77 protein-coding genes and 3 tRNA genes (2 of these 80 running past the window's edge) are annotated in these 115,343 nt (G+C 64.1%); 62 read left to right on the top strand and 18 right to left on the bottom strand.

Features of this window, described 5'->3' with window-relative positions:
• Nucleotides 1-313, top strand: partial view of a glycosyltransferase family 2 protein gene (locus tag IPM80_22960; GenBank protein MBK8961205.1) — the end only. 455 nt of this gene lie to the left of the window's left edge; only the last 313 of its 768 coding nucleotides appear in the window; the start codon falls outside the window, past its left edge; the stop codon is at nt 311-313.
• Nucleotides 314-332: 19 nt separating this feature from the next.
• Nucleotides 333-1,316 carry a flippase-like domain-containing protein gene (locus tag IPM80_22955; protein ID MBK8961204.1) on the top strand — a complete coding sequence of 328 codons (984 nt, stop codon included), beginning with the start codon at nt 333-335 and terminating at the stop codon, nt 1,314-1,316.
• A gap of 162 nt (nt 1,317-1,478) precedes the next feature.
• Here IPM80_22955 and IPM80_22950 read toward each other — a convergent pair whose 3' ends face one another.
• The 4 genes from IPM80_22950 to ftsH form a co-directional block, all read right to left on the bottom strand.
• The gene (locus IPM80_22950) at nt 1,479-2,201 is read right to left on the bottom strand and encodes a queuosine precursor transporter (GenBank protein ID MBK8961203.1); all 723 of its coding nucleotides are present in this window, start codon (nt 2,199-2,201) and stop codon (nt 1,479-1,481) included.
• Nucleotides 2,198-2,722 carry a hypothetical protein gene (locus IPM80_22945; GenBank protein MBK8961202.1) on the bottom strand — a complete coding sequence of 175 codons (525 nt, stop codon included), beginning with the start codon at nt 2,720-2,722 and terminating at the stop codon, nt 2,198-2,200. Before IPM80_22945 ends, IPM80_22950 begins: the two co-directional genes overlap by 4 nt.
• Entirely contained in the window at nt 2,715-3,650 is a 936-nt protein-coding gene (locus IPM80_22940) for a hypothetical protein (GenBank protein ID MBK8961201.1), read from the bottom strand. Before IPM80_22940 ends, IPM80_22945 begins: the two co-directional genes overlap by 8 nt.
• Before the next feature lie 166 nt (nt 3,651-3,816).
• A complete protein-coding gene (ftsH, locus tag IPM80_22935) occupies nt 3,817-5,628 on the bottom strand; it encodes an ATP-dependent zinc metalloprotease FtsH (protein MBK8961200.1) in 1,812 nt (603 codons plus the stop codon).
• Nucleotides 5,629-5,782: 154 nt separating this feature from the next.
• Between ftsH and IPM80_22930 the strand changes: the two genes are divergently transcribed.
• The 4 genes from IPM80_22930 (at nt 5,783) to trxA (ending at nt 10,546) form a co-directional block, all read left to right on the top strand.
• On the top strand, nt 5,783-6,868 hold the full coding sequence (locus tag IPM80_22930; protein MBK8961199.1) for a zinc-binding dehydrogenase: 1,086 nt from the start codon (nt 5,783-5,785) through the stop codon (nt 6,866-6,868).
• A complete protein-coding gene (gene dctA / locus IPM80_22925) occupies nt 6,861-8,141 on the top strand; it encodes a C4-dicarboxylate transporter DctA (protein ID MBK8961198.1) in 1,281 nt (426 codons plus the stop codon). Before IPM80_22930 ends, dctA begins: the two co-directional genes overlap by 8 nt.
• Nucleotides 8,142-8,235: 94 nt before the next feature.
• Nucleotides 8,236-9,696, top strand: a complete 1,461-nt coding sequence (locus IPM80_22920; protein ID MBK8961197.1) for an AMP-binding protein — start codon at nt 8,236-8,238, stop codon at nt 9,694-9,696.
• Between the two features lie 25 nt (nt 9,697-9,721).
• Nucleotides 9,722-10,546 carry a thioredoxin gene (trxA, locus tag IPM80_22915; GenBank protein ID MBK8961196.1) on the top strand — a complete coding sequence of 275 codons (825 nt, stop codon included), beginning with the start codon at nt 9,722-9,724 and terminating at the stop codon, nt 10,544-10,546.
• A 107-nt stretch (nt 10,547-10,653) separates the two neighbouring features.
• Here trxA and IPM80_22910 read toward each other — a convergent pair whose 3' ends face one another.
• Nucleotides 10,654-11,310, bottom strand: coding sequence for a tyrosine-protein phosphatase (locus IPM80_22910; protein ID MBK8961195.1), 657 nt, complete (start codon nt 11,308-11,310; stop codon nt 10,654-10,656).
• 197 nt (nt 11,311-11,507) lie between these two features.
• Here IPM80_22910 and IPM80_22905 point away from each other — a divergent pair, with 197 nt between their 5' ends.
• Nucleotides 11,508-12,785 (top strand): Glu/Leu/Phe/Val dehydrogenase, encoded by a 1,278-nt coding sequence (locus IPM80_22905; protein MBK8961194.1) that lies wholly within the window; start codon nt 11,508-11,510, stop codon nt 12,783-12,785.
• A 16-nt stretch (nt 12,786-12,801) separates the two neighbouring features.
• Here IPM80_22905 and IPM80_22900 read toward each other — a convergent pair whose 3' ends face one another.
• Nucleotides 12,802-13,227: a hypothetical protein gene (locus IPM80_22900; GenBank protein ID MBK8961193.1), complete on the bottom strand. Its 426-nt coding sequence runs from the start codon at nt 13,225-13,227 to the stop codon at nt 12,802-12,804.
• 267 nt (nt 13,228-13,494) lie between these two features.
• On the opposite strand from IPM80_22900, the gene coxB reads away from it, so the two are divergent.
• From coxB to IPM80_22850, 10 genes are all read left to right on the top strand, one after another.
• A complete protein-coding gene (gene coxB / locus IPM80_22895; GenBank protein ID MBK8961192.1) occupies nt 13,495-14,718 on the top strand; it encodes a cytochrome c oxidase subunit II in 1,224 nt (407 codons plus the stop codon).
• Between the two features lie 32 nt (nt 14,719-14,750).
• Nucleotides 14,751-16,346, top strand: a complete 1,596-nt coding sequence (locus tag IPM80_22890; protein MBK8961191.1) for a cytochrome c oxidase subunit 1 — start codon at nt 14,751-14,753, stop codon at nt 16,344-16,346.
• Between the two features lie 13 nt (nt 16,347-16,359).
• Nucleotides 16,360-16,953, top strand: a complete 594-nt coding sequence (locus IPM80_22885; protein MBK8961190.1) for a cytochrome c oxidase assembly protein — start codon at nt 16,360-16,362, stop codon at nt 16,951-16,953.
• A 7-nt stretch (nt 16,954-16,960) separates the two neighbouring features.
• Entirely contained in the window at nt 16,961-17,824 is an 864-nt protein-coding gene (locus IPM80_22880; protein ID MBK8961189.1) for a cytochrome c oxidase subunit 3, read from the top strand.
• Nucleotides 17,825-17,864: 40 nt separating this feature from the next.
• Entirely contained in the window at nt 17,865-18,080 is a 216-nt protein-coding gene (locus tag IPM80_22875) for a DUF2909 domain-containing protein (protein ID MBK8961188.1), read from the top strand.
• Nucleotides 18,081-18,083: 3 nt separating this feature from the next.
• Complete coding sequence (locus IPM80_22870; protein MBK8961187.1) at nt 18,084-18,836, top strand: SURF1 family protein; 753 nt, start codon at nt 18,084-18,086, stop codon at nt 18,834-18,836.
• On the top strand, nt 18,833-19,471 hold the full coding sequence (locus IPM80_22865) for an SCO family protein (GenBank protein MBK8961186.1): 639 nt from the start codon (nt 18,833-18,835) through the stop codon (nt 19,469-19,471). The genes IPM80_22870 and IPM80_22865 overlap by 4 nt, the downstream gene beginning before the upstream one ends.
• Nucleotides 19,472-19,815: 344 nt before the next feature.
• Complete coding sequence (locus IPM80_22860; protein MBK8961185.1) at nt 19,816-20,757, top strand: polysaccharide pyruvyl transferase family protein; 942 nt, start codon at nt 19,816-19,818, stop codon at nt 20,755-20,757.
• Nucleotides 20,754-21,656, top strand: coding sequence for a glycosyltransferase (locus tag IPM80_22855; GenBank protein MBK8961184.1), 903 nt, complete (start codon nt 20,754-20,756; stop codon nt 21,654-21,656). The genes IPM80_22860 and IPM80_22855 overlap by 4 nt, the downstream gene beginning before the upstream one ends.
• A complete protein-coding gene (locus tag IPM80_22850; protein MBK8961183.1) occupies nt 21,653-23,122 on the top strand; it encodes a lipopolysaccharide biosynthesis protein in 1,470 nt (489 codons plus the stop codon). The genes IPM80_22855 and IPM80_22850 overlap by 4 nt, the downstream gene beginning before the upstream one ends.
• Before the next feature lie 7 nt (nt 23,123-23,129).
• Here IPM80_22850 and IPM80_22845 read toward each other — a convergent pair whose 3' ends face one another.
• From IPM80_22845 to IPM80_22835, 3 genes are all read right to left on the bottom strand, one after another.
• Entirely contained in the window at nt 23,130-24,068 is a 939-nt protein-coding gene (locus tag IPM80_22845; GenBank protein MBK8961182.1) for a glycosyltransferase family 2 protein, read from the bottom strand.
• A gap of 895 nt (nt 24,069-24,963) precedes the next feature.
• Nucleotides 24,964-25,039: transfer RNA gene (locus tag IPM80_22840), tRNA-Asn, on the bottom strand.
• A 57-nt stretch (nt 25,040-25,096) separates the two neighbouring features.
• Nucleotides 25,097-26,281 (bottom strand): pyridoxal phosphate-dependent aminotransferase, encoded by a 1,185-nt coding sequence (locus IPM80_22835; GenBank protein MBK8961181.1) that lies wholly within the window; start codon nt 26,279-26,281, stop codon nt 25,097-25,099.
• Nucleotides 26,282-26,370: 89 nt separating this feature from the next.
• On the opposite strand from IPM80_22835, the gene uvrB reads away from it, so the two are divergent.
• The 25 genes from uvrB to IPM80_22710 all read left to right on the top strand — a co-directional run bounded on the left by uvrB (nt 26,371) and on the right by IPM80_22710 (nt 75,257).
• A complete protein-coding gene (gene uvrB / locus IPM80_22830; protein MBK8961180.1) occupies nt 26,371-28,425 on the top strand; it encodes an excinuclease ABC subunit UvrB in 2,055 nt (684 codons plus the stop codon).
• A 123-nt stretch (nt 28,426-28,548) separates the two neighbouring features.
• Nucleotides 28,549-28,625, top strand: a tRNA-Val gene (locus IPM80_22825).
• 159 nt (nt 28,626-28,784) lie between these two features.
• On the top strand, nt 28,785-30,707 hold the full coding sequence (thrS, locus tag IPM80_22820; GenBank protein MBK8961179.1) for a threonine--tRNA ligase: 1,923 nt from the start codon (nt 28,785-28,787) through the stop codon (nt 30,705-30,707).
• A 3-nt stretch (nt 30,708-30,710) separates the two neighbouring features.
• Nucleotides 30,711-31,229 (top strand): translation initiation factor IF-3, encoded by a 519-nt coding sequence (gene infC, locus IPM80_22815; protein ID MBK8961178.1) that lies wholly within the window; start codon nt 30,711-30,713, stop codon nt 31,227-31,229.
• Nucleotides 31,230-31,249: 20 nt separating this feature from the next.
• Nucleotides 31,250-31,447 carry a 50S ribosomal protein L35 gene (gene rpmI / locus IPM80_22810; GenBank protein ID MBK8961177.1) on the top strand — a complete coding sequence of 66 codons (198 nt, stop codon included), beginning with the start codon at nt 31,250-31,252 and terminating at the stop codon, nt 31,445-31,447.
• Between the two features lie 27 nt (nt 31,448-31,474).
• Entirely contained in the window at nt 31,475-31,834 is a 360-nt protein-coding gene (gene rplT / locus IPM80_22805; protein ID MBK8961176.1) for a 50S ribosomal protein L20, read from the top strand.
• A gap of 81 nt (nt 31,835-31,915) precedes the next feature.
• Complete coding sequence (pheS, locus tag IPM80_22800; protein MBK8961175.1) at nt 31,916-32,914, top strand: phenylalanine--tRNA ligase subunit alpha; 999 nt, start codon at nt 31,916-31,918, stop codon at nt 32,912-32,914.
• Nucleotides 32,850-35,315 carry a phenylalanine--tRNA ligase subunit beta gene (gene pheT / locus IPM80_22795; GenBank protein MBK8961174.1) on the top strand — a complete coding sequence of 822 codons (2,466 nt, stop codon included), beginning with the start codon at nt 32,850-32,852 and terminating at the stop codon, nt 35,313-35,315. The genes pheS and pheT overlap by 65 nt, the downstream gene beginning before the upstream one ends.
• Nucleotides 35,316-35,319: 4 nt before the next feature.
• Nucleotides 35,320-35,622, top strand: coding sequence for an integration host factor subunit alpha (ihfA, locus tag IPM80_22790; GenBank protein ID MBK8961173.1), 303 nt, complete (start codon nt 35,320-35,322; stop codon nt 35,620-35,622).
• A complete protein-coding gene (locus tag IPM80_22785) occupies nt 35,600-35,956 on the top strand; it encodes a MerR family transcriptional regulator (protein ID MBK8961172.1) in 357 nt (118 codons plus the stop codon). The genes ihfA and IPM80_22785 overlap by 23 nt, the downstream gene beginning before the upstream one ends.
• A 137-nt stretch (nt 35,957-36,093) precedes the next feature.
• Nucleotides 36,094-36,170: transfer RNA gene (locus IPM80_22780), tRNA-Pro, on the top strand.
• Between the two features lie 52 nt (nt 36,171-36,222).
• Nucleotides 36,223-36,837 carry a sel1 repeat family protein gene (locus tag IPM80_22775; protein MBK8961171.1) on the top strand — a complete coding sequence of 205 codons (615 nt, stop codon included), beginning with the start codon at nt 36,223-36,225 and terminating at the stop codon, nt 36,835-36,837.
• Between the two features lie 33 nt (nt 36,838-36,870).
• On the top strand, nt 36,871-38,700 hold the full coding sequence (glmS, locus tag IPM80_22770; protein ID MBK8961170.1) for a glutamine--fructose-6-phosphate transaminase (isomerizing): 1,830 nt from the start codon (nt 36,871-36,873) through the stop codon (nt 38,698-38,700).
• Between the two features lie 66 nt (nt 38,701-38,766).
• A complete protein-coding gene (locus IPM80_22765; protein MBK8961169.1) occupies nt 38,767-40,134 on the top strand; it encodes a sigma 54-interacting transcriptional regulator in 1,368 nt (455 codons plus the stop codon).
• 42 nt (nt 40,135-40,176) lie between these two features.
• Nucleotides 40,177-40,482 (top strand): Hpt domain-containing protein, encoded by a 306-nt coding sequence (locus IPM80_22760; GenBank protein ID MBK8961168.1) that lies wholly within the window; start codon nt 40,177-40,179, stop codon nt 40,480-40,482.
• 29 nt (nt 40,483-40,511) lie between these two features.
• Nucleotides 40,512-43,031 (top strand): response regulator, encoded by a 2,520-nt coding sequence (locus IPM80_22755; protein ID MBK8961167.1) that lies wholly within the window; start codon nt 40,512-40,514, stop codon nt 43,029-43,031.
• Between the two features lie 370 nt (nt 43,032-43,401).
• Nucleotides 43,402-44,787 carry a TIGR03013 family PEP-CTERM/XrtA system glycosyltransferase gene (locus tag IPM80_22750; protein ID MBK8961166.1) on the top strand — a complete coding sequence of 462 codons (1,386 nt, stop codon included), beginning with the start codon at nt 43,402-43,404 and terminating at the stop codon, nt 44,785-44,787.
• Between the two features lie 85 nt (nt 44,788-44,872).
• Nucleotides 44,873-46,984 carry a PEP-CTERM system histidine kinase PrsK gene (prsK, locus tag IPM80_22745; GenBank protein ID MBK8961165.1) on the top strand — a complete coding sequence of 704 codons (2,112 nt, stop codon included), beginning with the start codon at nt 44,873-44,875 and terminating at the stop codon, nt 46,982-46,984.
• Complete coding sequence (gene prsR, locus IPM80_22740) at nt 46,984-48,327, top strand: PEP-CTERM-box response regulator transcription factor (protein ID MBK8961164.1); 1,344 nt, start codon at nt 46,984-46,986, stop codon at nt 48,325-48,327. The genes prsK and prsR overlap by 1 nt, the downstream gene beginning before the upstream one ends.
• A 325-nt stretch (nt 48,328-48,652) precedes the next feature.
• Nucleotides 48,653-49,984, top strand: a complete 1,332-nt coding sequence (locus tag IPM80_22735) for a TolC family outer membrane protein (GenBank protein ID MBK8961163.1) — start codon at nt 48,653-48,655, stop codon at nt 49,982-49,984.
• Nucleotides 49,985-50,135: 151 nt separating this feature from the next.
• Nucleotides 50,136-52,313: a type I secretion system permease/ATPase gene (locus IPM80_22730; GenBank protein ID MBK8961162.1), complete on the top strand. Its 2,178-nt coding sequence runs from the start codon at nt 50,136-50,138 to the stop codon at nt 52,311-52,313.
• Between the two features lie 13 nt (nt 52,314-52,326).
• On the top strand, nt 52,327-53,538 hold the full coding sequence (locus IPM80_22725) for an HlyD family type I secretion periplasmic adaptor subunit (protein MBK8961161.1): 1,212 nt from the start codon (nt 52,327-52,329) through the stop codon (nt 53,536-53,538).
• Nucleotides 53,539-53,711: 173 nt separating this feature from the next.
• On the top strand, nt 53,712-61,379 hold the full coding sequence (locus IPM80_22720) for a cadherin repeat domain-containing protein (protein ID MBK8961160.1): 7,668 nt from the start codon (nt 53,712-53,714) through the stop codon (nt 61,377-61,379).
• Nucleotides 61,327-69,726 (top strand): cadherin domain-containing protein, encoded by an 8,400-nt coding sequence (locus tag IPM80_22715; protein ID MBK8961159.1) that lies wholly within the window; start codon nt 61,327-61,329, stop codon nt 69,724-69,726. The genes IPM80_22720 and IPM80_22715 overlap by 53 nt, the downstream gene beginning before the upstream one ends.
• 473 nt (nt 69,727-70,199) lie before the next feature.
• Entirely contained in the window at nt 70,200-75,257 is a 5,058-nt protein-coding gene (locus IPM80_22710; protein ID MBK8961158.1) for an FG-GAP repeat protein, read from the top strand.
• Between the two features lie 185 nt (nt 75,258-75,442).
• Here the strand turns inward: IPM80_22710 and IPM80_22705 are convergent, their stop codons facing one another.
• Entirely contained in the window at nt 75,443-76,432 is a 990-nt protein-coding gene (locus tag IPM80_22705; protein MBK8961157.1) for a PEP-CTERM sorting domain-containing protein, read from the bottom strand.
• Nucleotides 76,433-77,010: 578 nt separating this feature from the next.
• Between IPM80_22705 and prsT the strand changes: the two genes are divergently transcribed.
• The 11 genes from prsT (at nt 77,011) to IPM80_22650 (ending at nt 92,627) form a co-directional block, all read left to right on the top strand.
• Nucleotides 77,011-79,800: a PEP-CTERM system TPR-repeat protein PrsT gene (gene prsT / locus IPM80_22700; GenBank protein ID MBK8961156.1), complete on the top strand. Its 2,790-nt coding sequence runs from the start codon at nt 77,011-77,013 to the stop codon at nt 79,798-79,800.
• A 317-nt stretch (nt 79,801-80,117) separates the two neighbouring features.
• A complete protein-coding gene (locus IPM80_22695; GenBank protein MBK8961155.1) occupies nt 80,118-80,726 on the top strand; it encodes a polysaccharide biosynthesis/export family protein in 609 nt (202 codons plus the stop codon).
• Between the two features lie 40 nt (nt 80,727-80,766).
• Nucleotides 80,767-82,377, top strand: a complete 1,611-nt coding sequence (locus tag IPM80_22690) for a chain-length determining protein (GenBank protein ID MBK8961154.1) — start codon at nt 80,767-80,769, stop codon at nt 82,375-82,377.
• Between the two features lie 17 nt (nt 82,378-82,394).
• Nucleotides 82,395-83,363, top strand: a complete 969-nt coding sequence (locus IPM80_22685; GenBank protein MBK8961153.1) for an AAA family ATPase — start codon at nt 82,395-82,397, stop codon at nt 83,361-83,363.
• Nucleotides 83,364-83,422: 59 nt separating this feature from the next.
• Nucleotides 83,423-84,901, top strand: coding sequence for a TIGR03016 family PEP-CTERM system-associated outer membrane protein (locus IPM80_22680; GenBank protein MBK8961152.1), 1,479 nt, complete (start codon nt 83,423-83,425; stop codon nt 84,899-84,901).
• Nucleotides 84,902-84,910: 9 nt separating this feature from the next.
• Entirely contained in the window at nt 84,911-86,050 is a 1,140-nt protein-coding gene (locus IPM80_22675; GenBank protein ID MBK8961151.1) for an AAA family ATPase, read from the top strand.
• A gap of 95 nt (nt 86,051-86,145) precedes the next feature.
• Entirely contained in the window at nt 86,146-87,042 is an 897-nt protein-coding gene (locus IPM80_22670) for a DUF3473 domain-containing protein (GenBank protein MBK8961150.1), read from the top strand.
• Nucleotides 86,978-88,048, top strand: coding sequence for a FemAB family PEP-CTERM system-associated protein (locus tag IPM80_22665; GenBank protein MBK8961149.1), 1,071 nt, complete (start codon nt 86,978-86,980; stop codon nt 88,046-88,048). The genes IPM80_22670 and IPM80_22665 overlap by 65 nt, the downstream gene beginning before the upstream one ends.
• Nucleotides 88,041-89,564 carry an exosortase A gene (xrtA, locus tag IPM80_22660; GenBank protein MBK8961148.1) on the top strand — a complete coding sequence of 508 codons (1,524 nt, stop codon included), beginning with the start codon at nt 88,041-88,043 and terminating at the stop codon, nt 89,562-89,564. Before IPM80_22665 ends, xrtA begins: the two co-directional genes overlap by 8 nt.
• A gap of 39 nt (nt 89,565-89,603) precedes the next feature.
• Nucleotides 89,604-90,692 carry a TIGR03088 family PEP-CTERM/XrtA system glycosyltransferase gene (locus IPM80_22655; GenBank protein ID MBK8961147.1) on the top strand — a complete coding sequence of 363 codons (1,089 nt, stop codon included), beginning with the start codon at nt 89,604-89,606 and terminating at the stop codon, nt 90,690-90,692.
• 39 nt (nt 90,693-90,731) lie between these two features.
• On the top strand, nt 90,732-92,627 hold the full coding sequence (locus tag IPM80_22650; GenBank protein ID MBK8961146.1) for an amidotransferase 1, exosortase A system-associated: 1,896 nt from the start codon (nt 90,732-90,734) through the stop codon (nt 92,625-92,627).
• Nucleotides 92,628-92,655: 28 nt separating this feature from the next.
• Here the strand turns inward: IPM80_22650 and asnB are convergent, their stop codons facing one another.
• The 3 genes from asnB to IPM80_22635 all read right to left on the bottom strand — a co-directional run bounded on the left by asnB (nt 92,656) and on the right by IPM80_22635 (nt 97,255).
• The gene (asnB, locus tag IPM80_22645; protein ID MBK8961145.1) at nt 92,656-94,533 is read right to left on the bottom strand and encodes an asparagine synthase (glutamine-hydrolyzing); all 1,878 of its coding nucleotides are present in this window, start codon (nt 94,531-94,533) and stop codon (nt 92,656-92,658) included.
• A gap of 97 nt (nt 94,534-94,630) precedes the next feature.
• Nucleotides 94,631-95,839 (bottom strand): glycosyltransferase, exosortase A system-associated, encoded by a 1,209-nt coding sequence (locus tag IPM80_22640; GenBank protein ID MBK8961144.1) that lies wholly within the window; start codon nt 95,837-95,839, stop codon nt 94,631-94,633.
• Between the two features lie 204 nt (nt 95,840-96,043).
• On the bottom strand, nt 96,044-97,255 hold the full coding sequence (locus IPM80_22635; protein MBK8961143.1) for a glycosyltransferase family 2 protein: 1,212 nt from the start codon (nt 97,253-97,255) through the stop codon (nt 96,044-96,046).
• A 541-nt stretch (nt 97,256-97,796) separates the two neighbouring features.
• Between IPM80_22635 and IPM80_22630 the strand changes: the two genes are divergently transcribed.
• Nucleotides 97,797-99,008 carry a glycosyltransferase family 4 protein gene (locus IPM80_22630; protein MBK8961142.1) on the top strand — a complete coding sequence of 404 codons (1,212 nt, stop codon included), beginning with the start codon at nt 97,797-97,799 and terminating at the stop codon, nt 99,006-99,008.
• Nucleotides 99,009-99,016: 8 nt separating this feature from the next.
• On the opposite strand, the gene IPM80_22625 is transcribed toward IPM80_22630, so the two are convergent.
• Entirely contained in the window at nt 99,017-100,039 is a 1,023-nt protein-coding gene (locus IPM80_22625; protein MBK8961141.1) for a polysaccharide deacetylase family protein, read from the bottom strand.
• Nucleotides 100,040-100,229: 190 nt separating this feature from the next.
• Here IPM80_22625 and IPM80_22620 point away from each other — a divergent pair, with 190 nt between their 5' ends.
• From IPM80_22620 to IPM80_22585, 8 genes are all read left to right on the top strand, one after another.
• Nucleotides 100,230-101,990 (top strand): asparagine synthase, encoded by a 1,761-nt coding sequence (locus tag IPM80_22620; GenBank protein MBK8961140.1) that lies wholly within the window; start codon nt 100,230-100,232, stop codon nt 101,988-101,990.
• A 34-nt stretch (nt 101,991-102,024) separates the two neighbouring features.
• Nucleotides 102,025-102,801: a tetratricopeptide repeat protein gene (locus tag IPM80_22615; protein ID MBK8961139.1), complete on the top strand. Its 777-nt coding sequence runs from the start codon at nt 102,025-102,027 to the stop codon at nt 102,799-102,801.
• Nucleotides 102,802-103,027: 226 nt separating this feature from the next.
• Complete coding sequence (locus tag IPM80_22610) at nt 103,028-105,346, top strand: hypothetical protein (GenBank protein ID MBK8961138.1); 2,319 nt, start codon at nt 103,028-103,030, stop codon at nt 105,344-105,346.
• 303 nt (nt 105,347-105,649) lie between these two features.
• A complete protein-coding gene (locus tag IPM80_22605) occupies nt 105,650-106,897 on the top strand; it encodes a glycosyltransferase (GenBank protein ID MBK8961137.1) in 1,248 nt (415 codons plus the stop codon).
• A gap of 97 nt (nt 106,898-106,994) precedes the next feature.
• Complete coding sequence (locus tag IPM80_22600; GenBank protein ID MBK8961136.1) at nt 106,995-109,223, top strand: GNAT family N-acetyltransferase; 2,229 nt, start codon at nt 106,995-106,997, stop codon at nt 109,221-109,223.
• A 40-nt stretch (nt 109,224-109,263) separates the two neighbouring features.
• Nucleotides 109,264-109,509: an acyl carrier protein gene (locus IPM80_22595; GenBank protein MBK8961135.1), complete on the top strand. Its 246-nt coding sequence runs from the start codon at nt 109,264-109,266 to the stop codon at nt 109,507-109,509.
• Nucleotides 109,510-109,545: 36 nt separating this feature from the next.
• Nucleotides 109,546-110,343, top strand: a complete 798-nt coding sequence (locus IPM80_22590; protein ID MBK8961134.1) for a hydrolase 2, exosortase A system-associated — start codon at nt 109,546-109,548, stop codon at nt 110,341-110,343.
• Between the two features lie 6 nt (nt 110,344-110,349).
• Entirely contained in the window at nt 110,350-111,207 is an 858-nt protein-coding gene (locus tag IPM80_22585; protein MBK8961133.1) for a hydrolase 1, exosortase A system-associated, read from the top strand.
• Here IPM80_22585 and IPM80_22580 read toward each other — a convergent pair.
• The 4 genes from IPM80_22580 to galE all read right to left on the bottom strand — a co-directional run.
• Complete coding sequence (locus IPM80_22580; GenBank protein ID MBK8961132.1) at nt 111,204-112,439, bottom strand: pyridoxal-dependent decarboxylase, exosortase A system-associated; 1,236 nt, start codon at nt 112,437-112,439, stop codon at nt 111,204-111,206. The genes IPM80_22585 and IPM80_22580 overlap by 4 nt on opposite strands.
• Before the next feature lie 4 nt (nt 112,440-112,443).
• Nucleotides 112,444-114,042, bottom strand: coding sequence for an acyl-CoA ligase (AMP-forming), exosortase A system-associated (locus IPM80_22575; GenBank protein MBK8961131.1), 1,599 nt, complete (start codon nt 114,040-114,042; stop codon nt 112,444-112,446).
• Nucleotides 114,043-114,250: 208 nt separating this feature from the next.
• Complete coding sequence (locus IPM80_22570) at nt 114,251-115,042, bottom strand: trypsin-like peptidase domain-containing protein (protein ID MBK8961130.1); 792 nt, start codon at nt 115,040-115,042, stop codon at nt 114,251-114,253.
• Nucleotides 115,042-115,343 carry the 3' end of a UDP-glucose 4-epimerase GalE gene (galE, locus tag IPM80_22565; GenBank protein ID MBK8961129.1) on the bottom strand. Its footprint extends 691 nt past the window's final position, so only the last 302 of its 993 coding nucleotides appear in the window; its start codon lies off the right edge, out of view — the gene reads right to left on this strand; its stop codon occupies nt 115,042-115,044. The genes IPM80_22570 and galE overlap by 1 nt, the downstream gene beginning before the upstream one ends.

The following is a 115,343-nucleotide window of genomic DNA, read 5'->3' as shown; positions in this document are numbered from 1 at the left end:
GTATTTTCATCACTACATGGCCAATCGCCTGATCTCCTTCCTGTTCAACGCGCTCTACAACCAGACCCTGTCGGACATCGAGGTCTGCTACAAGATGTTCACCCGCGAGGTGTTGAACACGCTCAGGCTTTCGGCGCGCGATTTCGGCATCGAGGTGCAGTTCAGCGCGCAGTTCGCCCGCGCCAAGCGCTGGCGCATCTACGAGATGGGCATCTCCTACTACGGTCGCACCTACGACGAGGGCAAGAAGATCAACTGGAAGGACGGCGTGAAGGCGCTGTGGTACCTCGTCAAGTATCGTTTCGATCTCTAGTGCGCGGGTGAGCCGGCCGGTGGCACGTTCCGCGCTCGTCAAGAACTCGCTGCTGGCCGTACTGGGGCTGGCCGTCGGAGCCGGCTTCCTGTGGCTGGCGCTGCGCCAGGTCGATGTCGACGAGCTGCGCAGCGCCGTCGCCAGTCTCGACCCCTCGCTGATGTTGTTGTCGACACTGCTGTACTGGGTGGCGCTGTCCCTGCGTGTGTTGCGTTGGCAGCTGCTGCTGCGCGAACTCGGGCCGGCGCCGTTGCCGGCGGTGGCCGAGACCCTGGTGGTCGGCTACGCGGTCAACAACGTGTTGCCGGCGCGCCTCGGCGAAGTGGCGCGCGCCGCCTATGCCAAGCGTCGCCTCGGCATCGGACGCGCGCGCGTGTTCGGCTCCATCGTCATCGAGCGCGTGCTGGATCTCGTCGCCATCCTCGCCTGTCTCGGCGGTGGCCTGGTGGTGGTCTACTACGCGGACCACGCCGCGCGATTGCCGACCTTCGAAATGGTGGCGCTGAATGCGGGCGTCATCATCGGCGTGGCGGTGCTGGCCTTGGCGGTGCTGCGCGCCGGCAATCTCGGCCGCCTGCGCATCCCGGCGCAGGTGATGACCTTATGCCACGATTTCAGCGCCGGCGTTGCCAGCCTCAATCGTCGCTCGGCGCTGCTCGCGGTGTTGCTGAGCGCGATCATCTGGTCGTTCGAAGTGGCGGCGCTGGTACAGGCTTTCCGCGCGCTCGCGGTACACCTCGAACTCGGCCAGGCCATGCTGGTGATGGGGATCGCCTCGCTCAGCACGCTGGTGCCGACCGCGCCCGGCTATCTCGGCACCTATCAACTGGTGTTCGCCATCGCCATGCGCGCCTTCCAACTGCCGGAATCCTCCGGCATCGTCGCCGCCGGCGCGGTGCAGGCCTGCCTGTTCGGCTCGGTGACGGTGGTGGGTGCGGCCATCCTCGCGCTGCGCTCGGCGCGCAAGGTGTTCAGCGGCGTCGCGCGCGTCAGGTCGGCGTAGGGGCGCGCGCAATCCGCGTTGAATCGTGGAGCTGGGTGTCGACTCAAGTCTGACCCAAGGTGCTTGCCCGCGAGTCGTGCCGGCTTCAGCTCTGCATCCTGTCTGTGGGTCAGACTTCAGTCTGACATTCGACCAACCGCTTCGATGGCTCTCCCCAGCCTTTCAATCCTTCAGCGAAAACGGCGTGAAGTCCGTGCGCTGGTCGAAGTAGTCCTCGTTCTCGGCGCGCTTGAGATGGTTCACCACCAGGTAGGTGATGGGCGTCATCAGCACTTCGACCGAGATCTTGAACAGGAAGTTGAACAGCAGCACGGTCATGAGACTGTCGGTGGCCCAGATGCCGTAGAAGGCGATGGGATAGAACACGATGCTGTCGACGCCCTGGCCGAGCACGGTGGAGCCGATGGTGCGTGTCCACAGCCAGCGACCGGCCGTCCACACTTTCATGCGCGCCAGCACGTACGCGTTGACGAAGTCGCCAATCCAGAACGCGACGATGGACGCCACCACGATGCGCCAGGTGCCGCCGAATACCACTTCGAGCGCCGGCTGCAGCACGGCGTTGAAAGGCTCCTCGCTGGCGGGCGGCAGATTGATCACGACCTGCGACATGACGGTGGCGAAGATCATCGCGCCGAAGCCCGCCCAGATGACCTTGCGCGCACGGGCGAAGCCGTACACCTCGGTGAGGATGTCGCCGAAGATGTAGCTGATGGGGAAGAACATGTTGCCCGAGCCGAACACCAGGCGCTCGCCGGTGAAGGGGATGGCGAACGGCAGATCGATGGCGCAGACCTTGGCCGGGCCGATGAGATTCGAACACAGCAGCACGGCGACGAAGCCCGCCATCAGCATGTCGTAATAGCGGTAGTGACGGCCGCTCATCGAGCGCCGGTGCGCAGCGATTTCAAGCTGGCGCGGATGGCGGGAAAGCTCTCGGTCGCGTGCTCTATGGCGTCGGTGTAGTGCACCACGTAGTAGTAGCCGTGCATTTCACCGCAGCTCAATACGCCGGTCAGGGTGCGGCCGTTGCGGTTGCCGGTCCAGCGCACGCGGCGCAGCTCGCTGGCGCCCAATGCCAGCGGCGTACCCATGTCGACGGCGAAGAACTGTTGATGTTCACGACGGATCTCGTCGAGGAACAGGCGGATGCACTGGCTGTCGCTCAAGGCACCGAGGCGATGGCGGATTTCGCTCGCGGGCATGGTGGTGATCATGAGCCGCAGCGGCTGCTTGAGATTGGCCGGCAGCCATGCGTAGGTGTTGCCGCTGGCGGCGCGAGCGACCGGCGCGGCGCGCAGGCTCGGCGGTGGCGTCAGCGTGAAGGGCGCATCATCGGCGGCGTGGGCCGTCGCGACCAACAGGCTGAGCCACAGGCCGACCAGGCAGCGCGCGCGCTCAGCCACGCGCCGCATTGTCACGCGCGGGGTGCAGGTAGCGGGCCTGGCGCAGTGCCGCGCGCAATGCAGCGCGGGCGATGCGGGTACGCGGACGGACGTGCTGTTCGCCGGCGTCGAGCGCCGCGCGCAGCGCATGCTTGGCGTTGACGTAATCCGGCAGGCCGTGGCGCGCGAGCAGGGATTCGAAGCGCGCAAAGGCCTCGGCATCGAAGCCGCGTCGCTGCCCTTCGTCGTCGAACAGCGGATTTTGCGGATGCAGCGTCATCAGCGGCAGGGCGCGCGGCGGCAACGGCAGGTTGGCGGCGTGGGTGCGACGACGATGCAGCAAGGCCGGCAGCAGGTGGGTGTGCGAGCCTTGCGGAGTGCGGTCGCGTGCAATGGCCTGGTAGACCTCGATGCGCGCCAGCGGCGACATCACCACGCGCGTCGGGCTGGCTTCGATCAGCAGTTGTTGCAGCGCGTGCCCGGGCGCCACCACCGACGTGCCGCAGTGGGCACGCAAGGCCTTCACCAGCGTCGCGTCACCGGTGCGTACGCAATAGTCGACGTTGGGCACGCCCAGCCCGAGATCGAACAGCGGCAGTTCGCGTTCGGTGTCGTGCAATGCCGCGGGGTCGGGCCCGAGTTCGGTCAAGGCGCTGCGCGCGGCGCCACGGCGGCCCGGCGCCAGCAGCGCGATGCCGTACTGCCAGGCGTCACTGTGGGCGGACGGCGCTTCGTAGGCGCAGGCCACTTCATCGCCCGTGAGTTCTATGGCCAGCGCGCCGCGCGCACTGCGCGCGGCGAGGCTGCGATGGTCACGGCTGAAGACCGCGCCGGGCTCGTGGAATTCGGCGAGCGCGCCCAAGCAGCCGATGCTGGCGGCGGCGCGGTGATCGTGAAGCTGGGAGTAGAGGAGATCGAGCAGCGCGGAGCTGCCCAAGGGCGGCGTCATGGATGAATGGCCTGCCGTCATGCGCCCGATTGTCCTACAAAGAATAACGGCTTGTCATGGGGCCGCCTGGGCATCGTGGGTCAGGCTTCAGCTTGATGTCGGGCGCCGCAGTGAGTGCTGGAATGACCGACTGAAGTCGGACCCACACACCCATCGATTCCGCGATTCATATCGTGGCCGGTTTGGCCCACGGCAACTCATCCGCCGTCAAGGTCTCCCGCGCCAGCAGTTTCTCCGCGCCTGCGTCCAGCAGCGCGCGCCGTTCGTCGAGGATCGCTGTCGCCCGCGTACTGGCCTCGTCGACCAGCGCGCGTACCGCCTGGTCAATCTCGCGCGCGGTCGCTTCGCTGTGTTCGCGCAGCATCGGGCCGCCGCTGAAACCGCCGCCGAGGAAATGCTCCTTGCCTTCGTCGTACACCACCTGGCCTATGTCGCTGGCCATGCCGTAGCGCATCACCATGTGGCGCGCGATCTCGGTGATCTTGTCGAGGTCGTCGGCGGCGCCGGTCGAGATCTCGCCCAGCACCAGCGCCTCCGCGGCGCGCCCGCCCATCAGCACCGCCATCTTGTCTTTCAGCGACTGGCGCGACATCAGGAAGCGTTCCTCGGTCGGGCGCTGTATGGTGTAGCCGAGCGCGCCGATGCCGCGCGGAATGATCGAAATCTTGTGCACCGGGTCCATGCCCGGCAGGCTCGCCGCCACCAGCGCATGGCCCATCTCGTGGTAGGCGACGGTGCGGCGTTCCTCGGCATTCAACAGCCGTGAGCGTTTCTCGATGCCGGCCACGATGCGTTCGATGGCGTTGTTGAAATCCATCATGGTCACGGTCGCGGCGCGACGCCGGGTGGCGAGCAGCGCGGCCTCGTTGACGAGGTTGGCGAGATCGGCGCCGGTGAAGCCCGGGGTGAGGGCGGCGACCTGTTCGATGTCGACGTCGCCGTCGCGGCTGATCTTCTTGATGTGTACGTTCAGGATCTGTACCCGTCCGATCTTGTCGGGGCGGTCGACCAGGATCTGCCGATCGAAACGCCCCGCGCGCAGCAGCGCCGGGTCCAGGATCTCGGGGCGATTGGTGGCGGCCAGCAGCACGATGCCGGTACTGGGGTCGAAGCCGTCGAGCTCGGTGAGCAACTGGTTCAAGGTCTGTTCCTTTTCATCGTGGCCGCCGAATTGGCCGGCGCCGCGCGCGCGGCCCAGCGCGTCGAGTTCGTCGATGAAGATGATGGCGGGCGCGGTCTGGCGCGCCTGTTCGAACAGGTCACGCACGCGCGCCGCGCCGACGCCGACGAACATCTCGACGAACTCCGAGCCCGAAATGGAAAAGAACGGCACGCCGGCCTGGCCCGCCACCGCACGTGCCAGCAAGGTCTTGCCGGTGCCGGGCGGGCCGACCAGCAACACGCCCTTGGGAATGCGCGCGCCTAGGCGGCCGTATTCGGCCGGCGATTTCAGGAAGTCCACCACTTCGCGCAGTTCGAGCTTGGCCTCGTCGACGCCGGCGACGTCGTCGAAACTGACGCCCGTGGCGGTTTCGACATAGACCTTGGCGTGGGACTTGCCGAGCGACATCAAGCCGCCCATGCCCTGCTTCTCGGCCATGCGCCGGATGAGGAACATCCACACCACCACGAAGAACACCGTCGGCAGCAGCCAGCCCATCAGGTCACGCAGCCAGTTCGATTCCACCACGCCCGTGAACTTGACGCCGTAGCGCGCCAGGTGCTCGGCGAACGACGGCTCGACGCGGGTCGTGATGAAGCGTTCGCGGCCGTCGGCCAGCGGCTGCTTGAGGCGCCCTTCGAGGTACTGGTCGCGGATCTGCACCTCGGCGATGCGCTGGTCGCGCAGGTATTTCTCGAACTCGCTGTAGGGCAGGGGCTCGACCTGCGAGTACTCGACCCACCACGCGTGGAAGCTCACCACCAGCATGACGGCGAACAAGGCATAGCTGAGATTGATTTGATGGGTTTTGTGCATGGTGAAAGCCAGCCTGTAGGTGCGAATTCATTCGCACATTCGTGCCTAGGATATCCTGCGCCGCCCGCCAATGAATGCGCGAATGAATTCGCACCTACACAGCCACGGAACGCTCGGATAGCATCGCCAGTTTGCCGAATCGAGAGGAACCGCCATGCGCGCCGCCGTCATGCGTCACAACCGTTTGCAGGTCGAAGACCTGCCGATGCCCGAGCCCGGTCGCGGCGAGGTGCTGGTCAAGACCCTGGCCTGCGGCATCTGCGGCTCCGATCTGCATGCCTTGAAGCACACCCGTGAACTGGTGGAAGGCGCGGCGCGATCCGGCGGGCCGTTCATCATGGACCTCGAGCGCGAGGTGGTGATGGGCCACGAGTTCTGCGCGGAGGTCGTCGACTATGGCCCCGACACGCCGGTCAGCGTCGCGCGTGGCGCGCGGGTGTGCGCGATGCCGGTCCTGATCCGCGGCAGCCAGCTCGCGACCATCGGCTATTCCAACGATCACCCCGGCGGCTACGGCGAGTACATGCGCCTCGCCGCGCCTTTCCTGCTGCCGGTGCCGAATGGCCTCGCGACCGCGCACGCGGCGCTTACCGAGCCGATGGCGGTGGGTGTGCACGCGGTCGCCAAGGCGCGCCTGGAACGCGACGACGTGCCGCTCGTGATCGGCTGCGGGCCGGTCGGGCTGGCGGTCATCGCCGCGCTCAAGCTGGCCGGCGTGGCGCCCATCGTCGCCGCTGATTTCTCCGCGCGGCGGCGCGAACTGGCGCTCGCCATGGGCGCCGACGTGGTGGTCGACCCCGCGGTGGCTTCGCCCTACACCAGCTGGCGCGAGGCGGCGGTATGGCGCGATGCCGACCGCGCGCCGAAATTGCCGCCGTGGATGCCGGGCCCGGCCCTGCGGCCGGCGGTGATCTTCGAGTGCGTGGGCGTGCCGGGCGTCATCGAACAGATCATGGTGGGCGCGGTGAGCGGGGCGCGTATCGTGGTGGTGGGCGTGTGCATGCAGCGCGACAGCTTCGAGCCGATGTTCGGCATCAACAAGGAATTGAACGTGCAGTTCGTGCTCGGTTACAGCGGCGACGAATTCGCCGCGACCCTGCGCCACATCGCCGAAGGCGAGTTGCCGGTCGCTCCCCTCATCACCGGCACGGTCGGCGTCGAGGGCGTGGCCGATGCCTTCGCGGCGCTCGCGTCGCCCGACACCCACGCCAAGATCCTGGTCGAGCCCTGGCATGCCTGAGCAGGTGGCGCCGCCGCCGGGCGGCGAAGGCGGCAGCTTGTACCTGCGCGTGCTGGTCGCGATCGCGGCCGGCGCGTTGTTGGGGCATTTCTACCCGCAGCAGGCGGTGGCCCTGAAGCCGCTCGGCGATGGCTTCATTGCGCTGGTGAAAATGCTGATCGGCCCGATCGTGTTCTGCACCGTGGTGCTGGGCATTGCCGGTTCGGGCGACATGCGCAAGGTTGGCCGCGTCGGTGCGCGCGCGCTGATCTATTTTGAGGTGGTGTCGACCGCGGCCCTGGCGCTGGGCCTCGTCGTCATGCACGTGCTGCGTCCCGGCCACGGCTTTCACATCGACCCGGCGACGCTCGACGCCCAGGCGGTGACGCGCTACAGCCAGGCGGCCTCCGAACAGAGCGCGACCGATTTCGTCTTGCACATCATTCCGCGCACTTTCGTCGACGCCTTCACCGGCAATGGCGACCTGTTGCAGGTGTTGCTGCTGGCGCTGCTGTTCGGCGCGGCGCTGCTCAAGATTGGACCGGCGCGCGACACCCTGCAGCCCGTGATCGCCGCCGTGTCGCAGGCCCTGTTCGCCATCATGAACATCATCATGAAGCTCGCGCCGCTCGGTGCGGCCGGCGCCATGGCCTTCACGGTCGGCAATTACGGCATCGCCGCGTTGAAACCGCTGGCGGCGTTGATGGGCAGTTTCTATCTCACCTGTATCGTGTTCGTGGTGGGCGTGCTGGGCGCCATTGCTGCCGCCACCGGCTTCAACATCGTGCGTTTCGTGGTCTACATCAAGGACGAACTGCTGACGGTGCTCGGCACTTCATCCTCGGAGGCGGCGCTGGTGCCGCTCATGAACAAGCTCGAAGGCCTCGGCTGCGAGCGCTCGGTGGTGGGCCTGGTGGTGCCGTCCGGCTATTCGTTCAATCTCGACGGCACCAATATCTACCTCACCATGGCCGCCCTGTTCGTCGCGCAGGCGCTGGACATCGACTTGACGCTACGTGAAGAGCTGACCTTGCTGGGCGTGGCGATGCTGACCTCCAAGGGCGCCTCGGGCGTGACCGGCGCGGGCTTCATCACCCTCGCCGCGACGCTCGCGGTGGTGCCCGGCATTCCGGTGGCGGGCCTTGCCCTGATCCTCGGCATCGATCGCTTCATGTCCGAGGCGCGCGCCCTGACCAATTTCATCGGCAACGGCGTGGCGACGGTGGTGGTGGCGCGCTGGGAAGGCGCGCTGGACAGACCGCGCATGCAGGCGGTGCTGCGCGGCGCCGGCTGAAGCACGCCAGGCCGGGTTGGCGCTTGGCACGGCCGCGCCAGCGATGCCATGATCCGCGCCCCGGTCATCCGACCTCCAATTGCCTGGAACCCTCATGCAAATCGGCTCACTCATCCGCCGCGCGGCACTCTATTACGGCGACGCCACCTGCCTGACCGAAGGCACGCGTGACGTCAGCTTCCGCCAATTCGATCGCCTGACCGACATCATCGGCAACGCCCTGCTGGCGCGTGGCCTGCAGCCCGGCGATCGCGTCGGCGTGCTGCTGCCCAACAGCATCGAGTGCCTGGTGGCCTATTACGCGCTGGCCAAGGCCGGCCTGGTGCGGGTCGGACTCAATACCCGCGAAACCCTGGACAACCACCGCTACAAGTTGGCCGACAGCGGCAGCCGCGCGGTGATCCACGACGATATCGACGGGCTCGAGACCGACATCCAGATTGGCAGTGCCGAGTTCGCGGCCATGTTCGATCACAAGGACGAGCGCCCGTGCATGGTCGATCGCGCGCTCGATGCGCCGCTGCGCCTGGGGTATACCGGCGGCACCACCGGCAAGGCCAAGGCCGTGACCTTGACCACCCGTGGCGAACTGGCCGAACTGTCGGCCTTCCTCATGGATCTCGTGCCCGACCTCGAACCGGGCAACACCTTCCTGCACGCGGCGCCCATCGCCCACGCTTCGGGCGCATTCTTCCTGCCGGCCATCGCGCGCGGCGTGCGTTCGCTGGTGATGAAGAAATTCGACGCCGCCGAATTCATCGCGCTCGCCAGCCGTGAGAAGGCCAGCCACACCTTCCTGGTGCCGACCATGCTGGCCATGATCCTCGAGCAGCCCGAACTCGACGGTGCGAGTTTCAACCTGCGCAAGATCTCCTATGGCGCCTCGCCCATCGCGCCGAGCCTCTTGAGTCGCGCCGAAGCGCGCTTCGGACGCATCTTCGCGCAGTGCTACGGCCAGGCCGAGAGCCCGATGGTCATCACCTGTCTGAAACCCGAAGACCACTCCCGCGTCGGTTCCTGCGGCCGACCGTTCACCTTCGTCGAATGCGCGGTGTTCGATGACGACGACAAGGTGCTGCCGCCCGGCGAAGTGGGCGAGATCGTGTGCCGCGGCCCGCAGACCATGGCCTATTACTGGAATCGCCCGGAAGCGACCGAGCAGGCCTTCCGCAGCGGCTGGCTGCACACCGGCGATGTCGGCTACATGGACGAGGACGGTTTCTACTACCTGGTCGATCGCAAGAACGACATGCTGATCTCGGGCGGCTACAACGTCTACCCGCGCGAAGTCGAAGACGTACTGATGGCCTTCGAAGGCGTGGTGGAGGCGGCGGTGGTCGGTCTGCCCGACGAGAAATGGGGCGACATGGTGCATGCCGTGGTGGCAGGCCGGCCGGACCTCGATCTCGAAGCCTTGAACCAGTTCGCGCGCGATAAGCTCGCCAACTACAAGCGCCCCAAGGGCATTGCGCTGTGGCCGGAACTGCCCAAGAGCGCGGCCAACAAGATCCTGCGCCGCGAAGTGCGCGATCGCCTGCTGGCGGAAAAGAAGTAAGTCGCCACGGCGAGGAGGGAAGGGCGTGAGCAGCGAGCTGATCAGCCATGCCGGCGCCGCCGACTTCGAGGCGGCGGTGTTGGCGCGGTCCCGACAACAGGCGGTGCTGGTGGATTTCTGGGCGAACTGGTGTGCGCCCTGTCGACAGCTGGCGCCGGTGCTGGAAGAACTGGTGACGCGCCTGGATGGCGCGTTGGCGGTGGTCAAGGTCGACACCGATGCCGAGCAGGAGCTTGCCGCCCGTTACAGCATCCGCAGCCTGCCGACGCTGATGGTGTTTCGTCACGGTGAGGTGGTCGGCCAGGCGGTCGGCGCGCAGCCGCTGGCGGCGCTGGAACGCCTGGTCAGGCCGCACCTGGCGCGCGCCAGCGACGATGCCGTCGCCGCCGCCCACACGGCCTTGTCGGCGGGCGATGTCGAGACGGCGATCGCCGAACTCGAACGCGCCCACGCCATCGATGCCGCGGACTACCGCGTGCACTTCGCGTTGGCCGAACTCTACCTTGGCCTCGGCCGTGTCGATGACACGCGCGCCCTGCTCGCCGTGCTGCCGCCCAATCTGCAGGTCGGCAAGGATATCGAGCCATTGAACGCACGCCTCGCCCTGGCCGACGCCGCCGACGGCGATCTCGGCGATGACGAAGTCGCGACGCGCTATCGCGCCGCTGTGCGCGCCGCGGTCGGCGGGGACTTCGAACTCGCGGTCGAGGACCTGCTGGCCATGCTGCCACGTCAGCGCGCGTGGCGGGACGGCGCGGTGCGCAAGACCCTGGTCGACATATTCAACGTGCTGGGCGCCGACGAGCGGGTCAAGGGCTGGCGCACGCGCATGGCGCGTAGCTTGAACTGAACGACTCCAGCTCGTGAAGCCATGCTTTGTGGGTCAGACTTCAGTCTGACAATTCGAATTCTTGGCTTGGCGACTGAATGTCAGACTGAAGTCCGACCCACAAGTCCTTACTCCAGCATCAAGCGCGCCAGGGCATCTTTTTCCCGCGTCCCGAACCCCAACCACTGTTCGAGATAGGTATCCATGTCGCCACAGCGTTCCGCGATCGCATCGAGCCCCGACTGCAGGTATTCGCGCGGCGCGGCCATCACCGCGGCGATGGTGTCCTGGCGCGCCGCCGGCGCGAACATGTCCAGCGGTTGCCAGTCGCCATTGCTCAGGTGGTAATCCTCGAACACCACGGCGAGCGGCACGCCCACCGCCAGCAGCACGAATGCCACCAGCAGGCCGGTGCGGTCCTTGCCGCTCGCGCAGTGCACGAGGTGCGGGGCGGTGCCGTCGGCGATGATGTGATGCATGACGTCGCGGAATTCGGCCGCGTGATCGAAAGGCATGCGCGCGTAATTGGCGCACATCATCGCCGCTGCTTCGTCCGGGCCGACGCCGCGCACATTGATGGCGTGGAACAGGTCTTCGGTGCCGTTGGGATAGAAACCGCGCAGAAAGAAGCCCGGCGGCTGGTCGGATGGCACACGATCCGGCGCGCGCTGGCGTTCTTCCTCGAAGCGCAGATCGACAATCGTGCGCAGGCGCAAGGCGGCGAGGCGGGCGAGATCGTCGTCCGTCAGGCGCGACAGACCATCGGCGCGGAATGATGACACCATGGCGGGTGTTGGTGCCGTGCACGGTGGGCAGGCCGCCGAGGTCGCGCACGTTGCGCGCGCCATCGAAGCGTAGGATGCGTTGTCGATGATCGATGTCCATGCCGCGATTGTATCGTCATTCGTGTCGGTCGGACGGCAGCGTCGAAAGCCACGCGGCGCGATCGCGATACTCACACCCCCATGCAGGTAGTCATGCCATGACCATGTCGCTTCCTTCCTATCTCGGCGCCGGCGACCTGGCGCCGTGGCGAACCTTCGTCGAGCAATTGGACCGCGCCACGCCCCATCTCGGCACGCTGGCGCGCTGGGTGGAATCGCTCAAGCAGCCCAAGCGCATCCTGATCGTCGACGTGCCGGTGCGCATGGATGACGGCAGCTTCGCGCACTTCGAGGGCTACCGCGTGCAGCACAGCCTGGCACGCGGTCCGGGCAAGGGCGGCATCCGCTATCACCCGCAGGTGTCCTTGCCGGAGGTGATGGCGCTGGCGGGTTGGATGTCGGTCAAGAACGCGGCGGTCAACCTGCCCTACGGTGGCGCCAAGGGCGGGGTGCGGGTCGATCCGCGCGTCTTGTCGGCGTCCGAACTCGAGCGCCTCACGCGGCGCTATGCCAGTGAACTCAATCTCATCATCGGCCCGGACAAGGACATCCCCGCGCCCGACGTCAACACCAACGAACAGATCATGGCGTGGATGATGGACACCTATTCCATGAACCAGGGCCGCACCACCACCGGCATCGTGACCGGCAAGCCGCTCGCCATCGGCGGCAGTTTCGGGCGCCGCGACGCGACCGGGCGCGGCGTGTTCGTGGTGGCGGCGGAGGCGGGGCGTCGCGCCGGCGTGGAACTCGACGGCGCGCGGGTGGTGTTGCAAGGCTTCGGCAATGTCGGCGCCGCCGCGGCCCGCTGTTTTCACCGCGCCGGCGCGCGCGTGATCGCGGTGCAGGATCACAGCGGGCAGGTTCATGACGAGCGCGGCATCGACCCGACCTTGCTCGCGCGCCACGCGGCCGAACGCGGCGGCGTGAACGGCTTCGCCGGCGCCAGTGATATCTCCACCGAAGAATTCTGGGCGCTGGAAACCGAGTACCTGGTGCCGGCCGCCCTCGAAGGCCAGATCACCGCCGCCATCGCGGAGCGTGTACGTGCGCGCATCGTGGTCGAAGGCGCCAACGGCCCGACCACGCCGCAAGCCGACGACATCCTCGCCGAGCGTGGCGTGCTGGTGGTGCCGGACGTGATCGCCAACGCCGGAGGCGTGATCGTGAGCTACTTCGAGTGGGTGCAGGATTTCGCCAGCTATTTCTGGACCGAGGCCGAGGTCAACGAACGCCTGGACCGCATCATTCGAGATGCCTTTGTTGCCATCTGGCAGTTGGCGGGGGAGCGGGGCGTGAGCCTGCGTACTGCCACCTTCATCGTCGGCTGTACGCGCATCCTCGATGCGATGGAACTGCGCGGACTCTACCCTTGAGGCCGCGCGGCGACGCTCAACCGGCGCGGCCGCACCCGACGCGCGCGCAGGGCGACGGGGTGTCTTCGTCGTTGGCGGCGGCGGTGTCGCCGTGATGGGTGAGGGCTTCCAGCGCCGCGGCATTGGCACAGAAGGAAATGTCCTTGAGCGGCAGCTCACTGGCCAGCGCGTTGTCGCATTGCACGACCGCGACACAGCTCTCGCAGGCCGATAGCTGGGCTTTCACCGCGTCGGGCGCGGCGTTGGCGATGAAGGTCTCGTCGGCGATGCCCTGACGCTTCAGCATGCGTGCCAGGCGCAGTGCGCCGAGGCGTTCACGCAGGCGGGCACGGATGCGCGCGGTCACGCTCGAATCGGCTTGACGCATGATGGACAGCGTCATCCAGGTCATCGCCACCAGCAGCAATGCGCTGCCCACCAATCCCGCCGTGCGTAGATCCAAGACTCCAACTCCATAGATGAGGCCGCGACGTGCCGCGGCGCTGCGCGCGAGGTCGCCCGCCGAGCGGCCGTTAGCGGCCGCCGATGGATCGTCCTTTATTCGGATGACCTGCTTGCTTGATCCAGATCAGGCTTTGCGCAATCCCGATTACTTACTTTCCGTCCCACGCGAGCGGTGCGACATACGGCCGCAGGCAGGCGATGGGGTCGCTTGCCTGGCGCACGTGCGCTCGTGCCTGTATCCAGAATGAGCATTGGGGGAATGAGGATGCGTCTAGGGGGACGGTTGCGTCATATCGGGCGCGCCTGCGCGGGATTGCTGGCAGGCGGGCTCTCATCATCCGCCTTCGCCGAGATGCGCTACAACTTTCCGGAACCGGCCAGTGCCGGTGCCCGCGATATCTACGATATCCACATGCTCACGATGCGCATCACGTTCGTGCTGCTGCTCATCGTTTACGCCGTTATCTGCTACTCGCTGTTCGTGCATCGCAAGAGCCGCGGCGCGGTGCCGGATCAGAAATTCCACCTCGGCACTTTCGGTCGCTGGGCGTGGGTGATGGTGCCGGTGCTGGTGCTGGGCGTGGACCTGTCGATTGCCGGCAGCGCCGAGAAAGTCCTGCATTCGCTGTGGCTGGTGCCGAAAGACAAGGACATGCTGGAAATCAAGGTGGTCGGCCACCAGTGGTGGTGGGAATTCGAATACCTCGACCAGAAACTCACGGTGGAAAGCCGCGCGCTGCCGCCGGAGAAGGCCGGCGACCTCTACCTGCGCGATGTCGACAACCGCCTGGTGCTGCCGACCAACACCAAGATCCGCTTCCTGCATACCTCGGCCGACGTCAATCACGCATTCTGGGTGCCGGAGCTCGGCATGAAGAAGGATGCGATTGCCGGTTATGTGACCGAGACCTGGGCGACCATCGATCGCGAAGGCGTGTTCCGCGGCCAATGCGCGGAACTATGCGGCACCTGGCATGCGCGCATGCCCATCGTGGTCGAGGCGGTGAGCAACGATCGCTTCAATACCTGGCTGGCGGAACAGCATAAGGTGGCCGAGGCCGCGGCCGCCGAGGCCAGCGCCGACAAGGTGTGGAGCAAGGACGACCTCATGGAGCGCGGCCGCAACGCCTACAACAAGAACTGCGCAGCCTGCCATCAGCTCGACGGCAAGGGGCTGCCACCGGCCTTCCCGCCGATCGTGGCGGGGCTGCCGTTCCCGGCTGCGCCGGCCTTGACCAAGCCTCTCGAGGAACGCGGCTTCCTCAAGGACGGCAAGGTGGTGATGGGGACGGTTGCCAGCCACCTGGACATCATCCTGCATGGCATCGCCGGGACCGCCATGCAGCCTTGGGGCCAGCTCAACAATCTCGACGTCGCCGCCATCACCACCTACGAACGCAACGCGTGGGGCAATGACACTGGTGACGTGGTGCAGCCCGCCGACGTGGAAAAGGCGCGCGCCGCGCAGGCCAGCGCCGCGGCGCATTGATCGAACCAAGAGATCAGGAGGAATAGAACCGCATGTCCACCGCCATTTCCCTCGACCATCACGATGACCACCATGCGCTGCCCCATGGCTGGCGGCGCTGGCTGCTGAGTACCAATCACAAGGACATCGGCACGCTCTACATGATTTTCGCCTGCGTCATGCTGTTCAGCGGTGGACTCATGGCAATGCTGATCCGCGCCGAGCTGTTCATGCCGGGCATCCAGTTCCTGCAGCCCGATCTGTACAACAACTTGGTCACCAATCACGCCTTGATCATGGTGTTCGGCGCGGTCATGCCGGCCGCGGCGGGCATGGCGAACTGGATGATTCCTCTCATGATCGGTGCGCCTGACATGGCCTTGCCGCGCATGAACAACTTGAGCTTCTGGATCCTGGTGGCGGGCGGAATCATGCTGATCATGTCGGTGGTGGTGCCATTCCTGCCGGGCGGCGGTACGCCGGTCAATACCGGCTGGACGCTCTATCCGCCATTGTCGCTGCAGGTCGGCATGTCGATGGACCTTCTGATCTTCACCGTGCACCTGCTCGGCGTGTCTTCGATTCTCGCCTCCATCAACATCATCGTGACCCTGTTCAACACCCGCGCGCCGGGCATGACCTTGATGAAGATGCCGATCTTCTGCTGGGCGTGGATGGTGACGGCGTTCCTGCTCATTCTCATCATGCCGGCGCTCGCCAGCGGCGTGACCATGCTGCTGTTCGACCGCCACTTCGGCACCAGCTTCTTCAATGCCGCCGGCGGCGGCGACCCGGTGCTGTTCCAGCACCTGTTCTGGTTCTTCGGCCATCCCGAGGTGTACGTGCTGCTGCTGCCGTCGATGGGCATCGTCGCGCACATCATCCCGACCTTCGCGCGCAAGCCGCTGTTCGGCTACACCTCGATGGTCGGCGCCATGGTGTCGGTGGGCGCTATCGGCATGCTGGTGTGGGCGCATCACCAGTACACCATCGGCATGTCGCTGGCGGCCGTCACCTATTTCATGATCGGCACCATCCTGATCTCGATACCGGTGGGCCTCATGATCGTGAATTTCATCGCCACCATGTGGCGTGGGGCGATGACCTTCGAGACGCCCATGCTGTTCTCGATCGCGATCATCGTGCTGTTCACGTTCGCCGGCATGACCGGCGTGATGCTGGCCGTGATCCCGGGTGACATCCAGTACCACGACAGCTATTTCGTGGTCGCGCACTTCCACTATGCCTTGATTCCGGGCGCCTTGTTCGGCCTGTATGCCGGCACCTTCTTCTGGTTGCCGAAATGGACCGGTCACATGTACGACGAGAAGCTCGCCAAGCTGTTCTTCTGGCTGACCATGGTGGGCTTCAACCTGACGTTCTTCCCCCAGCATTTCCTGGGGCTGGCGGGCATGCCGCGCCGTATCGTCGACTACAACCTGGTGTTCACCGAGTTCAACAAGATGTCGAGCCTTGGCGCGTTCATCTTCGGAATCAGCCAGATCCTGCTGCCCATCATCATCATCAAGTGCATACGCGGCGGTGAGAAGGCGAGCGACGGCGTGTGGGAAGCGTCCAATGGTCTCGAGTGGACCTTGCCTTCGCCGCCGCCTTTCCACAGCTTCACCGAACCGCCGGTGGTGAAATAAGGCCGCGCCGTTCATGGTCACCGACGACACCAGCCGCGCGACCCCCAAGCCGCGCGGAAGCCGCACCGCGCTGTGGCTGGGCGGCTTGGCGGCGCTGATGTTCGGCTTCGGCTTCGCGCTTGCGCCGCTGTACTCGTTGTTGTGCGACGCGGTCGGTATCCAGAGCGCGTCGGCCGACGTGGCTCGCACCGTGTCGGGCACCGAAGCGCCGCAGGCGCGGCAGGTGACAGTGCGTTTCGATACCAACGTGCCGGCCGACCTGCCGTGGGAATTCAGCGTCGACCAGCCGCGCCTGGCCCTGCATCCGGGCCAGATGCAGGAAATGACGTTCCACGTGCGCAATCGCTCCAACCAGACCATCGTCGGACGCGCCATCGCCACGGTGCTGCCGTGGCAGGCCTCTGCCCACTTTACCAAGACCGAGTGTTTCTGTTTCCAGGATCAAGCGGTCGCGCCGGGCGAGAGCAAGGAGTTGGTGGTGCGTTTCATGGTGTCGCCCAAACTGCCGGACGACATCGACGCGCTGACGCTTTCCTACACCTTCCTGCGCCACGCGGCGGATCCCGAACACGGGCCGGCGCCGGCGCCCTCCAACAGCAAGGGATGAATTGACGATGTCTGAGCAAGTCTCGAAATACTACCTGCCTGAGCCGAGCCCGTGGCCGATCCTCATGACGCTGGCCTTGTTCAGCCTGTTGCTCGGTACGGCGCTGACCATCAATGGACTGTGGCCGGGCATGGTGTTCGTGATCCTGGGGTTGGCCTTGTTCGCCTACCTCATGTTCGCCTGGTTCGGCGACATCGTGCGAGAGAACTCCGAGGGCTTGTACAACGATGCCGTCGACAGTTCGTTTCGCCAGGGCATGGTGTGGTTCATCGCCTCGGAATTCTTCTTCTTCCTGGCGTTCTTTGCCTCGCTCTATTACTTGCGCAACGTCGCCGCCGACTGGTTGACGGGCAATGGCTACCTGGCGGGCACCAACGAGCTGCTCTACAACCAGTTCTTCGCTGAATGGCCGCGCACCGCGCCGGGTTTGAAGGACGAGTTCACGCCGATGTCGGCATGGGGCGTGCCGGCCATCAATACCGTCATCCTGCTGACCAGCGGCGCCACCATCACCTGGGCCCACTGGGGACTGAAGACCGAGAACCGCGCCCTGCTGATCCGCGGCCTGGCGCTGACCATCGCGCTCGGTCTGATCTTCGTGGTGATGCAGGCGATGGAATACCAGGAGGCTTACACCCATCTGCATCTCACCCTGAAGTCGGGCGTGTACGGGTCGACCTTCTTCATGCTGACCGGCTTTCACGGTTTGCACGTGACGGTCGGTTCCATCATGCTGGCAGCGGTGCTCGGGCGCAGCTTGAAAGGGCATTTCACCCCTCAGAATCACTTCGCCTTCGAGGCCGTTGCCTGGTACTGGCACTTCGTCGACGTGGTGTGGCTGGGCTTGTTCATTTTCGTGTACATCATGTAAATGAAAGGCGGGCGCTGACGCTCGTAAGGGGAGGGGAGAGATGGGGATCGTATTCAAACTGCCGGCCATCGTGCTCATGCTGCTGACCGCCGGCGTGCTGCTCGAGGCGCTGTATTTCCTGTCGCGCGATCACGGCGACAAGGACAAGACCCGCGTCGCGCGTGCCTTGTCGATTCGCGTCAGCCTCGCGCTGATCCTGTTCGTAATGTTGATCGCCGGCGCATTCCTGGGCCTGATTCAACCGCACGGGCTATAGGCGATGCCGCCGGGCCCCGCAGCGCGTCGCCCGCCGCTGGTGCTCGGTATCCTGAGTGCAATTGCGGTGCTGGTGTGCGCGCGCCTCGGGGTCTGGCAACTCGAGCGCGCCGACGACAAGCAGCGACTGCACGCCCAGATGGCGGAGCGCATGGAGGCGCAGGCCTTCGAACTCTTGCCGGGCTTTACCTATCGCGACGAATTGCGCTTTCGGCCGGTGGTGGTGCGCGGACGCTTCGTGGCGGGCGCGCAGGTACTGCTCGACAACCGCGTGCATGATGGCCGTGCCGGGGCTGCGGTATATGCGCCGTTCGCGGTGGCCGGCGAGCCGCGGCGCCTGCTGGTCGAGCGCGGTTGGGTGCCGTGGTCGCAGGATCACGCGCGGCTGGCCGAGGCGCCGTTACCCGAGGGTGAACTGCAACTGCGCGGCTTTCTCGACCAGCCGCCGGTGCGCAGCGCGTTCCTCGGTGAGGCCCCCGAAGCCGCCATGGTTGGCCCGCTCTGGCCTTATCTCGACTGGCAACGGCTCGCCGCCAAGGCCGGGCCGCTGATGGATGGCGTGGTGTTGCGCGAAGACGCGGCGGCGGATGGCGCTTTGTTGCGCTTCCGGCCAGCCCTCGAGGAAAAGCGCGGCATGCACCTAGGCTACGCGGTGCAGTGGTTTTCGTTTGCCGGCATCGTTGCGCTGGTCGCGCTGCGCTTGTGGTGGAGCGGCCGTCGCCGAACGACCCTGATGATGGAGACAGGCAAGCCATGAGCATCCAGGCGCCGCGCGAAGCAAATGCCAATGGCGCGGCAGTGCCGCGCAATCAATTCACCCTGGTGGCCTTAATCCTGCTGTGCGGGCTGCCTTTCGTCGGCGCCTGGCTGTTGCTGAGCTATCCGCAACTGCGGCCGCAGGGACATTCCCAGCACGGCACACTGTACGAGCCGGTCGTGCCGCTCGCGGCCACCGAGTTCGTCGATTTGAAAGGACAGCGTTTCGGGCTCGAGGCGCTGCAGGGCAAGTGGACGCTGGCATGGCTGGGAACCACGCCGTGTGACGCGCGCTGCGACGTGCCGTTAGGTACCTTGCAGCGCGTACGCCGCGCCTTGAGCGAAGACGCCAACAAGGCGCAGGTGGTGGGAGTGCTGACCGTTCCGCCCGCCGATGCAGCATGGCGGGCGCGCATGGAAGACGACACGCTCACGCGCATCATCGCCGGTCCGGAGCAGGCGCTGCAGGCGCTGGTCGGGCAAATGCGCCCCGGCACCGAGATTGAAGCCGCACGAGCCGCTTACTTTCTCATCGATCCCCGCGGCAACCTGGTGCTGAGTTACGCGCCGAACGTCGAATACAAGGATATCCTCGCCGATCTCCGGCACGTCATTCGTTACGTCAATATGCATTGAAGCAAGTGGCTCATTTCAGCAGCCCGCTCCACCAGGGAGGGGGCTGCGCGACGACCGCGTCCAATCCGCACGTCTTGGGAGCCTCAAATCAGCGATGTGTCTGAACGTGGCGTGTCATGGCCTCCCGTGTCCAAGGTACAGCTCCCCCGCGATATAATCCCGGCCGCGGACGCAGGCGCGCCTTAATCACCGTGGCCCGCGGCCGCTAAACGATTGGCTGAGCGGTTGTGGTCAGTGGCCCATCGCAGGTGCACGAGAAGCTGTCCATGTCCCCGGGTAGGATCCAGGCGCCGATTCCCGGGTTCGCCAATAGCGACGAAAATCGAAATCCGAGGCCGGTGCGAATGTCCAGATTGGAAGATGAATCAACGCGCCTCGAAACTCTGCTGACCCTGCATCGCCAGCGCGAATGGCATTTCGTGCGCCCCGGAGGCAATCTGGGGGACCAACTGATTTACGCGGGCGCCGAGGCTTTGGCTGGGCGGCTCGGTTTGCGCTGCCGTCATTTTGATGCCGAGAACTTCGTTCCGACCAGTATTGGCTCCGGTGCGGCCGTCTACCTGCACGGCGGCGGCGGTCTGAATCAATGGGGTAGCGGACGTGCACTCAAGAATTTCGTCGCCGCCTTGAGCATCCCTGATGCATTGGTGGTGCAGGGGCCGCAGACATGCGAGACCGAAACGCCGGTGGTGGCTGAACGATTGCGTGTGGCCCTGGCGGAATCGCGTGCGCGCGAGGTGCATCTGTATGTGAGGGAGCAGGCCAGTGTCGACTACCTTAAGGATTTCCCGACCCCGAATGTTCATTTGCATCTTGACCACGACACAGCGCTGCAATTGAGGCAGGAGGATTTGCTGCGCATGGGCGGACTCACGCGCCCCCCGAGTCCGCGTTATGTGCTTCTGGTCAATCGTCGCGACGACGAGGCGCCGCAGAACGCCGCCAGACGATATCGGGGGGTGGTGGAGATGGACCCTGCCTACTACTGCGCGTCGCTGGGCCATTGGATACGTGTTCACGCCTTTGCGTCGCGAATATTCACCAATCGCCTCCATTCCGCGATTGGCGGAGCCCTGCTGGGCGTGCCGGTGACGATGACCGGTGGCAACTATCACAAGAATAGAAGTGTGTGGGAGTACAGCCTGCGCGAGCGCGGGGTGGAGTGGCTTGCATCCTTCGAAAATGAACTCGTGGTCGATAACTCACCGCCGCTATTGCCCAAGTGGCTCGCGCGCAGCTGGAAGGTGCAGCGCCTGATGATGCGTCTGCGCGGAGTGCCTGCGTGATGCCCGGTGAGCCGCAACCGGTTTGCACTGTCATTATTTGCACTATGGCGGTTGCCGAGCGCGCCGATTCGCTCGGCAGAGCAATTGCAAGCGTACTCGGGCAGAACGATACGCCCATTTCGGTGCTGGTTGTCGTAAATGGAGATCGCTACGACGAGAAGCTGGTTGCAGACCTCAAGCGCAGGAAAGATATCGACGTTCTGCAGATCGCGGCGAGGTCATTGAGCGACGCGATTGCCGCTGGCAGAAGTGCGGTGAAGAGCCCGTATTTTGGATTCCTCGATGACGACGACGAGTATCTTCCGCAAGCAATAGATCTGCGCTTGGCCGAACTGGAGAGACATCCGGATGCGGGCGTTCTCGTAACGAACGGCTATCGTTGCCGCGAAAATTTCCGCGAAACCGTGATGAGCCATCTGAACCTCGTCACGGAGGACCCTCTCACTGCGATATTCCGGGAACCATGGCTGGCCTCATGTAGCGGCTTGTACCGCGCTGCCGTGGCACGTGAGGAGCTATTTGAAAAGGTCGCTCGTTACGCTGAGTGGACATGGTTGGGATTTGTCCTGGCGAGGGCTGGAATCGAGGTCAGAACCCTGGACCGGCCAACTTTCTGCATTTACGAGACGCCCAAATCCGAATCGAAATCGGATGAGTATTTGGATGCCCAGATTTCGATTTTCAATCGCATGTTGGCCCTCGCGCCGACCGGGGAGGTCCGGCGGATACTGAAAAACCGAATAAGAGATACATGGCATCACCGCGCGGACGTTGCATTGGGACGTGGCCAGCTGGCATCCGCGTGGCGCTTCCATTTATCTAGTCTCCTCGCGCTGGGCGGGTGGCGATACGCGCTTTTTACCCGCTACTTGATTCCGGGGTGGCCGAAAAAGTCATGAAAAGCAGCGGACCAACCAGTGTATTGCGTGGTGCGGCATTGACCGTGGGCATGCGCTGGACGGACAGGCTGATCGGGTTTGTCAGCACGATCGTTTTGGCGCGACTTCTGGAGCCTTCCGATTTGGGCATCATCGCCATGGTTACTCTGGTGGTCGCCTTTGTCGACGTGTTCTTGGACCTCGGCGTCAACATCGCGCTCATACAGAACCGCAACCCCACTCCGGCTCATTACAACACTGCCTGGACACTGAGAATTCTTCAGACGATCACTTCGGCCGCGGTGATCTGCCTGGTTGCCGATTGGGCGGCCGCTTATTTCGATGATGATCGTCTGCAGCCGGTGCTGTGGTGCATGGCGATAGGAATGGTGTTTTCCGGCTTGGAAAATATCGGCGTGGTGACTTTTCAGAAAGAAATGCGCTTTGGGCTCGATTTCAGGTTCACATTTACCAAGCGCGTCGTCGCGTTCGTGCTGACGATTGTGGCAGCATGGATTTTGAGAAATTATTGGGCGCTGGTGTTTGCGACCGTCGCATCCCGCCTGGTAGGAACGCTGCTCAGTTACTTCATGCATGACATGCGGCCGCGCCTGAGCTTGGAAAAATCCAAAGAAATCTTCGCAGTGTCTTTCTGGATCCTGATGCGGGGGATAGGTAGTTATTTGCACTTGAACTTGCATCGAATCTACGTTGGCGCCGGCTCGAGTGCGTCGGTCATGGGCGGGTATTCACTGGCGACGGAAATTTCGAGTATCCCGAACAATGAACTGCTCAGCCCGCTCAACCGGGTAATCTTCCCGAGCTTCGTCCGCATAAAGCATGATTTGAGTGAATTGCGGCGCGTTTTCTTGTTGGCGCAGGGCCTGCAGACCATGATCGCAGTGCCATGTAGCGTCGGGCTCGCGATTACTGCCCCGGAGGCAGTCAGCGTTCTGCTCGGCCAGAAATGGTTGTTCATCGTGCCGTATGTGCAACTGCTTTCTATCGCGAACATCATTTTTTCAATCACTACGACGTGCGGATACGTCATGATCACCTTGGGCCACACGATGAGCAGTGCCCTGTTTGTCTGGATTCAAATAGTCGTGTTCATGTTGCTCATCGAATTTCATGTCGCGGGTGGTGAAGCCGTGGAAATCGCGTGGGCGCGAGTCGCGACGGTTTGCCTTGCGCTTCCTGTCTCAATTTATCTGCTGCGGAAGGCCATCAGCGTCGTCACGGTCCGAGATATTGTCCTGACGACGTTTCGGCCATTGCTGGCGACCGGGGCCATGTATATCGCGCTGCAGGCAGTGCATCCCTTGCTGGTAATGCCTGCGGTCGCAAGTCTGTGCCTTATGATCGGTCTCGGCGGCGCGGTTTATATTTTTACGACGGCGGGCTTGTGGGTCGCTCTCGGGCGGCCCACGGGAGCAGAGAGTTACGTGTTGGAAAAAATTGTCGCGTTTCGTTCGCGAGGTAAGTGACGTCGCACTACGATTCGCGCCGAGAGACGCTCGCGCGAAGCAGGTGGCGCGAATATGGGAGATAGCGCGCGCCGCCGGTGCCAAGCAGTGACCGTAGATGCATGATCCAGGCATTGCGCAAATCGCCAGCGTTCAAGGCGGCGTCGGAGCAATAATGCAGCGCATTTGTCCGCGCTAGGGCCAGCAGCTTTCGTAAATCCGATCTCTCCGTTTCGTCCAGCATTTGCTGCAGGACTGTCGGCGCGGCCTCGGAATATTGTCGGCTCAAACTCACTCGCTCGTGCGCTGATTGGTGAACAATGAAAGTCGGCGTGTCTACGCGAGCAATTTGCCGGTGCTGGCAAATGCGTAGCATGAAATGAGTAATCTCAAAAAAGTCGGCGAGATTCTCGAAAAAGGTCAAGGGAACAGTTGATGACCTGAATGTCGCAGCTGCGGAATGCATCCAGTTTCTCGTAAGCAGGTCCCGGGCGGCATCGGAGGTATGGTGCTCGTGATCGAACATTCGGACAGATTCGTCCTTAATCCGCCGCAGACCATTTGTTACAACGACATCCGCGTTGCTGTGGGAAAAAGCTTCGTTTCTCACCTTCGTTGCGTTGGGTAATAATTCGTCATCGTCATCGAGAAACGCGAACAGTGGTGAATCAACATTTCGCAAACCAACGAGTCTGGCGTTGGAAACGCCGCTTGACGGCGAGCGGAGCAATCTTAAATCAGTCCGCGATTCAAGCTCTCTTGCAAGACTTGTATCGAAATGAGCGCCATTCAGAATCACCAATGGCACCGCGGGCGGGCCGTCCTGTTGAATTACGCTCTCAATCGCACGCCGCAATTCGAGTGGTCGACGCCCGAGCGTAGGAATGATTACCGTTGTAATAGCGCCGTGAGGCAGAGACAGGGGCTCACGTGATTGTGTTGAGCCAAGATTTGATGCGCGTGTCACTGTTGCGATCTTGACGTTCGCGATTGGCAGGAGTTCGGAATCATCGGCTGGCGCTGTGGCGTGACTCTCTCTCGTTTGCTACCGCGCGGGTGCCGGATTGTATCTTGGCGTTTGAAGTGGCATCCGCACATATCGGCCAGGGCCGTTCAGACTTAACAACATCACTGCCATGCAGTATAGGTTTTCGTGACCTCCTTTTCGGATTTCAGAGGTGGTTCCAGGGGGGGCGGGCGCTGTTATCACCCCAACGTGACACGAGAACCGGTCGCCTATGCTTGCTGATGGTTGCCGCGGGCTGGTGCGTAGGTCGTAGGTAAGGACGCTTGCCGTTGGTGGAGCGAGGTGGGGTTGCATGATTGGCAGGTCATTCGAGGCGCACTGCTGAGCGCCTGCCGAGCAGAGAACTTTAGGTTCAGGGTTTTCTCCACGAACCGCTGGGCCGCAGCGTGTTCTTCGATGGCCCGGGGGTTCCCCTCCCCCCCCCCCCCCCCCCCCCCCCCCGCCCCCCCCCCCCCCCCCGCCCGCCCCCCCCCCCCCCCCGCCCCCCCCCCCCCTGCCCCCCTGACTTCCCCGAAGTCGCCATGGCTGTCCCGGTCTGGCCTTATCTCGACCGGCAACGGTTCAGCGCCGAGGCTGCGCCGCCCGGGGCCACCGAGGTCGTGGATTGCGTCGTGGATTGCAATGTTCGGCGTTTCGGGCTCGAGGCGCTGCAGGGCAGATCGACGTTGGTGTGGCTGCCTTTGGATGTCAGGGCACGCTTGGCTTTCGGCCCTGCAAATGCCCACCTTGTGCGTTTTGCAAGGCGAAGCTGCTGCCGACGCGGCGTGCGCGGGGAAGCGATATCCGTGGAATTGGATTGAAGCACGCACGCCGCTGCATGGCTGCGCGTCTTGGATGGCTCCCCGGGACGGGCTCGAACCGCCGACCTAGTGATTAACAGTCACCCGCTCTACCGACTGAGCTACCGGGGAATAAAGGAGCGGCGTATGGTACTGACCTCGTGGGGCAGCGGTCAAATCTAATTGCGCTCAGGCCAGCAGCTTGCGCATGCGGGCCATGGCTTCCTTGAGCACCTCCATGCTGTTGGCGGTGGACAGCCGCAGGCAATCGGGTGTCCCGAACGCCGCGCCGGGCACCACCGCGAGCTCGGCCTTGTCGAGCAGGTATTCTGCCAGCGCGACGTCGTCATCGAGATCGTCGCGCCGCGCGAGCACGCCGCTCATGTCCGGAAACACGAAGAAGCTGCCCTCGGCGGGGTGCACGTCGACGCCCTTGATCAGGGCCAGTTCGCGCATCACGAAATCGTGGCGCTTCTTGAACGCCTCGTTCTGTTCGCGCAGGAATTCGCGATCGCCACGCAACACGGCGGTGGCGGCGGCCTGTGCGATGGCATTCGGATTGGAAGTGCTCTGCGACTGGATCTTCTTCATGGCCGCGATCAAGGGCGCCGGACCGGCGGCGTAGCCGATGCGCCAGCCCGCCATGCCGTAGGCCTTGGAAAGGCCGTTGACCAGCACCGTGCGCTCATGCAGCCGCGGTGCGGCGTTGAGGATGTTGACGAACGGTTCGGCCGACCACGTCACGTGTTCGAAGATGTCGTCGCTGGCCACGATCACTTCCGGGAAGTCGGCCAGCACATGACCTATGGCTTCCAGTTCGGTGCGGCTGTACACCGCGCCGCTGGGGTTGGCCGGGCTGTTCAGGATCAACAGGCGTGAGCGCGGACCGAGGGCGCCGCGCAATTGCTCGGGGGTGATCTTGAAACGCTGCTTGAACTTGGTGCGAATGATGACCGGGTCGGCGCCGGCCAGTCGCGCCATGTCGGGATAGGACACCCAGTAGGGCGCCGGGATGATGACTTCGTCGTGCTCGTTCAACAGCGCCTGCATGAGATTGAACAGGCTGTGCTTGCAACCGCACGACACCAGGATGTTGTCGGCACGGAAATGCAGCGCGTTGTCGCGCTCGAACTTCTCGATCACCGCGGCCTTGAGTTCAGGCGTGCCGTCGACCTCGGTGTACTTGGTGAAGCCGGCATCGATGGCTTCGCGGGCGGCGCGCTTGGCGTGTTCCGGCGCGTCGAAATCCGATTGTCCGGCGGCCAGGTTGAGAATGCCGCGCCCGGCGCGTTGCAGTTCGGCGGCGTGGGCGGCGACGGCCAGCGTGGGCGAGATACGAACACTCGCGGCGCGGTGTGACGGTTTGACGTCCACGGGGACGAAGCTCCTGGCGTTCGCTGATTGGCGCGACAGCGGGTCGTGTACTATACCGGACGACCGCGACCCCGCAAGCACGCCGCCCGATGAGCAATATCGACGAACGTTCGACCAGCCGCAAGTTCGAATTGGTGTCCGAGTTCGCACCCGCGGGTGGTCAACCGGAGGCCATCGCCGCGCTGCTCGAAGGCATCGACGCCGGTCTCTACCACCAGACGTTGTTGGGCGTCACCGGTTCCGGCAAAACCTTCACCATCGCCAATGTCATCCAGACCGTGCAGCGTCCGGCCTTGATCATGGCGCCGAACAAGACGCTGGCCGCGCAGCTGTACGGCGAGATGCGCGAGTTCTTTCCCCACAACTCGGTGGAGTATTTCGTTTCCTACTACGACTACTACCAGCCGGAAGCCTATGTGCCGGCTTCCGATACCTATATAGAGAAAGACGCCTCCATCAACGATCACATCGAGCAGATGCGCCTGTCGGCCACCAAGGCGCTGCTCGAACGCGGCGACACCATCATCGTCGCGACCGTGTCGGCCATCTACGGTCTGGGCGAGCCCGATGAATACCATTCGATGGTGCTGCATCTGCGTCGCGGCGACATCATCGATCAGCGCTCGATACTGCGACGGCTGACGGCGCTGCAGTACAAGCGCAACGACGTGGTGCTGGAGCGCGGCACCTACCGCGTGCGCGGTGAGGTCATCGACATCTACCCTGCGGAGTCGGAGCGCGACGCGCTGCGCGTCGAGCTGTTCGATGACGAGGTCGAGAACCTCGCCCTGTTCGACCCCCTGACCGGCGAGGTGGTGCGCAAGCTGCCGCGCTACACGATTTATCCCAAGTCGCATTACGTGACGACCCGTGAAACGGTGCTGCGCGCGATCGAGACCATCAAGGAAGAACTCAAGGAACGCCTCGAGCAATTGCGCTCGCTGAACAAGCTGGTGGAAGCGCAACGCCTGGAACAGCGCACGCGCTTCGATCTCGAAATGATGGCCGAGCTCGGCTATTGCAACGGTATCGAGAATTACAGCCGGCACCTGTCCGGTCGCGCCGCCGGCGACCCGCCGGCCACGCTGTTCGACTACCTGCCCAAGAACGCCTTGCTGGTGCTGGACGAAAGCCACGTCACGATCCCGCAGCTCGGCGCGATGTACAAGGGCGATCGCTCGCGCAAGGAGAACCTCGTCGAATATGGATTCCGCCTGCCCTCGGCGCTCGATAACCGGCCGCTGCGTTTCGAGGAGTGGGAGCGCCTGGCGCCGCAGATGATTTTCGTGTCCGCCACGCCCGGCAGCTACGAAGCGAGTCATGCCGGGCGCGTGGTGGAACTCGTGGTGCGCCCGACCGGCCTCATCGACCCCGAGGTCGAGGTGCGGCCGGCCGGCACACAGGTCGACGACCTCCTGTCGGAAATCAACCTGACGGTCGCGCGCGGCGGACGTGTGCTGGTGACGACACTGACCAAGCGCATGTCCGAAGACCTCACCGATTACCTCGGCGAACATGGCGTGCGGGTGCGCTACCTGCATTCCGACATCGACACCGTGGAGCGGGTCGAGATCCTGCGCGACTTGCGGCTCGGCGAATTCGACGTGCTGGTCGGCATCAACCTGTTGCGCGAGGGCCTGGACCTGCCCGAGGTGGCGCTGGTCGCGATCCTGGACGCGGACAAGGAGGGTTTCCTGCGCTCGGACCGCTCGCTCATCCAGACCGTCGGCCGCGCCGCGCGCAACATCGGCGGACGCGCCATCATGTATGCCGACAGCGTCACCGGTTCCATGCGTCGCGCCTTGGACGAGATGGAGCGACGGCGCGAAGTCCAGATCGAATTCAACGCGGCGCATGGCATCACGCCCGTCGGCATCACCAAGCAGGTGGCGGACGTGATGGAAGGCGCCTACGGTCCGGCCGCCGGCCAGCCGCGTCGCGCGCAGCAGCGCGCGGCCGAGAGTCACGCGCCCTACGCGGGCCTGAGTTCGGAGGCGGCGCTAAAGAAGGTCAAGCAGCTCGAAGACCGCATGTACAAGCACGCGCGCGACCTGGAGTTCGAAGAGGCCGCGCGGCTGCGCGACGAGATCGGCCGCATCAAACGCGAGCTGCTGGACATGCCGATGGTGGCGGGCAGTGACTGAATTCGACCCGCGGGCGGTCGCCGATGGCTGGTGACACGCGCGCAATTTGTGTATTCTTCCGCCCCTTCGCGAAGGTACTGGCGCCGAGCTAAGACTCGTCGGCCCGAACCGCGCAAGAACGACAGGCGCGTAGCTCAGTTGGTTAGAGCACCACCTTGACATGGTGGGGGTCGTTGGTTCGAATCCAATCGCGCCTACCAATTCCGACCGGTAGGAAGTCTCGTAACGGAATTCCCGCGTCGAACCTCGCGCGTGCGCCGCCCCGGTGTCACTTGGCGCACAGGCTTCGCGCCCCTCCGTGTTGCGCTGGGTTCCGCCCCATTCGATGGCCGCTCGTACAGGCCACGGAGATTTGAGACATGCCTGCAATCACTCTTCCCGACGGCAGCCAAAAGCACTTCGACGCGCCGGTGACCGTGGCCGCCGTTGCGGCGTCCATTGGCGCGGGCCTCGCCAAGGCCGCGCTCGGCGGACGCGTCGACGGCCGCGAAGTCGACACCTCGTTCCTGATCGAGCACGACTGTGCGTTGTCGATCATCACGCCCAAGGACGAGGCCGGCCTCGAGATCATCCGCCACAGTACCGCCCACCTGCTCGCGCAGGCAGTCAAACAGCTCTATCCCAGCGCCCAGGTCACCATCGGGCCGGTGGTGGAGGATGGTTTCTATTACGACTTTGCCTACGAGCGTTCCTTCACGCCCGATGATCTGGTACACATCGAGAAACGCATGGAGGAACTGGCCGAAGCCGATGTCGCGGTCGAGCGACGCGTGATGGCGCGCGACGACGCGGTGGAGTATTTCAAGGGTATCGGCGAGGCCTACAAGGCCGAAATCATCGCCTCCATCCCGGCCGGCGAGGACATTTCTCTCTACGGGCAGGGCGATTTCGTCGACCTGTGCCGCGGTCCGCATGTGCCCAGCACCGGGCGCCTCAAGGCCTTCAAGCTGACCAAGATTGCCGGCGCCTATTGGCGCGGGGATCAGAACAACGAAGTGCTGCAGCGAATCTATGGCACGTCCTGGGCGGACAAGAAGGACCTCGCCGCCTACCTCAAGCGCATCGAAGAGGCCGAGAAGCGCGACCACCGCAAACTCGGTCGCAGCCTCGACCTGTTCCATTTCCAGGAAGAAGCGCCGGGCATGGTGTTCTGGCACGAAAAGGGCTGGACCCTCTACCGGCTGGTCGAGCGCTACATCCGCGAGGTCTGCTACGCGGACTACCAGGAGGTTCATACCCCGCAGGTGCTGGACCGCTCCTTGTGGGAGAAGTCCGGCCATTGGGACAAGTTCCACGACATGATCTTCGCGACCCACTCGGAAAATCGCGAGTACGCGGTCAAGCCCATGAATTGTCCGGGGCACGTGCAGATCTTCAACAATGGCCTGCGCAGCTACCGCGACCTGCCGTTCCGCATCGCGGAGTTCGGCATCGTCCATCGCAACGAGCCCTCGGGGACCCTGCACGGGCTGATGCGCGCGCGGCGCTTCACCCAGGACGATGCCCACATCTTCTGCGCCGAAAGCTCGCTGCAGGACGAGGTCGGGCGTCTCATCGACATGACCTACCAGGTCTATACCGCCTTCGGCTTCACCGATGTCGAAGTGGCGCTGTCCCTACGCCCGGCGCAGCGCGTCGGCGCCGATGAATTGTGGGACAAGGCCGAAGCGGCGCTGGAACTGGCCCTCACCAACAAGGGCCTGAAATTCCGTGTGCAGCCCGGAGAAGGCGCCTTTTACGGGCCCAAGATCGAGTTCACCCTCAAGGATTGCCTGGGGCGGAACTGGCAATGCGGCACGGTGCAGGTGGACTTCTCCATGCCCGAGCGCCTCGGCGCCAAGTTCGTCGGCGAAGATGGTGAGCGCCATGTGCCGGTGATGATCCATCGCGCCATCCTGGGCTCGATGGAGCGCTTCATCGGGATTTTGATCGAGCATCATGCAGGTCGATTCCCGGCCTGGCTGGCGCCGGTGCAGGCGATTGCCCTCAGTATTACCGAGCACCACGGTCCCTGGGCCAGGGAAGTTGCGGAAATCCTGAAAAATCAAGGATTCCGATGCGACGCAGACTTGAGAAACGAGAAGATCGGGCTTAAGATCCGCGAGCACACCTTGCAACGCATCCCCTACCTGCTCGTCATAGGCGAGCGCGAGATGGGTAATAGAACCGTGGCCGTGCGAGCGCAAAGCGGCGCCGATCTGGGTGAATTGACCCTAGAGCAATTCACAGAGAGGCTCCGCCTGGAAGTTGCGCAGCGCGGCCAAAGTATTTTGGAGGATTGAGGTATAGCCGCCGACAAGAAGAACCGGGTCAACGGGGATATTAACTGTCCGCAAGTGCGCCTGATTGGCGCGGATGGTGAAAACCTCGGAATCGTTGCAATCGAAGCTGCGAGACGCGAAGCGGAGATCCATGAACTCGACCTGGTCGAGATCGTGCCTACTGCCGAGCCACCTGTCTGCCGTGTGATGGATTTTGGCAAGTTCTTGTTCGACTTGAGCAAGAAACGCCATGCCGCCAAGCGCAAACAGAAGCAGATCCAGGTCAAGGAAATCAAATTCCGGCCTGGCACCGACGAGGGCGACTATCAGATCAAACTGCGAAATCTGAAGCGGTTCCTCGAGACGGGCGACAAGGTGAAGGTGACGTTGCGCTTCCGCGGCCGCGAAATGGCACACCAGGAACTGGGTGCCCAGATGCTGCAACGCGTCGAGAGCGACCTCGGACAGTTAGGAAACGTGGAGCAATTCCCGAAGCTCGAAGGGCGCCAGATGGTCATGGTCATCGCGCCGAAGCGCAGCTGACGGGCAGTGGAGAATTGATGATGCCGAAAATTAAGAGCAATCGCGGCGCGGCCAAGCGGTTCAGCAAGACCGGAAGTGGCCGAATCAAGCGCCGGCAGTCGTTCAAGCGTCATATCTTGACGAAGAAGAGCCCCAAGCGTAAGCGGCAGCTGCGCCATGGCACCCTGATTGCGCATGCCGACGAGGCGTCGGTTCGCCAGATGCTGCCCGGGCTGTAAGAAGGTAGAGCGAAGGATTTATTAGCAATGGCACGAGTTAAGCGTGGTGTCCAGGCGCATGCCCGGCACAAGAAAATCATCGACCTGGCCAAGGGATACCGCGGTCGGCGCAAGAATGTGTTCCGCGTTGCCAAGCAGGCGGTCATCAAGGCGGGTCAGTACGCGTACCGCGACCGCCGTCAGCGCAAACGTCAGTTCCGTGCGCTGTGGATCGTCCGCATCAACGCTGCCGCGCGCGGCTTCGGCTTGAGCTACTCGCGGTTCATAAACGGGCTGTCGCGTGCCGGCATCGAAGTGGACCGCAAGGTTCTGGCCGACTTGGCGGTTCATGACCTGACGGCTTTCAGCGCACTGGCTGAACGTTCCAAAGTCGCTCTGGCCGGTTAATCCGGTCAGACCCGACAGCCGCGCACCCGGGGGAAAGGTTGAGCCTTTCCCCTTTTTATTTTCAGCGTACCCGTCTTCCGCATGAGCGATATTGAAGCCATTGTGCAAGAAGCCACCGCCGCGCTCGCGGCGGCGGCGGACTTGAACGCGCTGGACGATTTGCGCGTGCGCTACCTCGGCAAGAAGGGTGCGATCACGGCCCTTCTTAAATCCCTTGGCGGCTTGCCCGCGGAGCAGCGTCCCGCCGCGGGCCAGGCCATCAACGACGCCAAGCAGCGAGTCAGCGACCAACTCGATGCGCGCAAGGCGGCGCTGGAGGCGGCACGACTCGATGAGCGCCTGCGCACCGAACACATCGACGTCACCTTGCCGGGCCGCGGCACCGTCAGCGGCGCCGTGCACCCGATCAGCATCGTCATCGAACGCATCGAGGGTATCTTTCGCCACGCCGGTTTCGATGTCGCCCGTGGCCCTGAAGTCGAAGACGACTTCCACAATTTCGAAGCCTTGAACATTCCCGCCCATCATCCGGCGCGGGCCATGCACGACACTTTCTACCTGACCGACGGCCGCCTGCTGCGCACCCACACGTCGCCGGTGCAGATCCGCGTGATGGAACACACGCCGCCGCCGCTGCGCATCATCGCGCCCGGCCGGGTATATCGCTGCGATTACGATCAGACCCACTCGCCGATGTTCCACCAGGTGGAAGGGCTGTGCATCGACGAAGGCATCACGATGGCCGATCTGAAGGGCACGCTGGACGTGTTCCTGAAGACCTTTTTTGATCGTGACGACCTCAAGATCCGCTATCGGCCCTCGTACTTCCCGTTCACGGAGCCATCCATGGAGGTCGACATCAAGCTCGAATCGAAGCACGGCATCAGCAACTGGCTGGAAGTCATGGGCTGCGGAATGGTGCATCCCGCGGTGCTGCAGAAAGTCGGCGTGGACAGCGAACGCTTTACCGGCTTTGCGTTCGGCCTTGGCGTGGAACGACTCGCCATGTTGCGCCATGGCATTTCTGACCTGCGTCTGTTCTTCGAAAACGATATTCAGTTCCTGCGGCAGTTCGCCTGACGGCGGCGTCGATTCAGAGCGCATTGCAATGAAACTCAGTGAGCAATGGTTGCGTGAGTGGTTCGATCCGGGCGTCGAAACGGCGCAACTGGCCGAGCGACTGACCTTGGCTGGTCTGGAGATCGAAGGCTTGACGGCCGCCGCGCCGCCGCTCCGTGGCGTCATCGTCGGCGAGGTGCGCGCGGTCGCGCCGCATCCGGATTCCGACCATTTGCACGTCTGCCAGGTGTTCGATGGTCGCGCCACCCATCAATTGGTATGCGGCGCGCCGAACGTCCGCGACGGGCTGAAAACCGCCTACGCACCCCCCGGCGCCGAAATCGGCGACGGTCGAGCCTTGACGAGCAACTCGATTCGCGGCGTCGAGTCCGCCGGCATGCTGTGTTCCGCCAGCGAGCTGGGGCTGGGTGACGATGCGAGCGGCATCATGGAACTGCCTGGTGACGCCCCCGTGGGCGCCGGCCTGCGCGAGTTCATGCACCTCGACGACACGGTGGTCGAGGTCAACTTGACGCCCAACCGTGCCGACTGTTTTTGTGTGAGTGGCGTGGCCCGCGATCTTGCCGCCTTGTTCGGCGGCCGTTTGAAATCGACCGCGGCGGCGCCGGTGGCCGCGCAATCCGAGCGTCGCGTGGCCGTTGAACTTGCCGCGCCGATGGCGTGCCCGAGCTACGCCGGCCGCGTGATAGCGGGCATCAATCCCGGCGCCCGCACACCGACCTGGATGAGCGAGCGGCTGCGGCGTGCCGGCGTGCGCTGCATTCATCCATTGGTCGACGTGACCAATTACGTGATGCTCGAACTCGGTCAGCCCATGCACGCGTTCGATCTCGACAAGCTGGCGGCGCCCATCGTCGTGCGCGAGGCGTGCGCTGGCGAGCGCATTGCGCTCTTGGATGACAGCGAGGTTGAACTCGCCGCCGGCACGTTGCTGATCACCGACGGCAATGGTCCGATAGCGCTGGCCGGCATCATGGGGGGAGCCACCACCGCGGTGTCGGAACACACCACCAACGTGTTCCTGGAGAGCGCGTTTTTCGAGCCCGTGCGCCTGGCGGGAGCGGCGCGCGGCTACCGCATGCATACCGATGCATCGCAACGCTTCGAACGCGGTGTCGATCCGCGGCAGCAGGCGCGGGCCATCGAGCGCGCCACACAGTTGATCCTCGAGATATGCGGCGGTGTGCCGGGGCCCTGCGAGCTCACCCAAAGCGAAGCCGGACAGCGTCCGTCGACAGTGGTGCCGTTCCGACCCGCTGCCGTCAAACGCCTGCTTGGCATCGAGGTGCCCGCGGCCCGTGTCGCAGCCATCTTACGCAGTCTCGACATGCAGGTTGACGACAGCGCGGTGCCATGGCAGGTGAGTGCGCCGTCGTTTCGTTTCGATATCAGCATCGAAGCCGACCTTGTTGAAGAGGTGGCGCGCATCCAGGGCTATGACTCGATCCCGTCCCGCTTGCCGCTGACGGCTGGTTTGCCGGCGGTCGGTGACGCCACCAGCCCGCTCGAGTCGCGGGCGCGAACGACCCTGTGTGTGCGGGGGTATTTCGAGGCGATTACCTACAGCTTCATCGACCCCTCGCTGGCACAGGCCTTCGACCCGGAGTTCGTATCGGTCCCCCTCGCCAATCCCATCTCCAGTGAGATGTCGGTTTTGCGTCGCTCGATGTGGCCGGGACTGGCTGAAGCCGCGCTCCACAATCGCAATCGTCAGGTCGATGACATCCGTCTGTTCGAATTGGGCATGGTGTTTCGTCAAGATGCGTCGGGCCTCGTCCAGCGTCGGCAAATCGCTGGCCTGCGCAGTGGCTCGGCGGTTCGTGTTCATTGGTCCGATCAGGCGCGCGACACAGATTTTTACGATGTCAAACAGGATGTTGAAGCGTTATTGCAGACGTTGCATCAAGACCGGGTGACGTTTGTCACGGCTGTTCATCCAGCGCTCCATCCCGGCCAGACCGCGGCGCTGGTGCGCGACGGGCTCGTGATTGGTCATGCCGGCGCCCTGCATCCCGCCATCAGCGCCCGTATGGGTTTTGATAAGCCGCTGTTTCTGTTCGAGATTGACTGCGATGACATGGGCGCTCGCGACGCCGCTCAGTTTCAGCCCATCTCCAAATTCCCGGCGGTGCGCCGCGACCTGGCGGTCGTGGTCGACGAATCGGTGACCGCCGAAGCTTGCCTCGAAGTGGCGCGCGAGGCGGCGGGTGATTTGCTGCGTGACCTGCAGTTATTTGACGTATATCGTGGCCAAGGTATTGATTCCGGCAAAAAAAGCTTGGCCTTAGGCTTGATTTTTCAGACCCTTTCTAGCACTCTTACCGACGACGAAGTCGAGCAGGCGGTAAGGCGCGTGCTCGCGCGGTTGCGTGAGTGCGTTGGGGGAACCTTGAGGGACTAATTCGATGGCGTTGACGAAAGCCGAAATGGCCGAACGATTGTTCGAGGACTTGGGCCTCAACAAACGCGAAGCCAAGGAACTTGTCGAGGCCTTTTTCGAAGAAATCCGCATGTCTTTGGAAGCAGGACAACAAGTCAAACTTTCCGGATTTGGCAACTTCGATCTTCGCGATAAAAACCAGCGGCCCGGGCGGAATCCCAAAACCGGTGAGGAGATTCCCATCACTGCACGTCGCGTTGTGACGTTCAGACCAGGTCAAAAACTAAAAGCCAGAGTAGAAGCCTATGCTGGAAGCATCGAACAATAACGAACTGCCCGTCATTCCAGGTAAACGCTACTTCACCATTGGCGAAGTCAGTGAATTGTGTGCGGTCAAACCGCACGTCCTGCGCTACTGGGAGCAGGAATTTCCGCAACTGAAGCCGATCAAGCGCCGCGGCAATCGACGCTACTACCAGCGTCAGGACGTGATCCTGATCCGGCAGATCCGCAGTCTCTTGTACGAGCACGGGTTCACCATCGGCGGCGCCAGGCAGAAACTGTCTGGCGACGAAGTGAAGGCGGATTCGAGCATGAGCCAACAGATCGTGCGTCAACTGCGCATCGAACTGGAAGAAGTGCTGGATATTCTGCGGCGCTGAACAAGCGTCGCACTTCGCACCAACGCGTCGCGGCCCATGACGCGTTGGCTGCAAAGCAGTAGTCAGAAAGTCAGAATCCAACTACCCTGTCGGCCTCCGGAATCGAACTCGAACCGGGGGGCATTTGAAAGTCTTGTCGGGGCGTAGCGCAGCCTGGTAGCGCATCTGCATGGGGTGCAGAGGGTCGGAGGTTCGAATCCTCTCGCCCCGACCATTCAATTCATACGGCCGAGGAATGCAGGGACACGGCTTGTCCGGCATCCGCGATGGCCACGACCAATCGCCAACGTTCGCAGCGCGCATGCGTGAGTAGTGCCGGCACGGTGAAAGAACTGCTCCCGAGGTTGTCTGCAAGTGCCGAACCGAGGCGGGCGATGATGTGGCTGGGCGCAATCTCGCTGCTCGCCGTGCTGTCGACCTTGGCCGCTTGTCGGGATGAGCAGGACGCCATCGGTCAGTTCATGGCCGGGGATTACCAATCGTCTTTCAAGTCATTTCTACGGCGCGCCGATAATGGCGATAGCGCCGCAATTAACTTTGTTGGCATTCATTATTATCTGGGGCTCGGGGTCGAGCGCGATTTCAGCGCCGCGGCCAAGTGGTTCGAGCGTGCTGCGCGTGCCGCCAATGCCGACGCGCAGCGCAATCTCGGCGTGCTGTACATGCGCGGCTGGGGCGTGCCCCGCGACAATGTGACGGCCTACGGTTGGTTGTTCCAAGCCACCAGTCAGGGCAACCAGCGCGCGCGCATGTACCTGGAAGCGGTGGAGCACTCGATTACGCCAAACCAGACCATGCAGGCACGTAAGTGGATTGCCGACCAGCTGCGCTTGCCGGGGGAGCCTCATCCGGCGAGCTCCGCGGGTCGCGAGCAACCCTGACATCAATTTTTTTAAAACGGAAATGCACCTCAAATGTGTGGAATAGTCGGAGCTGTCGCGCAGCGCGATGTCGCGCCCATCCTGGTCGAAGGTCTGAAGCGACTGGAATATCGCGGCTATGATTCGGCCGGCGTCGCGACCGTCAAGGACAAGACCATTCAGCGCGTGCGGGTGGCGGGCAAGGTACGCGTGCTCGAAGAAGCGTTGGGATCCGAACCCCATGCCGGTGGGCTCGGTATCGCCCATACGCGGTGGGCGACGCACGGCGTGCCGTCGATACGCAACGCGCATCCGCACATGTGCCGCGAAACGGTCGCGCTGGTGCATAACGGCATCATCGAAAATCACGAGCGTTTGCGCGCCGAGCAGATCGCCGCCGGTCACGCGTTCAATTCCGACACCGACACCGAAGTCGTGGTCAATCGCATCTATGACTACCTGGAGCAGGGCGACGACCTGCTCAAGGCCGTGCAGCGCACCACGGGCGATCTCGAAGGCGCCTACGCCTTGGGTGTGCTGTCGACCACCTCTACGGACCGACTGGTGGTCGCCCGCCGCGGCAGCCCGCTCGTGATCGGTCTCGGCATCGGTGAGAATTTCGTGGCGTCGGACGTATTCGCGCTGTTACCCGTGACGCAGCGCTTCATCTTCCTCGAGGAGGGGGATGTCGCCGAGATCACGCGAGAGCAGGTGCGCATCTACGACGCCAACGGCCATGCCGTGACGCGCGCGGAGTCCTTGTCGGAACTGTCGGCCGATGCCGCTGAGAAGTCCGGCTACCGGCACTTCATGCTCAAGGAGATCTTCACCCAGGCGCGCGCCGCCGCCGAGACCCTGGAGGGTCGCATCGAAAACGGCACGGTGCTCGATTCCGCCTTCGGATTCGATGCCAAGGAAATCCTCGACCAGGTGAAGTCGGTCACCATCGTTGCCTGCGGTACCAGCTTTCACGCAGGCTTGGTGGCGCGCTACTGGCTGGAAGGGTTGGCGGGCGTGCCGTGTACCGTTGAAGTCGCGAGTGAATACCGCTACCGCAAGCCGGTGGTCACGCCCAACAGCCTGTTCGTCACCATATCGCAATCCGGAGAGACTGCCGACACGCTGGCTGCCCTGCGCGAGGCGCGGCGCTGGGGCGTCTCGCATTCACTGGCCATCTGCAACGTGCCCGAGAGTTCTCTGACCCGCGAGTCGGAGCTGGTGTTGATGACTCGCGCCGGCCCCGAGATCGGCGTTGCCTCCACCAAGGCTTTCACCACCCAGCTGGTGGCCCTGATGCTGTTGGTGGTGGCGCTCGGCCGGCGCAATGGCATGACGGGCGAGCAGGAGCGCGAACTGGTGCGTCAGCTCGAAAGCCTGCCAGGCAAGATCAATGGCGTGCTGGAACTCAACGACCGCATCGCGGATCTGTCGCAAGCCTTTGCCCATAAGCATCACAGCCTGTTCCTGGGCCGTGGCTCGATGTATCCGATCGCCATGGAGGGCGCGCTCAAGCTCAAGGAGATCTCCTACATTCACGCCGAGGCTTATCCCGCCGGCGAACTCAAGCACGGCCCGCTGGCCCTGGTCGACGAAGACATGCCCGTGATCTCCGTGGCGCCCAACAACGAACTGCTCGAGAAGCTGAAATCCAATCTCGAGGAAGTGCGCGCGCGCGGCGGCCAGCTGTACATTTTCGCCGACTCCCGCGTGGAAGTGACCAAGCAGCCGGACATACACGTGCTCGACGTGATGCCGGTCGAGGACCCGATAGCGCCGATCGTCTACACCATTCCGCTGCAATTGCTGGCCTATCACGTCGCCGTAATCCGTGGCGCCGACGTCGACCAGCCGCGTAACCTGGCCAAGTCGGTGACGGTGGAGTGATGGGCACACGGGCAACCCGCAAGTGCGGCTCGTTTGGGCCGCGAGTCGTCGCCTGAGTTCTCATTCATGGATGCCGCCAAGGGAAACGCCGGCAAGGTGCTGCTCGTCGATGACGACCAGGACATGCTGAACCTGCTCTCCAAGTGGCTGCAGGGAGCGGACTTCACGCCTTTGCTGGCGACTTCGGGCGAGGACGCGCTGCGCCAGTTGAGCAGTGCACGTCCGGACATGGTGGTGACCGACCTGTTCATGGAAGAAATGGACGGCATGACGCTGGTAACGCGCATCCATGCCGAGAATCCGTTGACGCCGGTCATCATGCTGAGTGGCCAGGCGCGCATCCCGGATGCGGTCAAAGCCACGCACCTCGGCACCTCGGCATTTCTCACCAAGCCCATCGCCAAGGAAGCGTTCCTGGCCGAGATCAACGCGCACATTCGTCCGCGCCGTCCCGAGGGCGAGGCGCAGTTCGGGCGCAACATCATCTACCGCAGCGATGTCATGGCCGAACTGCTCGAGCAGGCGGAACTGGTGGCGCGCGGCGACGTGACGGTGTTCATCAATGGCGAGACCGGCACTGGCAAGGAAGTACTGGCGCGCGCCATCCACGACGGCAGTCGCCGCAGGGCCCATGCCTTCATCGGGGTCAATTGCGGCGCCATACCCGAGCAGCTTCTCGAATCGGAGCTGTTCGGTCACGAGAAGGGATCCTTCACGGGCGCCACCAACCGCCATGACGGCCTGTTCCTGGCGGCCGACGGCGGCACCTTGTTCCTGGATGAAATCGGCGACATGCCGCTCGGCTTGCAGGTCAAGTTGTTGCGCGTCCTGCAGGACTTCGAAGTGCGGCCGGTGGGCGCGAGCAAGAGCGTGCCGGTCAACGTGCGGATCATTTCCGCGACCCACAACGACCTTGAATCGCTGGTCGAGAAGGGCGAATTTCGCGAGGACCTCTACTATCGCCTGAACGTGGTGCCGTTGAAGATGCCGCGGCTCGCCGAGCGGGCCGAGGACATTCCCTTGCTGCTCGATCACTTTCTCGCCATCAATGCCGCGCGCGCCGCCACACCCAAGAAGCGCTTCGCACCCGACGCGGTAGCCTATCTCGCCGGCGCGTCGTGGCCAGGCAACATTCGCCAGCTCATCAACGCCGTCGAACTGTGCTCGACGCTCTTCACCGGTGACATCATTCCGCTGGCCATGGCCCAGCGCGCATTGCGCCAGCAGCCCGTGCAGTTCAAGACGCTCAAGGACGCCAAGGCGGAATTCGAGCGCAATTATCTCGTCAGCGTGTTGCGCATCAGCGGCGGCAACGTCGCGAATGCGGCGCGCATTGCCGGCCGCAATCGTACGGAGTTCTACAAGTTGCTCAACCAGTACGATCTCGACGCCGCCAATTATCGCGAAACCAATGGCGCCGAGGATGATGATTGATTACTCGACACGAGCCGCGCGGTTCGGGTCCGGAGGCTGTCCATGACTGAGCGCATCCCTGTCGTCATCGATCCGGACCTTGCCGATCTCGTTCCCGGATTCCTCAATAATCGAAGGCGCGACGTCGAAAAATTGCAGGTCCTGCTCGAGGCCGGCAACTTTGCCGACATCCGCATGATAGGCCATAGCATGAAAGGGGCAGGCGGCGGCTACGGCTTCGACCCCATCACCGACATCGGCGCGGCCATCGAGCGGGCGGCGCTGGCGGGTGACGGCACCGCGATTACCGCGGGCATCGCGCAGCTGGCCGACTACCTGGCGCGGATCGACGTGGTCTCGGGTGCCTGAAGGCATTTCGGCGGGCATGGGAAGCGCCGATGGCTGAGCGTATCAACAAGGTTCAGCGCCACGCTTCGTCCAATTTCTTCTACTTCGTTGCGGCCGCCCTCGGCATTTCCTTCTCATGCGTGCTGGTGGTTCTGGCGTGGAACAACGCGCTGCGTAATGAAACGCGCGATTTCAACTTCAACACCATCGCGGTGCGCAATGAGGTCGAGGCCAACATCCGCACCGCGGATGCGATCATTGCCAACCTCGCGAGTTTCGTCGCGGCCGATGAGCGCGAGGACAGGACGCGCTTCGCGCAGTACACCGCAGGCTCGCTGAAGCGCTACGCCTTCATCGATGGCATGGCCAGGATTCGCGTCGAAGCGGACGGTCGTGTGCGCGTCATCCATGAGAGCGGCAAGGCGGCGGGTGCCGCCGTGGCGACCTTGCTGACCGGCGACCGACGGGCGCGCGACACCGTGAACGATGTCATCGGCCTGGACGCCGCCGTTGCATTGGCGCCCGACCCCGAGCAGGCGGGCGCCGCGGCGCTGTATCTCGTGCAGCCCAACGCGCGTCGCGACAACGCCGGCGGCGCTTTCGATTGCGCAGTGTTGAGTGTCGACCTCGCCGGCCTGGTCGGCGCGCAATCCATCGAACCGAGCCTGAGCTTCACCCTGTATGCCGTGTCGGAAGGCGTTGCCGGACGGCAGCGGGTGTTCACGCGTCCGGCCAGCACCATGGCCGGCACCGGCTGGGTGGTCGACACGCTGCGTGAAGAAAGCACGGTGCGCCTCGAGCATTTCTCGGCGTGGCTGGTCACCGACAAGGCGCTGCGCTGGGGAAGCATCGACACCGGCCTGGTGCTGGTTGCGGCAGTGCTCGGCGTCGGCGTCACCTTATTGCTGGTGGCGCTGGCGCGGGCCAAGGATTTGCAGGCGCGCGAACTCGAGGCCCGTAATCGCGTCATCGAGGAGCAGGTCCAGCACCAAACCCGCGAGTTGGCCGTGGCCCGCGACCAGGCGCTGGAAGCATCGCGGGTCAAATCGGATTTCCTGGCCAGCATGAGTCACGAGATCCGCACGCCGCTCAACGCCATCATCGGCATGGCCGAATTGCTCTCGGAGTCGGCCTTGAATCGCGAGCAGGAGAAATTCGTCGGCGTGTTTCGCAACGCCGGCGAAGCGTTGCTCAGCCTGGTCAACGACATTCTCGACCTGTCCAAGATCGAAGCCGAGCAGTTGATCCTGGAGAACATCGAGTTCGATTTGCAGGACATCGTCGAGCAGGCCGTCGACATCTACGCGCTCAAAGCCGACGACAAAGGTATCGAACTGGTCACCGATATCGCGCCAGGCGTGCCGCGCAAGCTCGTGGGCGACCCTGGGCGCCTGCGCCAGGTCATGCTCAACCTGATCGGCAACGCCATCAAGTTCACCGAGCATGGCGAGATCGTCGTCACCGTGCGTATCGACAATGGCGATGCGGCGGGCGACGTTCTGCACTTCGAAGTCCGCGATTCCGGCATCGGTGTGCCGCACGACAAGCTAGAGAGCATTTTTGGCAGCTTCACCCAGGTCGACAGTTCCATCACGCGGCGATACGGCGGTACTGGCCTTGGCCTTGCGATCTGCAAGCGACTGGTGGAAATGATGGGCGGGCGGATCTGGGTGGAGAGCGACGAGGGATGCGGCAGCCGGTTTCATTTCCTGGCGCGCTTGGCGCCCGCCATGGCGCATGCGCCCGCGCTGGCGGTGGCCGGCCGTGGCCGCGCGGTGCTGCTCATCTCACGCCATGCGCCGGGGGCGCGGGTGCTCGCCGCGGCGCTCGAAGCGTGGCAGTTCCAGTGCGACGTCTGTGACGATGAAGCCGCGGCCGTGGCGCTGCTGGTCGAGGCACGCGAAGCCGGCCGGCCGTACAGCGCGGTGCTGCAGGACATCGGCCGCGATGCCGAGGCCGATGCACTCGCGAGACGTTTGCGTGAGAGCGGCGACGCGACGCCGCTGATCATGCTGTTCCGGCCCTCGACCGTGGCCGCCGGCGTGGAGAAGACCCAGCGCTTTGCCGGCGCGAGTTACCTGGTAAAGCCCCTCAAACGCGCGCAGTTGGCGCAGGCCATGGCGAACCTGGACGGCGCGGCGCCGACGTCCGCACCGGCGACGCCCGAGCCGGTCAGCGAGCCGGTGCAGGGCGCCCGCATCCTGCTGGTCGAAGACAACGAAGACAACCGCATGCTGATCAAGGCTTATCTGCGCCAGGAGCCCTACGAGGTGGTGGAAGCGGAAAACGGCGAGCAGGCGCTATCGCGCGTCAAGGCCGAACGTTTCGACGTGGTGCTGATGGACGTGCAGATGCCGGTGATGGACGGCTACGCCGCGACCCGCGCGATTCGAGAGTGGGAGACCGCCATGCGCAGGCCGCGCACGCCGATCATTGCCTTGACGGCCAATGCCATCAAGGAAGACATGGAGCGCAGCCTCGCCGCCGGCTGCGACGATCATCTGACCAAGCCCATCAAGAAGCGCGTGTTGCTCGATGCCTTGCGCGAGCGCCTGGCGGCCGCGGCCTGAGGTGCGACCTGCTTGTCGCCCCTGGGCGACAGCGCCCGCCGTGCTCGACGGGCAAGGTGTTGCCTGACGACGACAAAGTCGTGGCATGAGTTGGCGGCCGACCGTCGGCCGTGGCGGTAACTGTTCGCAGCGGTGCGCCACCATGGCGTGGCATCCTTGATTTAACCGGCTGAATTACCAAGAATTAGCCCCGGTATGCCATGGACGGCTAAAGGTCGAATGCCAGTTGAACGATAAGCTGGCACGTCACTTGCTCCGTTACGTGTAGAAAAAGAGCGCTGAGAGACACGCGACGCGCTGCGTCGAAACGAAGGTCTCCTCGCCTGCAAGTACGGCACTGGCACAACGACCGACTGGGCACGAGAGCAAAATGCTAAGAATATTCAGGCACTATGTCCCGCGATCGCTGGTCCTTCTCGGGCTGGCGGAAATCCTCATCCTGTTTGTCTCGATTTATCTCGGCGCCACCTTCCAACTCGGCAGCAGCGCCTTCGCACATTCCGATCAACTCCCATTGTGGAGCCAGGCGCTGGTATTCGTCGCGGCCATCGTGCTCGGCATGACGGCCATGGGCCTTTACCACCGCGATCAACACACGCGCCCCAGCGCCGTGATGTTGCGCCTGGTGTTGAGTTTCGTGTGCGGCTTCGTGGTGATGGGCACCGTCTACCTGTTGATCCCCGATCTCATGGTTGGCGGCGGTATCTTCGCGACCGCCCTGGTCTGTTCGTTCGTGAGCATCGCCAGCTGTCGCCTGATCTGCGTCGCCGGCGAGGACATCGATCAGCGTCAACGGGTGCTGGTGCTCGGCATCGGTGAGCGCGCGCGCCAGATCGACAGCCTGCGCGGTGGCGTGGACCAGGTATCGGCCGACGTCATCGGCTTCGTCGATCTCGGATGCGACGAGCGCCTGGTGGCGGGCGAACGCATCTTTGCCTTGGGTCAACGCAGCCTGCGCGCACTGGCGGAAGAACTCGACGTGCACGAGATCGTGGTAGCCACCGACGACCGCCGTAAGGGGCTGCCGGTCGATGACATCCTCGAATGCAAGATGTACGGCATCCACATCATGGAAGCCGCCGATTTCTATGAGCGGCAACTGGGCAAGATTCGCATTGACACCCTGCACCCCAGCAACGTGATCTTCGCGGACGGCTTCACGCAGGCGGTCATACGCAGCAGCGAGAAGCGCGCGATGGACATCGTGGTCAGCGCGCTGATGCTGATCGGCACCTTGCCTATCATGGCGATCACCGCCGCCGCCATCTATTTCGAGAGCGGCGGCCCGGTGCTGTATCGCCAGGAGCGCGTCGGTCGTCGTGGCCGTGTGTTCACCTTGCTCAAGTTCCGCAGCATGTGTCAGGACGCGGAGGCCAACGGCGCGGTGTGGGCGCTGGCCAACGATATGCGTGTAACCCGGATCGGCAGCTTCATCCGCAAGACCCGTATCGACGAGCTGCCGCAGCTCATCAACGTGCTGAAGGGGGACATGAGTTTCGTCGGGCCGCGTCCCGAGCGTCCGCAGTTCGTGGCCGAACTGTCGAAGTCGATTCCTTATTACGACCTGCGCCACTACGTGAAGCCCGGTATCACCGGTTGGGCACAGATCCTGTATCCCTACGGCGCGTCCATCAACGATGCCCGCGAGAAGCTGCAGTACGACCTGTACTATCTCAAGAACTACAGCATCTTCCTCGACATCAACATCTTGCTACAGACCATCCAGGTGATACTCTGGCGCAAGGGCGCACGCTGAGGCGTAAGCGCCAGTCACACTGGCGCTTACGGCCGGATGCCATTTCGGTAGTCGCTAGCGCGTCGGGACAGGCGCGGGGGAAAGCATGACGACGATTGCCGGGATCGCGGGCTTCATCGGCGCGGTGGCCTTCCTCGCGCTGTTCGGTCTGCTCACGGTCGCTGCGCGCGGCAAACCCGTCGGCCGGCGCCTGATGGCGGCCTGCGCGGCGTCCATGCTGTGGTTCGGCGCACAGGCCGCGCTCTACCAGTTCCAGAGCCGCAGCGGACTGTCGCCCGACCTCATCCTGCAGCTCGAATTCGTCCGCAACCTCGCCTGGGTGGTTTTTTTCTCAGGATTGCTGCTCAATCTCGGCGACGACACCTATCGGCACACCATCAAGCTCGGCGCCATTCTCGTCGGTCTCGCCTGCGTGCTCGGCATCGCCTTGCCGGTCATGCTCAACCAAGTTGTGTTCGGCATCGAGTTCGATCATTCCCTGGTACGTCGTTCGTTTTTCTGCACGGCACTGCTGGTCGCGCTCGGTGTATTGGTGCTCATCGAGCAGGTGTTTCGCAATACCTCGCGCGACTCGCGCTGGGCGCTCAAGCACCTGTGTTTCGGTCTCGGCTTCGTGTTCGTCTACGACTTCTACCTCTACGCGGACGCCGTGCTGTTCAATCGTCTGGACGGCGTATTGATGTCGGCGCGCGGCGTGGTCAATGCGCTGGCGGTGCCGATGATCGCGATCTCCGCCGCCCGCAACCGGCAGTGGGAGATCAAGATCTTCGTCTCGCGGCGCGTGGTGTTCCACGTGGTGGTGCTGATCGCGGCGGGCGTCTACCTGATCCTGATGTCGGCCGCCGGCTATTACATCCAGGCCATCGGGGGTGAGTGGGGGCGAGCGCTGACCACCACGTTTTTCAGCGCCGCCATCCTCTTGTTGCTGACGCTGATTTTTTCCACCCAGCTCCGTTCACGCATCCGCCTGTTCCTGGCCAAGCACTTCTATCGCAACAAATATGAATACGGCGAAGAATGGCTGAAATTCACCCAGGCGCTGGCGCGCACCACGCTTGAGCCGGACAGTCTCCACGAGACCGTCCTGACCGCGGTGTGCGACATGGTCGACAGTCCGGGCGGCATGCTGTGGCACAAGACCGCTTCGGGCTCGTACGCGATCGTCGCCAGCTACAGCATGTACGGCGACCGGCGCGAGGAGTTTGCCGCCGGCGACGCGCTGATCGCGGAGCTGGCGCGCAATCCGCGCATCTGTGATCTCGCCGACGAGGCTCAATTGGAAGGCGGCGTGCTGCGCCATGCGCCCCAATGGCTGCTCGACATGTCGCGCATCGCGCTGCTGGTGCCGATGGCGCATGGCGAGGACCTGCTGGCGGTGCTTGCGCTGTCTACCTCACGTTCCAATCAGCGCTTCGATACCGAGGACTTCAACCTGCTGGGTACGGTTGCCCGGCAGGCGGCCAGCTACCTGGCCCTGGTACGCGCCACCGACGCGCTGTCGGAGGCGCGGCAGTTCGAAACTTTCAACCGGTTGTCGGCCTTTCTTGTGCACGATCTCAAGAACGTGGTCGCGCAGTTGTCCTTGATCGGCAGCAACGCGCGGCGCCATCGCCACAACCCTGAATTCATCGACGATGCGTTCAACACCGTCGACGATGCCACGGCCAAGATGAAGCGCATGCTCGCGAGCCTGCGCCAGCGCCAATCCGAGGTCGAAAGCGACGAGCTTGTGGACTTGGGCGCACTGCTGGCGACGGCGGTAGCCAGCAAGGCAGAGGCCAGACCGCAGCCGGCGTTCCGGCCCCCCGACGGGCCGTTGCCGGTGCGTGGCAGCCGTGATCATCTGCTGTCGGTGGTCCAGCACCTGCTGCAGAACGCCATCGAGGCCACGCCCGCCGACGGGCAGGTGACGGTGGCGGTAGAGCGACGCGCGGGTGAAGTTCGGACCACGATTACCGATACTGGCAGTGGCATGGACCGCGACTTCATTCACAATCGCCTGTTCCGGCCATTCGATACCACCAAGGGTAAGGCCGGCATGGGCATCGGCGCCTACGAGAGTCGGCACCTGATCGGCTCCATGCACGGTGAATTGCTGGTCGAAAGCGAGCCCGGCTCGGGCACGACATTCACCATCGTGCTGCCCCTGGCGGAAACGGAACAACAACTCGACGCACGTATCGCTACTGGACACTGATGCACAAGCGCAAACTACTGGTCGTCGACGACGACCCCGGCCTGCAAAAGCAGCTCAGGTGGAATTTCGAGGACTACGAAGTCACCGTGGCCGGCGATCGGGACAGCGCGCTGGCCGCGCTGCGCCAGACCCAGGCACCGGTGGTGACGCTCGATCTCGGTCTGCCACCCGACGCGGCCAACGCCTCGGAGGGGCTGGCGGCGCTGCGGGAGATGCTGGAATTCGCCCCGCAGACCAAGATCGTGGTGGTGACCGGCAACGACGATCGCGAGGTCGCGGTGCGGGCGGTGGCGCAGGGCGCCTACGATTTCTACGAAAAGCCCATCGACCCCGACGTGCTGCGCATGATCGTCGAGCGTGCCCACGTGCTGTCGGAGCTCGAAGCCGAGAACCTGCGCCTGGCGCGCCAGGTCACCGCGCCCCTGTCGGGCATCATTGCCGGCAGCACGGCCATGCAGGAGATCTGCCGGCGGATTGAAAAAATCGGCCCGACCGACGCCAGCGTATTGCTGCTCGGCGAGAGCGGCACCGGCAAGGAAGTGCTGGCGCGCGCGCTGCACGAGCTGAGTCCGCGTCGCGGCAACGACTTCATCGCCATCAACTGCGCGGCCATTCCCGACACCCTCCTGGAAAGCGAGCTGTTCGGCTACGAGCGCGGCGCCTTCACAGGCGCCACCAAGCAGACCAAGGGTAAACTCGAGTTCGCCAATCACGGCACCCTGTTTCTCGACGAAATTGGTGACTTGCCGGCCTCCCTGCAGGCCAAACTGCTGCGCTTCCTGCAGGAGCGGGTGCTGGAGCGGGTCGGCGGGCGCGAGGAGATCGCGGTCGACACCCGCGTGATCTGCGCCACCCACCAGGACCTGCGCGGCCAGATCCGCGACAACCGCTTCCGCGAGGACTTGTACTACCGCATCAGCGAGGTGTCGGTGCAGATCCCGCCGCTGCGCGACCGCATCGGCGACACCGTCATGATCGCGCGCGCACTGCTCGGGCGCATGACCGACATGCACCGCGGCCGCATCAAGGACTTCAGCGACGCTGCCGTGAAGGCCATGCAGGCCTATGCCTGGCCCGGCAACGTGCGCGAGCTGGAGAACCGGGTCAAACGTGCGGTCATCATGGCCGATGGCCGTTATATAGAACCCGAGGACCTGGAACTGGAAGCGGTGGGCGACACGCGCCTGCCGACTCTCAAGGAATGCCGCGAGGAGGCGGAAGCCCTGGCCATTCGGCGCGCCCTGGCGGCGGCCGACGGACAAGTCAATCGCGCCGCCGAACTGCTGGGCGTCAGCCGCCCCACCGTCTACCACCTGGTCAAGAAGTACAACATTCCGGTGTAGCGCCTGCCGCTGCGCGCAGGGCCGTCCGGGGATTTGGTGATCCGTCGTCGACCAAAGGAAAAAATCGACGAGGCACAAAGCTTTACCTATAATTTGTTGTAAGTTACTTTATGATCTGAGCGAAACTGGATGGCGTGCGCGCCTGGCCACGGCGGGAACTGACCGCCGCGCCGAGGCGAACCCACCCCGGCGGCCCGCAGCGGCCGCGCGAAGACGCACACGAGGAATTTCGCCGAGTGGACAAATAAGAACCGGGCTGACGACGATGTTGAATACAACTCTGTATGGCGGACCGAGCGCCGGGCCAAGGCGCCGGGGGCGCGGCATGGCTGCGCGTGTTCACTGGGCGGCCCTGTGCCTGGGCATCGTAAGCAGCTTGCCGCTGTCGGCAGCGACGCTCGAAGAGGCGGTGCGACAGGCCTTGACCACCAATCCGCAATTGACCGGCGCCGCCGCCGCGGTACGCGCGGCCGGCCACGATGTGCGCGAAGCGCGCGCCGGCTATCTGCCGAGCGTCGATCTCGATTCGCGCTTCGGTGAAGAACACAGCAACATCAAACAGCTGAACCGTCCCAACAACGACGATGACATGTGGCGTCGCGAAAGCGGCCTGACGGTCACCCAGTTGGTGTGGGACGGCATGGCCACCGCCAGTGAAGTCAAGCGTCGTACCGCGCTCCTGAACAGCGCGGAAAACAGCATGGCCGACACCCAGAACGCGCTCGCCTTCAAGGCGGTCGAGGCTTACGTCGACGTGCTGCGCAATCGTGACCTGGTCGCACTGGCGCGCGCCAATGTCAGCTCGCATGAAGAAGTGCTGCGCAACGTCGAGGCCAAGAGCGGCAGCGGCGTCGGCAACAAGGCCGACGTCGAACAGGCGCGCGCCCGCGTGTCCCTGGCCAAGAGTACCTTGACCGCGCGCCAGGGCGGGCTGCACGAAGCCGAGGCACGTTACGTGCGTGTCATCGGCGACCCGCCTGGCGAATTGGCCAAGCCGAACGCGGTGCCGTCGGGGCTGGTCAAGAACGGCGAAGTCGACCCGAACGACTTGGCGCTTGCGACCGACAAAGCCCAGGAGGAGGCGATGGCGCAGCACCCGGCGGTCATGCGCTCGAAGGCCGATATCGAAGCGGCGATGGCCACCATCCGCGCCGCGCGTGCGGGCTATCAACCGCGCCTCGATCTGCAAGGCACCTTACGTCGTGATAACGACGTCGGCGGTATTTCTGGCAACCGCGACACCAGCAGCCTGATGCTGGTGGCGCGCTGGAACCTGTTCCGGGGCGGGGCGGATCTCGCGCAGACGATGTCAGCGTCGGAACGCAAGACCGAAGCCGACAACCGTCTCGACGACACTTTCCGCTCGGTCGCGGAGAACGTCGCCATCGCCATGGAAAGCCGCGCCACCAGCGAAAGCCGCCTCGCGCATCTGCAGCACTACGTCGCTGCCAGCGAAGGCACCTTGCAGGCCTATCGCGCGCAGTTCGAGATCAGCCGCCGCACCTTGCTCGATTTGCTGAATGCCGAAGACGAGCTGTTCAATGCGCGTTCCAACCTTGCCGCGGGTACCTACGACGATTTGATCAACGTCTATTTCGTCGATGCCAGCAAGGGCATCCTGGCCGGCAAGTTCGGAGTCTCCGGCGGAGCGCCCTGAGCCCTTTCAGGACATGCCATGCCGGCAGTGACAACGCCCATCCCGGTCACTTGCGCGGCACGCGCTGTTGCTCGGGCCGCGGCACGGTCGGCGGCGGCATGCCTCTTGCGAGGTCGAACCATGCCCGATGCAAACTGAGCCCGATATTTCCGTGAACAGCGCGCTTGAACCAGCGGTGACAGCCAGCGTCGATGACGATCCGCTGCGTGCCTGCCTGCACGTGATCACGCGTCTGCACGGGCGACCGGTGTCCATGAGCGCCTTGTTGAGCGGCATGCCGGTGGCCGGCGATCGCTTCGCGCCCGCCGACTTCGTGCGCGCGGCGGCGTTCCACGGCTACTCGGCGCAGGTGGTGCGCCGGCGCCTGGCAAAGATTTCCGCGCTGACCCTGCCCGCGACCCTGCTCTACAAGGACGGCGGCGCCTGCGTGCTGGTCGCCCTGCGCGCCGATGACAAGGCCGAGGTGGTGTTGCCCGAGAGCGGCTTCGGCGCGCGCGAGGTGTCACTGGCCGAACTGGAAGAGAACTACAGCGGCTACGTGATTTTCGCCCAGCCGGAACTTGACGCCGACCATGGCCACGAGGCGGAAGCGCCGATGGCGCGCAAGCGCGGCTGGTTCTGGCGCACGCTGGCGTCCTATACGCCTTATTACATGGAATCGGTGGTGGCGGGCGTGCTGGTCAACCTGCTGACGGTGGCCGGCTCGCTGTTCGTGATGAATGTCTACGACCGCGTGGTGCCGAACAACGCCATCGAGACCCTGCTGGTGCTCGCCACCGGCACCGCCATCGCCGGCCTGTTCGAATTCCTGGCGCGCACCCTGCGTGCGTATTTCCTCGATGTTGCCGGCAAGAAGGCCGACCTGGTGCTGGCCGGCCAGATCTTCGCGCAGGCGCTCGGCATACGCATGGCGTCGCGCCCACCGTCGGCCGGCGTGTTCGCGGCGCAGCTGCGCGAGTTCGAGGCAGTGCGCGACTTCATCACGTCGGTGACGCTGACCGCGGTGATGGACCTGCCGTTCGTCGCATTCTTCATTTTCGTGGTCGGATTGATCGGCGGTCCCTTGTACATCGTGCCGGCGCTGGCCGTGCCGGTGGTGCTGCTGGTCGGGCTCATCGCGCAATGGCCCTTGTCCGTCGCCACGCGCGCCACGCTGCGCGATTCGTCGCAGCGCCATGGTCTGCTGATCGAATCGCTGGAAGGCGCCGAGATGCTGAAGGCAATGCGCGCCGAAGGCCTGATGCTGCGACGCTACGAGGACTACACCGCGCTGGCCGGTCGTTCGTCCAACCAGGCGCGCATGATCTCGTCCGTGGTGGTCAATTTCTCGGTGTTCGTGCAGCAAATGGTCACCATTGGCGTCGTGATCTGGGGCGTGCACCTGATCGGCGAGGGCGAACTGACCATGGGTGCGCTGATTGCCTCGGTCATGATCACCGGTCGCGCGCTGGCGCCGCTGCAGACCGTCGCGTCGCTGATGATGCGCTACCAGCATGCACGTGCTTCCTACAGCACCTTGAACCGTCTCATGCAGCAGCCGGTCGAGCGCGCACCGGGCCAGCAGTTCACGCGGCGCGCGGAGATCCGTGGCGAAGTCGCCATGCAGGGGGTGCAATTCGTCTACCCCAATACCCAGGCGGCCTCGCTGCAGGACGTCAACTTCTCGATTGCCGCCGGCGAGCACGTCGCCATCCTCGGCAAGATCGGCTCCGGCAAGAGCACCCTGCTGCGGCTGGTCGTCGGGCTGTACCAGCCGGCCAAGGGCACCGTGCGTATCGACGGCGTCGACATGGCGCAGTGCGACCCGGCCGACATCCGCGACCACATGGGCTATGTCGCCCAGGACCCCATGCTTTTCCTCGGCAGCCTGCGCGACAACATCGCGCTCGGGCGTCCGCATGCCGACGACGCCGCGATCCTGCGCGCCGCGCGCATCGCCGGCATCGACGCCATGATCGACGGTCACCCGGCGGGGTTGCAGATGAATGTGGGCGAACGCGGCCAGGTCCTGTCTGGCGGACAACGCCAGGCGGTGGCCAATGCGCGCGCATTTCTGCTCGAGCCGCGCATCCTGCTGCTCGATGAGCCGACCAGCGCCATGGATCACAACGCCGAGATGAAGTACATCGCGTCCGTCGGCGAGTATGCCAAGGGCCGCACCATGATCCTGGTGACGCACAAGCCGAGCATGCTCGCCCTGGTCTCGCGCATCATCGTCATCGATGGCGGGCGCGTGGTCATGGACGGTCCGCGCGACGATGTGCTCCGTCAGTTGACCCGTCCTGCTGGCCAGCCGGTGGCGGCCACGCCGGCGCCCGCACGCGCCTGAGGCGGCACTCGTCATGGCATCGTCACGCAGCAAGCAACGGGTGGCCAAGGCCGACGTGCCGTTCCTGCGCGCCGCGCGCGCCGCGCAGGTCGCCGACTCCCATCCCTTTGCCGGCAGCAGCCTGCTGTTGCTGGTGTTCTTCCTGCTGGCCGCCCTGCTGTGGGCCGACAACGCTTCGCTGGACGAAGTGACGCGCGGTCAGGGCGCGGTGGTGCCGTCCAGCCGCGAGCAGGTGATCCAGAGCCTGGAGGGCGGCATCCTCGCCGAGCTCGCGGTGCGCGAGGGCGACGTCGTCGAGAAGGGCCAGGTGCTGCTGCGCATCGATGATACGCGTTCGGGAGCGTCGCTCCGCGAAGGCGAGGTGAAGAGCCACAGCCTGCGCGCCGAAATTGCGCGCCTGCAGGCCGAGGCCGCCGGTACCGCGCCGCGTTTTCCCGCCGACATCGAGCCTGCCATCATCGAACGTGAACGCAAGAACTTCGTGTCGCGACAGACCGCCGTCGAGGAATCGGCGGCGTCCCTGAAGCGCAACCTGGAATTGGCAGAGAAGGAGCTGGCCATGACGCAGCCCATGGTTGCGCGTGGCGCGGTATCGGAAGTCGAGGTGTTGCGCCTGCAACGCCAAATCATTGAACTCAAAGGCCAGATCCAGGACCGGCGCAACAGCTTCAAGGCCGAAGCGCGCGGCAAGCAGGCGGAGAAGGAAGCGGAACTCGGCGGCGTGACCGAATTGCTGACCGCGCGCAAGGATGAGGTGCAGCGTTCGCTGGTGCGTTCGCCGATGCGTGGCACGGTCAAGAACATCAAGGTCACGACGGTGGGTGGCGTCATCGGGCCCGGCCAGGACATCATGGAAATCGTGCCGGTCGAGGATCGGCTGCTGATCGAAGCCAAGATCCGGCCGGCGGACGTGGCTTTCCTGCATGTCGGACAACCAGCGACCGTCAAGCTCACGGCCTACGACTACACCATCTACGGCAGCCTGCATGGCCATCTCGAACACATCAGCGCCGATACGCTGCCCGACGAGAATCCACCCCATGAACGTTTCTACCGCGTGTACGTACGAACCGATACGGCGGTGCTGAATGGCAAGAAGGGGCCTTTGCCCGTCATCCCCGGCATGGTCGCCACCGTGGAGGTGTTGACCGGACACAAGACGGTGCTCGAATACTTGCTCAAGCCGGTCCTGAAGACGCGTGACAATGCTTTACATGAGCGTTGAGCGCCGGCAGTTGCGAGAAGTGGCCCACACTTGGGCTTGCGCACACAATGCATGTTGCAGGAATTTGCCAACTCGCGCGCGCGTGATTGTTCGCGGCATGCCATGGTGGAGTGGGGTGGTGGTCAGCGCAGTGGAGAGAGGCGGCGCCTGAACGGCGTGGCACGGAGAACTCGATGGAAGTGTTGCTGAAAATCATCGGAGTAGACGGCACGCCGCGCACGGTGGTGGTCAAACCAGGCGACACCGTCAAGGTGCAGCCCGGCGAAACAGTCATCGTCTCTCCGGATCAGAAGGCCGCCGTGGGTGTCGTGCAGCAGGGCCAGGACCTGGTGCTGCGCATCGACGGTGGCGAGGTTGCCGTACAAGGGTTCTTCCCCTCGCCCGCACAGGCAGCAAGCGAACCCGCGCCGAGCGCGCTGGTTTACCAGGACGAGCAGGGCCTGCATGTCAGCGACGGGCGCGGTGCCGAGGCGGTATCCAGTTCGTTTGAAGTGCTGCCGCTCGCTGGCGTTCATCTACCCGAGGGCTTCAGCCTGTCCGAGCAGTTCATGCTGCCCGGCTACGAACAGAGGCTGGAAGCGCTTCGAGCGGTTTTTCCCGAAGTCGACGGTTTCGACGCGACGCTTGCGGGCGGTCCGCCCGAGCTCGAGCCCATCACGCCTGCCGCACTGCAAGTCGGACTGCCTGAGCCACTCGCGCCCTACAAGCTGACGCTCGATGAAGCGCAGGAGGGCGGGGGTTCGACGCTGACGGGTGATGACCCATTGTTGACAGCCGTCGTGGCGTCGCGCTCTGCCGACCCTGTGCTCGAGCCGAATCAGTCGCCTGACTTTACCCCGCGTTCGCCACTTGAGATCGCCGAAGACGCGGCCGAAGGCACGACCCTGGATATCGGAGCCGCCACCGATGCCGATGGCGACGCCTTGCAATACAGCTTGATCGGCGGCAACGTCGATGGCGCGTTCGCCATCAACGCCGACACCGGTGAAATCACCGTGGCTGATGCGTCCGTGCTCGATTTCGAAATACGCCCAAGCTACACCCTGACGGTGGCTGTCGACGATGGCCACGGCCACGTCGTCGAGCGTGACATCGAGGTCTCGCTGCTCGATGTCAACGATGCGCCGCTTATCGCCAACCAGGCCTTGGCGGTTACCGAGAACAGCGCCAATGGCACCGTGGTCGGTACCGTCCAGGCCAGCGATGTCGACGCGGGCCAGACCCTGACCTACAGCATCACCGGTGGCAGTGGCGCGTCGGCGTTCCAGATAGATGCCGCGACCGGTGAACTCAGCGTGGCCGATGCGGCGCAACTCGATCGCGAGGCGGTGGCTTCGCTGACGGTCGAAGTGTCGGTCACCGACAGCGTGGTGACGCGCACGGCGACGGTCACCGTGGCCGTGAATGGCATCAACGATTTCGCGCCGCAAATTACCTCCAATGCCAACTTCAACGTGGTGGAGAACGGCACGACGGTCGGCGCCGTGGTGGCCACTGACGCCGACGCCGGTGGGCCGCCCCTGGTCTATTCGCTGGTCGGTGGCGCCGACCAAGGGCTGTTCGCGATCAATGCCAGCACTGGTGTGCTGCGCTTTGTCGCCGCGCCGGACTTCGAATCGCCGGCCGACAGCGGCGCGGACAATGTCTACAACGTCGACGTACAGGTCAGCGACGGCACCAATGCGGCCCTGCAAAGTGTCACTGTCACCGTCGCGGACGGTAACGATGCGCCGCTGATCACTTCTTCCGCGTCGGCGACCGCTGTGGAAAACCAGACGGTGGTGACCACCGTCACGGCCAGCGACATCGACGGCGACGTACCGACTTTCGCGATCGTGGGTGGCGCCGACGCGGCGCGTTTCACCGTCGACGCCAACAGTGGCGCCTTGAGCTTCGTGGCTGCGCCCAACTTCGAAGCGCCCACCGATAGCAACGGCGATAACGTCTACGTGGTGCAGGTGCGCGCCAACGATGGCAACGGCGGCTTGGCCACCCAGACTCTCAGCGTCACCGTGACCGGCGAGAACGACAACGCGCCCGTCATCACCAGTGTCGCGGCCGTCAATTTCGCCGAGAACGGCACGGGCACGGTCGTCGATGTCAACGCGACGGATGCCGATCTGCCGGCCCAGGCCCTGACGTTCTCCATCACTGGTGGCGCCGACGCTGCGCAGTTCGCGATCAATGCCGCGACCGGCGTCGTCACCTTCATCGCGGCCCCTGATTTTGAAACGCCGACCGATGCCGGTGGCAACAACGTTTACGACTTGCAGGTGACGGCAAGTGACGGCACCTTGTCGGTGGCGCAAAACATCGCGGTGACGGTGACCGGCGTCAACGACGCAAATCCGGTATTCGTCTCTGCGGGCACCGCCAACTTTGCCGAGAACGCCGTCGGCACCATCCTGACGGTGCAGGCGAGCGATGCGGACCTGCCAGCCCAGACCTTGAGCTATTCGATTTCCGGCGGCGCAGATGCCGCGCGCTTCGCCATTAATGCCACGAGCGGTGCGCTCAGCTTCGTCAGTTCACCCAATGCCGAAGCGCCGACCGACGCGGGCGCCAACAATGTGTATGACGTGCAGGTCACCGCCAGCGACGGTACGCGCACCACCAATCAGTCCATCGCGGTGACGGTGACCGGCGTCAATGACAACGCGCCGGTGATCACCTCAGCTAACAACGTGGTGTTCACCGAGAACGGCCTGGGCACGGTGCTGGACGTCAGCGCGACGGACGCCGACGTCCCGGCCGACACGCTGACGTTTTCGATCAGCGGCGGTGTGGATGCGGCGTTCTTCGCGATAGACAGCGCCACGGGCGTGTTGACGTTCGTGACGCCGCCGGACTTCGAAGCGCCGGCCGACAGCGGCGCGAACAATGTCTACAACGTGCAGGTCACGGCCAGTGACGGCACCAGCACTGTCAACCAAGCCATCGCGGTCACCGTTGCCGATGTCGGCCCGACGGTGGTCATTTCTCCGGCAGCGGCCAACTTCGCCGAAGCCGGTACCGGCACCGTGCTCGACGTCGCCGCCGCGTCGGAAGAGGCCATCACCTATTCCATCAGTGGCGGCGCGGACGCGGCCCTTTTCGCAATCGATGCCGCGACCGGCGTGCTCACGTTCGTCGCGCCGCCGGATTTCGAAGCGCCCGCCGACGCCGGTGCCAATAACGTCTATGACGTGCAGGTCACTGCCAGCACCCTGTCGGCCGGTACGGTCGCGCAGAACATCGCGATCACGGTGACGGCGGCCAATGACAACGATCCGGTGATCACGACGGCGACGACGGCGAGCTTCGCCGAGAACGCGACCGGCACGGTCATCGACGTCAACGCGACGGATGCGGACTTGCCGGCGCAGACCTTGACGTTCTCGATCACGGGTGGGGCCGACGCCGCCAGGTTCGCGGTCAACGCCACGACCGGCGTGGTGACCTTTGTATCGTCGCCGAACTTCGAGTTGCCGACCGACGTCGGCGCGGACAATGTCTACGATCTGACGGTGACGGCGTCCGACGGCACGCGTACGGTCAACCAAGCGATCGCGGTGACGGTGACGGCGGTCAACGAGTTCAGCCCGGTGTTCACCTCGGCGGCGAGCGCCAACTTTTCCGAGAACGGCACAGGTACCATCGTCACGGTGCAGGCGACTGACGCCGATCTGCCTACCGCAACCTTGACCTATTCAATCTCGGGCGGCGTGGACTCGGCCAAGTTCGCCATCGACAGCGCCACGGGCGCCTTGACCTTTGTCTCGGCACCGAACTTCGAAGCACCGACCGACAGCGGCGCGAACAACGTGTACAACGTGCAGGTCACGGCCAGTGACGGCAGCAGCAGCACCAACCAGGCGCTTGCCATCACGGTGACGGCGGTCAATGACAACGATCCGGTGATCACGACGGCGGCGGCGGTGAACTTCGCCGAGAACGCCACCGGCACGGTCATCGATGTCAATGCGACGGATGCAGACCTGCCGGCGCAGACCTTGACGTTCTCGATCACGGGTGGGGCGGACGCGGCCAAGTTCGCGATCAACGCGACGACTGGTGTCGTCACGTTTATCGCCTCTCCCAACTTCGAGTCGCCGACGGATGTCGGCGCGGACAATGTCTACGACCTCACGGTGACGGCGTCCGATGGCACGCGCACGGTCAACCAAGCGATCGCGGTGACGGTGACGGCGGTCAACGAGTTCAGCCCGGTGTTCACTTCGGCGGCGACCGCCAACTTCGCCGAGAACGGCGCCGGCACCATCGTCACGGTGCAGGCGACCGATGCTGACTTGCCGACGGCGACCTTGACCTATTCAATCTCGGGCGGCGTCGACGCGGCGAAGTTCGCGATCAACGCGACGACCGGCGCGCTGACGTTTGTGAGTTCGCCGAACTTCGAAGCGCCGACCGACAGCGGCTTGAACAACGTCTACAACGTGCAGGTGACGGCGAGCGACGGCACCAACAGCACCAACCAGGCGATCGCGGTGACGGTGACGGGTGTCAACGACGCGACGCCGGTGATCACGACGGCGGCGGCGGTGAACTTTGCGGAGAACGGGAGCGGCACGGTCATCGACGTCAACGCGACGGACGCGGACTTGCCGGCGCAGACCTTGACGTTCTCCATCACGGGCGGCGCCGATGCGGCGCTGTTCGCCATCAACGCGACGACCGGCGTGGTGACGTTCATCAGCTCACCGGACTTCGAGTCGCCGACCGACGCGGGCGCGAACAACGTCTACGATCTGCAGGTGACGGCGAGTGACGGCACTTTGTCGGTGGCGCAGAGCATCGCGGTGACGGTGACGGGGGTCAACGACAACACGCCGGTGATGACCTCGTCGGCGACGGCGAACTTCGCGGAGAACGCGACGGGCACGGTGCTGACGGTGCAGGCGAGCGATGCCGACTTGCCGGCACAGACCTTGAGCTATTCGATCACGGGCGGCGTGGACGCGGCGAAGTTCGCGATCAACGCGACGACCGGCGCCTTGACGTTTGTCACCTCGCCGAACTTCGAGGCGCCGACCGACAGCGGCGCGAACAACGTCTACAACGTGCAGGTGACGGCCAGCGACGGCGCCAACAGTGTCAACCAGGCGGTGGCCATCACGGTCACGGCGGTCAACGACAACAGCCCGCTGTTCACCTCGTCGACCACGGCGAGCTTTGCCGAGAACGGCACGGGTACCGTCATCGATGTGAACGCCACGGATGCCGATCTGCCGGGCGATACACTGACGTTCTCGATCAGTGGCGGCGCCGACGCGGCATTGTTCGCGATTGACAGTGCGACGGGCGCGCTGACGTTCGTGACGGCGCCGGACTTCGAGGCGCCGACCGACGCGGGTGCGAACAACGTCTACAACGTGCAGGTGACGGCGAGTGACGGCGTCAACAGCACGAACCAGGCCATCGCCATCACGGTCACGGATATCGGGCCGACGGTGATCTCGTCGGCGGCGACGGCGAACTTTGCGGAGAACGGCACGGGCACGGTGCTGGACGTGGATGCGGCCTCGGAAGGGGTGATCACGTATTCGATCAGCGGCGGCGCCGATGCGGCGAAGTTCGCCATTGACGCGGCCAGCGGCGTGCTGACCTTTGTCGCCGCGCCGGACTTCGAGACGCCGACCGATGCCGGCGCCAACAATGTCTATGACGTGCAGGTGACGGCGAGTACCGCCTCGTCCGGTACCGCGGTGCAGAGCCTGGCCGTGACGGTGACGGCGGTCAATGACAATGACCCGGTGATCACGACGGCGGCGACGGCGAACTTCGCCGAGAACGCGACCGGTACGGTCATCGACGTCAATGCGACCGATGCCGATCTGCCGGCGCAGACGCTGACGTTCTCGATCACGGGTGGCGCCGACTCGGCTAAGTTCGCGATCAACGCCACGACCGGCGTGGTGACCTTTGTATCGTCGCCGAACTTCGAGTCGCCGACCGACGTCGGTGCGGACAACGTCTACGACGTGCAAGTGACGGCGAGCGACGGCACGCGCACGGTCAACCAGGCGATCGCGGTGACGGTGACGGCGGTCAACGAGTTCAGCCCGGTGTTCACCTCGGCGGCGAGCGCCAACTTTGCCGAGAACGGCACGGGTACGATTGTCACGGTGCAGGCGACCGACGCCGACTTGCCTACCGCAACCTTGACCTATTCGATCTCGGGCGGCGTGGACGCGGCCAAGTTCGCCATCGACAGCGCGACCGGCGCCTTGACCTTTGTCTCGGCACCGAACTTCGAAGCGCCGACCGACAGTGGCGCGAACAACATCTACAACGTGCAGGTCACCGCGAGTGACGGCACGCGTTCGACCAACCAGGCGTTGGCCATCACGGTCACGGCGGTCAATGACAACGATCCGGTGATCACGACGGCGGCGACGGCGAACTTCGCCGAGAACGCGACCGGCACGGTCATCGACGTCAACGCGACGGACGCGGACTTGCCGGCGCAGACCTTGACGTTCTCCATCACCGGCGGCGCCGACGCGGCGAAGTTCGCGATCAACGCCACGACCGGCGTGGTGACCTTCGTTTCGTCACCGAACTTCGAGTCGCCGACGGATGTGGGCGCGGACAATGTCTACGATCTGACGGTGACGGCGTCCGACGGCACGCGCACGGTCAACCAGGCGATCGCGGTGACGGTGACGGCGGTCAACGAGTTCAGCCCGGTGTTCACCTCGGCGGCGACCGCCAACTTCGCCGAGAACGGCACCGGCACCATCGTCACGGTGCAGGCGACCGATGCGGACTTGCCGACGCCGACCCTGACCTATTCGATCTCGGGCGGCGTCGACGCCGCCAAGTTCGCGATCAACAGCAGCACGGGCGCTTTGAGCTTCGTGTCTGCACCGAACTTCGAAGCGCCGACCGACAGCGGTGCGAACAACGTCTACGACGTGCAGGTGACGGCGAGCGACGGCACGCGGTCGACCAACCAGGCGGTCGCGGTGACGGTGACGGGTGTCAACGACGCGACGCCGGTGATCACGACGGCGGCGGCGGTGAACTTTGCCGAGAACGGGAGCGGCACGGTCATCGACGTCAACGCGACGGACGCGGACTTGCCGGCGCAGACCTTGACGTTCTCCATCACGGGCGGCGCCGATGCGGCGCTGTTCGCCATCAACGCGACGACCGGCGTGGTGACGTTTGTCAGCTCACCGGACTTCGAATCGCCGACCGACGCGGGCGCGAACAACGTCTACGATCTGCAGGTGACGGCGAGCGACGGCACGCTGTCGGTGGCGCAGAGCATCGCGGTGACGGTGACGGCGGTCAACGACAACACGCCGGTGATGACCTCGTCGGCGACGGCCAACTTCGCGGAGAACGCGACGGGCACGGTGCTGACGGTGCAGGCGAGCGATGCAGATCTGCCGGGCCAGACGCTGAGCTATTCGATCACGGGCGGCGTGGACGCGGCGAAGTTCGCCATCAACGCGACGACCGGCGCCTTGACGTTTGTCACCTCGCCGAACTTCGAGGCGCCGACGGACAGCGGCGCGAACAACGTCTACAACGTGCAGGTGACGGCCAGCGACGGCGCCAACAGTGTCAACCAGGCGGTGGCCATCACGGTCACGGCGGTCAACGACAACAGCCCGCTGTTCACTTCGTCGACCACGGCGAGCTTCGCCGAGAACGGCACGGGCACCGTCATCGATGTGAACGCCACGGACGCCGATCTGCCGGGCGACACCTTGACGTTCTCGATCTGCGGGCGGGGCCGATGCGGCCAAGTTCGCCATCAATTCGGCGACCGGTGTCGTGACCTTTGTCGCCGCGCCGGACTTCGAGGCGCCGACCGATGCGGGCGGTAACAACGTCTACGACCTGCAGGTGACCGCGAGCGACGGCACCAACAATACGGTTCAAAACATTGCGGTGACGGTAAGCGATGTCGGTCCGACCGTGATCACTTCGGCGGCGACCGCGAATTTCGCCGAGAACGCCAGCGGCCCCCCCCCCGGGCCGCCCCCCCTCCGGGGCACGGTGACCTATTCGATCAGCGGCGGTGCCGATGCGGCGAAGTTCGCCATCAACAGCACCACCGGCGTGTTGACGTTTGTCGCGGCGCCGGACTTCGAGACACCGACCGACCCCCCCCCCACCGGGCCGGGCCCGCCGGGCCTGGGGGGGGGGGGGCCGGCGAGTACCGCCTCGTCCGGTACCGCGGTGCAGAGCCTGGCCGTGACGGTGACGGCGGTCAACGACAACGATCCGGTGATCACGACGGCGACGACGGTGAACTTCGCCGAGAACGCGACCGGTACGGTCATCGACGTCAACGCGACCGATGCCGATCTGCCGGCGCAGACCTTGACGTTCCCCGGGGTAGGGCGGCCCGGCGCGCCCAGGTTCGCGATCAACGCCACGACCGGCGTGGTGACCTTTGTATCGTCGCCGAACTTCGAGTTGCCGACCGACGTCGGTGCGGACAATGTCTACGATCTGACGGTGACGGCGTCCGACGGCACGCGCACGGTCAACCAGGCCATCGCGGTGACGGTGACGGCGGTCAACGAGTTCAGCCCGGTGTTCACCTCGGCGGCGAGCGCCAACTTTGCCGAGAATGGCACGGGCACGATTGTCACGGTGCAGGCGACGGACGCGGACTTGCCCGCCGCAACCTTGACCTATTCGATCTCGGGCGGCGTGGATGCGGCGAAGTTCGCCATCGATAGCGCGACCGGCGCCTTGACCTTCGTGTCGGCACCGAACTTCGAAGCGCCGACCGACAGTGGCGCGAACAACATCTACAACGTGCAGGTCACCGCGAGTGACGGCACGCGTTCGACCAACCAGGCGTTGGCCATCACGGTGACGGCGGTCAATGACAACGATCCGGTGATCACGACGGCGGCGGCGGCGAACTTCGCCGAGAACGCGACCGGTACGGTCATCGACGTCAATGCGACGGATGCCGACTTACCGGCGCAGACCTTGACGTTCTCCATCACCGGCGGCGCCGACGCGGCGAAGTTCGCGATCAACGCCACGACCGGCGTGGTGACCTTCGTCAGTTCACCGAACTTCGAGTCGCCGACGGATGTCGGCGCCAACAATGTCTACGATCTGACGGTGACGGCGAGCGACGGCACGCGCACGGTCAACCAGGCCATCGCGGTGACGGTGACGGCGGTCAACGAGTTCAGCCCGGTGTTCACCTCGGCGGCGAGCGCCAACTTTGCCGAGAACGGGGCGGGCACGGTTGTGACGGTGCAGGCGACCGACGCGGACTTGCCGACACCGACCTTGAGCTATTCAATCTCGGGTGGCGTCGACGCCGCCAAGTTCGCGATCAACGCGACGACCGGCGCGCTGACGTTTGTCTCCTCTCCAAACTTCGAAGCACCGACCGACAGCGGTGCGAACAACGTCTACAACGTGCAGGTGACGGCCAGCGACGGCACCAACAGCACCAACCAGGCGCTCGCGGTGACGGTGACGGGGGTCAACGACGCGACGCCGGTGATCACGACGGCGGCGACGGCGAACTTCGCCGAGAACGGGAGCGGCACGGTCATCGACGTCAATGCGACGGACGCGGACTTGCCGGCGCAGACCTTGACGTTCTCCATCACGGGCGGCGCCGATGCGGCGCTGTTCGCCATCAACGCGACGACCGGCGTGGTGACGTTTGTCAGCTCACCGGACTTCGAGTCGCCGACCGACGCGGGCGCGAACAACGTCTACGATCTGCAGGTGACGGCGAGCGACGGCACGCTGTCGGTGGCGCAGGCCATCGCGGTGACGGTGACGGCGGTCAACGACAACACGCCGGTGATGACCTCGTCGGCGACGGCCAACTTCGCGGAGAACGCGACGGGCACGGTGCTGACGGTGCAGGCGAGCGACGCAGATCTGCCGGGCCAGACGCTGAGCTACTCGATCACGGGCGGCGTGGACGCGGCGAAGTTCGCCATCAACGCGACGACCGGCGCCTTGACGTTTGTCACCTCGCCGAACTTCGAGGCGCCGACCGACAGCGGCGCGAACAACGTCTACAACGTGCAGGTGACGGCGAGCGACGGCACCAACAGTGTCAACCAGGCGGTGGCCATCACGGTCACGGCGGTCAATGACAACAGCCCGCTGTTCACCTCGTCGACCACGGCGAGCTTCGCCGAGAACGGCACGGGCACGGTGATTGACGTCAATGCCACGGACGCCGATCTGCCGGGCGACACGCTGACGTTCTCGATCTCGGGCGGGGCCGATGCGGCGTTGTTCGCGATTGACAGTGCGACCGGCGCGCTGACCTTCGTGACGGCGCCGGACTTCGAGGCGCCGACCGACGCGGGCGCGAACAACGTCTACAACGTGCAGGTGACGGCGAGTGACGGCGTCAACAGCACGAACCAGGGCATTGCCATCACGGTCACGGATATCGGACCGACGGTGATCTCGTCGGCGGCGACGGCGAACTTTGCGGAGAACGGCGCGGGCACGGTGCTGGACGTGGATGCGGCCTCGGAAGGGGTGATCACGTATTCGATCAGCGGCGGCGCCGATGCGGCGAAGTTCGCCATCGATGCGGCGACTGGCGTGCTGACCTTTGTTGCCGCGCCGGACTTCGAGACGCCGACCGATGTCGGCGCCAACAATGTCTATGACGTGCAGGTGACGGCGGCCACGGCGTCTTCGGGCACGACCTCGCAGAATATCGCCATCACCGTCACGGCGCTCAACGACAATGACCCGGTGATCACGACGGCGGCGACGGTGAACTTCGCCGAGAACGCGACCGGTACGGTCATCGACGTCAATGCGACGGATGCCGATCTTCCGGCGCAGACGCTGACGTTCTCGATCACGGGCGGCGCCGACGCGGCCAAGTTCGCGATCAACGCCACGACCGGTGTGGTGACCTTCGTCAGCTCACCGAACTTCGAAGCGCCGACCGACGTCGGCGCGGACAATGTCTACGATCTGACGGTGACGGCGAGCGACGGCACGCGCACGGTGAACCAGGCGATCGCGGTGACGGTGACGGCGGTCAACGAGTTCAGCCCGGTGTTCACCTCGGCGGCGAGCGCCAACTTCGCCGAGAACGGGGCGGGCACGGTTGTCACGGTGCAGGCGACCGACGCCGATCTGCCGGCCGGTGCCCTGACCTATTCGATCTCGGGCGGCGTGGATGCGGCGAAGTTCGCCATCGATAGCGCCACGGGCGCCTTGACGTTTGTGTCGTCACCGAACTTCGAAGCGCCAACCGACAGTGGCGCGAACAATATCTACAACGTGCAGGTCACCGCGAGTGACGGCACGCGTTCGACCAACCAGGCGCTGGCCATCACGGTGACGGCGGTCAACGACAATGACCCGGTGATCACGACGGCGGCAACCGCCAACTTCGCCGAGAACGCCACCGGTACGGTCATCGACGTCAACGCGACGGATGCGGACTTGCCGGCGCAGACCTTGACGTTCTCGATCACGGGTGGGGCCGACGCCGCCAAGTTCGCGATCAATGCCACGACCGGCGTGGTGACCTTCGTCAGTTCACCCAACTTCGAGTCGCCGACCGACGTCGGCGCGGACAATGTCTACGATCTGACGGTGACGGCGTCCGACGGCACGCGCACGGTCAACCAGGCCATCGCGGTGACGGTGACGGCGGTCAACGAGTTCAGCCCGGTGTTCACCTCGGCGGCGACGGCGAGCGTCGCCGAAAACACCAGCGGCACGGTGCTCACCGTGCAGGCGAGCGACGCCGATCTGCCGGGCGCGACACTGGTCTATGGCATTGCGGTGGGCGGCGACGGTGCCAAGTTCAGCATCAACAGCAGCACCGGCGCGTTGAGTTTCGTGCTGTCGCCCAATTTCGAGTCGCCGGCCGACGCGGGTGCGAACAACGTCTACGATTTGACGGTAACCGCGTTCGACGGCACGTTTACATCGACCCAGGTGCTGGCGATCACCGTGACGGCGGTCAACGAGTTCAACCCAGTGTTCACCTCTGCTTCGTCGGTGGGTTTTGTCGAGAACGGCACCGGCACCGTGGTCGACGTGAATGCCACCGATGCGGATCTGCCGACAGCGACACTGACGTTCTCCATTACGGGTGGGGCCGATGCCGCCAAGTTCGCCATCAACGCGAGGACCGGTGTCGTGACGTTCGTTTGCGTCCCGGATTTCGAAGCACCGAGCGACGTTGGCGGAGACAACGTCTACAACCTGCAGGTTACCGCCAGTGACGGCGTGCGAACTTCGGCGCAGTCGATTGCGGTGACGGTCGCACAGGTCAACGAGTTTGCCCCGGTGTTCAGTTCCTCGGCTACCGTCAACGTCGCCGAGAACGTGACCGGCACGGTCCTCACCGTGCAGGCGACGGATGCGGACCTGCCGGCGCCGACGCTCACCTATTCGATTTCCGGTGGCGTCGACGCCGCCAGATTCTCCATCAACGCTTCGACCGGCGCGCTGAGCTTCGTATCGTCGCCGGACTTCGAAGCACCGACCGACAGCGGCGCCAACAACGTCTACGATGTACAGGTCACGGCCAGCGACGGTGCACGCAGCACCAACCAAGCGATTGCGGTCACCGTCACTGCGGTGAACGACAACCTGCCGCTGATTACCTCGGCGGCGACGGTCAACTTCGCTGAGAACGGCATTGGTACGGTAGTCGATGTCAATGCCACGGATGCCGACCTGCCTGCGCAGACCCTGACCTACGCCATCAGCGGCGGCGTGGACCAGGCGAGCTTCGCGATCGACAGCGCCACGGGCGTGCTGACCTTCGTCGCGCCGCCGGATTTCGAAGCGCCGACCGATAGCAATGCAGACAACGTGTACGTGGTGGACGTCGCGGTCAGCGACGGTGGCAATCTCGTCACCCAGACCATCACGGTGACGGTCACGGATGCCTCGACCACGGCCATCAGTTCCGCCGCCACGGCGAACTTCGCCGAGAACGGCGTCGGTACGGTCATCGACGTCGATGCCTCGGCCGAAACGCCCGTTACCTATGCCATTTCGGGCGGCGCCGATGCAGCGCGCTTCAGTATCGATGCCGGCACCGGTGTCGTGACCTTCGTGGCATCGCCGGACTTCGAAGTGCCGCTCGATGCAGACGCCAACAATATCTACGTTTTCGACGTGACGGCCAATGGCGGTGTGAGCGGCAGCCAGGTGCAAACCGTGACCGTAACGGTCACCGGTATCGATGACAATGCGCCGGTGATCACGTCGTCGGCCACCGCCAACTTTGCCGAGAACGGCACCGGCACGGTCATCGACGTGAATGCGACGGACGCCGATCTGCCGACGCTGCCCCTGACCTACTCGATCAGCGGCGGCGCGGACGCAGCGAAGTTTGCCATCAATGCATCGACGGGGGTCGTCACCTTCGTCGCCGCACCCGACTTCGAATCGCCAACGGATAGCAATGCCGACAACGTCTACGTTCTGCAGGTGACGGCCAGCGACGGCAGCCTGTCGAGTGCCCAGACCATCAACGTGACGGTGACCAACGTCAACGATCCGCCGGTGCTCGATACCTCGGCGAGCCCCGCCTTGGCCAGCATCAATGCCGGTTCCGGCACGCCCAGCGGCGCCGTGGGCACCGCGGTGTCCAGCCTGGTGGATCTGAGCGGCGGCGCGGGGCTCAACAATGTCACCGACGCGGACAGCGCCGCCATCGGTCTTGCGCTGACAGCGGTGAACGCGAGCAACGGCACGTGGTGGTTCTCGCTCAACAATGGCGGCTCGTGGAGCACGGTCGGTGCGGTGTCGGACACCAGTGCATTGTTGTTGTCGGCCAGTACCGGGCGCGTCTATTTCCAACCGAATGCCGGCTTCAGCGGCACCATTGCCAATGCCATCACGTTCCGCGCCTGGGACACCAGCAGCGGTACGGCCGGCGCCAAGGTCACGACCGCCGGCGCCGGCACTGGCACCTCGGCGTTCAGTGCCGCCAGTGATACCGCCTCGGAGGTAGTGGCGCCGGTCGCGTCGGTCGTCGACACCATCGTCATCAGCACCTTGAACGGCACGGCGGGTCTCAAGCTCAACGGGGTGCGCGGCAGCTTGTCGCCAGGCTTCTCGGACAGCGCCGGCAACTCTGTGTCCGCCGCCGGCGACGTGAACGGCGACGGGCGGGCGGATCTCATCGTCGGCGCGAATGCGGCCGAGCTGCTGACCGACTCGCAGGCGCTCAATCGCGGGCGCGCGTATGTGATCTTCGGCGACACGTCAGCGAACCTCGCGACGCTCGCCAATGGCACCACCGGCTTCAATCTCAACCTGTTGAACGGCACGCAGGGCGCGGCGCTGACGGGCGCGTCGGAAGTGAACGGCGGTTTTTCCTACATGCTGGCGGGCGGCGGCGATCACAACGGTGACGGGCTGGCCGATCTGCTGTCGAGTCAGCAGAACGGCAGCGGCGCGAACAGCCGCGGCTACGTGATCTACGGCGACACCGCGACCAATGGCACGGGGGCGGGGAGCTTCGGCAACCTGAACAACCTGGTGGCGTCGCAGCTGGCCGGCAGCAACACCAGCGGCGTCAACGACGTCAACGGCGACGGCGTGGACGACGGCGCGGTGTTCGACGGCCTCGACGGCCGCAGCCTCGGCCTCGCCATCGGCAACGCGCGCGATGTCGACAACGACGGCGTCGACGACATTCTGATCGGCAACGCCGAGCGTGATACCGCGCGTGGCACGGACTCGGGTGAGACCTTCCTGGTGTTCGGCAACAGCAGCAGCGGCCTGGATGGCCTGGCGGCACTGGGCGGGGCGAACGGCACCAACGTGCTGTCGTTCCGTGGCCAGGCGGCGGCCGACAACGCGGGCCTCGAAGTGACGGGGATCGGCGACATCGACCACGATGGATTCGATGACTTCCTGATGGGCGCGACCAAGACCGGCACGGACGGCAAGTTCTACGTGGTGCTGGGCGATACGCGGGCGAACCTCGCGAGCTTGTCGAGCAGCGTCAACGCCTCGGGCTTCAACACCGCGCTGAACGGCGCCAATGGTTTTCGCAGCACCAACACGCCGTTCGCGGCGGTGGTGAACGCGGACGCGGGCCATCACGTCTCGGCGGTCGGTGACTTCAATGGCGACCTCATCGATGACTTCGTGGTGAGCGTGGACGGGGTGGGCATGGCGCTGGTGGTGTTCGGCAAGAGCACGGGCTTTTCGGCGACGCTGGATCTGACCACTCTCATGACGACCCACGTGGGCGGCTTCGGTATCGCGGCGGGAGTGAACGATGTGGCGGGGGCGGGCGACGTCAATGGCGACGGCCTGGCCGATCTGATCATCGGCAACGCGGCGGCCAACCAGGCGTACATCCTGTTCGGTACGAGCAACGTGGCGCCGATGATCCGGACGGTGGAGGCCTACGGGGTCGACCTGGTAGACCTGACGGACAACCTGTCGCTGTCGGGCAGTGGGGTGAACCTGCAGAGCGGCGGTTACCTGCACGGCAAGGGCGTGGTGTTGAACGGCGTGGCGAGCACGAACTTCGGCACCTCGGTGTCGGGGGTGGGGGACTTCAACGGCGACGGCTTCGACGATGTGATGGTGGGCGCGCCGCTGGCGTCGGCGACGACGGCGATTGGCAACCCGGCGGGCGCGGCGTTCGTGGTGTACGGTGCGGACTTCGCGCAGGCGGGGACGGCGGCGGTGAACAGCACGGCGACGGCGGCGAGCCAGGTGTTGCGCGGCGCGGCGGGGGTAGATCACCTGAGCAGCGGTGGCTTTGCGAATGTCGGGATCAGCGCGGGCAACGGCAACGACGTCATCCGCGTGCATGGCAACGAGTTCGGGGTCAATGGCGGCGGCGGCGTGGACATGCTGACGCCGGACACCAACAACCTGTCCTTGAACTTCGATGCGCTGGTGAACAAGAACCTCTACGCCAATATCGAGCAGATCCAGCTGGATGGCTTTGGTACGAACTCGGTGCAGCTGGACTTGCGCGACGTGCTGGACATGAACGGCATCCAGAGCGAGCTGTTGATCACGGGTGACAACGGTGTCGACTCGGTGCTGTCGACGGGGCAGGGCTGGAGCCTGTCGGGGACGACGGTGCGCAACGTGTTCATCGACAGCACCAGCAGCAGCGCCAATCTCACTTTCAACGTCTACAGCCATGCCGGCATGCATGGCAGCCTGCTGGTCGAACAAGGGCTCACGCAAACCATCACCTGATGCCAGCGACAGGGGGCTGAATCGTTACAGGACTTCAGTGCCCTCGTACGGCCGAAGCCCAATGCGCCCACGAGTAGCGGCGGACGGCGCCTGGCGTCGAGACGATCCCTGATCCAAAAGGCAGGTCGTCTGCACAGACGATCATCCCATCGGGCACGAATGCGCTCGATGCCGTACTGCCGCTACCTGCCCACGCACTCGCGCGCTGCACGCGCGGATGTCGCGACGCCTGCTACACCCGAACCGAAAGCCCGCAATGGGACGTAAGTCACACTAATTAACACAAGTTTTCAATTCGCCTGTAATTGCCAACCACGCACGGTGACGTGTCACCGCGGCACAGTAATTTCTTCGCGCCCGTCTCCACCTCGGAGACACGACACCTCCGCACCTTTTGTATGGCTGGCAGGGCACTTTCCCCGGTCGGCCTCACGGCGCGGCTGCGAAATACCCCGGACGAATCGAGATGAGTGATGGCACAAATTAACGGCGACGGTTTTGCAAACACGCTGAGCGGCGACATCGACAGCAACATTGACGACACCCTCTATGGTCTGGCCGGCAACGACACCCTCATGGGCTTGACCGGTGACGACCTGCTCGACGGCGGCTCGGGCAATGACTCCCTGGTGGGCGGCAGCGGCAATGACACCTACGTGGTCGACAGTACGGGTGACGTGGTCACCGAGGAACTGGGCGCCGGTGACGACCTGGTGCGCAGCACGGTCAGCTATTCACTGACGGACAACGTCGAGAATCTCACGCTGATGGGCACGGCGCAGCGGGGTACCGGAAACGCGCTTGCCAATAGCATCATCGGCAACGGCAGTGGCAACGTGCTGGACGGCGGCGCCGGCGATGATTTCCTGCAGGGCGGTGCCGGAAATGACACCTACTACGTCGACTCGGCCTTCGATGAAGTCGTCGAGTTGGCCAGCCAGGGTACCGACCAGGTGTACAGCACGGTGTCCTACGCGTTGGCCGACAATATCGAGCGATTGACCTTGCAGGGCGCCGCCCATATCAGTGCCACCGGTAATATCCTCGCCAATAGCCTGACCGGCAACAGCGGCGCCAACCTACTCGATGGCGGCGATGGTAACGACACCCTCGACGGTGGCGCCGGACTCGACACACTGGTGGGTGGCAACGGCAATGACACCTATATCATCGATGACGCGCGCGAAATCGTCGTGACGAGCGCCGATGCCGGCACCGACGCCGTGCGCGCAAGCGTCGATTACACCCTGGGCGCCAACCAGGAAAACCTGACCTTGACCGGCCTCGCCGTGGTTGGCATCGGCAATGGCACTGCGAACGTCATCACTGGTAACACGCTTGCCAATGTCCTTGCCGGCGGCGATGGCAATGACACGCTGAATGGTGGCGCGGGTGTGGATGCACTGGCAGGTGGCAATGGCAACGACATCTATGTCATCGATGATGCACGCGAAATCGATGTGGCGAGCGCCGATGCCGGTACCGACCTGGTCAAGTCAGCGGTCGATTACACGCTCGGCATCAACCAGGAAAACCTCACCCTGGTCGGTTCCGCCGTCAGCGGTACGGGCAACAGCGGCAACAACAGCATCACCGGCAACGCCTTGAACAACGTGCTGAGCAGTGGTGGCGGCAACGATACCCTGAGTGGCGGCCTCGGCGCCGATACCATGACCGGCGGCAGCGGCAACGACACCATGGTAGTCGACAACAGCGGCGATATAGTCGTTGAGATTGCCGGCGGCGGCACTGACACGGTCAAGGCGAGTATTAGCTATACCCTCGGCGCCAACGTCGAAAATCTCACGCTCACCGGCACCCTGGCCATCGACGGCGCCGGCAATCTCGGCAACAACATCATCACCGGCAATGCCGCGGCCAATGTCCTGTACGGCGGTGGCGGCGGGGTGGATGCCTTGATCGGGGGCGCGGGTAACGACACTTACCTCGTCGACGCGGCGAATATCACCCTCACCGAAACGTCTACCGGCGGTATCGATTTGGTCCGCTCGAGCATCAACTTCACCCTCGGTAACTACCTCGAGAACCTGACACTCGAGGGCAGCGCCGGCAGCGGCACCGGCAATGCGATGGCCAACATCATCACCGGCAATGCTGCGGCCAACATGCTCGATGGCAAGGCGGGCGCCGACACCTTGCTCGGAGCCGGTGGCGATGACGTACTGGTATACGACGCCGCCGACACCTTGATCAGTGGTGGCAGCGGCAACGACAGTTTGCGTGTCGCGACGCCATTGACCACGCTGGATTTGACCACGCTTACCAATGTCGGAGGTATCGAACGGCTCGATGTCTCGGGCAGCGGCACCACGGTGCGTGTGTCGTCCGCGGCGATTCGCGCGTTATCGGATTCCGCTTACCTTGCGATAGACGGCGACGTTGGTAGCTCGGTGGCCAGCACCGATACCTGGAATTACCTCGGCACCGTTGGTGACTATGCCCGTTACCAACTCGATGGTGCAACGCTCGATATCGCGCTTGCGGTTGCACGTGACGCCGTGGCTGTCGTCCCGGCCAGCCTGGCGATTGCCTTCAGCTCGGCTGACGTCGTGAGCTTCGCCGAGAATGGCAGCGACGCGGTAATTGATGCCAATGCGCTGCACACCGAGCTGCCATCGCAGCTCCTCACTTACTCGATCAGCGGCGGCGCGGACGCGTCGCTGTTCACCATCGATTCCGCCACCGGGGTGGTGAGGTTTGTTGCCGCGCCGGATTTCGAAGCGCCGCAGGACAGTAATGCCGACAACGTCTACCAGCTGCAGATCATGGCCAGCGACGGCATCGTGTCCAGCGAGCAGAGTCTCGGCATTACTGTCACCGATGCCAACGATGCGCCACTACTGGACAGCAGCGCGACTCCGACGCTGGCTTCCGTCAATGCCGGCTCGGCGGCGCCGAGCGGCGCGGTGGGCACCCTGGTTGCCAGCCTCGTCGATCCTGTCGGCGGCGGTGGCGTGAACAACGTTCTCGACGCGGATGGCACGCCGCTGGGCCTCGCGCTGACGGCCGCGAATGCGAGCAACGGCACGTGGTGGTTCTCGCTCAACAACGGCGGCTCGTGGAGCACGGTCGGTGCGGTGTCGGACACCAGCGCGCTGTTGTTGTCGGCCAGTAGCGCGCGCCTCTACTTCCACCCGAATGCCGGCTTCAGTGGCACCATCGCCAATGCCATCACGTTCCGCGCCTGGGACACCAGCAGCGGCACGGCCGGCGCCAAGGTCACGACCGCCGGCGCCGGCACTGGCACCTCGGCGTTCAGTGCCACCAGTGATACCGCCTCGGAACTGGTGGCGGTCGTGGCGTCAGTGAAGGACACCATTGCCGTCAATACCTTGAATGGCACGGCGGGTCTCAAGCTCAACGGCGTGCGCGGCAGCCTGTCGCCGGGTTTTGCTGACGGGGCGGGCGACTCGGTCGCGGCCGCCGGCGACGTGAACGGCGACGGTCGGGCGGATCTCATCGTGGGCGCGAATGCGGCCGAGCTGCTGACCGACTCGCAGGCGCTCAATCGCGGGCGCGCGTACGTGATCTTCGGCGACACGTCAGCGAACCTCGCGACGCTCGCCAACGGCACCACCGGCTTCAATCTCAACCTGTTGAACGGCACGCAGGGCGCGGCGCTGACGGGCGCGTCGGAGGTGAACGGCGGTTTTTCCTACATGCTGGCGGGCGGTGGCGATCACAACGGAGACGGGTTGGCCGATCTGCTGTCGAGCCAGCAGAACGGCAGCGGCGCGAGCAGCCGCGGCTACGTGGTCTACGGCGACACCGGGACCAACGGCACGGGCGCGGGCAGCTTCGGCAACCTGAACAACCTGGTGGCGTCGCAGCTGGCCGGCAGCAACACCAGCGGCGTCAATGACGTCAACGGCGACGGCATGGACGACGGCGCGGTGTTCGACGGCCTCGACGGCCGCAGCCTCGGCCTCGCGATCGGCAATGCGCGCGATGTCGACAACGACGGCGTCGATGACATCCTGATCGGCAACGCCGAGCGCGACACCGCGCGTGGCACGGACTCCGGTGAGACCTTCCTGGTGTTCGGCAACAGCAGCAGCGGCCTGGATGGCCTGGCGGCACTGGGCGGGGCGAACGGCACCAACGTGCTGTCGTTCCGTGGCCAGGCGGCGGCCGACAACGCGGGCCTCGAAGTGACGGGGATCGGCGACATCGATCACGATGGATTCGACGACTTCCTGATGGGCGCGACCAAGACCGGCACCGACGGCAAGTTCTACGTGGTGCTGGGCGATACGCGCGCGAATCTGGCGACCTTGTCGAGCAGCGTCAACGCCTCGGGCTTCAACACCGCGCTGAACGGCGCCAATGGTTTTCGCAGCATCAACACGCCGTTCGCGGCGGTGGTGAACGCGGACGCGGGCCATCACGTCTCGGCGGTGGGCGACTTCAATGGCGACCTCATTGATGACTTCGTGGTGAGCGTGGACGGGGTGGGCATGGCGCTGGTGGTGTTCGGCAAGAGCACGGGCTTTTCGGCGACGCTGGATCTGACCACGCTCATGACGACCCACGTGGGTGGCTTCGGCATCGCGGCGGGGGTGAACGACGTGGCGGGCGCGGGCGACGTCAATGGCGACGGCCTGGCCGATCTCATCATCGGCAATGCGGCGGCCAACCAGGCGTATATCCTGTTCGGCACGAGCAACGTGGCGCCGATGATCCGGACGGTGGACGCCTACGGGGTCGACCTGGTCGACCTGACGGACAACCTGTCGCTGTCGGGCAGCGAAGTGAATCTGCAGAGCGGCGGTTACCTGCACGGCAAGGGCGTGGTGTTGAACGGCGTGGCGAGCACGAACTTCGGCACCTCGGTGTCGGGGGTGGGAGACTTCAACGGCGACGGCTTCGACGATGTGATGGTGGGTGCGCCGCTGGCGTCGGCGACGACGGCCATCGGCAACCCGGCGGGGGCGGCGTTCGTGGTGTACGGTGCGGACTTCGCGCAGGCGGGGACGGCGGCGGTGAACAGCACGGCGACGGCGGCGAGCCAGGTGTTGCGTGGCGCGGCGGGGGTAGATCACCTGAGCAGCGGTGGCTTTGCGAATGTGGGGATCAGCGCGGGCAACGGCAACGACGTCATCCGCGTGCATGGCAACGAGTTCGGGGTCAATGGCGGTGGCGGTGTGGACATGCTGACGCCGGACACCAACAACCTGTCCTTGAACTTCGATGCGCTGGTGAACAAGAACCTCTACGCCAACATCGAGCAGATCCAGCTGGATGGCTTTGGCACGAACTCGGTGCAGCTGGACTTGCGCGACGTGCTGGACATGAACGGCATCCAGAGCGAGCTGTTGATCACCGGTGACAACGGCGTGGACTCGGTGTTGTCGACGGGGCAGGGCTGGAGCCTGTCGGGGACGACGGTGCGCAACGTGTTCATCGACAGCACCAGCAGCAGTGCCAATCTCACCTTCAACGTCTACAGCCATGCCGGCATGCATGGCAGCCTGCTCGTCGAACAAGATCTCGCGCAGACTATTTCCTGAGCGAGTGCCTCCCTTCTGAAAGTGGCCAGGGCCTGACGGCGATTACAGCCGTCGCGCGCCTCTGGCTGCTTTTTGTACTGGACGAAAACCGCGAACAAAAAAAAGCCCCTGCATTTCTGCAGGGGCCTTTTCCAATCCGAAGATTATTCAGCGCTTGATTCGGCGGCGAGCCGCCGAGTCATCCTTCAGGCCGCGGCCTTCTTGTTCTGACGGCGCACGCCCAGGCCGCCGATCAGGAAGAGGCTGCCGCCCATCAGGGCCAGGGTGCCCGGCTCCGGGGTCTCGAAGAACAGGAACGTGGTGTTCATCTGCGCTTCGAAGTCGCAGGTGCTCGGAACGAGAGCGTTGTTGCAACCGAAGTCGTTCAGCGGGTTGAGGCCCGAGCCGAAGTTCGGCACGATGGTCGGCACGTTCGGGGTGGCGCTGTTGACGTCAGCAAATACCGTCGAGGCGCGGTTGTGGGTGGTGTTGGTGTAGTTCAAACGCAGCGAGTTGACCAACTGCAGGTCGAGCACGCCACCGGTAACGTTGCTCAGCACGTAGCCCGCCGCCTTGAAGGTCAGGTCCACGTTGAGGGTGGCCGAACCCGTGCCCTGAATGGTGTCGAAGGTGGTGCCCCAGCCGCCTGACGGCGCGTCAAGATCGACGACTGGCAGCTCGGTGTCCTGGCTGAAGGACAGCGGCGGCACGACGGTGATGACACCCGACAGGATCAGCACGCCATCCCCGTAACCGGCACCGTTGATCTGGTTGATTTCGGTACCGTTGACACCCGTATCAGCGATGTGCTCGCCGGCGGTGTCTAACCACATCTTGAAGGTGCCCGGCGCCGCCTGCGACATGCTCAGCTTGGTGCCAGCGACGTTGACCGAGGAGGTCATCGGAATGGAATACAGAACCGTCAGTTCGCAAGCCGGGCAGGCCGCGCTGTTGACGCGGATGGCGTTCTGCGCGTAGATGGTGGTGGCGCCCGTACCGGGGTTGCCGCCGCCGCCGAGCAGGGCGCTTTCAGCCAGGAAGTTGCCCAAGCTCGAGCCCAGGCCAGACAGGTTCAGCTGCGTGCCGCCAGAGACACCGTCGATGTCGATGACGAGGTTACCGGCCGAGGCGTTCTGCGCCGCTGCGCCCATCATCAAGGCCGCGCCGATGATGCTGGTTTTCAGGGTCTGGTTCATGAGTCTAGCTCCGTAGTCGTCTGAAGTTTGGTGACAGAACACTCTGCCTTGGCCTGCCTTTAGCAGCGTTCGTGCCAAAAAAATAAACTGCTGGCTTATCAGTCGCTTGGAGATCGCAGGAGCCATTCGGACCTGCGTTAAGCACAGCCCGTGTAAAAAATGCTGACAGGCTCGCGCGCCATGGTTCTCACTTGGCTTGGCCGTGCTTCCCGATGCGCCTTTCGCCAGCCTTGAAAGGCATTAAAAAACATTTAGTTAGTGGCTTTTCCGATGCGGCGCAAAGGCTGTCAAATAATTCAGACAGCGGGCGAAATCCGGGATTTGGTTGCGGAACATACCGGCGTTATCCGCCCCCACCAGACGGTTCGCGTCTTTACGGGCCTGACCACTCCCGCCGCCAACAGTGTCAACCTGCCGCACACGGCATGCCTCGCGCGCGGCACTCGGGGCCGCCATCGCTCACTCACTACCGAAAGCGCCGTGGGCGGCCGCTATTGAAGCAGGCGGGGCGGGTCTCAAACACCCCATGCCTATATGATATGAAGACAATATCAGCACGAAAGGGAGCTGCAATCAGCATGGTCAATCGTTTCCCGCGCGGGGTACTGGCGCTATTCGCTACCAGTCTGTGCATGGTGCTGATGCTGGCCGGCTGTGGGGGCAAGACGCTGTCACCGCAGGACCAGGCCGCCCGCATTCAGAAGCTCTGGCAAGAGGGGCAGGTCTCCGAGGCGCTCATTTCCCTGAAAAACCTGGTGAGGACGCAGCCCGACGACGCCGGCCTGCGTCTGCAGCTGGCCGACATGTACCTGCGGCTCGGCAACCCCGAGGCGGCCAAGGCCGAGATAGAGAAGGGCGCCAAGCTCGGCCTCGACAAGCGCACGGTGGAAATCCTCAATATCCGCCTCGCCGTGCTGCGCAACGAGGCCGATGTGGCGCTGGCCAAGTTCGAAACTGCTCCCGATATTGCTGGTGACCCGGCATTGAAACCCCTGCACGCAGAAATCCTCGGCTTGATGCAGGGCAAACTGGACGCCGCCCAGGCGCTGTACGAAGAAGCCTTGAAAGAACCGAAGCCCGCGGCGGAGGCCTACCAGGGCATGGGCCGTGTGCTGGTCGCACGCGGCGATTTCAAATCCGCGCGCAAATACCTGGACCAGGCCCTCTCGGCGGATGGCTCGGACTGGAATACCTACATGTACGACGCGGACTTACGCGAACGCGAAAAGGACTTCGCGGGCGCCCACAAGTCGCTGGACAAGGCCGCCCAACTCAACCCCTTCGTAATCTTTCCCGCCCTCTCGCAGGTACGCCTGGATTTGAGCGAAGAGAAATTCGACGTGGCCAAGCAGCGCCTTGCGGTGCTGGACAAGCGGGTGGCAAAGAACCCTATCGTCGGTTATTACAAGGCCATCGTCGCTTACGTGTCCGAAGATTGGGCGGCGGCCGAGGACGGCTTTCGACAAACCCTGGCCTCGTCGCCCAACCACGCGCAGTCGCAGCTCTATCTCGCCTACCTCATGTACCGCCGGGGCAACCTCGAGCAGGCGGAGACCTATCTCACGGTTTACCTGCAATCGGCTCCTGATTTCGAACCGGCAAAGAAGCTGCTCGCGTCCATCCAGTTGAAACGCAACAAGGCCGACGAGGCGCTGAAGACCCTCGGTGAACTCGATACCAAGGCCGATTCCGAAATGCTCGGCCTGAAGGCGAGCGCCTATTTCGCGGTGGGCAATTCCGAAGCCGGCCTCGCGAGCCTGCAAACGGCCGCGGCGCGTGCGCCGGAAGACAACAATCTCAAAACCGCGCTCGCCTTCGCCACCGCGCGGCTCGGCAAGGTGGACGATGCAATCAAGATGCTCGAGCCCGACGCGCCTCTGGACAAGCAATTGACCCAGAAGGACACCATGCTGCTGTACCTGTACATGTCCCGCAAGGAATGGGACAAGGTGCTGGAAATGGGCGAAAAGATGCGTGCCGTCAAGGGAGACGATCCGGGCCTGCTCAATGCGCTGGCGAGTGCCTACGTGGGCAAGAAGGACCTGCCCAAGGCCACCGAACTGCTGAAAACCGCGGTCGCGGCCAGCCCCGGCACGCCGACCCTGCTGAGCAATCTGGCGTTGCTGTTGTTTCGCCAGGGCGATGTGACCGGCGGCAGCCAGTATGTCGAGCAATTGCTGAAGATCGACGACAAGGACGCCGCCAATCTTACGCTCGCCGGTACCGCCGCTGATGCCCGCGGAGACGCGGCGGCGGCCATCGACTATTACGAGCGTGTACGAAGCGCCAATCCCACCGCCACCGTCGCGCGTTTGGCCTTGCTTTCCCATTACCTGCCGATGCAGAACTACGCGAAGTGCGTCGAAATCGCCAACGAAACACTCAAGCTGCTGCCAGGCAATCTCGACGCCATGATTGCGCTTGGGCATGGCTTACGCGGTCAGGGCAACCTCGATCTGGCCGAAAAGGTCGCGCGCGACGCAGCGAAAATCGCCCCGAAGTCGCCCAACCCGCACTTTTTGCGCGGCACTATCCTGTATGAAAGAGGCAACCTGGCCGAGGCCGAAAAGGAATTGAGCCTGGCCAGGCAGGGCATGCCCACGTCGCCCGAAGTGGCGGTGGTCCTGGCCCGCACGCTGATACGGAAAGCCCAGCCCAAGGATTTGACCGCCGCCGAAGGCCTGATCGACGAGCTCGCCAAGAATCGAGAGCAGGCCGCCGCTGTCGACGCACTGCGCGGCGACCTCGCGATCGCGCGTGGCGATACCACGGCGGCGGCGGCGTTCTTCGAGAGTGCGGGAAAGAAGGACGGAAGCGATGGCTGGGTGATCAAGCAGGCCGGAGCCTTGATGCGGGCGGGCAAGGCCGACGCGGCCGTGGAGGTCTTGCAGGCACGCGCCGCCCAGTCATCGAAGCCGGTCGAGGTGTTGCTTTACCTCGCGCAGATTCAGAACCAGCTGCAGCGCCCCAAAGAGGCGGCGGCCACCTATGGGAAGGTGCTGAGCGTCGAACCCAAGCAGTTGCTTGCCCTCAACAACCTGGCCTTGCTGGAACTGGATCTGGGCGTGCCGAGTGCGCTTGACCATGCCAAGGCGGCATACGACTTGGCGCCGAAGAATCCTCAGTTGGCCGACACCTACGGTTGGGTGCTGTTCAAGCGCGGCAACAAGGAGCTTGCATTGCAGATTCTCGAGGCAGCGGCGCAGGGCGCCCCCGAAGACAGCGGTGTGCAATTCCATCTTGCCGTCGCGCTGCTCAGCAGCGGCAATCGCAAAGATGCGGCCACCGCGGTGCAGAAAGCGCTCAGGAACCAGGATTTCCCCGAGCGGGCCGCGGCAGAGAAATTGGCCGCCGACCTCAAACGTTGAGGTGCCGGTCGCAGACCGTAGGCGTATCCAGGCAGGGTTGGCTGAACGCGCGTGACGCAAGGCCATGAGCGCGCAGCGAGACCTGATGCGAGCAGTGGGGCACAGATCGCGCCGACCTCTCGATTATTCTGGAGAGCTGCCGATAAGCCCTGGCCGGCGCCCCTGTTCTTGCTTTCCAAAGTCTATTAATATGCTCTAGTAAGACATTGACTAAAATGAATAATTGCCGACAAATCGATGACCGCCGCAAGTCTCATGGCGACCAAGGTGTGGGAGATGTTCCGATGAAGCGATTGAGCAAGATTTCGAGCCTGACGATGGCAGCATGGATCCTGGCCACGAGTTTGGCGAGTGGCGGTTGTGCGGTGGTCGATGCGATTCGTGGTCACGACGAGGCGCCGGCCGAAAACGCCAAATCGGATTACAACTACATCATCGGGCCGGGCGACAACCTCAACGTGTTCGTGTGGCGCAACCCCGAACTGTCAGCGTCGGTCGCGGTGCGACCCGACGGCAAATTCTCCACGCCGCTCGTCGAAGATCTGCAGGCCAGCGGCAGCACGCCGTCGGCGCTGGCGCGTGAGATCGAGAAAAAGCTTGCCGAGTACATTCGCGATCCGCTGGTCACCGTGACCGTCGGTAATTTCGTTGGTCAATACCAGGAGCAGGTGCGCGTGGTCGGTGAAGCGGCCAAGCCCGCCGCGATCCCGTATCGCAAGGACATGACGGTGCTGGACGTCATGATCGATGTCGGTGGCCTGACCGAATTTGCCGCGGGCAACCGCGCGTCCATTGTGCGGCTGTCTGGCAACGGTCACGAGCAGTACCGGGTGCGCCTCGAAGACCTGATCAAAGACGGTGACATCGAAGCGAATGTAGCGATGCAACCCGGCGATATCCTGATTATTCCCGAGGCTTGGTTCTGAACGCCATTTTGGATCTCGGCAGCCAGGCGGGCCTCGACTTATGAACGAACAGATACAGCAGGCGCGGCGCTATGTGCGCATGGTGTGGCCATACCGTTGGGCCGCGCTCGGCTTTACGGTGGTGCTGTGTGTGGGGGGCTGGGTTTTCGCGCTCACGATGCCCGACATCTACGAGGTGAAGGCGAAAATTTTCGTCGATACGCGCTCGATGCTGAGGCCCTTGCTGAAAGGCCTGGCCATCGACAGCGAATCGCTGGCCAGTTCGGCCAACATGATGAAGCGCACGCTGATGACGCGTCCGAATCTGGAGCAGGTTGCGCGCAAGACCGACCTGGATCTCAAGACCAAGAGCGACCGCGAATTCGACGCCGTAATCACCGGCCTGGCCGAGAAGATCAAACTGCAGGGCACCACCCAGGACAACATCTACGAGATCGCGTTTACCGGCTCGGACCCCAAGCAGGCCAAGCGAGTGGTGGACGAATTGCTCAATACCTTCATGGAATCGGCGCTCGGTTCCAATCGCACTGATACCGCCGTCACCCAGAAGTTTCTGGACGAACAAATCGTTCAATACGAAAAGCGCTTGCTCGACGCCGAAATGCGCTTGAAGGAATTCAAACAGCGTAACGTCGGCGTGATGCCGGACGAAGGAAGCTCCTATTTCAGGAATCTGCTCGATGCCAAGGACAAGTTGCAGCGTGCCCAGCTCGAGTTGAACGAAGCACAGAATCGCAGTTCCACGTTGCGCCAGAAGCTCGAAGGCGAGGAACCGGTGCTGGGCGTGATGGGCGACCAGCAGACGCTCCGTGCGCCGACCAGTTCGCGCTACGACGCGCGCATCGCTCACCTGCAGGAGCAGGTGGACCAGCTTCTGCTCCAGTACACCGACAAACACCCGGACATCCAGGCGATCCGCGAGCAGATGGAAGAACTCAAGGCGCGTCGCGATGAGGAGTTGAAGGAACTCGCGGAGCAGGCGGCGGCCGAGCCCGGCGACTCCCCCATGATGGAGGATGCCGGTGAGAGCGGCGTGTACCAGGAGATCAAACTCGCCATGGCAGAAGCGGAAGCCGAGGTGGCGGGCTTGAGCGCGCGCGTCGCGGCCTATCAGGCCAAGGTCTCCGAACTCGAGCGCCAGGTCGATTCGATTCCGGAAATCGAGGCGGAGCTCAAGCGGCTCGATCGCGATTACGGCATGAACAAGCAGCAATATGACGAACTGCTCAAGCGCCGTGAGTCGGCGCGCCTGTCGCAGGAAGTCGATCAGCAGGCTGACGATGTCAAGCTCAAGGTCATCGATCCGCCGCGCGTACCCTTGCTGCCGGTTGGTCCGAATCGCGTCCAGGTGATGACCGTGGTTCTGATCGGGGCGTTGGGCGCCGGTGTCGGCTTTGCGTTCCTGTTGTCGCAGATCAACCCGCGCTTCTATTCCAGCGAGGAGTTGAAGGAGATCACGCAATTGCCGGTGCTCGGCACGGTGTCGCTGGTGTTCAGCGAGAGGCAACGCACGGAGCGGCGCATGGAACTGGGCGTTTTTGCCCTGACCCTGATTGGCCTGATTGCCGTGTACGGCGGACTGGTGACGCTCGAGGCCATGCATTTCAATCTCGGCGATCGCGTTTCCAGGCTGATTGAGGCCAAGTCATGAGTTCAATCGAACGGGCGATGGACAAGATCCTCGAGGGCGAAGAGGGGCGTGAAAACGTGTCCACCTCGCCCGCTCCGAGCGTTGCTGTGCCTGAGGCGGCCACGGCGCCCGCGAGCGCCGCTCAGGAAGCCACCGCGACCAGCGAGCCCGCCGCGTCAATGCCAGCGGCCACGCCCCCCGAGCCATCAGTCGCGGCCGCGCCACCTGCGGCCGCGCCCGCGGCGCGCCCGGCTGCGCCTTCGCGCCCTGCGGGGGACAGGGTGGTGGACCTGGATTTCACGCGGCTCGCCGCCGGGGGCTTCTTGACGCCCAATCAGGCAACCACGCGACAGTCCGAGGAATACCAGCAAATCAAGCGCCGTCTTCTCAACAACATTGCTGCGGGTACACAGAACGAGAGCCGCCGATCGAACCTCATCCTGATCACCAGTTCCGTGCCCAGCGAAGGTAAGACTTTCACCTCGGTCAACCTCGCGATCAGTATCGCGATGGAAGTCGACCACACGGTGTTGTTGATCGACACCGATATCATGAAGCGCGACACCAGCCGGGTGCTGGGGGTCAGTGACCGCAAGGGCCTGTTCGACCTGTTGGCGAATCCTGAACTGCGGCTCGAGGATCTGCTGGTCCGCACCAGCATGAAGAACCTGGTGCTGCTGCCGGTGGGCACACCGCGCGACGGCAGCACCGAGCTGTTGGCCAGCGTTCGCATGCGCGAATTGACGAAGGAGATCGCCACCCGCTATCCCGATCGCGTGGTGTTGTTCGACTCGCCGCCGGTGCTGGCCACCACCACCGCCACCGCGCTGGCGCCCCTGGTCGGACAGCTCGTGCTGGTGGCGGAAGCCGGCAGCACCAAGCAGGAAACCATCAAGGAGACCCTGCAACGGCTCGATCGCGTGACCGTGACCGGACTCATCCTGAACAAGTCCAAGCAGGTCGCGAGCGCGTCCTACGAGTACTACGGCTACTACCATTCCCGATGAGTCGGCGTACATCGCAATACCGAAGGCAGCCGCGCGGCCGACGCACCCTGGCGTTGCGCATGGCGCTGACCGCTGCCTACCTCGGCGCCTGTGGGACGGTACAGGCCGGTTCGTGGCAGGTGACGCCGCGCTTTTCGACCGAGGAGACCTATACCGACAACGTTCGCCTGAGCGAGGATGACAGGGATGGTGATTTCATCACCACCATCACGCCGGGCGTGTCGGTGCGCGGCGACAGTGCACGTTTGAAAACCAGCATCGACTACAACTGGCGCCAGCAGTTCTACGCTGACGAGACCGGCTTTGATCGCAACGACAACCAACTGCAGGCCGACCTGGCCTCGATCCCGGTCAAAGACTGGTTGTATTTCGACGTCAACGGCCGTGTATCACAACAGGCCGCAGACTCGCGGCGATTCGTCAGCCTCAACAATCGCGGCCGTAACAACCAGGTCACCGATGTCACTTCGCTCGATCTTGCGCCGCGCATCGAACACCGGTTTGGTTCCCTCGGGCACATGCGCCTGGGTTACGCGCACCAGATTGTCGAACGCGCCAACGGCAGCCAGGGCACGGGCGGATTCGGCGGCAACGATTTCAACATCGGCGAAGGCAGCAGTGTCGAAGATGGCTTCAACCTTGACCTGTACAGCGGCGCAATCAACAGGCGCATGCCGGTGCAGGTGAGTGCCGAGGCCCGTAACGTGACATTCGAAAGCGGGCGCGAGCGCAAATTCCGCAATGCCCAGACTACGGTTTCCTATATCTTCAACCGCCAGTATTCGCTGCGCAGCACTGGCGGTTACGACGCCAACTCCTACGATTCGCAGCAGGGCACGTCGAATGGCGCGTATTGGACGATAGGCGGTGTCTGGACGCCGTCGTCGCGCACCTCCGTCGAATTCGACTGGGGGGACCGCTATTTCGGCAAGACGGTCAACGCCAAGGCCCACCACACCCAGCGGCGTTGGCGCTTTGATTTCTCCTACGGTACCCAGGTGCGCACCGCCAACCAGTTCGAACGCGGTCTCACCCTGGTGCCCTTGGTCGATGTCGATGGCCTGCCGGTGTTCGATCCTGTGACCAGCGGACAGATTCTCGTGCCGGTTGATTCGCCGAACGCGAATGATGACGTGTTTCTCGAAACGCGCACCAGCGCGGGGCTGAGCTACAACCTGCGTCGCGGTAAGCTGAGCCTGCGCTACTACGAAACCCAACGCGAGTCGGAAACGGTCGCCAACGATCAGAGCACCCGTGGCGTGAGTCTCAACCTCAGACACCCGATACGGCCACGCCTCAGGACCGAGTTCGCCGCCATGTGGCGCAACAACAAGCAGAATATCGGTCCCTCGACCAACGGCAATTACTACAGTTTCTACCCGAGCATCAGCTATGAGCTGGGTCCGCACACCACGGCGCGTATTCAGTACGAACTGACGATCAACAATGGCGCCCAAGGCTTGGGTTTCGTGGGCAACGGCGGGAGTTCGAACTACTACGAGAATGCGTTCTCCGCGAGCCTGGCCTTCCACCTGTAGGAAACAGGAATGTACGAAGCGCATTTCAACCTGACGGGGAAGCCGTTCCAGCTCAACCCCGATCCGCGCTTTTTCTTCCGCAGCCAGGGGCATAAGCGCGCGCTGTCCTACATGCGCTACGGCCTGCAGCAGGAGCAGGGCTTCATCGTCGTCACGGGGGACGTAGGTACCGGCAAGACCATGCTGGTCAACAACCTGTTCCGCGAGATTGAGGGACAGGGCGTGGTGGCCGCCAAGATCGTGTCGTCCAACGTCAAGGATCTCGATCTCCTGCGCCTGATCGCCGCCGAATTCGACATTCCGATTGAGCGCGCGTCCAAGGCCAGCCTGCTGCGTGATCTGGAAGCGCGCTTCACCGCCTGCCGCGAGGAGGGCAAGCGTGTGCTGCTGGTGGTCGACGAAGCACAGAATCTGCCGCGTTCGGCCTTGGAAGAGCTGCGCATGCTTTCCAATTTCGATCATAACGGTGTGCCGTTGGTGCAGAGCTTTCTGCTCGGTCAACGCGAGTTCCGCGGCATCCTGCGTGCGCCGGGCCTCGAGCAACTGCGTCAGCGCGTGATTGCCGCCTACCACTTGAAGCCGCTGTCGCCGGCGGAGATCAAGTCCTACATCGAATATCGCATGCGCAAGGTCGGCTGGACCGACAACCCGCTCATCGAAGAGCCGGTGTTCCAGCGTATCTACGATTTCACCGGCGGCGTGCCACGCCGCATCAACACGCTGTTTGATCGCACGCTGCTCAATTGCTACCTGGATGATTCCCACGTCATCAGCCCGACCATGCTCGATGCCGTATGCGCCGAGATCCTGGTCGAACAAGGCGAGTCGGGCGACGATGTCGACGACAAACCCGAAGGCTGGGAACCGGTGCGTGTCGTCACCGCCGAGTCGGCTGACGAGTCGAGCAGGAAGGGCGAGTTGGCCGAGATGGAGACCCGCCTCGTCAGCATGCAGCACGTGATTGAAGACCTGACCACCAAGCTGGTGGCGGCGCAGCAGCCGGCTCCCCTGTCCTTGCCGCCGGAACCACCCGCCATGACGGAGAGCGCTTCACGCTTTCCGTGGTGGACGACGGCCTTCCTGGTGGCGCTGATCGTGTTGGCCGCCACCGCGCTGTCGGTAGGCTACTGGTTGATGGCGAGGCACTGACCTCGCGCAGCGCTGGCCCTGGCCACCCCGCCCCGCTGATGGCGGGTGACGCAGCCGCCATCGGCATTTTTGTCAGCTGAGACCTAGACCCGCATATGAAAGTCGAGCCTATCGTCAACGCGCTTTCCATCGACGTCGAGGAGTATTTCCAGGTCTCGGCGTTCGAATCCGTGATTGCGCCCGACCATTGGGAGCGCTGGCCGTCACGCGTCGAGTTTGCCACCCACCAGTTGCTCGACCTGTACGCGGAAGTCGGTGTGCGCGCCACGTTCTTCACCCTGGGATGGGTTGCCGAACGTCACCCGCAGCTGATTGCGCGTATGTGCCGCGATGGTCATGAAGTGGCCTGCCACGGTTACAACCACACCCGCGCCACGACCCAGAGCCGTGCTGAATTCAAAGCGGACATCGCACGCAGCAAGGCTATCCTCGAAGACGCCGCCGGCAGCGCCGTGCTCGGCTACCGCGCCGCGAGTTTTTCCATCGACGCGACCAATTTGTGGGCTTTCCCCGAGATCGAGGCAGCCGGATTCATCTACAGCTCCAGTGTCTACCCGGTGCGGCACGACCTGTATGGCGCGCCCGCTGCGCCGCGCTCGCCGTTTGTCGCGCCGCATACCTCGGCCCTGACCGAGATCCCGGTCAGCACCGTGCGCATCGGCATGCGCAACCTGCCGGCCGGCGGCGGCGGCTTTTTCAGACTGCTTCCGTATGTCGTGTCGCGCGCGCTGATCAAACGGGTTAATTCGCACGACCATATGGCCGCTAACATGTACTTCCACCCGTGGGAATTCGATCCACAGCAGCCAAGGCCGCCGGGAGTAGGTTTGAAATCGCAATTCCGCCATTACTTGAACCAGGGACGCGCGCTGGCACGCATGCGTGCCCTGGTCAACGATTTCGCATGGGCGCCGTTCCGCGAAGTCTATGCCGACGTGCTCGGCGGGCGTTGCGGCCAGACGGTCGGGAGTGAAGCCTTTGCGCGTTCGTGATCTCGACAGCGCCGGCGCGCCGGCCTGGGATAATTTCGTCAATGCCCACCAGCACGGCACGTTCTTCCACTTGTCGGCGTGGCGCACGATCTTCGAGCAAGCCCTCGGTCATCGCACCCATTACCTCGTCGCCGAGCAGGACGGCGCGGTGTGCGGCGTGCTGCCGCTGGTGCACGTCAAGAGCCTGTTGTTCGGCAACAACCTGAGTTCCTTGCCGTTCAGCGCCCATGCCGGGCCGCTGGCGCTCGACGCCGACGCACGCGACGCCTTGCATCGCGCGGCCCACGAGCGCGCGCAAGCCCTGCAGGTGGGCGCCCTCGAGTATCGCCTGCCGGCCGCGTCGGGCGTCGCGCGGGTGTGCAAGGACCTGTACGCGAATTTCACCAAGCCGATACTCGCGGATGCTGAAGCGAACATGCAGGCCATACGCAGCAAGCAGCGCAATGTCATCCGCAAGGGCATCAAGAATGGACTCGTCGGGCATCGCTCGACGGTGGAACGTTTCTATGGCGTGTACGCCGAGAGCGTGCGCAATCTCGGTACGCCGGTGTTTCCGCGCCGCCTGTTCGATGCCATCGCCACCACCTTCGGCGACGCCATCGAGATCATCAGTGCCGAGTTGGATGGCGAACCGGTGTCGGCGGCGATGAACTTCTACTATCGAGACAGCGTCTGTCCCTATTACTGGGGCGGGCGCCATGCGGCGCGCAATCTCAACGGCAACGACTTCCTGGCTTTTGAAATCATGACCAGGGCGGCTCAGCGCGGTTGCACGCTGTTTGATTTCGGCCGCAGCAAGCGTGACACCGGCCCCTACCAATGGAAACTCAACCTGGGATTCGAAGCCAGTCCTTTGTTCTACGAATACGAACTCATCCGCGACCGTGAAATGCCGGACATCAACCCGCTCAATCCCAAGTACCGCTTGTTCATCGAGAGCTGGAAGCGTCTGCCGCTGCCGGTAGCAGGACTCATCGGGCCTTGGTTGTCACGCAACCTTGGCTGAGTCGTTCGACAAATCGCAGGCCGCCGCGCGCTGGCGGCTCCACGCCGGGCTGCTGGGACTTGCCTACCTGGCGCTCGGCGTCGGCTATTACGGCACCTTCGCCGACATGGTCGGGGTGTGGTCCCATTCCAGCACCTTCAACCACTGCTTTCTGATCCCGTTCATCGCGGTTTACCTCGGCTACACCAAGCGCCCGCAACTCGAGTACTGCGCACCCTCGGTCTCACTTTATGGTGTCGCCTACGTCGCCCTCAACGGTCTTTTGTGGATCGCGGGCGAGGTGATGTCTACGGCCTTTTTCATGCATCTCGCGGTGGTCGGCATGGCCATAGGCAGTGCCTGGGCGCTGCTCGGGCAGACGGTTTTTCGTGCCCTGCTGCTGCCGTTCTTCTACCTGTACTTCGCGGTGCCCGAGGGCGAGTTCCTGGTGCCCTACCTGCAGGACTGGACGGCGCTGGTGATGGTCAGCCTGCTGAAACTGATCGGCATGCCGGTATTCGTGGAAGGGCGTGACGTCAGCATTCCTTCCGGCAATTTCACCGTGGCGGAAGCCTGCAGCGGCATCAACTACCTGATCGCGACGCTGTCGGTCGCCACCATGTTTGCCTACCTGCAGTTCCGCTCGCTGAAGCGCCGCGCGGTGTTCATGGTGGCGGCCGTGGTCGTACCGCTGGTCGCCAACGGCATACGCGCCTTCGGCATCGTCATCATTGCCGATCTCAGTGACTACCGCCTGGCCCAGGGCATCGATCATTTCATCTATGGCTGGGTGTTCTTTGGCTTGGTCATCGCCATCCTGTTCTGGGTTGGCCGCTCGTTCAGTGACATGGACGACAGCGATGCTACCGCGCCGGTTGCGCCGACACCGATGGAGGCCTTGTCTCCCGGGCGCGCGCAGCGCACCCTGGCAATGGTGGTGCTGCTTTGCGTGGCGCCGCGTGTCGCACTGCTGGCGCAGGATGCCGCTCGTGCCGTCGCCCCTCCCATCGAATTGAAGGCCGTCGCGCAGTGGTCGGGCCCGGCACCGGTGACCGAGTCCCTGGCCAGCCACTTCCCCGGCGCCGCACAGGATCTCGCCGGCCGTTACACCGCCGCCGACGGGCGCGTGGTCAGCGTCGAGGTGGTCTATTTCCGCGAGCACGACGCCAAGGGCGAACTCATCAGCCAGAACAATCGCGTGTTCGACAAGCATGAGTGGCGACAGCTGTCCCATGGCGTGCGCGACGTGCCGCAGCCGTTGCCGATGAAGTCGGTCAACGAACTGCGCCTGCGCTACAAGGCCGAAAAGGACTACCTGGTGTGGTACTGGTACGAAGCGCAGGGGCTGTTGGCGGTGGACAGTTTGCCGGTCAAGTTGGCCGAGGGCTGGGCGCGACTGCGCGGCTCCAACCGCGGCGCGGCGATGATTGCCGTGCGTACCGAGATCGTGCCCGGCAGCCAGGCCGCCGACGAAGCGTTGCTGGCATTCGTGCGTTCGGGAGCACTGCTGCTCGACAACCTGCGTGTCCAGCCCTGACCGTCATCGGCCATCACCGTGGGAACGCCGATCACCGTCATGCATGTGCTGTTTCACTTCGGCATCGGTGGCCTCGAGAATGGCGTGGTCAACCTCATCAACGGTTTCCCGGCCGGACGTTACCGCCACGTGATCGTGTGTCTGAACGATTACGATCGGCAGTTCGCGCGTCGACTGCGCGACGGTAACGTCGAGTTCCACGCCCTGCACAAGCGTCCCGGTCATGACTTCGGCACCTGGCGTCGCGCGTGGCAACTGCTGCGCGAAATCCGTCCCCAGGTGCTGCACACGCGCAATTTCGTCAGCCTGGAATTTCAGCTGCTCGGCTTGCTGTGCGGCGTGCGCGGTCGCGTGCATGGCGAACACGGCTGGGACATGCAGGATCTCGGCGGCGTCAATCGCAAGCACCGTCTTGCCCGCCGGCTGTTTGGCGCCTGCGTGCAGCGCTTCATCGCGCTGTCGCGGGACCTCGAGCGCTATCTCGTCGACGATGTCGGCATTGCGCCGGACAAGGTCATGCAGATTTACAACGGTGTCGATGTCGAGCGCTTTCATCCTGTCACACGGGATCAACAAGCGCCGCTGGTCATCGGCACCGTCGGCCGCATGAAGGCGGTCAAGAACCAGACCTTCCTGTGCCGCGCGTTCATCGACCTTTTGTCGCGGCGCGCCGATCTGGTCGGCAAGCTGCGCCTGCGCATGGTTGGCGACGGCCCGCTGCGCGCCGAATGCGACGCCTTGCTGGCAGCGGCGGGGCTGCGCGCCTGCGCGGATCTCATCGGTGAGTCGGACCAGGTGGCCGACGAAATGCGCGCCATGGATATCTTCGTGTTGCCGTCATTGGCCGAGGGCATTTCCAACACCATCCTCGAAGCCATGGCGACCAGCCTGCCGGTGATTGCCACCGCGGTCGGCGGCAATCCGGAACTGATTGTGGCGGGCCAAACCGGCGCGCTGGTCGCGTGTGACGACATTGCCACCCTGAGCGCGACCCTCGAACGTTATGTCGACCAGCCCGCCTTGCGCCGTGCCCATGGTGAACAGGGCAGGGCGGTCGTCACCGCGCGCTTCAGTCTCGCGCGCATGGTCGCCACCTACGATGACATCTATCGCGAGCTGGCGGCGTGAAGGCATGCCGTTGGCCGAACCGACGAATGGAGAGCGCCTATGTGCGGCATAGCGGGTATCGTTGACCTACGCGGGACCAGCGAAATCGACGAGGGTCTGTTGCGCCGGATGACCGATGCGCTGACCCATCGCGGCCCTGACGAATCGGGCTACCATCGCGAACCGGGCGTCGGGCTGGGCCACCGTCGGTTGTCGATCATCGATCTCGCCACCGGTCAGCAGCCGATGGCCAGCGACGATCGGCGTTGCTGGCTGACCTTCAACGGCGAGATCTACAACTTCCAGGAGCTGCGCCGCGAACTCGAAGCGGCCGGCTACAGCTTCCGCACCCACTCCGATACCGAGGTGCTGCTCAATGCCTGGCTGCATTGGCAGGAAGACTGCGTGCGGCGCCTGCGCGGCATGTTTGCATTCGCGGTGTGGGATGCGACGCGCGAGACCTTGTTTCTCGCCCGCGACCACCTGGGCGTCAAGCCGCTGTATTTTGCCGGGCTGGCCGATGGCCGCGTGCTGTTCGCCTCGGAATTGAAATCGCTCACCCTGTGCCCGGAACTGCGCCGCGAAATCGATCCGTGCGCGGTGGAGGATTACTTCTCCTACGGCTACGTGCCCGAGCCGCGCACGATCTACCGTTCCGTGGCCAAGCTCGCGCCCGGCTATTGCCTCAGCCTCACGCGTGGCAAGGGGCTCGATACGCCGCGGCAATACTGGGACGTGCCATTCCGTCTCGATGCGCGGCTGAGCGTCGGCGACGCCGCCGATGAACTGCTGCAACGAACCCGCGAGTCGGTGCGCTCGCAGATGGTGTCGGAAGTCCCGCTCGGCGCATTTCTGTCCGGCGGCGTGGACTCCTCGGCGGTGGTGGCGATGATGGCGGGGCTGCAGGGTTCGGCGGTCAACACCTGCTCCATAGGCTTCGACGTCGCGGGCTTCGATGAATCGAGCTACGCCTCGGAGATCGCCCAGCGCTTCGGTACCACCCATCATTCGCGGATGGTGAGTCCCGACGACTTCTCGTTGGTCGACAAGCTCATCGATCTCTACGACGAGCCCTATGCCGACAGTTCGGCGCTGCCGACCTACCGGGTCTGTGAGCTCGCGCGTGAACGGGTGACCGTGGCGCTGTCCGGCGATGGCGGCGACGAGAACCACGCCGGCTATCGTCGCTACAGGCTGCACATGGCCGAAGAGGCGGTGCGCCGCCTGCTGCCGCTCAACGTTCGGCGCGCGGTGTTCGGGCCGCTCGGCGCTCTGTATCCGAAAGCCGACTGGGCGCCTCGCGTGTTCCGCGCCAAGACCACGTTCCAGTCGTTGGCGCGTGACTCGGTGGCCGCCTATTTCCATACGATTTCGATATTCAGCGACGAACTGCGTGGCAAACTGTTTTCGCCGGCCATCAAGCGCGAACTACAGGGCTATTCCGCGCAGGAGGTGTTGCGCCGGCACGCCGCCGCATCGCCCACCGACGACGCGCTGTCACTGGTGCAATACCTGGACATGAAGACCTACCTGCCGGGCGACATCCTGACCAAGGTCGATCGCGCGAGCATGGCCCATGCGCTGGAAGTGCGTGTGCCGCTGCTCGACCATGAACTGGTGGAATGGACCTCGAGCCTGCCGGCAAACCTGAAGCTGCACGGAGGCGAGGGCAAATACCTGTTCAAGAAGTGCCTGGAACCGCTGCTCCCCGAGCACATCCTGTATCGGCCCAAGATGGGCTTCGCCGTGCCGCTGGCGAAGTGGTTCCGCGGCGCCTTGCGCGAGAAGATCACGGCGGTGGTGCTGGGCGAGCGCCTGCGTGCCACGGGCTATTTCAATGAACCCTTCCTGCGCCACCTCATCGACGCCCACCAGTCCGGACGCCGCGACTACAGCGCATTGCTGTGGACGCTCATGATGTTCGACGCGTTCCTGGGCAAGAGCGGCGCGCGTTAGCGTCGCGCCCGGCCGCCGCTGAGCGGCGTCAGAGCGCGAGGAATTCCTCCTGCCATAGCTGGAACGTCAGCAAGGCCAACAGACCATCGGTGCCATCGATACGTCGTTCCATGTGGCCGTCGACCAGCGCCCGGACCTGGCTGGTATTGAACAAGCCCTGGCGCTCCAGTCGCGCGGTGGACAGCAGATCCTCGAGCATCTCCCGCAGTTCGCCGCGCAGCCACGCGCCGACCGGCGCGCCGAAACCTCGTTTGCGTCGATTGAGCACGGCATCGGGCAGGCGGTCCTTGAAGGTGCGCCGCTGGATGTGGCGCAACTGCATGCCGCGGATCTTCAAATCCTCGGGAATTCGCGCCGCAAATTCCACGACACGGTAATCAAGGTAGGGCACCCGCACTTCGAGTGAACACGCCATCGACATCTTGTCGGTCAACAGCAGCAACTGCTCCGGCAGGGAGGTTTTGAGATCGACGTACATGATGCGGTCCAGGATCCCGCTGGCGTCGCAATCGGCGAGCGTGTCGGTGAAAGGCTGGAGCACGTCATGGGAGGCGGCGAGGGAGGGGGCCAGCATGCCGGGCGCCAGCACCTGCATCATCGCGCCGTACTGCTGGGCCGGCGGCTGCTCCGCCGTGCGTATGAAACCCTTGGCCAGACGCACGTAGTTCAGGACCCGGTTGTTGCGATCCTCGGGCAGGGCGGAGAACAGCGGTGCGATCAGCCCTTGACGCAGTGCACGCGGCAAGCGTTGCCACCAGCGGTTGAGCCCGATGTTGAAATATCGGCGATAGCCGCCGAACAGTTCATCGCCGCCCACGCCGGACAGGATGACTTTCACCGATTCGCGCGCCAATTGCGACACGAGGTAGGTGACGACGAACGACGAATCGGCGATCGGCTCGTCCATGTAACGGATGAGCTTCGGAAACAGGTTGCGCACGTCAGGTTCGGCCAGGATCTCGTGATGCCGCGTGCCGTAGTGCCGGGCGATGTCGCGCGCTTCCGATGATTCGTCGTGTTCGGCGAACGCGCTTCCATAGCCGATGTTGTAGGTGCTGATGTCCTGCGTGCCGAGGTCGCGCATGATATGGATGATGCTGCTCGAATCCATGCCGCCGCTGAGGAAGGCGCCCAACGGCACGTCGGCGATCATGCGGTAGCGCACCGAACTGCGCAGCAGGTCGTAGAGTTCGGCGGCTATCTCGTCGGCGCTGCCGCGCAGCTTGTCCGCGTAGGAGACATCCCAGTATTTCTTGATCTCGACGCCGGTCTCGGTGGTCAGCAGCATGTGGCCCGGCGGCAGCTTGCGAATGCCGCGCAACAGGGTGTGCGGCGCGGGCGAGAAGCCGTACTGCAGGTACAGGCGCAGGCTGTCGACATCCAGCGAACGGCCGATGTCGGGGTGCGCCAGCAGTGATTTTATTTCCGAGCCGTAGACGAGTTTCTCGCCGTCCAGGTAGTAGTAAAGCGGCTTGATGCCGAGCCGGTCGCGGGCAATGAGCAGCCGCTCCTTGGTCGCATCCCAGATCGCCAGCCCGAACATGCCATTGATGTAATCGATGAAGTCGGTGTCGTGGGCGAGGTAGAGATGCAGAACGACCTCGGTATCGCTGTGCGTCGTGAATTGATGTCCTGCTTTGAGCAGCTCCTCGCGGCGCTCCTGGAAATTGAACGCTTCGCCATTGAATACGATGGCTTGTTGCCCCGACGGTGAGAATATCGGCTGGTGTCCGCCGCCAAGATCGATGATCGACAGGCGGCGCATGCCAATGCCGGTGTGGCCAAAACACGCCTGGCCTTCGTCATCGGGCCCGCGATGCACGATCTGATCGTTCATCATGCGCAGCACGTCCGGGCTGACGCGCCGCGCGCGGTCGAAGTAATGGACGCCGACTATGCCGCACATGGCAGGTCAATTCGCTGGCAGATACATGAATGGACGGCGTCGCGGCGCGTGCCCGCCGTCGCCTGGGCGCACTGCTCATGGAAGGCGCATGCAGCGTTCATGGACGGCCGCCGACAAGGCGCTCGTAGACGCCCACGTATTTCTTCACGGTATTGACCCAGTTGTGGTTCTGTTCGACGTGAGCCCGCGCCCGGCCCCGCAGAGCTTGTTGCAGCCCGCTGTCGGACAGCAGGCGATCGGCGGCGGCCGCCAAGGCCGGGGCCGAGCCCGCCTGGAACAGCAGCGCGGTCTGTTCATGCTTCATCAGTTCCCGGTGTCCACCGACATCCGAGGCTAGGACCGCCTTGCCGTAGGCCATGGCTTCGAGGGGTTTGAGCGGCGTCACCAGTTCGGTCAGGCGCATCGGAGTACGCGGATAGACCAGGACATCCATGATGCCGTAGAACTTTTCGATGTCGGCGTGCGGCACGCGCCCGGTGAATATGACTTCACCGCTCACGCCGGCCGCCGCCGCCCGCGCTTCGAGTTCGGCCCGTTCGACGCCATCGCCGACCAGCAGCAGCCGATAGTCCGGATTGCTCCGCCGCAGTATCGCCATCGCGTCGATGAGCACCGCGAGGCCTTCGAAAGTGAAGAACGAGCCGGCGAAACCCAGGGTGTGTCCGCGCTTGAGCCCGTAACGGCTCGCGAGTTCGGCGTCATAGTGAAGCTCGGTGCTGAAGCGCGCGAAATCGACCGAGTTCTGCACCACCGTCATCTTGCTGTCTGCGACGCCGCGCGCTTTCAGATCGTCGGCGATACCCCGACAGATCGGCACCACGTGATCGACCCGTCGCACCACATGCGTTTCGCTGGCGCGGGTCAAGGTGTAGCGCAGGTCGCCTTCCGTGCAACTGCCCGCATCGACGGCCGCGTCTTCCCAGAACGACCGCACCTCGTAAAGGATGGGAATACCAGCCTGGCGGGCCACGCCGATGGCCGCCAAGCCATTCAAGGACGGCGAGTGGACATGAATCAGCTGCGGCCGGGTGGTCTCCACAATCTCCGCGACGCGCTTCTTTAGTGCGCGCACCACGCCGACCTGGTCCAGGATGGGAAGCGTGTAGATGCCGCCGGGCATTGCCGTCCTGAAGAACTCCAGGCCCTCGGCCTGTTCGACGCCGCCCTTGCTTCCCGCATGCTTGGGGGAGGTGACGTGCACCGTCTCCATGCCGAGGGCGCGCTGGAAGCGGATGATCTCCCAGGAACGGAACGCGTAGCCATCGTAGTGCGGCAGGGAGTGATCGAGAACGTGGAGAATCTTCATGACAGCCGCTTCAGAACGCCGAGGTGGTTTGCATGCAGGGCTGAAGTTGCGCCGCAGACAATAATCTTATGTTTGTAAATCCGCCCGCGGACGACGGTGAGCGCGTCCACTCGTCCGCCCCATCCCAGGCGTCGAGCACGAGCGCGACGATGCGGAGTGTGCGGGCCATGCGGTAACAATACGACTGCCGTGTTCGACTTTGTGCTAAGGGGCCGACCGATCCGCTTCGCCGGAGGCAGGCGTCGCACTTCGAACGTGGTCCCATTTGCTGTGTCGGACGCCGCGGAACTCGTCATAGATGCCAAGCAGTGCCGCCCAGTTGACCAGGTAAAAGTAATAGAAGAGATAGACGAGCTTCGGTTGGGGTTCGCCGCGCTGGTTCAGTTGATGTCCGCGTACCGCGAGCACCGCCGAAAGCAGCAGCCCCAGCAGCGACAACAGGTAGATGCCTGCGTGGCCGTCGACGACAAGCAGCAGGTTGACGACGGCGAGTAGTGCGATCAGGGGCATCGCGAACCAGCGAATGATCTTGTGGGCCACGATCTGGAAGAGGAAAGCCGGGTTGTCGGCATTTCGAACGCCCGCACCGTAGCGCCGCCATGCGCGCCAGCTGCGGTTGACGATGCGGCGCTTGCGTTTGAATTCCTTGCCGAACGAATCGGCGCCTTCTTCGTAGCAGCGCGCCTTGGGATTGAACACGCCGCGGTAGCCGGCAGCAATGATTTGCAGAGGATTGACGAAGTCGTTGATGTCGTCCTCGCGCAGTGGCCAGAAGAGTCCGCGGCGAATCGCATAGATGGCGCCATCGCCGCCGACCACCGAGCCGAAGGCCGATTCCATTTCCTTGATGGCCAGTTCATAGCGCCAGTAAAGGCCTTCGCTGTGCTGGGCCTGGCCGGCGTCACCGTCACTGTAGTGCGCGGCGCCAACCACGTATCCGACCTTGGGATCGGCCAATGGCGCGACCAGTTCGCGTATCGCCGCCGCTTCGTACATGGCGTTGGCATCGGAGAACACCACGACTTCGCCATTGGCTTTTTCGATACCGTGATTGAGTCCGGCGGTCTTGCCGCGCCTTTCTTCCTGCCGATGCAGAACGACCCGCGAGTCCTGTGCGGCGTGCTTGAGTACGATGTCGTCGGTGCCGTCGTCGCTGGCGTCGGAAATCACCACGATTTGCAGCTTGTCCGTGGGATAGTCGAGCGCGCGGGCGTTGTTGAGCTTGGCATCGAGCACCGCAGCCTCGTTGAAGGCGGAAATGATCAAGGTGACGCCAGGCAGATGATCACCCGACTCGACAGGGCGATAGGGGCCGCGCAGCCTGATCAACAGCCACAGCGTCAGGGGATAGCCGATGTAGGGAAACACCACCATCGCCGCCAATAGCCAATAGCCCAGAACGAGCAAGGTGCTCATGCGGCGCTTTCCAACGGTGCGTGCCGCGGACCGCGCATGACCGCGGGTGACGTTCTGCCCGGCCGCCGACCAAGCGTCGCCCAGGGCCGTACAGATGGATAATTTCTCATCTCTAACATATTGAAAACATGTAAAATCTGTGGCCTGGAAAATAGCATGGATCGGGCTCGCCTGTAATTAGCGGCCGGCATTGAACAAGCTTGCGGATGCTCTCGCGGACCTACGCGCATGGCTGCGCCGGACGTGCCGCGGCTTTCTGCCTGGGGAGATGGTGTGTTTGCAGGGCGCGTGGCGTGGGTTCCGCGGAACGGCCTCGATTCTCACCGCGCGTGGTCGATATGTTCAGCTTGCCGTGGCGCGCGAGTCCGCGGCGGCCGACCGCGAATACGCCGCCACGATGAGCGGACGGGTGTTGCGGCGCGTGAGCGGCGAACGCAGGTACAGAAAAACGGAGCGGTACGCTGCCAAGCAGCCCCAATAGGTATCGAGATCATGGTGACGTCGACGGCATTCAACAAGCTCAAGCGGACGGCGGCGTGACATGTCGACGCCCACGCACTCACCGTCCGCCCAACCAGCGCTCGAACTTTTGACCTATTCCGCGCTGTATCCCAATTCACTGCAGCCGCGCCACGGCATCTTCGTTGCTCAACGCCTCAAACAGCTTGTGCAGGACTGCGCGGCGCGCAGTCGGGTGGTCGCGCCCGTGCCGTGGTTCCCGAGCACCGCGAAGGCCTTTGGTCAGTATGGTGTGTATGCCTCGGTACCTCGCCAGGAACAAGCCGACGGCATGCAGGTTTACCACCCGCGCTTTCCGGTGCTCCCTAAAGTGAGTTGGCACGTCGCGCCGTGGCTCATGTATCGCGCAACCCGCAACCTGGTTGCCGATCTGCACCGCGTCCAGCCCTTCGATGTCATAGACGCGCACTTTTTTTATCCTGACGGTGTGGCGGCCGTGATGCTGGGTCGTGAACTCGGACTGCCGGTCACCATTACCGCGCGCGGCAGCGATATTACCGAAATGCTGAATTTTGCCCTGCCGCGACGCTGGATCCTGTGGGCGGCCGAGCATGCGCAGGCCCTCGTGACGGTGTGCTCGGCGCTGCGGGACCGACTCATGGAAGTCGGCGTGGCGGGCGAGAAAATCACCGTATTGCGCAACGGTGTCGACCTCGACCGCTTTGCGCCCGTCGACCGCGCCAGCGCGCGTGCCGCGCTCGGCGTCGACGGGCCCATGTTGTTGTCGGTCGGGAACCTGATTGAACTCAAGGGCCATCACCTGATCCTCGAAGCGTTGCGGCAACTGCCAGACCATCGGCTTTTCATCATAGGTAGCGGGCCCGACAGGCAGGCGCTGGAAAAGCTCGCGCGTAAACTCGGCGTCGACCAACGCACCCGTTTCGTGGGATTGGTTCCTCAGGCCGAACTGCGAAATTATTACGGCGCCGCCGATGCCTTGATTCTTGCCTCGAGCCGTGAGGGATGGGCGAATGTGCTGCTGGAAGCCATGGCCTGTGGCACACCCGTCGTTGCGACACGGGTATGGGGCACGCCCGAAGTGGTGGCGGCGCCCGCCGCCGGTGTGCTGATCGATGAGCGCTCAGGTGCGGGCATCGCGGACGGCGTGCGTCGTCTGTTCGAAAACGCGCCGGCGCGTGCCGATACGCGCGCCTACGCCGAGAATTTCAGTTGGCAAGACACCAGCCGCGGGCAAATGGAAGTGTTCGCGCGCGCCCGTCAGCTCATGCCCTGAGCGTGGCGTCATGCGCGCCGGGCGTGGCGCGGTGTGTTCATCGCGGTGCGGCTGTCGGCGTGCCGGGCAGTTGTTCTCCGGCCACGAAATAGTTCTTGAGCATCTGCCCCAGGTATCGCCAGTGCCTCAAGTCCCAAGGTGTGTAGCGCGGCAACTGCCAGGGATTGGTGGCGGCGTTGGATGTGCCTGCCGCGGTGGTTACCGCGCGCACATATCCGCTGTCGCGCAGCATGGCGATGTGTCGCGCAGCGAAATCCGTTTGTGGGCGGCCGTTGGGGTAGGCGAAGGAGTCGATGCGTTCGCCGAGGATGGTCTCGAGCTGCGACTTGTTGTCGATGATTTCCTGCCGAACGCGTTGATCGTCCAGGGCGCACAGGATCGGGTGAGTCACCGGTATGGCCGCCGATTTCCATGCCGGCACGATGCAAGTCGCGAATCTCCGCGTCGTCCATCATCATCCGCGCCGGACGCGCACCACTGCGCGCCAGTAGTTCGGTCGTGACTGCTTCGCGCTCATCGTAGGGCAGGTATTTGATACGGCCAAGCATCCTCAGCGCTGCATCGTGACGGTCTTCCCCCAGCGCAACATCTTCCAACCCAAAGCTCGCCATCTCGATGGTGTCGTGCGGCCAGGCCCTGATGGCCTCGATCACGCGGTCGTTCCACATCATGCCCCCGTGCGTATAGCGGGTGGTCACGAAAAACGTCGCCGGCACCTGGTACTTGAGCAGCACCGGCAAAGCATTGACGACATTGTCGCGATAGCCGTCGTCGAAGGTGATGCACAGCGCGCGAGCCGGTAATCGTCCTGCCCACAGCTTTTCGGTGGCCTCGCGCAGCGGCAAAATCCGGAAGCTGCCGCTCAGCCAACGGATCTGGGCGTCGAATTCGGCAATCCCGGGCGAGTCCCTGCGCAACGGGTCTGGCGCATCGAGAACGCTGTGGAACATCACGATGGACAGACGCGACTCGAGCACTGAAAACGAGTGCAGCGCCAGCCTGCAGGTGAGTCCTAGAATGTCGATGGTCATGTTGCTAGGGGTTCCGGTGCGATGCGTTTCGACTTCGCCGTTAGCGGCGCCTGCCGCTTTCCCTGCAGGGCGCCGGCGACACTGTGAATTAATGTACGGCAGGTGCCGATAGCGTACCATTGCGACAGAACAGGAATCCTGGATCGCCATGTTGTTCGTTTGTGGAGCGCTAGGCCGCGGCACGCCCGGTGTGGAAGCGCAGTTGCGTGAGGAGATGGTCGGGGCGCGCCGCAGTGCGTTGAAAGCCGAGGTGGTATTTGCCGACGGCACCGGCAGTGCGCTTGCTCATGCGCAGGGCCAGATGCTGGTACTGCGGGCCGGAGCGGTGCGGGCCCACCTGTGGCGCCCGCGGGGCGAAGCGCGGGCCGGCGATGGCGCTGAACTCCAGCGCTGCGCCGATGCCTGTCAGGCTCGCGGCGCCGTCGACATAGCCGCGTTTGGTGGCGCTTTTGTACTGCTGCTGAGCGACGAGCGTGACGGCGCTTTCATGCTGGCCAACGACCGCTTGGGCATTTGTCCGGTCTACTACGTGGCCGGCAATGACCGCCTGTGCTTCGCCAGTGACGCCGATGCGCTCGCAGGCTGCCATGACTTCCACCGCGAATTCGATCCGCAGGCGATTTACGACTACGTCTTCTTTCACTGCATTCCGAGCCCGCGCACCATCTACCGCGGTATGCGCAAGCTCGAGCCGGCCAGTGTCCTCAGCGGAAACGGCGCGAACGTCGACGTTCAACCCTATTGGATGCCGCACTTCGCGTCGTTCGACCGTGCCCCCGGCGAGCAGGCCGCTGCACTGGTCGAATGTCTGTCTGCGGCAGTGGGAGCGCGCATTCAACCCGCCAGTGGCGCGTTCTTGAGCGGTGGCCTGGACAGTTCCACCGTGGCCGGCCTTCTTGCCGGACATGAGGCCGGCGCACGCACCTTCACCATCGGTTTCGATGCGGATGGCTACGACGAGTCCGGCTATGCGCGAATTGCCGCCCGTCATTTTGGCACGGTCCATCACGAATACTTCGTCACGCCCAAGGATGTGTGCGAATCGCTGCCGGGCATTGCCAGCAGCTACGGAGAACCATTCGGCAACTCGTCCGTGATCCCGACGTTCCATTGCGCGCGTTTCGCGCGCGAGCACGGTATCGAAACCATGCTGGCCGGCGATGGCGGAGACGAACTGTTTGCCGGTAACACGCGTTATGTCGATCAGAACGTGTTCGAGCGCTATTTCAAGGTGCCGGCGGTGCTGCGCGGGTTTCTCGAACTCGGCTACCGGCTGCTGCCGGTGCTGTCGCGGCTGCCCGTGGCGGGCAAGGGCGCGCGCTACATCGAGCAGGCCAAGATGGGCCTGCCGGACCGCCTGCAGTCCTACAACTTCCTGAACCGGTTCGACCCGCACAACGTGTTCGAAAGCGACTGGCTGAGCGCCATTGACAGGCAGTCGCCATGGAAGGCGTGGCGGGCCCGTTACCAAGCGCCGCTCGAGGCCGACGCCTTGCAGCGCATGCTTTATCTGGACTGGAAGTTCACCCTGGCGGATAACGATCTCGTCAAGGTCTCCCGCATGTGTGATCTCGCCGGTGTTGAAGTCTGCTATCCGATGCTGGACACGGCGGTGCTGGAGCTTTCGACCGCGATCAGCTCCGCCACGCTGCTTGCCGGCGGCAGACTGCGGGGGTTTTACAAGAGCGCGTTCGACTCCTTCCTGCCTGGCGAGATCATTACCAAGAAGAAACATGGTTTCGGGCTGCCTTTTGGCGTATGGATGCGTAATGATCTGGGCCTGCAGGCGCTGGTGGCCGATGCGTTCGCCGGCATGCGCAAACGCGCGATATTCGCGCCCCGTTTCCTGGACGACGCGCTGCGCCTGTTCCGCGAGGACGCTGCCGGCTATTACGGCGAACTGGTTTGGATAGTGACGATGCTGGAAATGTGGCTCGCCAGCCACGAGTAAGCCAGTGGCGGGTGCGATGAATCGGGTGGAAACGATGATGAAGCCAGATTGGAACAGGATTGAACAATGGTTGGCGGCGCGCCGTCGCGGTTGGCGGCGTGGTGCTGGCGCAGCCGTGCTGTTGCTCGCGGCGCAACAGGCATCTGCGCTCGAATTCGTGCCGAGCGACCTGGAGTGGGGTGCCTGGCCGACGTACTGCAAGGCCCGCTACATGGTGTCGGGCGCCGGTTCAGAGTCGCGCTACGCGGGCAAAGTGTCACGCGCCACGATCGATGAGTGGGAGCTCAAGCTCAAGCCGGTCTGGTACGGACTGCATCATTATTGCGCCGGCATTCACTTGTTTGCCCGCGCGACCCGCGAGAAAGAGAAGCGTTTCGCGCGCAGTGGCTTCGAGCGCGTCGCGAGCGAAGCGAGCTTTTCGCTGGCACGCGCAAGCGAATCGCATCCCTTCTATTCGACGATACTGACCTTGCGCGGTCGCGCTTATTTCGAATTGGGGCAGTTCGATAACGCCAAGCTGGATTTTGCCCGCGCGATCCAATTGCACCCGGAGGTGTCTGATCCCTACGCGGCCTGGGGGCTGCTGTTACGTCGCTCCGGGCACCCGACTGAAGCGCGCGAGACTCTCGAGCGCGGCATTGAGAGCACCAAGGGTGGCACCGCCGAATTGCACTATTTGCTTGGTATCGTGCTGCTGGATGCCAAGGACTACGACGGCGCGCTCGAGCACGCCAAGATCGCTTACAAAAAGGGCTACCCATTGCCCGGACTTAAACGGAAGTTGAAGAACGCTGGTCACTGGAAGGACTAGCACCTGGTTGAAGAACACGGGGCGCGCCGTGTTCTTCACCGTCCGCAAGCCTGCCGAACCACGTCCCGTTCCTGGCCGCAGGTTTGCCGACATCATCTGAAGCGGTCTTGGGACCCACGCGTATGCCTTGGCGAGTTTTGTGGGCAGGAGGCCATGACGCAGACATGCAAGCGGCCGCCAAGCTGACGGGCGCAGGGGTGTCGAAAACACACAAGGGCGTTTTGCAATGAGCTTTTCGGTCAACGGCCAACACCCAGACGGCCTGAGGCGCAAGCCAGTCTCGCGGGCGAAATTTCTTGCCGGGGTGGCGCGCGCGTGCAGTGTCATGATGGTGCTGGGCGCCGCCTGTCGCCCCGCGCTGGCCTCGCCAGAGTCCGACCGGGTGCTCGAAATCCCGGTCGGCCAACTGCGATTCGCGGATGGCCGCCACGCTTTTCGCGTTGCCGGGCTCAGCGACACCAAGCCGCGTCCAGCCGGCAGCACAAGTGCGGCGGCGCACGGCGACACTCCCAAACCGCCCGGTGGCGAGCCTGCCGCGCCAGCGAAGACACTGGACGCGCAGGCGGCGCTTATCGCGCCCGGCCATTGGGGCGTCATCACGGCCGACAACACCGCGAGCGCCATCGATCCTGCCCGCGATCCCGGCGCCAATCCCAACTACCCGAGCCGCCCGCCCTACAACGGCTGGACGGGTTACGAAGCGCTGTGGTCGGCTTGGAACAGCGGAGCGCAGGCGCCCAGTTTCGGCCCCTGCGGCACGCTGCTTTACTACGGTGGTGGCCACATGGACTACTGGGGTAACGCGGTCGTGGCCGTGAACCTGTGCGGCGGCGCCCAAGGCGGGCCGAAGTGGGAACGGCTGAACGCCCCCTATTCCGGCCCCATCGAATGGCCCTATGCCAACGGCGCGTTCCCCGATGACACGCCAGTGCCGGTCCATACCTATGACCTGCTGACGTTTGATCCCAAGAGCAATTCACTGGTCGTTTTGCAGTCGATGGCGAGCGGCCGGGATTCGACCTACACGCCCAACGCGTGGCGCTTCAACCTCGAATCGAAGACCTGGAGCGGTCCATTCGCGCACCTGGGGGCGCGTTACGGCGCGTCGGCCTACGACAGTCGGCGCGGACTGGTGTGGTTCCAACCCGCCCTCGGCAGCGAAGGGCAGTTCGCGTCTTTCGATCCCGTGACCACCGAGTTCAAATACTACGGCAAGCCTTCGCCGGCCCGCGTCGGCAATCTCGATTCGATGATGGGCTATGACCCTGAGCGGGACAAACTGGTGATCACCTCGTTCCGGCTGCCCTTTGACGCCATCGCCGAGCGCGATCCGGCCCGGCCGAACGCGCCCTGGGTGGTCGCGGCGCAACGCGACGGGCCGAGCGCGCGATGGGGCCAGCACGCCTTCGCGTGGTCACCCCTGCGCAAGGCCTGGATAGTGTGGATGTCGCAAGCGGGTGACATGGTTTACGAGGTGCGAAACACCGGGACGACGGCCAGCGCCGGGGCGCCCATCTACACGTGGCGGGCGCTGACCGGCGCGAGCAATACCGTCATACCCATTGCCCCGAAAACACGCCACAACGGTTCATTCGAGAAGTTCCAGATCGTGACCACCGCGTCGGGCAAAGAACTGATGCTCGGGCAACTGCGCCTCAACGACGGACTGTTCGCGTTTCACGTGCCGGCGCCGGGCGCCGAGGCAGCGCCCAAGCAAGAGGTTGTCGACATCTGCGGCCCCAACAATTGCACTCCTCTCAAGTTTGGCGAACCGGGTTGGAAGGACGTATGCGCATCGCCGGGCATGGTGATCTGCGACAACTTCGCCGACCCCCGTAACTTGGACGGCCGGCTGTTGAGCGGTGACTCCACGCCGACCTTGGCCGATGGCAAGCTGGTGCTCGAGATCCCCTCGAACAGCGGCGCCAATGCCGGTGGCAATTACACCACCACGTTCCCCGCCATTGGCCAGGGGCGATTCATGGCGATTGCCTACCGCGTGAAGTCCGATGCGGGTGCCGTGGCCCAGCCTGGGCGGAAGCAGTTCACGCTATGGCGCGGCAACGCGCCGTGCACGGACCTGGAACTGTCGCAGACCCACCATCACCGTTTGCCGGTGCTGGTGCCCTACACCCGGTGCGGTGACGGCCACTTGCGGGTGCCGATCGGTCCCAACGATTACCGTGTGCATTTCCCTGATTACGACTGCACCTACCGAGACCTGCAGACGGGAAACATCGACAACTGTGCGGTCACGCATGCCGACGTGTGGGAGAATTTCTACATCGAACTGACGATTGGCACCTATGGCCAACCCGACAGCCACGTCGTGATGTGGCACAAGAGCGATGGCGGGGTGTGGAAGCGCTATATCGACAGCAAGGACTTCACGTTTTCCGGATCCGGTGGCTTCGACCATTTCATGTTGACGGTGTACATGACTGGCAAGAATCCGGCCATCACCCATGCGCCGGGCCGCGTCGAGTACGACTACCTGCTGATATCCACCCAGCCATTTTCTGTCGATTCGCTGCTCAAGAACTGATAAGGCCGAAAAGCACACCATTCGGTGCCGGTCCGCAAGCGGTCGGCGGCTTCGCTGCCGCGGCACGTCGACGATTCCTCGTGTGGCACATCGGTAAAGGCTTCCTCTGCGCGCCAATCCACTATTCGGCGAGCGGGTTCGGGCGTCCACTGGCATGGCATAATGTCGACCCGTGCGATTCAGGAAGTGCCGGCCGGCGCCGCTATTCCAGGCAGTGCGGGAGGTGGGGCGCGTGGCGAGCGGCTATGCGCACATTGGCCCACACGAGCGTAGCAACCCAAGCGAGCCGATTGCCCCAGCGCCATGCGAGACCTAGTTTTCGTCGCCTATCACTTTCCGCCATTGCGCGGCAGCAGTGGCATCCAGCGAACCCTGTCCTTCGCGCGCAACCTGCCTCGTTTCGGTTGGAGACCGCATATTCTCACCACCACCGAGCGCGCCTACGAGCAGGTCAGTGCGGAAAGTCTGAGCCTCATTCCTCCGGGCACGTCGGTGTATCGCGCCTGTGCGCTGGACGTGAAGCGTCACCTCGCCATCGGTGGGCGCTATCCCGACTTTCTCGCCGTGCCCGATCGCTGGTTGAGCTGGGCGGTGTCGGGCATCGTCGAAGGCGTGAAACTGGCGCGCGCCGTGCGCCCGGCCGCCATCTGTTCGACCTATCCGATCGCCACCGCGCATATCATCGGCTACGGCGTCAGCAAGCTCACCGGCCTGCCATGGGTGGCCGATCTACGTGACCCCATGTTGCAACCTGGCTTTCCCCACGGCTGGCTGCGACGTAAATCGTTTGGTTGGATTGAGCGCTTGATCGTCGCCCACGCTAGCCGCATGGTCGTGACCACCCCTGGCGCCGCCGAGTTCTATCGACAGCGTTATCCGCAGCTGCCCGCTGAACGTGTCGTCGTGATTGAAAACGGCTACGACGAGGAGATGTTCCCCGAGGAGCGCGCGCCCGACACCGTCGAGCGCAGCCCCGGGCGCGTACTCACCCTGCTGCACAGCGGCATCATGTACGCTCACGACCGCGATCCGAGCCAGTTCTTCATGGCCCTGCGCGAGGTGCTGGCGGAAGCGAGCGCATTACCTCTGCGGGTACGCGTGATTCTGCGCGCGCCGGGCACGGAAATGCAGTTTGCCGAGATGGCACGGCAGCACGGCGTGGGAGATTTCGTCGAAGTCGCACCGGCTATCCCTTATCGCGAAGCACTGAAGGAAATGATGGCGGCCGATGCCTTGTTGATTTTCCAGTCCAGGGGCTGCAACCACCAGATCCCGGCCAAGGCCTATGAGTACCTTAACGCGGGCCGGCCCATCATCGGCATCACCGACCCCGAGGGCGACACCGGTCGGCTGCTGTTGTCGCAAGGCGTACGCGCCGTGGCCGCGCTAGAAGACAAGGACGCGATTAAAGCGATGCTCCGCGAGTGTCTGCCATCTGTGCGTGACAACACCACCTCGCTACCGAGCAACGAACAGGTGGCAAAACTTTCGCGTCGTGCGCGGACCCGCGAATTCGCCCAATTACTCGACGAGATTGCCGTAGCCGGATGAACAACGTGGTACACGCCTGCCGGTACGTCTCACCGGTGACAGTCCAATGGTCGGTGCGATGAATTCGTCCGCCTCTCTCCGGCAGCCCGAGCACGCTTTGCATTCTCAAGAAGCGTTTGCGCTGGTGCTCGGCATGAGCATTCACGGTCTCGCCATTTCACGCGCGCTGGCACGTGCCGGCATCGAAGTCTACGCCATCGAACAATCGCCGCAGTTGCCGGCGACCGCGACGCGCTACGCCAAGGTGCTGTACGCGGATGGCATCAATTCCGAGCGCGCGGCTGACATTCTGCTCGAGCAGCGACGCTTTTTGCCGCAGGACAGGCCGGCGGTGCTGTACGCCAGCAGCGACAACATGGTGCGCTCGATTGCCGCCAACTGGTCACGGCTCGAGCCGTACTTTCGCGTCAGTTGGTCCGACTCGATCTCGACGGTGCAGCATCTGATCAACAAGGCCAACCTCGAGCAGGTGTGCCGCGACCGCGACGTGCTGTATCCACGTTCGAGTATTCTCGGCGAAGGCGACAGCATCGATGCCGCCATCGAGGAAGTCGGGTTGCCGATCCTGGTCAAACCGATACGCCCCCTGTCGGGCTTCAAGGCCGTGCACATCGAGCATGCCGAGCAGTTGCACCGCCTGGTCGATCAGTTCCGTGGCGATCTGCCGTTCCTCGTGCAGCGCTGGATCCCCGGTGGCGACGAGACGCTGTATTTCTGCTCGATGGTGCTCGACAACAGCCAACCGCTGGCGGTATTCACCGGGCGCAAGTTGCGCGCCTTTCCGTCCGGCACGGGCGTCGGCACGGTGGTCGAGTCCTGCCCCGCACCGGATGTGCGCGCGATCTCGGAACAGTTCGTGGCCGGACTGGGCTTGTCGGGCCCGATCGCCATTGAATACAAGCGTGACCCCGAGGGCCGGTACTGGCTGATCGAACCGAACGTGGGACGCACCGAATACTCGGTGGATTTGATCATCCAGCACGGGCTCAATTTCCCGCTGCTCGAGTACAAGCTCGCACAGGGGCGGCCGGAGGCGGCCCCCGACATGCCGCGGCGCGAGGTGATCTGGTACGACAGCGAACGCGACCCGCTGTGCTATGCGAAGCTGTGCTGGCAGCAGCTGACCTTGAAACCCTATGGCAAGACCCCGGTGCTGCCATACTTTGGTTATGGTGACAGCAGGCCGTTGTTGCGCGCCTTGCGACGGCTTTGCGCACGCTTGGTTGCCGCGCCCATCAACCGGCTCGAGCGCTTGCTCGGTCGCGGAGGTAGCGCGCGCTTGAGCGTTCACGCCAATTTCGACGCGCTGCCGCAGGACGCTCGCGAGTTGATAGAGCGTTATGGTGCAGCCAACCCCTTTCTGACCTCGGCTTGGTATCGCAACTATGAACAGCAGGTGGCCTGCCGCGAAGGCGAGTCTCGCTGGTATTGCGTGCGCAATCTCAAAGGACGGCTTTACGGCGTGTGGCCGCTGGTTCGCATCCAGGAGCGTGGACGCGTCATCCTGCGCGCGATGGGTAACTACTACACACCCTATGCAACCCTGCCGTTCGACGTAGATGCGGAAGCCGCGGCGGAGGTGTTCACTTCGGCGGTGGCGCAACTACTGACCGGTGTCGACAAGATCGACGTCAGGCCCGTTGCGCCGGACGATTCGCTGATAGAGTTTCTGAAGCGCCCCGGCCAGCCCCACGCGGTCATCGAACCGAAGACCGTCAACTGGTCGCAGCGGGTCACCAGCGTCGAAGCTTACTTTGACGCTTTGTCGGGTAAACTGCGCTCGACCATCGTGCGCAAGATGCGGGCGCTGGCCGCCCACACTGGCGTCGAATTTCGCATTCACACCTCGGTCGAGGGGCTGGACGCGGCGATGGATGACTATTTTTCAGTCTACGTCGGCAGTTGGAAGCTGCCCGAGCCCTTCCCCGAGTTCATTCGTGGATTGGCGCGACTGGCCGCCGGACGGGGATGGTTGCGGCTCGGCCTGCTGAAAATCGGCGGCCAGCCGGTGGCGGCCCAGTTGTGGCTGGTGCGCGATGGCGTCGCTTATATTTACAAGCTCGCGTACGTGTCGGCGAGTGCCCAGTGGTCACCCGGCACAGTGCTGACCTGGCACTTGGTTGAGAACGTCGTCAAGCATGACCAGGTGACCCGGCTCGACTACCTGACCGGTGATGACAGCTACAAACAGGACTGGATGACCGATGCGCGTACGCTTAGTCGCGTCACCTTTGCCAATTGGCGTCGGCCCTTCGGTCTGCTGTTCGTATTGCGCTCGCTATGGCAGCGACGCGCGCGCAGCGGGGCGCATGGCGCGGGACCGTAGCGCCCTGGCCGACAAGACACAATTCAGGAACTGAACCGATATGCAAGACGTGGTCATCCGCATTCTGTGCGAAGTGCTGGGGATTGAAGCGGCCAAGGCCAAGCTCGATGCCCGCAGCGGCCTGCTCGGGCACCTGCCGGAGTTCGATTCGATGGCGGTGGTGGCGATCCTGACGGCGCTCGAGGATGAGTTCGGAATTGCGGTCGACGACGACGAAGTGGACGCCGAATTATTCGAAACCGTGGGCAGCTTGGTCGCGTTCGTCGAAGCCAAGACCGCCGCTTAAGGCTGGCGCGGGCCAGGCGCCGTGGACGGCCCGGCAATGCAAGCGCAATTCTTGGAATTGAACGGGCGACGCCTGTTCTGTCAACGCGTGCGCGGCGCCGCCGCGCGCCAGCGGCTGCTGGTCCTGCCTCCCTTTGGCGAAGAGTTGAACAAGTGCCGTCGGCTGTTGGCGCTGTGCGTGCGCGGCTTGGCGACGGACGGCCACGACGTATTGTGGCCGGATCTTTTCGGCACCGGCGACAGCGGCGGCAATTTCGAAGACGCGAACTGGGAGTTGTGGCGAGCCGATGTCGCCGCGCTGGCGGCATGGCACCTCGACGAAGCCGGGCAACTGCCGGCCGCGGTGCTGGCGGTACGCAGCGGCGCCCTGCTGCTCGAGGCATTGCCCGCGGCGTGTCGGCAGCGGGTGGTGATGTGGCAACCGGTGCTTGATGGCGCGCGTTTCCTGCAGCAGTTCCTGCGTCTGCGCGTGATGTCGGAACGTATGAGCGGCGGCAGCGAGAGTCTTGCCGACCTCGAGCGCGCACTCAGCGACGATGGCCAGCTCGAGGTGGCCGGGTACATGCTCAACGGCGCGCTCGCGTCCGGCATGCGCGAAGCGCAACTCGGTGCCGCCAGTCTCGCCGGCAGTGCCCTGGTGCACTTGCTCGAATTCAAGACCAGCATCGAGGCCGCGGTGAGCGTGCCGACCCAGCGCTTCGCAAGCGCATTGATCGATGCCGGCATTGACGCGCGGACCCAGTGCGTGACGGCCGAACAGTTCTGGGCGACGCAGGAAATCAGCGCGCCGCTCGAGGTCGTGACGGCCACCCGCGCTGCCTTCGCGACGAGTTGAGCGCTGATGGAAGCCCTGGAAAGCCCGGTCAGTTTCGAGGTCGACGGCGAGCGCTGTACGGGCATCTTGCACGCGGTGTCGCGAGCTGCGAGCACCGGCGTGCTCGTGATCGTCGGTGGACCGCAGTATCGCGTCGGCAGTCATCGCCAATTCGTTCTGCTGGCGCGCGCGCTGGCCGCGGCCGGCACCCCGGCGTTGCGCTTCGACTACCGTGGGCTCGGCGACAGCGAGGGCGCGGCGCGTGATTTCACGGCGATTGACCAAGACATCCGCGCCGCCATTGATTGCCTGGTCGCCCACACCGGTGTCGCGAACGTGGTGTTGTGGGGATTGTGCGATGCGGCCTCGGCCGCGCTCATGGCGGCGCCGCTCGACGCCCGTATCCGCGGCCTGGTCTTGCTCAATCCCTGGGTGCATACCGAGGCGGCCGAGGCGCAGGTGCGGCTCAAGCAATACTACCTGCAGCGGCTGATGAGTCGCGACCTGTGGCGCAAGGTGCTGCGCCTGGAATTCGATTGGCGCGCTTCACTGCACAGCCTGCTGGGCTACGTGGGCGCCGCCCGCTCCACGACGCGCGACGCCGATGGCGCGGCGCTGCATTTCATCGAGCGCATGCGGCGCGGGTGGGCGGCCTTCGAGCAGCCGGTGCTGTTGATCCTGAGCGGCAACGATTTCACGGCCGCCGAGTTTCGTCAGCTGATCGAGCAGGACGCCGGCTGGCGACAGATGCTGGCGGACAAGCCGTTCGAGACCGTGGAACTGGTCGAAGCCAACCACACCTTTGCGCGCGCCGAGTGGCGCGATGCCGTGGCGCGGGCGACCATCGACTGGCTGGCGGAGCAGGGCGGGGATACGCCTGCCTAGACCAGGATTTCGATGGGCGCCGGATGGCTCAGGAACAGGTGTGGGCTGGCGCTATAGCCGTAGGCGCCGGATTGCAGCACCACCACCAGGTCGCCGATTTCCATGCCGGGCGTTGCCATCTTGTCGGCCACGATATCGAGTGGCGTGCATAGCGGACCGACGATGTTGACCACCTGCGAGTGTGGCGCGCCGAGCTTGTTGCCTACCACCACCGGGTAGTTCTTGCGTATGACCTGGCCGAAGTTGCCGGAATTGGACAGGTGGTGATGCAGGCCGCCATCGACCATGACGAAGGTTTGGCCCTGCGATTCCTTGATGTCGGTCACGCGCGTCACGTAATAGCCAGCTTCGCCGGCGATATAGCGACCGAGTTCGACCACGATCTCGGTGTCACCGAGGGCGTCGGCATGCAGGCGCAGGCTGTCGTCGAGGGCCGCGCCGACCGCCGCCAGGTCCAGCGGCATTTCCCCCGCGAAGTAGGCGATGCCGTAGCCGCCGCCGATGTTCAGGAAACCGAGCGTCACGCCGGCCTCGGCACACAGGCGCAGCGCCAGTTCCAGGCTGCGCTGGTTGGCCTCGATGATGGCTTCCGCCTTGAGATTCTGTGAGCCGCAGAAGATGTGCAGTCCCGCTACCGGCATTCCCGCGGCGCGCATGCGCGCCAACAGCGCCGGCACGCGCGCGGCGTCGATGCCGAACTGCTTGGGTGAGCCGGCCATCTTCATGCCCGCGCCCTTGAGTTCGAAATCGGGATTGACGCGTAAGGCGATGCGCGGGGCGATGCCGAGCGCGTCGGCGTGACGCACGATGCGATCGAATTCGGTCTCCGATTCGCAGTTCAGGCACACGCCGGCGGCCACCGCCGAGCGCAGCTCCCATTCCTGTTTGGCCGGTCCGGCGAAACTTACCTCACTGGCCGGCATGCCGCTGTCCAGGGCGGTCAACATCTCGCGCTGCGACGCCACGTCGAAACCATCCACCAGCGGGCGCAAGTGCGCGACGACCGCCGGCATCGAGTTGGCCTTGATGGCGTAGTGCAGCTTGACGCGGGCCGGCAGGCAGGCGCGCAGTTCGGCGATGCGTGTAGAGAGCGCGGCGCGGTCGTAGGCGTAGAACGGCGTGCGGCCGACGCGTTCGGCGAGCGTCGTCACCGACATCCCGTTGATGAGCAATTGACCGTTGGCGCTCGCGACGTTTTGCAGGCGGCTGTGTACGGGTTTCGCGTCCTGCATGGCGTCAGGCTTCACTGCCGGTTTGCTCGATGAACAGCGTCGCGTAGTCGCTCGCCAGCTGTGGGCGATTGATCTTGCCGTTCGGATTCTGCGGCATGTCGTCGCAGAAGATGACCTTGTGCGGCACCATGTAACCTGCCAGCGCGCGGCGGCAGGCGGTGACGATGTCCGCCTCCTCGAGGGCGTGGCCGGGCAAGGGGCGAATGACCAGCACGATGGCCTGGCCGAGTTCGGCATGGGGCGCACCCACCGCGGCGACGGTTTCAACGCCGCCATGGGCGTAAACCACTTCTTCGATTTCTTCCGGACTGACGCGGTAACCCGAGGTCTTGATCATGCCGTCGCTGCGCCCGACGAAATACAGGTAGCCGTCTTCGTCCATCCGGACGGTGTCGCCCGACCACACCGCCATTTCCTGCACGGGGATGCCATCGGGTTGGCCGGGTGCGGGCTTGAAGCGGGTTGCGGTGCGTTCCGTATCGTTCCAATAACCGAGCGACACCAGCGCGCCGCGATGCACGAGTTCACCCGGTTCATTCGCCACACACGGCGTGCCGTCGGGCCGCACCACCATGATCTCGGCATTCGGGATGGCCTTGCCCATCGAGCCGCGCCGCTCGTCCAGCTTGTCCGGCGGCAGGTAGGTGGAGCGGAACGCTTCGGTCAGCCCGTACATCAGGAATGGCGTGGTGTTCGGCAGTTTCTGCCGCAAGCGCGCCAGCACACCATCGGGCATGGCGCCGCCGGAGTTGGTGATGTAACGCAATGAAGCGCGGACCTCGTCCGGCCACTCCAACGGCGCCAGCTGCGCCCACAGTGGCGGCACGCCGCCGAGGCCCGTGATGCGGTGTCGCGTCAGGGCCTTGATCACATCCTTGGGCAACAGGAAATCGAACAGCACACAGCTTGCGCCTTTCAGCACCGCGCTGGTCAACTGGTTGAGGCCGTAATCGAAACTGAAAGGCAGCACCGCCAGCAATCGATCTCGTGCATCGATGCCAAGATACTCCGACACGCTGCGCGCGCCGTCGACGATGTTGCGGTGGGAAATGATCACGCCCTTGGGGCGCCCGGTGCTGCCGGAGGTGTAGAGAATCGCCGCCATGTCGTTGTCGATGCGACGAGGAGGCAGGTAATGCGCGTCAAGCTCGCCAGCCGGCTCCCATGCCGACAACGACAGCGGCGGCTCGAGCGTCACGTCGCCAGGCTCGGACAACAGCACGTGGTGCAGGGCGCGACACTCGGGCAGCACTTCGCGCAGATGCTGAAGACGTTCCGGCGCCGTGATGAGAATGCGCACGTCGCAGTCGTTGAGGATGTGTTCGACCTGCGCCGGCTTGAGTACCGGATTGACCGGAACAAATACGCCGCCGGCACAGCTGACAGCGTAAAACGCGTAAGCGCACAGCGGCGTCTTCGGCAGGAATACGGCGACCCGGTCATTGGGCCTGACGCCCAGGGCCGTCAGGCGCGCGGCCAGGCCAAGGACTTGCTGGCGGAAGCCGGCGGCCGAGATTGCGCCGAATTTGTCGTGGACCAGCAGGTCTTGTCCGGGGTCGCGCTCGGCGGTTTCAAACAGTGTCTGATGCAGTAGATAGGCCATGCTGTCTTCGCAAGTCGAGGGTCGAATGCCATTCACGCGCGCAGGCTGGACACCGCGCGGCGCCGGACTCATCGCGAGTCTTAGCGGCGCGCGCCGGTCTTTCCTGAGTTGCCGGCGGCGATTGTAGCGGTAAGCAGACCCGCGCGCAGAGTGACGAGTCCACGCCTCGGCCCGCGCCACCGCAAGTCGTGGGTGCACTCCGCCAAGGTCATGGCGGCGCCGGCAGGGTGGCCATCAACGCGACCAGGAAGCGTACGGGGATTGCGTAGGAGATGGCGCTCGGGTCGCGCAACATGTCTTCCTTGGTGTGCTTCACCAGCACCTGGTTGATGATGCCGACCACCGCGCCGTCGCGGCGTCGGTACAGCGGGCTGCCGCTGTTGCCCGGATAGGCGACGGCGTCGAGTTGTATGACTTCATACGGATCGCGCAGTGCGGCTATCCGCGCGCGTGACAGGTCCTTGGCGCGCGCGGCGGACGTGGCAATCGGTGTCAGCGCCGAGACCATGCCTCGGTGGGTCACCGGGTAAAGGCCGAGAATGGCGCCGATCGGGAAACCGGTGAACGCGACGCCGTTGCCTTCCCGCACCGGCTGGTCGGGATCAAGTTGCAAGGCCGGCAGGGCGCCGCCGGCGATGCGCAGCAGGGCGAGGTCATGCGCGGAGTCGGTGGCCACCACTTCGGCATCGCGCTGCTCGGCCTGGGGACCGCGACCGACGTACACCACCAGGCGCGACTTGGAGCGACCCGCGGCGGGTTGCGCCTCGACCACGTGCAGATTGGTCGCAACCAGGCTGCCGTTGCCGACCACGAAGCCCGTGCCATGCAGCGAATTGGGCGGCGTGCCGAGGATGTCGAATGTGCCGATGCCGACCACCGAGGGTCGTACCCGGTCGACGATGTCTGCAAACGAGGTGGCCGCCTGTATGGGGGCGGCGACCAGCAACAGCGCGGCAACGGTCGCCAGGCGCCGCCATCGCGCCATCCCTGGCCACTGCATCAGCGCTGCGCCGCGGCCAGCAGGTGGCGCTCCCAGGCCAGCGAACTTTCCACGATCACGCGCAGATCGTCGTAGCGTGGCGACCAGCCCAGCACTTCGCGGATGCGGTTTGCCTGCGCGATGAGCAGCGGCGGATCGCCGGCCCGTCTGTCGGTCTCCACTACCGGCAAGGTGCATTGGCTGGCGCGTGCAACTTCGTCCAGGACTTCACGCACACTGTAGCCGTGGCCGTAACCACAGTTCAGCGTGGTCGCGGCGCCGCCATCGTTGAGATAGTCGAGCGCCTTGATGTGCGCGGCGG

It is taken from the genome of Pseudomonadota bacterium, from assembly GCA_016719885.1.
Taxonomy (GTDB): domain Bacteria; phylum Pseudomonadota; class Gammaproteobacteria.
Note: the sequence above shows the minus strand (reverse complement) of the source record. Positions and strands in the feature narration are given on the sequence as shown.

Bases quoted from the DNA above. Each gene is read 5' to 3' on its own strand.
- IPM80_22950 (MBK8961203.1), bottom strand. From the start codon at position 2,201: ATGAGCGGCCGTCACTACCGCTATTACGACATGCTGATGGCGGGCTTC.
- IPM80_22940 (MBK8961201.1), bottom strand. From the start codon at position 3,650: ATGACGCCGCCCTTGGGCAGCTCCGCGCTGCTCGATCTCCTCTACTCC.
- ftsH (MBK8961200.1), bottom strand. From the start codon at position 5,628: ATGCACAAAACCCATCAAATCAATCTCAGCTATGCCTTGTTCGCCGTC.
- IPM80_22930 (MBK8961199.1), top strand. From the start codon at position 5,783: ATGCGCGCCGCCGTCATGCGTCACAACCGTTTGCAGGTCGAAGACCTG.
- dctA (MBK8961198.1), top strand. From the start codon at position 6,861: ATGCCTGAGCAGGTGGCGCCGCCGCCGGGCGGCGAAGGCGGCAGCTTG.
- IPM80_22920 (MBK8961197.1), top strand. From the start codon at position 8,236: ATGCAAATCGGCTCACTCATCCGCCGCGCGGCACTCTATTACGGCGAC.
- IPM80_22910 (MBK8961195.1), bottom strand. From the start codon at position 11,310: ATGGTGTCATCATTCCGCGCCGATGGTCTGTCGCGCCTGACGGACGAC.
- IPM80_22905 (MBK8961194.1), top strand. From the start codon at position 11,508: ATGACCATGTCGCTTCCTTCCTATCTCGGCGCCGGCGACCTGGCGCCG.
- coxB (MBK8961192.1), top strand. From the start codon at position 13,495: ATGCGTCTAGGGGGACGGTTGCGTCATATCGGGCGCGCCTGCGCGGGA.
- IPM80_22890 (MBK8961191.1), top strand. From the start codon at position 14,751: ATGTCCACCGCCATTTCCCTCGACCATCACGATGACCACCATGCGCTG.
- IPM80_22885 (MBK8961190.1), top strand. From the start codon at position 16,360: ATGGTCACCGACGACACCAGCCGCGCGACCCCCAAGCCGCGCGGAAGC.
- IPM80_22880 (MBK8961189.1), top strand. From the start codon at position 16,961: ATGTCTGAGCAAGTCTCGAAATACTACCTGCCTGAGCCGAGCCCGTGG.
- IPM80_22875 (MBK8961188.1), top strand. From the start codon at position 17,865: ATGGGGATCGTATTCAAACTGCCGGCCATCGTGCTCATGCTGCTGACC.
- IPM80_22870 (MBK8961187.1), top strand. From the start codon at position 18,084: ATGCCGCCGGGCCCCGCAGCGCGTCGCCCGCCGCTGGTGCTCGGTATC.
- IPM80_22865 (MBK8961186.1), top strand. From the start codon at position 18,833: ATGAGCATCCAGGCGCCGCGCGAAGCAAATGCCAATGGCGCGGCAGTG.
- IPM80_22860 (MBK8961185.1), top strand. From the start codon at position 19,816: ATGTCCAGATTGGAAGATGAATCAACGCGCCTCGAAACTCTGCTGACC.
- IPM80_22850 (MBK8961183.1), top strand. From the start codon at position 21,653: ATGAAAAGCAGCGGACCAACCAGTGTATTGCGTGGTGCGGCATTGACC.
- uvrB (MBK8961180.1), top strand. From the start codon at position 26,371: ATGAGCAATATCGACGAACGTTCGACCAGCCGCAAGTTCGAATTGGTG.
- thrS (MBK8961179.1), top strand. From the start codon at position 28,785: ATGCCTGCAATCACTCTTCCCGACGGCAGCCAAAAGCACTTCGACGCG.
- rpmI (MBK8961177.1), top strand. From the start codon at position 31,250: ATGCCGAAAATTAAGAGCAATCGCGGCGCGGCCAAGCGGTTCAGCAAG.
- rplT (MBK8961176.1), top strand. From the start codon at position 31,475: ATGGCACGAGTTAAGCGTGGTGTCCAGGCGCATGCCCGGCACAAGAAA.
- pheS (MBK8961175.1), top strand. From the start codon at position 31,916: ATGAGCGATATTGAAGCCATTGTGCAAGAAGCCACCGCCGCGCTCGCG.
- pheT (MBK8961174.1), top strand. From the start codon at position 32,850: ATGGCATTTCTGACCTGCGTCTGTTCTTCGAAAACGATATTCAGTTCC.
- ihfA (MBK8961173.1), top strand. From the start codon at position 35,320: ATGGCGTTGACGAAAGCCGAAATGGCCGAACGATTGTTCGAGGACTTG.
- IPM80_22785 (MBK8961172.1), top strand. From the start codon at position 35,600: ATGCTGGAAGCATCGAACAATAACGAACTGCCCGTCATTCCAGGTAAA.
- IPM80_22775 (MBK8961171.1), top strand. From the start codon at position 36,223: ATGGCCACGACCAATCGCCAACGTTCGCAGCGCGCATGCGTGAGTAGT.
- glmS (MBK8961170.1), top strand. From the start codon at position 36,871: ATGTGTGGAATAGTCGGAGCTGTCGCGCAGCGCGATGTCGCGCCCATC.
- IPM80_22765 (MBK8961169.1), top strand. From the start codon at position 38,767: ATGGATGCCGCCAAGGGAAACGCCGGCAAGGTGCTGCTCGTCGATGAC.
- IPM80_22760 (MBK8961168.1), top strand. From the start codon at position 40,177: ATGACTGAGCGCATCCCTGTCGTCATCGATCCGGACCTTGCCGATCTC.
- IPM80_22755 (MBK8961167.1), top strand. From the start codon at position 40,512: ATGGCTGAGCGTATCAACAAGGTTCAGCGCCACGCTTCGTCCAATTTC.
- IPM80_22750 (MBK8961166.1), top strand. From the start codon at position 43,402: ATGCTAAGAATATTCAGGCACTATGTCCCGCGATCGCTGGTCCTTCTC.
- prsK (MBK8961165.1), top strand. From the start codon at position 44,873: ATGACGACGATTGCCGGGATCGCGGGCTTCATCGGCGCGGTGGCCTTC.
- prsR (MBK8961164.1), top strand. From the start codon at position 46,984: ATGCACAAGCGCAAACTACTGGTCGTCGACGACGACCCCGGCCTGCAA.
- IPM80_22735 (MBK8961163.1), top strand. From the start codon at position 48,653: ATGGCTGCGCGTGTTCACTGGGCGGCCCTGTGCCTGGGCATCGTAAGC.
- IPM80_22725 (MBK8961161.1), top strand. From the start codon at position 52,327: ATGGCATCGTCACGCAGCAAGCAACGGGTGGCCAAGGCCGACGTGCCG.
- IPM80_22720 (MBK8961160.1), top strand. From the start codon at position 53,712: ATGGAAGTGTTGCTGAAAATCATCGGAGTAGACGGCACGCCGCGCACG.
- IPM80_22710 (MBK8961158.1), top strand. From the start codon at position 70,200: ATGGCACAAATTAACGGCGACGGTTTTGCAAACACGCTGAGCGGCGAC.
- IPM80_22705 (MBK8961157.1), bottom strand. From the start codon at position 76,432: ATGAACCAGACCCTGAAAACCAGCATCATCGGCGCGGCCTTGATGATG.
- prsT (MBK8961156.1), top strand. From the start codon at position 77,011: ATGGTCAATCGTTTCCCGCGCGGGGTACTGGCGCTATTCGCTACCAGT.
- IPM80_22695 (MBK8961155.1), top strand. From the start codon at position 80,118: ATGGCAGCATGGATCCTGGCCACGAGTTTGGCGAGTGGCGGTTGTGCG.
- IPM80_22690 (MBK8961154.1), top strand. From the start codon at position 80,767: ATGAACGAACAGATACAGCAGGCGCGGCGCTATGTGCGCATGGTGTGG.
- IPM80_22685 (MBK8961153.1), top strand. From the start codon at position 82,395: ATGGACAAGATCCTCGAGGGCGAAGAGGGGCGTGAAAACGTGTCCACC.
- IPM80_22680 (MBK8961152.1), top strand. From the start codon at position 83,423: ATGGCGCTGACCGCTGCCTACCTCGGCGCCTGTGGGACGGTACAGGCC.
- IPM80_22675 (MBK8961151.1), top strand. From the start codon at position 84,911: ATGTACGAAGCGCATTTCAACCTGACGGGGAAGCCGTTCCAGCTCAAC.
- IPM80_22670 (MBK8961150.1), top strand. From the start codon at position 86,146: ATGAAAGTCGAGCCTATCGTCAACGCGCTTTCCATCGACGTCGAGGAG.
- IPM80_22665 (MBK8961149.1), top strand. From the start codon at position 86,978: ATGCCGACGTGCTCGGCGGGCGTTGCGGCCAGACGGTCGGGAGTGAAG.
- IPM80_22655 (MBK8961147.1), top strand. From the start codon at position 89,604: ATGCATGTGCTGTTTCACTTCGGCATCGGTGGCCTCGAGAATGGCGTG.
- IPM80_22650 (MBK8961146.1), top strand. From the start codon at position 90,732: ATGTGCGGCATAGCGGGTATCGTTGACCTACGCGGGACCAGCGAAATC.
- asnB (MBK8961145.1), bottom strand. From the start codon at position 94,533: ATGTGCGGCATAGTCGGCGTCCATTACTTCGACCGCGCGCGGCGCGTC.
- IPM80_22640 (MBK8961144.1), bottom strand. From the start codon at position 95,839: ATGAAGATTCTCCACGTTCTCGATCACTCCCTGCCGCACTACGATGGC.
- IPM80_22635 (MBK8961143.1), bottom strand. From the start codon at position 97,255: ATGAGCACCTTGCTCGTTCTGGGCTATTGGCTATTGGCGGCGATGGTG.
- IPM80_22630 (MBK8961142.1), top strand. From the start codon at position 97,797: ATGTCGACGCCCACGCACTCACCGTCCGCCCAACCAGCGCTCGAACTT.
- IPM80_22625 (MBK8961141.1), bottom strand. From the start codon at position 100,039: ATGACCATCGACATTCTAGGACTCACCTGCAGGCTGGCGCTGCACTCG.
- IPM80_22615 (MBK8961139.1), top strand. From the start codon at position 102,025: ATGATGAAGCCAGATTGGAACAGGATTGAACAATGGTTGGCGGCGCGC.
- IPM80_22610 (MBK8961138.1), top strand. From the start codon at position 103,028: ATGAGCTTTTCGGTCAACGGCCAACACCCAGACGGCCTGAGGCGCAAG.
- IPM80_22605 (MBK8961137.1), top strand. From the start codon at position 105,650: ATGCGAGACCTAGTTTTCGTCGCCTATCACTTTCCGCCATTGCGCGGC.
- IPM80_22595 (MBK8961135.1), top strand. From the start codon at position 109,264: ATGCAAGACGTGGTCATCCGCATTCTGTGCGAAGTGCTGGGGATTGAA.
- IPM80_22590 (MBK8961134.1), top strand. From the start codon at position 109,546: ATGCAAGCGCAATTCTTGGAATTGAACGGGCGACGCCTGTTCTGTCAA.
- IPM80_22585 (MBK8961133.1), top strand. From the start codon at position 110,350: ATGGAAGCCCTGGAAAGCCCGGTCAGTTTCGAGGTCGACGGCGAGCGC.
- IPM80_22580 (MBK8961132.1), bottom strand. From the start codon at position 112,439: ATGCAGGACGCGAAACCCGTACACAGCCGCCTGCAAAACGTCGCGAGC.
- IPM80_22575 (MBK8961131.1), bottom strand. From the start codon at position 114,042: ATGGCCTATCTACTGCATCAGACACTGTTTGAAACCGCCGAGCGCGAC.
- IPM80_22570 (MBK8961130.1), bottom strand. From the start codon at position 115,042: ATGCAGTGGCCAGGGATGGCGCGATGGCGGCGCCTGGCGACCGTTGCC.